Origin of the sequence: Dactylosporangium sp. NPDC000244 (genome assembly GCF_040300725.1) — a bacterium.
Classification (GTDB): domain Bacteria; phylum Actinomycetota; class Actinomycetes; order Mycobacteriales; family Micromonosporaceae; genus Dactylosporangium.
Genome location: NZ_JBEPEH010000007.1, coordinates 173,015 through 288,357, shown reverse-complemented (window position 1 = coordinate 288,357; position 115,343 = coordinate 173,015). Strand labels below are relative to the sequence as shown.

Sequence of the window (115,343 nt, the reverse complement as noted above, 5' to 3'; positions counted from 1 at the left end):
CGGCGATCGACGAGCGGCTCAACGAGCACAAGTTCATCGTCCCGGGCCTGGGCGACGCGGGCGACCGGCAGTTCGGTGGCATGCCGCGCTTCGGCGATTCTTAAAGAATTGCTTAAGAAAGGTCGCCGTAACGAGGGATTACGGCGGCCGAGCCCTTGAACGGGTGAACGGGTCCGGCCTTACGGTTGCCCGCGATGAAATACCGGAAGAAGCTCCTGCTCGCGGCCACGATCCTGCTGGCCCTCGCCGGCTCCGGCGCGATTGCCTCGGCGACGCTGCAAGAGCCGGTGGCGGGGTTGCACGAGGCCGAAGCCCGTCAAGGGCTCCAGGCCCGCACGACGCCCACGGCCGAGAACAAGCAGCGCCGCTGTGTCGTCGACACCAAGCTCGTGCCGAGTTGCGGGCTGCTGTGGGGCGTCGCGCCCGGCGCGTTCACGGACCTCTCGTCCGGCCAGGCCCTGCGCAACTTCGAGAACACGACGGGCCGCCCGGCCGACATTCTGCACTCGTACCACCGCGGCGACGAGGTCTTCCCGACCGCCGACGAGATCGCCGCGGTACAGCAGCCGAGAAAACGCATCCTGTTCGCCAACTGGAAGGTCGCCTGGGACACGACCTGGGCGAACGTGGCCGCCGGCGACGAGGACGCGCGCATCGACAGGGCGGCCGCACGGTTTCGGGCGTTTCCCGGGATCATGTTCCTGGCGCTGCACCACGAGCCCGAGAACGACGTGCGCTCGGGCGGCGGGATGACGGCCGGCGACTATGCCGCGATGTTCCGCCACACCGTGCAGCGGCTGCGCGCCGACGGGGTGCGCAACGTCGTCTTCGTGCTCGTCTACATGGCCTACCAGCCGTGGTGCGAGAAGGACTGGTTCGCCGACCTGTACCCGGGCGACGACGTCGTGGACTGGATCGGCATGGACCCGTACCTGTTCGCCAAGCCCGGCGGCTACGGCTACGGCGACTTCTCGCACCTGGTCAACCACACGTCGAACCCGGCGGTCTGGCCCGGCTTCTACTCCTGGGTGACGAGGACGCACGGCACCAAGCCGCTCATGGTCGCGGAGTGGGGTGTCTACGAGCACACCGCCGACCCGGCCCAGAAGGCCTGGATCTTCTCGACCGTCGCCCAGCAGATCGGGAGGTTCCCGGCAATCCGGGCGCTGGTCTACTTCGACTCGCCGAACGCGCCGAAGGGCGACACGCGCCCGGACTCGTCCCAGCCCGCGCTGAGCGAGTTCCGCAAGCTGGCCGAGTCGCAGGTCTTCTCGGTCACGCTCTAGGCCGAGCGGTCGCTAGAGCCCTAGCGCCTCCGCTGTCTGAGTGCGCAGGGCGACGAGGGATGCGGCGGCCCGCTCCCGTGCCCCGGCGATGTCGCCGCCGGCGACGGGCTCGACGACCTCGAGATAGGCCTTCAGCTTCGGCTCGGTCCCGGACGGCCGGACCACGACCCGGGTGGTTCCGGCCCGCAGGATGAGCACATCGGACTCGGGCAGCCGGTCCTCGATCGAGGTCACCGGCACGTCGAGCAGCTCGACCGGCGGGCGGGAGCGGATGGTGGCCATCATCTCCGTGATCTCGGCGAGGTCCTCGACGCGGACCGAGAGCTGGTCGGTGGCGTGCACCCCGTGGCGCAGCGCCAGCTCGTCCAGCCGGTCGCCGAGCGTGCGCAGCTCCGCCTTGAGCCCGGCGGCGAGCTCGCAGACCAGCAGGGCGGCGGTGATGCCGTCCTTGTCGCGCACCAGCCCGGGGGCGACGCAGTAGCCGAGCGCCTCCTCGTAGCCGTAGACCAGATCGGCTCCGTCGTCGCCGGCCCGCACGATCCACTTGAAGCCGGTCAGCGTCTCGCCGTAGGGCAGCCCCCGGTCCGCGCACATGCGGGACAGCAGGCTGGAGGAGACGATGGTGGTCGCGTAGCGGCCGTGCACCCCGCGGCGCATGAGGTGGTCGGCGAGCAGCACCCCGACCTCGTCGCCGCGCAGCTGCCGCCACACCTCGCCGCTGCGGAAGGCGACCGCGCACCGGTCCGCGTCGGGGTCGTTGGCGATGGCGATGTCGGCGCCCTCCCGTGCGGCGAGCGCCAGCAGCAGGTCGGAGGCGCCGGGCTCCTCCGGGTTGGGGAAGGCCACGGTCGGGAAGTCGGGGTCGGGCTCGGCCTGCTCGGCGACGACGGACGGGGCCGGGTAGCCGGCCGCGGCGAGCGTGGCCTCGAAGACCTCGCGGCCGACGCCGTGCATGGGGGTGTAGGCCACGGCCAGGTCCCGCGGCACCTCCGGGTCGATCACCCCGACCGCGGCGTCGACGTATTCGCGCACGATCTGCTCGCCGAGCACCTCCCCGGGCAGGCCGAGCGGCACGTCGGCCAGCGGACCGACCTCGCGGATCGCGCGTTCGATCCCGGCGTCGGCGGGCGGGACGAGCTGGGCGCCGTCGTGGAGGTACACCTTGTAGCCGTTGTCCTGCGGCGGGTTGTGGCTCGCGGTGACCATCACCCCCGCCGCGGCACCGTGGCGGCGCACGGCGAAGGCGAGCAGCGGGGTCGGCAGGGGCCGGGGCATGAGCAGCGCCCGGCGCCCGGCACCGGTCGCGACCCGGGCGGTCTCCACGGCGAAGGCGTGCGAGCCGTGCCGGGCGTCGTAGCCGATGACCAGCGGCCGGTCGTCGGGCCCGGCGGCCTGGGCGGCGAGCCAGCGCACCAGCCCGGCGGCGGCGCCGCGCACGACCGCGAGGTTCATCCCGTTGGGCCCGGCCCGCAGCGGCCCGCGCAGGCCCGCGGTGCCGAAGCGCAACGGGCCGGCGAACCGGTCCGCCAGCTCGGTCTCGTCGTCGAGCAGGGCCCGCAGCTCGTCCTGGCTCGCCGGATCGGGATCGTCGGCGAGCCAGGCTTCAGCCGCGGAGCGGAGGGATGCGGTCATCTGCCTTTCATAACACGCGTCAGCCGCCGGTCGGCGGTGTCAGCTTGAAGGAGTTGACCATCGCGTCGAAGATCGCCTTGCTCTCGGCGAACCGGGCGTCGGGGACGGTCACGAAGAAGTGGTACGCCTTGCCGTTGGCCACGACGGCGTCCCAGAGGGCGTGGCGCAGGTGGTCACCGGAGCCGCAGGTGTACTCCAGCACCGCCGACGCCTGCCCGTCGAGCTTGGCGTCGGTGAGGTCGACCCGCGCATACGGGCTCTCGCAGCTGCCCGGCGTGGACTTGAGCCGGCTCTCGGCCGACTCCAGGAAGGCCCGCGGGGCGGCCGACGTCTTGTCGATGTTGACCCGGATGCGCCGGTTGGCGTCGGCCGGGTCGGTGATGTCGAAATACGGCGCGGCGGCCGTGCCCAGCTTGGTGACCTTCCAGCCCTTGGGCACGCTGACCGAGATGCCGCCCGGGTGGGTGAACGGCTCCACATCGAACGCCGGCCCGGCCGGGGCGCTGGAGCCGCCCGCGTTGGGCAGCCCGTTCTTGCCGCTGTCGTCGCCGGAGAACAGCCCGGCCGCGGCCCCGATGCCGAGGAAGAGCACGAGCGCCAGCCCGGCCGCGATCCCGGCCTTGGCCAGGGTCGGCAGCGCCTTGACCTTCGCCACCAGGCCGGAGCCGCCGCCGAAGGTCCTGCCGGGGCTGGGCGGGGTGGCCGTGGTCGGGCCCTGGGCCCAGTCGTCCTGGGCGTATTCGGGCGCATACGCGTTGTAGGCGTCGGCCCCGGTGCGCTCCAGCTCGGCGTCGTGCGGGGCCCCGCCCTGGGCGGGCGCGCCGGAGTGCATCCGCCGCATCGCGCCGCTGACCGTCTCGCCGGGGGCCATCATCGCCCGCCCGCCGATCTGGCCGGTCGGCTGCTGCGGGTGGACCATCGTGGGCTGATGGGTCGGGCGGACCACCGCGTAGGGGTCGGTCATGTGTGCCGGCGCGTTGCTGGCCAGCGGGCCGGCGAGCAGGTCGCGCAGCACGGCGCGGGCCGTCTCCACGTTCCAGCGGCGGGCCGGGTCCTTCTCCAGCAGCCCGTAGAGCACCCCGGCCAGCGGCCCGGCGCGCATCGACTGCGCCGGCGGCTCCTCCACGACGGCCCGCATCGTCTCGAACGGGTCGCGCTTGTCGAACGGCGGGCGGCCCTCGACGGCCGTGTACAGCGTCACGCCGAGCGAGAACAGGTCGCTCGGGGGCCCGAACTTGGCCCCGATGGCGCGCTCGGGCGAGATGAAGTGCGGGGAGCCCAGCACCATGCCGGGCGTCGTGAGCTCGCTGTCGGTGGGCATGCGGGCCACGCCGAAGTCGGTGAGCACGCAGCGGCCGTCGCCGCAGATGAGCACGTTGGCCGGCTTCACGTCGCGGTGCAGCACCCCGGCGGCGTGGGCCACCTCGAGCGCGCCGAGCAGCGCGATGCCGATCTTGGCGACCGCCCGGGCCGCGAGCGGGCCGTCCTCGACGATCATCTCGGCGAGGCTGCGCGCCTGGAGCAGCTCCATGACGATCCACGGGCGGCCGGCCTCGGTCACCACGTCGTACACCTGCACGACCGACGGGTGCGACAGCGCGGCGGCGGCGCGGGCCTCACGCAGGGTCCGCTGATACATCGAGTCGCGGTCGCTCGGGGCGAGGCCCGGCGGGAGAATCACCTCCTTGACCGCCACGTCACGGCGCAGCAGCGTGTCGCTCGCGCGCCAGACGGTGCCCATGCCGCCGTGTCCGATGGCGGTGCGCAGGGCGTAGCGCCCGCCGATCACGACTCCGGGCGCGGCGCGCTGCCCCGGAACCGGGGGCGCGGTCGAGCCCGGCTCGCGCGCTTCGCGGGCGGGTCCGTTGGAGGGGGAGTCGGAGCCGTGCGCAGGATCGCGCCCGGCTCCGGCCGAGGCCAGAGCACCGGTGGGTGGCAGGGGCTCGCCATGCCACGTCGGAAGCTGAGTCACAGGCAGTTAACCGTCATGGGGAGGGGGAAGGTTGACTTCTCGCCCCACTATCTTGCTTGCTCTCGCCCGTCGAAGAAAGGTGGGGTCCGCTCCTTCACCGTACCGTGACCCGCGGACAACCGACCGTGCCGATCATGTCGCCCTGCGGACGGTCGCAGGATTGAAAGCGTTCATCCGGGGAACCTGGACAGACGGATGGAGCGTCTACGCAGGAGACGGAAACCATTCGGGAACATCGGCGACTCGGCTTTGCTGGATTCTCGATCTCGCCTGCCGATAGGCGGACGAGGGGTGCGTCGCCGGTCCTGTGGTCCGTGCCACCCTGCGACGTCTTCCGTCACTGTGTGTTGAACCGTGGCGACGCAGGTCGTGGAACCAGTGCGAAAACTTATCGCGACACCGCGTGACCGCGACGGCGGTCGCGCGTTAGAGAGGATGGGGTGACGCCTGCAGTTTCGCGCCTTTAGCTGCGGTTAAGTGACGCTCAGCTATTCCGGCATCACGAGAATGATGTTGCGCTGCGTCACCTTCACCCGGTTAGTCTGTCCATGGCACGCATGGGGCGGGCCGCTCCATTAGACCGAAATAGAGAACTCACCGTGACGAGAGCGCTGACGTTGACCGAAGCCGCCGCTGCGGCGCGCCCGGTCCGCAAGTTGACGTCGTCGAGGGCCGAGCGTCTGTCCGATGGCTGGCCCGAGACCCCACCCGGGGCCGATCCACTGCCCGGACAGCTCGACCGCTGGCTCGCCTCGCGGGGGGCCGAGCTGGTAGCGATCCGGCGTCACATCCACGCGCACCCCGAGCTGTCCGGCCAGGAGTTCGAGACGGCCGCGCTCGTCGCCCGCGAGCTGACCCGGGCCGGCCTGTCGCCCCGCCTGCTGCCCAAGGGCAACGGCGTCATGTGCGACATCGGCCACGGTGACCGCGTCATCGCGCTGCGGGCCGACCTCGACGCGCTGCCGCTGCCGGACACCAAGGACGTGCCCTACCGCTCGACCGTCGACAACGTCTGCCACGCCTGCGGCCACGACGTGCACACGACGATCCTGCTCGGCGTCGGCCTGGCGCTGGCCCAGCTGGCCGAGCGCGGCGAGCTGCCCGGCCGGGTCCGGCTGCTGTTCCAGCCGGCCGAGGAGACCATGCCGTCCGGCGCCCCCGAGGTCATCGCGGCCGGCGCGCTCAAGGACGTCGCGGCCATCTTCGCGCTGCACTGCCAGCCCCACCTGCCCGTCGGCCTGGTCGGCGTGCGCTCCGGCCCGTTCACCGCGGCCGCGGACAAGATCGAGGTCCGGCTGACCGGCCGCGGCGGGCACACCGCCCGCCCGCACCTGACCGCCGACCTGGTGCACGCCCTCGGCCGCATCCTCGTCGACGTGCCGTCGCTGCTGGACCGCAAGCTCGACGCGCGGGCCGGGGTCTCGATGGTGTGGGGCGCGGTGCGGGCCGGCGAGGCCGCCAACGCCATCCCGATCGAGGGCATGGCCCGGGGCACGATCCGCGTGCTCAGCCGCGAGGCCTGGCAGGAAGTGCCGGAGCTGGTCACCAAGCTCGTCCACGACGTCATCGCGCCGACCGGGGCCGACGTCGAGGTGACGTACACCCGCGGCGTCCCGCCCGTGGTCAACGACCGGATCGCCACCGCGATCATCGCGGGCGCGGCCGCCGCGGCGCTCGGGCCGGACCGCGTGGTCGAGGCCGAGATCAGCATGGGCGGCGAGGACTTCGCGTTCTACCTGGAGAACATCCCCGGCTCGATGATCCGGCTCGGCACCGGCATCCCGGGCTCGGAGGCGAAGTTCGACATCCACCAGTCGGCGTTCGACGTCGACGAGCGGGCGATCGGCCACGGCGTGCGGATCATGGTCCACACCGCGCTCGCGGCACTGAGCGCCGGGGCGTTCTAGCAAGGTTTCGGACAGCGAAGGTCGTCCACGTCTGGTACCACACCAGACGTGGTCACCGAGCTGCGCGTGCACGGCGTCACCGGCTCCCCGGCCGAGGACGTGCTGGACCGGCCCCTGCTGCGCCGGGTCGCCGGGGACACCGACGCGGGCTTCTTCCGCCCGCGGGCCGAATACGGCGCCGTCACCGGGCCCGGGGGCGCCACGCTGGAGGCCTACCGCTGGGGCAACCTGACCGCCGGCGCCGCCGCCCGGGCGCTCTGGCTGCTGTTGCTGCCGTTCATGTTCGCCAACGTCGCGCTGTGGCTGCGCCCGGCGACCCGGCCGGGCCCCCGGGCCGCGATCCGGGCCCTGGTGCGCGTCTACGCGCTGTCGATGACCGCCTCCTTCGTGCTGTCGTTCGTCGAGGTCGCCGTCGACCTCGTGGGCTGGCAGTGCGCGAGCCTGCCGCGCTGCCTGCGGGGGCGCGGCTATCTGGCGCTCCTCGCCGACGGGTTCTTCGCCACCCCGAGCCGCCGCCTGGCGCTGGCCGCGCTCGGGCCCGTGCTCGCCATCGCGTTCCTGTGGTTCCTGGGGCGGCGGACGTGGGCGCGGTACGAGGCCTTCCCCGCCCAGACCGAGGGCGACGGCGACGGGCTGGCCCACCCGTGCTTCTGGAACGGCAAGCCGCTCGTCGGCCGGCTCCGGTCCCTGCACATCGCGTTCGCGTTCGCCACGCTGGACGCGATCCTGCTGGGCAACCTCCTGCCGCACGGCTGGCCCGGCCCCGGCCTCGCGCTCGCCGCGCTGACCGGCCTCGTCCTCGTGCTGTGCGTGCTCGCGGTGGCCGTGCGGGCCGTGGTCGACCGCGACAACCCGGCCCCGTGGGCGACGCCGGGCACCCGGCTGCTGAGCCACGCCGCCGTCGCCCTGACCGTGCTCGTGCTCGGCTACGCGCTGCTGCCCCGCGACCCGTGGACGGCCGGCGGCCGGCTGCCGGTGCTCGGGGGCACCATCACCGGGCTGTTCGCGGCGCAGGTCCTGCTCATGCTCGTCCTCGGCGCCGTGGTGCTGGCCAGCCGCCCGCGCGGCACGTTCCTGCAGGGCCTCGCCGGGCCGCTCATCGCCAGCGCCGGGCTCGGCGTCGCGGTCGCGTTCTCGGCCGGCCTGGCCTACCGGGCCGCGGACTTCCTCGACCGCCGCTCCCGCCCGTCGTCGGCCGACTACGCCGCCTGGCAGCCGCTGCAGCCGCCACCCGCCTACGAGTGGGCCGCGGCCGGGTTCGTGCTGCTGCTCGGGCTCACCGTCGTGGTGGCCCTGGCCGGTGGGCTTCCGCTGGTGCGGCGGCTGCGCAGGGACGCCCGGGCGGTCACCGACGCCGACTTCGACGGCGGGCGCGAGCGGGACGCGGACCGGGCCCGGCAGATCGACCGGGCCGTGGCCGACGCGCGCGTGACCGACCACATCGGACGGATGCTCGTGTGGGTGTTCATCCCGGCGGCGACGGCGGCCGTGGCCGCGACGGGCTTCGCGATCGCCGCGCGGCGCCCGATCAGCCTGTTCCCGTCCGGGTCGGCCGGTGCCGAGGTGATCTCCTTCGCGGTCAACCTCGGCACCTACCTCATCGGCCTGTCCGCGCTCGCGCTCGTGCTCATCGGCGTGCTCGCCTACCGCTACCAGCGCTTCCGCCGGATCGTCGGCGTGCTGTGGGACCTGGGCACCTTCTGGCCCCGCGCCGCCCACCCGCTCGCCCCGCCCTGCTACGCCGAGCGGGTGGTGCCGGAGCTGGCCCAGCGGGGCGCCTGGCTCGCCGCCGAGCAGGGCGGCGTGATCCTCTCCGGGCACAGCCAGGGCAGCGTGCTCGCGGCCGCGACGGTGCTGCAGATGCCGCCCGAGGCGCGGGCGCGCACGGCCCTGCTGACCTACGGTTCGCCGTTGCGCCGGCTGTACGCCCGGTTCTTCCCCGCCTACCTCAGCGACGAGGTCCTGGAGCAGGTCGGCGCGGTGCTCGCCCGGCCCGGGGCGCCCGGGCCGGGCGAGCACACCCCCCGTTGGGTCAACCTGTGGCGGGACACCGACCCCATCGGCGGGCCGGTGGAGTCGCCGACGGCGCGCGACGTGCGCCTCGTCGATCCGCCGGGCTTCGCGGTTCCGCCCGGCGACACGGTGTTCCCCAAGGTCGACGGCCATTCCGGCTATCAGCTGCGGCCGGAGTTCGGTGCGGTGGTCAGTGCGCTCGTGGCGGATCTGGCTCCGCGTCGTCCCGCGGTGCCGGCACAACCGGCGGCGCGGGCCGCGGAGCCGGCTCGTCCGCCGCGGGTGCCGGAGCCGGTTTCGCGGCCGCGGGGGCCGGAGCCGGCGGCGCGGGCTGCGGAGCCGGAGCCGGTGAGGTCGGACGCGGAGCCGGCGGCATCGGCGGCGCCGGATGAGGGTGCGGATACATAGGCGCCGCGACGGCCGGCACGGGCACCGGGGCCCGCAGCGCCGGCGGGTGCGTGCGGCGGTAGCGCTTGGTGAGCCAGACGACCAGCCAGATCGGCAGGCCGAGGAAGAGCAGCCAGGGCAGCAGCCACCCGAAGATCGTCAGTGCCACCCGCAGCGACGCCGTGAACGCGTCCCAGCCGTGGCGCAGCCCGACCAGGATGCCGGTGTCCTCTTCGGACACCACGGGCGCCTCCGGGCCCTGCAACACCAGCGTGATGGTCGACAGCGAGGTCAGCCCGGCCAGCTTGCGCTTGCGGGACTGCAGCGACTCGAGGTCGGACTCGCGCCGGGACAGCTCCGACTCCAGGGTCGTGATCTCGCCGATCGTCTGCGCCCTGGCCAGCAGCGCCCGGATGCGCTCGACGCTGGCCTGGGCGGTGGTGATTCGCGACTCCACGTCGACGACCTGGTCGGTCACGTCCTGCGCGGACACCTGCCGGCTCTTCTCGTCCCCGATGCTCTTGAGCTGGTCGAGCGTGGCCTGGAACTTCTCGGCCGGCACCCGCAGGGTGATGGTGGCGGTCGAGCTCTGCCCGTCGATGCGCCGGTTGTCGCCGCCGACGAACCCGCCCGCGCCGGTGGCGAACGCGATCGCCTGCGCGGCGGCGGCGTTGACGTCCTTGACCTCGACCGTCATGGTGCCCGAGTAAATGATCGAGCGGTCGGTGGTGTCGAGGTTGTCCGGGGCCTTCTGCTGGCTCTGGCCTTGGTCCTGGACTTGGTCGGCCTTCCCGCCCGCGCCTGCGGCGCCCTCCTGCTGGGGCGCCGCCGCGGGCCCCGCCGCGTCCTTGTTGCTGCTGGTGGCCGGTGCGTCGCTCGCATCGGAGCCGCACCCGCTCAGGGCGAGGACCAACGCGCCGGCGGCCGCCGCGAGGAACACGGTCGTGCGCCTGACTGACATGACGCCTCCTGGGTAGGGTCCTGTGGGGTTGCGCCGGTCCGACGCGGGGCGGGGCGGGCGCGTTCCACCCGCGCGGGTCACAGTTCTGCCACGAGAGGGTCACCGGATGCGCATCACGAAGTACACGCACGCCTGCCTCCGCCTCGAGCACAGCGGCGGGGTGCTGGTGATCGACCCGGGGGTGTTCAGCGAGGCGGAGGCCCTCGACGGCGCCGACGCGGTGCTCATCACCCACGAGCACATGGACCACGTGGACCTGGACAAGCTGCGCGCCGCCGCGGCCCACCAGCCCGCGCTGACCGTGCACACCCACCCCGACGTCGAGGCGCAGCTGACCGACCTCGACGCCGACGTCTTCGCGGTCAACCCGGGCGACATCTTCGTCGCGGCCGGGATGACCGTGCGCGCGCACGGCGGCCGGCACGCGGTCATCCACCCCGACATCCCGCGGATCGTCAACCTCGGCTTCGCCATCGACGCCCCCGACGGCGCGATCTACCACCCGGGCGACTCGTTCCACGTGCCCGACGAGGAGATCGCGACGCTGTTCGTGCCCGTCTCGGCGCCGTGGCTCAAGCTCGCCGAGGCGATCGACTTCGCCCGGGCGGTCGGGCCGGAGCGCGCCTTCGCCCTGCACGACAGCCTGCTCGTGGACGTCGGCCAGCAGATGGTCACCGGCCACATGACGCGCCTGTCCGGCACCCACTACGAGCACCTGGAACCGGGTACGACCATCTAGCGTTGGTGCCATGCCAGACGCCCTCGCCGCCGTCACGGCCCGGCTCTACTCGGCCCCGCCGGAGGACTTCATCGCGCTGCGCGGCGAGGAGGTCGCCAAGGCCCGCTCCGCCCGCGACACCGCCCTGGCCGCGGCGATCGGCAAGCTGCGCAAGCCCACCGTCGCCGCCTGGCTGGTGAACCGGCTCGCCCACGAGCGCCCCGACCTCGTCGCGGAGCTGCTGGAGCTGGCCGAGGAGCTGCGCGCCGCCCAGCGCGAGCTGCGCGGGGCCGACCTGCGCGAGCTCTCGGTGCGCCGGCGCGGCACGGTCTCGGCCCTGGCCCGCGAGGCGGTCAGGCTGGCCGGCCGCGGCTCGGCCGGGAACCTGCCGGTCGCCGAGGTGGAGGCGACCTTCGCCGCCGCGCTGGCCGACGCCGACGTGGCCGCCGAGGTGCGCGCGGGGCGGCTGACCAAGGCGCTGGAGTACACCGGCTTCGGCGAGACCCCGCGCCCCAACCTGCGGCTCGTGCAGGGCGGCCCCGCTGCCTCGACGGCGACCGCCGCGCCGGTGCGCTCCGTGCCCGACGAGTCTTCGACGGCGACCGTCACGCCGGTGCGCTCGGCGCCCGACGCGAGCGAGCGGGAGCGGCGGGCCGAGGCCCGGCGGCGCGAGGAGGAGCGGCGGCAGGCCGAGGAGGAGCACGCCCGGCTGGTGCGGCAGGCGCGGCGGGAGCTGATGACCGCCCTGCAGCAGGTCGCCGACGCCGAGAACGCGAAGGCCGAGGCCGAACGGGCCGTGGCCGCCGCCGACAAGGCCATCAAGCAGGCCGAGAAGCGGGTCAGGATCGCCCAGGACGCCCTGGCCGACCTCGGCTGAGTCCTTCGTCCGTTCGCGCGCGTGGTTAGTACCCGAACGAGTGCCTTCACCGTGATCCGTGCGGGGAGGCAGAATGACCCGGATGACTCCCGAGCAGGCGGCCGCCGCGGCGAAGCAGGCGGTGCTGGTGCTGGGCGGCGCCTTCAGCGACGATCCCAAGACCATGCGCCGCGCCCGTCAGATCGGCCTGACCGGCTGGGCCTTCTACGTGGCCGGACGCGGCGGCGCCCTGGGCGAGGTGCGCGCCGACACGGTCGCCGCGGCGCTGGGCTTCATCGCGCCCGAGGCGGTGCAGGACGGCTGGGACGCGGCCCGCAAGGTCGCCCCGCCGGAGCAGATCGCCGCCGACAACCTCGACGAGTGCTGCCGCTGGGGCCGCGAGCACCTGGAGAGCTTCTACGCGCTGCCCAAGCTCGTCGAGCTGGCCGAGCGGGTGGTGGTCAGCGCCGAGACCGCGGGCATGCCCCTCTTCGCCGCCTGGCGCGCCATGCCGCTGCCGGACGACTCGCCGGGCGCCCGGGCCGCCGTGCTGGCCCACCTGCTGCGCGAGCACCGCGGGGCGGCCCACCTGCTGGCGATCCGGGCCAGCGGGCTCACCCCGCTGGAGGCGATCATCTCCGGCCCGGACGGCGAGGCCGAGGCGACCGCGTTCGGCTGGCAGCCGCCCTACCCGCCGTTCGAGCCGCTGGTGCGCCGCCGCAGCTGGGCAGAGGCGCTGACCGACCGGATCGCGGGGGAGGCGTTCCGGGCGCTGTCACCGGCCGAGCGCGCCGAACTGGTGAACCTGCTCGACGCGGCCGTGCAGTCGGTCAAGGAAGCCCTCCCGGGCTAAAGGCCTGTTTCAGGTAGCCAGGCCTCCGCGGGGCACGCGCAGCCGAAATCTGGACTCCGCCTCGCTCCTACCCCAGTTGTGAAACAGGCCTTAAGTTGCTCCCATGGACCTGCCGGGGTGGACGATTCGCGGGTGTTCGCTGCGTGACGTGGCCGCGATCCTGGCCGTGACCAGGGCGAGCGACATCGCGTCTCTCGGGGAGCCGGACTGGACCGAGGAGGAGGTCGTCGCGACCCTCACCGCGCCGCACCTGGACCCGGCCGCCGATGCCTGGCTGGCGTTCGGGCCGGACGGGACCGCGCTGGCGTGGGCGTACGTCGACAATCCCGAGCGCGGCCCGCGCGACAACGTGGAGGTCTACGCGGCGCCGCCGGACGGCTGGCCCGCCTTCGGCCCGCTGCTGGACCTGGCCCTGGCCCGGGTGGCCGAGCGCGGCGCCGAGATCGTGCGCGCCGGGGTGGTGCCCAGCGAGACCGCCTACGTCGAGGCGCTCACCGCCCGCGGCTTCGCCTTCCGCAAGCGCCAAGCCCGGATGACCCGCGCGCTGACCGGCGAGGAGCGGCCGCCCGACCCCCGGTTCGGAGTGCGGGTCGTGCGCGACGCGGAGCTGCCCCGCTTCCACGAGGTGCTGCAGACCGCCTTCGCCGACACCCCCGACTTCGTGCCCACCTCCTACGCGGACTGGCGGGCCGCCCTGGCCGCGCTGCCGTCGGTGAGCTGGGACGAGTGGCTCGTGGCCGAGGCCGGCGGCGCGATCGTCGGCGCGCTGCAGTCGGCCGACCAGGGCGTCGAGCGGGGCGAGGGCTGGGTGAAGAACCTGGCCGTGCTGCGCGGGCACCGCGGGACCGGGATCGGCGGCGCGCTCCTGCGGGCGGCCTTCGCGATCTACGCGGCGAAGGGGCGCACGACGGCCGGGCTGGGCGTCGACCTCACCAACCCGACCGGGGCGTATCACCTCTACACGAACGCGGGGATGACCGTGGCCTTCGCCGCCGACATGTACGAGCGGACGCGCTAGGGCATCGCCGTCTTCGTCGGGCGGGCGCGCAGGGCCTCGAGGTAGTCGGCCGGGGCCCCCGCCTTCGCGGCGGCGTTGGCGATCTCGGCGAGATACCACGCGGTGGGCAGCCCGCCCTCGTAGCCGTTGAACACGTAGACCCACGCGGTCTCCTCGCCGTCGAGGGTGGCCACGCGCAGGTGGAGCTTGCGATACGTGCCGGCGAGCGCGCCCTCGACCTCGTCGAGCTGCTTCTCGTCGTTGGGGTGCACGTCGTACAGCGCCACGAAGACCCGGTCGCCCGGCGACTCGACGATCGTGGTGACCGAGCCCTCCCAGCCGAGGACGTCCTCCCCGGCGAAGGTCAGCCGCCAGCCCTCGAGCCAGCCGGTCCCGATCATCGGCGAATACGGACAGTAGGCCCGCATGCGGGCAGGGTCCAGGTTCGAGCCATACGCGGCGTAATGACGCACGGCGATGACGATAAACCCGACCGGGTACGCGAGAGAATACTGCTGAGCGTGTCGGATTCAGATCCACTCGTCGGCGCGCCATGGGCCGAGCGGGTAGCCCGGCGACGCAGCGTTGCCCCCGCGGGGGAGAATGGCATCAGAAGACCCGAGGAGGGGTGGCTGGCGTGGGCCGGATCGTGATCATCGGAGGTGGCCCGGCGGGCTACGAGGCGGCCCTGGTCGCCGCGCAGCTGGACGCCCAGGTGACCGTGATCGAGGCCGAGGGCGCCGGGGGCGCCTGCGTGCTGCACGACTGTGTGCCCAGCAAGACCTTCATCGCCAGCTCATCTGTGGTCACCGCGCACCTGGACACGGAGGCGTTCGGGGTCATCGGCCCCGAGGGGCCCGACGTGCGGGTGGACGGCCCGGCGGTGCACCAGCGGGTGAAGCGGCTCGCCCACGCGCAGTCCGGCGACATCCACGCGAAGCTCCTCAAGGCCGGTGTGGAGTTCGTCACGGGCACTGCGCGCCTCGGAGAGGACACGCTCGGTCACACCCACGCCGTTCGGGTGACGCCGGCCGACGGTGACGCTCCGTATGTGATCGCCGCCTCCACGGTGTTGCTCGCCACCGGCGCCACCCCGCGGGTGCTGGCGTCCGCGGCGCCGGACGGGGAGCGGATCCTCGACTGGCGCCAGGTGTACGACCTGCCCCAGTTGCCCGAGAAGCTCATCGTGGTCGGTTCGGGTGTGACCGGCGCCGAGTTCGCCTCCGCCTACCTGGCCATGGGCGTCGATGTGACGCTCGTCTCCAGCCGCGACCGGGTCATGCCGCACGAGGACCCCGACGCCGCCATGGCGATCGAGCGGGTCTTCCGGACCCGGGGCATGACGATCCTCAACAACTCCCGCGCCTCGGCCGCGCGCCGCACGGCCGGCGGGGTCGAGGTCGAGCTCGCCGACGGGCGGGTCGTCGAGGGCTCCCACGTGCTCATGTGCGTGGGGTCGGTGCCGCAGACGTCCTCGCTGGGCCTCGCGGAATACGGGGTGGAGGTCGCGGCGGGCGGATACGTCACCGTCGACCGGGTCTCGCGCACCAACGTGCCCGGGATCTACGCGGCCGGCGACTGCACCGGGCTGCTGCCCCTCGCGAGTGTCGCCGCCATGCAGGGCCGGATCGCGATGTGGCACGCGCTCGGCGAGGCGGTCGCCCCGCTGAAGCTGCGCACGGTCGCCGCGAACGTGTTCACCGACCCGGAGCTCGCGTCGGTCGGCATCACCCAGTCCGACATCGACAGCGGCCGGGTGCCGGCCCGCGCGGTGATGCTGCCCCTGGCCGGCAACGCCCGGGCCAAGATGGACGGGCTCGACGACGGCTTCGTGAAGATCTTCTGCCGCCCGGCCTCCGGCCTGGTGGTCGGCGGCGTCGTGGTCGCCCCGAAGGCCAGCGAGCTGATCATGCCGATCGCGATGGCGGTGGAGAACCACCTCAGCGTCGACCAGCTGGCCCACACGATCACGATCTACCCGTCGATCTCGGGCTCGATCGCGGAGGCCGCGCGCCAGCTCATGCAGCACGACGAGGACTGAGCCCGGCCGGGGGCGCCGGGGGAGTGACATCTGGCCGGGGTGACCAGCCGCGGACCTGGCAGCGTCGGCGCGCAGCGCCCAGCGGTTCGCCCAGTCTGGCTCGGTGAGGCTTCGCGGAGACCGACCCAGACCAGGCGCTGACGGCAGCGACGGTCCGCACCCCCGCGGACCCGAGTCCTGCGCTAGGGAATTTCCCGGAAGATGCCCCGGGCGTAGTCGGCGACGGCCGCCCGGGTCACCGTGGCCTCGATCGGCAGCGACTCCAGGCAGCGGCGCAGGGCCTCGGTGAGCAGCGGCCGGGGCACCCGCATCGACACCGTCGAGTGCGGCACCCACTCGCCGGGCTCGTAGAGCGGCAGCGAGGCCATGCCCGCCGCGCTGAGCAGGCCGTGGACGCGCGCCTGGTGCGCGACCAGCTCCGGGGTCGGGGCCGGGCCGAGGAAGACCACGCGGCCGACGAAGACGCCGGCGTACTGGGAAGTTGACCCGCAGCGGCTCCGCGACCCGGGTGCCGGCCAGCGCCGCGGCCACCGCCTCCGGGTCGAGCTGCCGGGCCACGGACAGGGTCACGTGCGGGCGGTGCCGGCCGTCGTGCGGGGTCCGCAGCGACTGCACGCCCAGCTCCTCGAGCTGGTCCCAGAGCACCCGGATGCGGCGGGACGCACGCTCGTCCAGGTACATCTCCACCGACGCGACCATCAGCGCGCCCGCTGGCAGCGCGGGCACCAGTACGCGTTGCGCGCGCTCAGCACCGCGGTGCGCACGGGCGAGGCGCACACGAGACACGGCTGGCCGGTGCGGCGGTACACGTACACCTCCCCGCCGTGCCGGTCCACCCGCGGCGCCCGGCCCATCGCCTCCGGCGTGTGGGCGCTGTGGACGGTGTCGATGCGCCCCTCGGCCACGCCCGCGCGCATCAGGGTGCGCAGGTCCGCCCAGATGTCGTTCCACTTGCGGCGGCTGAGCTTCGTGCCCGGCGTGGTCGGCGGCAGCCCGGCCCGGAACAGCGACTCGGTCACGTAGATGAGCCCGGCCCCGGCCACGATCGACTGGTCCATGAGCAGCGCCATGAGCGGCCGCCCGGAGCCGCGGATGGCGTCGTACGCCTTGCCGCCGTCGCTGCCGTCGTCGAGCGGGTCGGGCCCGAGCCGGGCGTGCAGGGCGTCCAGCTGCGCGGGGTCGAGCAGCTCGCAGGCGGCCGGCCCGCGCAGGTCGAGCCAGTGCTCGCCGTTGGCCAGCCGCATCCGGATCTCGCCCACGGGCGCGGGCGGCGGGCCGTCGCCGTCGGTGCACTTGCCGTACAGCCCCAGGTGCACGTGCACCGTCTCGCCGCTCGCGTAGTGGTGGAACAGGTGCTTGCCGTGCGCGGAGGCGTCCTCGAACACGCGGCCGTCGACCCGCGACGCGTCCGCGGCGAAGCGCCCCTGCGGGCTGCCGACGGCGACGGGGCGGCCCGCGAACAGCTTGCGGTGCCGCTCGGCGAGGCGGTGGATGGTGTGACCTTCGGGCACCGGGCATTTATACCCGGACCGTCGCGCGCGTGGCGCGCTATTCTCGGCGGCATGAGTCGCAGCGCACTGTCCACGACGACGCCGGGCCTTCCCCGGCGGCGCTGATCGACGTCAGCAACCTTCCGCTCCGGGGCGCCGCGCTCCGGAGCTTTTTTGTGGCCCGAGGCGGCGCTTCCCGCGTCTCGAGGAGTTCGTCATGCAGGACCACCGCAAGCTCGGCCGCGAGCTCGAGCTGTTCCACTCCGACCCGCTCGTCGGCGCCGGGCTGCCGCTCTGGCTGCCCCGGGGCGCCGCGGCCCGGCGCGCCGTCGAGGACTACCTGATCGACCTGGAGCGGCGGCACGGCTATCGGCACGTGTACTCCCCGCCGCTGGCCAAGGCCGAGATGTACCACCGCTCCGGGCACCTGCCGCACTACGCCGACGACATGTTCCCGCCGATGGAGCTCGATGCCGACAACGCGTTCGTGCTGCGGCCGAGCCTGTGCCCGCACCACGCCGCGGTGTTCGCCGCGCGCGGGCGCTCCTACCGCGAGCTGCCCCTGCGCATCGGCGAGATCGGCGGGCAGTACCGCGCCGAGCGCTCCGGGGTGCTCGGCGGGCTGTCGCGGGTACGCGCGATATCCCTCAACGACGGGCACGTCTTCTGCGCCGAGGACCAGGTCGAGGCCGAGGTGGTCGCGGCGCTGTCGGTGATGCGGGAGGCGCACCGGGCGCTCGGCTTCGCGCCGTCGTCGTGGCGGCTGTCGCTGCGCGGGGACGGGCCGAAGTACGTCGACGACCCTGACCTGTGGCAGCGCGGGACCGCGGTGCTGCGCCGGGCGCTCGCGGCCGCGGGCGTGGACTACGTCGACGGGCCTGGCGAGGCCGCCTTCTACGGGCCGAAGATCGACATCCAGCTGCTCGACCACGCCGGCCGGGAGAGCACCCTCGCCACCGTCCAGGTCGACTACTACATGCCGGCCCGGTTCGACCTGTCCTACGTGGACGCCGGCGGCGCCCGGAAGCGGCCCGTGATGGTGCACCGCAGCGCCGCGGGGAGCATGGAGCGGCTCTTCGCGCACCTGATCGAGGTGCACGACGGCGCGTTCCCGGCGTGGTTCGCGCCGGTGCAGCTGGAGGTGCTGCCCGTCGGGGACGCGGACGTGCGCGGGTTCCTCGGGCGCGCCCGGGCGCTCGGGCTGCGCATCGAGGAGTCGTACTCCGGCAGCCTCTCCGCCCGCATCCGCGACGCCGCCCGCCGCCGGGTGCCGTTCGTGGCGGTCATCGGGGCGAACGAGGCGGCCGCGGGCACCGTCTCGCTGCGCTCGCGGGACGGCTCGGTCGCCGCGCTGCCGGTCGCCGAGGCGCTGGCCCTGCTCGAATCCGCGTGCCGGCCGCCTAAACACGACGAGGCCCTGGAGCCGTCAGTGTCCATGTGAGTGTTCTTCGAGTCGTGGGTGCGGGGCTGGCTGTGCTGGCCCTGGCTGCCTGTTCCGCGCCCGCGGCGTCTTCTGTTCCTTTGAAGAGCCCGTCTCCTGAGGCGAGCCGCGAGCCCGCGCGCGCGGTGGCCCCCGAGATCGGCTATCCGGCGGAGGGGCGAGGCGACTATGAGGTCGCGCCGGCCGGAGGTCCCGTCATCGGTACCGCCGGGCAGCTGCTGACCTACCGCATCGCCGTCGAGCGGGACATCACGGGCATCTCCGCCGCCGGGTTCGCCGAGGCCGTCGAGGCGGTCTTCGCCGACCCGCGCAGCTGGCCCGGCACCGGCAAGTGGCGGCTGCGCCGGGCCGGGGCCGGGGACCGCTTCGACTTCACGATCTACCTCGCGACCCCGGCGACGCGGGACCGGCTCTGCGGCAGCTCCTACGACCGGTACACCTCCTGCCGCAACGGCGACAGCGTGGTCATCAACGTGGCGCGCTGGGTGCGGGGCGTGCCCGATTACGGCTCGGACCTGGTCACCTATCGGCAGTACGTGATCAATCACGAGACCGGGCACCGGCTCTACCACGGCCACGAGCTGTGCCCCGGCCCCGGCCGGCCCGCGCCGGTGATGCAGCAGCAGACGCTGGGGCTGCACGGCTGCGTCGCCAACGCCTGGCCGATCGTCGACGGGCGGGAGTACGGGGGGCGCTCCGGGCAGTACGACGATCCCGCTCCGCGCGACCCGTAAACGTCCGGGGCCGGATCCCTCGTCTACGTCGGTGGAGCCGTGGGGGAGAGGTGCCGTGCAGATCGAGTTCACCGAGTTCGTGCACGGGCGGTCGCAGGGCCTGCTGCGCTTCGCCTACCTGCTCACCGGGGACCGGCACCTCGCCGAGGACCTCGTGCAGGAGGCGCTCGTGCGGGCCCATCGCCGCTGGTCCGGGATCGTGGGGGAGGAGGGGCCCGAGCCCTATGTGCGAAAGACGATGCTGCGGCAGTACCTGTCGTGGCGCCGCCGCCGCTCGTTCGCCGAACGACCCATAGCCGAGCTGCCCGAGCTCGCGACGGCCGATCCGGCGGCCCGGGTCGCCGAGACCGGCGCCATGTGGGTCCTGCTGCGCACGCTGCCCCGGTCGCAGCGCGCCGTCGTGGTCCTGCGCTACTACGAGGACCTTCCGGACGCCGAGATCGCCCGGCTCCTCGGGTGCGCCGAGTCCACCGTACGAGTACACGCGTTCCACGCCCTGAAGAAGCTCCGGGCGGCCCTGGCCAGTGACCGGGAGGCCGCCCCCGCGCCGGGAGGCAGATCATGAACGACGACGAGGTCGAGGCCCGGCTCCGCGACGCCCTGCGCCAGTTCGCGGGCGACGCCCCGCCCGGCGTGTCGATGCTGACCACCGTCACGACCGAGTCCGCCCGCCGCGGCCGCCGCGTCCGCCTGGCCGCCCTCGCCTCGGGCGCCGCGGCCCTGGTCGCGATCGGCGCCGCCGTCCCGTTCGCCCTGCGCGGCGCGCCCCCGGCCCTCGTGGCCGCCCCGTCCTCTCCCGCCTCGCCCGCCCCGTCCTCTCCCGCCTCGCCCGTCCCGTCCTCTCCCGCCCGGTCCGTCCCGGTCCCGTCCGCCACGGCCTGGTTCTCCGCGCGCCCGGCCACGCTCGTGGCCGCCACGGTGCCGCCGTCCCTGGTGTTCCCGGTCTCGCCGCCCACCGGCGGCGGCTACGGCACCCCGATGATCTCGCTGACCGCGGACCGCCTGACGCTGTTCCAGACCCTGCCGACGACCGCCTCGGTGACGGTGACCGTCTACGACTCGCAGCCCCCGGCCCCGACCGCGCGGTCCCGCGCGACCCAGGCCGTGGTCGCCGGGCGGGCGGCCACGGTCTACGAGTGGGCCTGGTCGGACGACGACCAGACGAACCCGGACTCGAGCCCCCGCGTCTCGCTCGTCTGGCAGCCGTCGGCCCGCACCTGGCTGCGCCTCGACGCGGACGCGGGCACGGCGGTGCCGCTGCTGATCGCGTACGCGGAGGCGCTCAAGCCCGGCGGCGTCAAGGCCGAGACGCCGTTCACCTTCACGCTGATGCCGTCCGGCTGGACGGTGGACGACATCAGTCCCGCGGTGGTGACGTTCGCCCCGCCCGGCACCGACCCCACCGCGGGCTTCCTGTTCAAGCTGGTCGTGCAGCTGGACGAGGAGCCGGGCCTGCAGCCGAAGTTCGCGGGCCCGTCGACGGCCGGCGTCCGCGTGGGCGAGCGCCAGGCGTGGCTGACGACGACGCCGGAGGTGCAGTTCCTGCAGGTCCCGGTGGACGGCGGCCGCTCGCTGATACTGCAGGTGAGCCCGGCGGCGGCGCTGCCGCAGGACGTGCTGCTGCGCTTCGCGGCCGGCATCGGCGTGACCCCGTCGGCCCAGGTGAGCCACGGCTGAGCGGCCGGCGCAGGTGATCCGGGGTTGATTTGCGGGGTGGCGGGGTTCGTTCGGCCGCCGAGCGGATACCTCGTCTCCGGCCGGAGGCGCGGGATTTCCGCGCCGGCGATTCGGGTCAGATATCGGATGATTCACCCAGATCGCCCCGTAAAGGTTATACCTGTGCATACCATCAATTTTGTGCTGGTAGTAACGACCGAGGGCTTACCCGGTTACGAGATCACCGCCGTGCTGGGCGAGGTGATCGGCGTTGTCGCTACGTCCCGCAACCCGTTCGCGGCCGGCCTGCGCTCGACGGAGGGCGGGCCGGGCCAGGACATGTCCCAGTTCCTGGTCCAGACGCGGGCGCGGGCCGTGGGCCAGATGGTCCAGGCGGCGGAGAACCGCGGGGCGAACGCGATCGTGGGGATGCGCTTCGACCATCGGGACGTGACGAACACGTGGGTCGAGCTGTGCGCGTACGGCACCGCGGTGGTCGCGGTCCCGATGCACGCCCGGACGGGGGCTCACGCCGCCTGACCTTCACCTCGTTCGCCGTAGGCCGCATCAGGTGTCGGCTGGCTCGTGCTGGCGATCTGCTGTCTCAGCGTGGGCGTGACCGGCATCAACCTCACGATCGTCAACGGGGCGCTCCCGGCGATCAGCAGGGACCTGCACGCCTCGCTCAGCAGCCGCCCGGAAAGACCGCTTCGCCCTCACGCTGGGCGGCGCGCTCCTGGCCACCGGCGCCTTCCTCCTCGTCGCCCTGACCGCGCACACCCACCGCGCCTACCTGCTGGTCGCCTACGCCGTCTTCGGCCTCGGCGCGGGCATGGTCAGCCCGCCGGTCAGCCACACCGCGGTCTCCGGACTGCCGCTCGACCAGGTCGGCGTCGCCGGAGCGCTCGCCGCGAGCGCCCGCCAGTTCGGCAGCGCCATCGGCGTCGCGGTCACCGGCTCGATCGTGGCCGGCTCCAGCGCCGGGTTCGTCCACTCGAGCCACGCCGCCTGGGTCGTCATCGGAGCCTGCGGCGTCGCCGTGCTCGCGCTCGGCCTCATCTCCACCAGCGGCTGGGCGAGGGACGCCGCCGCCCGCAACGGCCGGCGCCTCGCCACCGCACCGCAGGGCGACCCGCTGCCCGGCCGATCCGCGGACCGTATCGAAGCGAGGACCGAGTGACGGACGACCTTCGCGCGCCTCGACGGCCTCGGGCAGCGCCTCGAGCGGGATCGGCGCCCCACGAGACACCGTGATCCGGCGGCCGGCGCACGAACCGACCATCTTGGAGGTCGCGGTGATGGATCCCTTCCACGTCCCGCCTGGCCGGCGACGGATGCGACTGGCGATCCACGGCCACCGCGGGTTCAAGGAGGACCGCTCCACAAGTCCCGCCGCACCCTGCACATCGACGCCGACCTGCTCACCGACAAAGAGCTCATCACGCTGGGACGAACCCTCAAGAACCGCGCCGCTCCTTCGACCGCCCCAGCAGGCGCTCAACGGCCGGCAGCCCAGCCGATCCGCGGACCCCGCCGAAGCGAGAACGCCTCGACGGCCTCGGCCGGGCAGCGCCTCGAGCGGGACCGTAGTGGTGCCGGCGCCGCGGAGCCGAAGGCGCCCCACGAGACACCGCGATCCGGTGCGCCGGCGCACGCACCGCGGACATGGCTAGGGCGGTCCCTCCGGCCGAAGGCCATCCGGACCGCCCTTTTGTCTGGCGGGAGCAACGGTCCGCAGGTGACGCGGACCCGAGCAATGCTCTACGACTTGATCTCCGCGATGACCGCCCCCGCCGACACGACCTCGCCCACCGCCGCCTGCAGGCCGGTCACCACGCCGGCCTTGTGGGCGTTGAGCGGCTGCTCCATCTTCATCGCCTCGAGCACGACGACCAGGTCCCCCTCGGCGACGGTGTCCCCCTCGGCCACCGCGATCTTCACGATCGTGCCCTGCATGGGGCTGGTCAGGGCGTCGCCGCTCGCCGCCGCGCCCGCCTTCTTGCCGGCCGCCCGCTTGCGCGGGGCCGCGGCGGGGGCGGCCGGCGCGCCCGCCCCGAACCCGGCGGGCAGCGTGACCTCGAGCCGCTTGCCGCCGACCTCGACCACCACGGTCGAGCGCTCCGCGACCTCGGCGGCGTCCGTCGCCGGCGCCGCGAAGGGCGGCACGTCGTTCACCCACTCGGTCTCGATCCAGCGCGTGTGCACGCGGAAGGGCTCGTCGGTGAAGGCCGGGTCGCGCAGGACCTTGCGGTGGAAGGTCAGGGCGGTGGCCATGCCCTCGACGACCATCTCGTCGAGGGCGCGGCGGGCGCGCTCGATGGCCTCGGTGCGGGTCTCGCCGATGACGATGACCTTGGCCAGCAGGGAGTCGAAGTTGCCGCCGATGACGCTGCCCGACTCGATGCCGGTGTCGACCCGCACGCCGGGGCCGGTCGGCAGGGTGAGCTGCGTGACGGTGCCGGGGGCGGGCAGGAAGCCGCGGCCGGGGTCCTCGCCGTTGATGCGGAACTCGATCGCGTGGCCGCGCGGGACGGGGTCGGCGTCGAAGCGGAGCTTCTCGCCGTCGGCGACGCGGAACTGCTCGCGGACGAGGTCGATGCCGGTGGTCTCCTCGCTGACCGGGTGCTCGACCTGCAGGCGGGTGTTGACCTCGAGGAAGGAGATGGTGCCGTCGTTGCCGACGAGGTATTCCACCGTCCCGGCCCCGTGATACCCCGCCTCGCGGCAGATGGCCTTCGCCGAGGAGTGGATCTCCGCGCGCTGCTCGTCGGTGAGGAAGGGGGCCGGCGCCTCCTCGACGAGCTTCTGGTGCCGGCGCTGCAGCGAGCAGTCGCGGGTGCCGACCACGATCACGTTGCCGTGCTGGTCGGCGAGGACCTGGGCCTCGACGTGGCGGGGCTGGTCGAGGTAGCGCTCGACGAAGCACTCGCCGCGCCCGAACGCGGCCACCGCCTCGCGCACGGCCGACTCGAACAGCGACGGGATCTCTTCGATCGTGCGGGCGACCTTGAGGCCGCGGCCGCCGCCGCCGAAGGCCGCCTTGATGGCGACCGGGAGGCCGTGCTCCCGCGCGAACGCGATGATCTCGTCGGCGTCGGCGACCGGCTCGGCGGTGCCGGGCACGAGCGGGGCGCCGGCGCGCTGGGCGATGTGCCGGGCGGTGACCTTGTCGCCGAGGTCGCGGATGGACTGCGGGCTCGGGCCGATCCAGGTGAGCCCGGCGTCGAGGACGGCCTGGGCGAAGTCCGCGTTCTCGGACAGGAACCCGTATCCCGGGTGCACTGCGTCCGCCCCCGACCGCGCCGCCAGGTCGACGAGCTTGTCGATGCGCAGATAGGTCTCCGCGGCCGAGTCGCCGCCCAGCGCGTAGGCCTCGTCGGCCAGCCGGGCGTGCAGCGCGTCGCGATCGGAGTCGGCGTAGACCGCGACGCTGCCGAAGCCGGCGTCACGGCAGGCGCGGATGACCCGAACAGCGATTTCGCCCCGATTGGCGATCAGTACCTTGCGCACGCAGGCAGTCTATGCCCAGGGTCCGACACTTTCCGTTGCCAAGAAAGTCACTCCCGACGCTTAGTCAAACTTGGCTATTACGCTTACATCGTGTCCACTACGCGTCTGATGATCCTGGGCCTCGTGTCGTACCTGCAGCCCGTCCACGGCTACGACATCCGCAAGGAGCTGACCAGCTGGAACGTCGAGAGCTGGGCCAACGTCCAGCCGGGCTCGATCTACCACGCCCTGCGCCGGATGACCGAGGAAGGGCTGCTCGAGGAGGTCGCGACCGAGCAGGTGGGCAACCGGCCGGCGCGCACCCTCTACCGGCTGACCGCGGCGGGCACGGCGGAGTACCAGGCGCTGCTGCGGCGGTACTGGTGGGAGTACCAGGAGCCGCACGACCCGTTCCTGGCCGCCTTCGCGTTCCTGCCGCACCTGCCGCGCGCGGAGGCGGCGGGCGCGCTGCGGGCCCGGGCCCGGCTGCTCGAGGACTGGACCAAGACCTATCGCGACAACGTGGACCAGTGGATGGAGCACAAGCCGCCGCACGTCGGCTGGCAGTTCGAGCTGACCCTGGCGCGCTGCGAGGCCGAGGCCCGCTGGTGCCACGACATCGCCGCGCGCATCGAGGCCGGCGAGGGTGCGCACCACAACGAGGAACCCGACGCCAAGGGTGCCGAGGAGTGGCGCCGGGCCATCCGGGCCGAGCACGGCGAGCCCGTCGACGACGAAGACGAGTAGTACGCGACATACTCAAGCTTGACCGAAAAAACTATATCGCGTTACAGTCTCCTCGCGAACACAGAGACAGGGAGACGGACATGATCGAGACGAGGGGCCTGCGCAAGTCGTTCCGCTCCCGCGCCGGTCGCGACAAGAAGGTCGTCGAGGCCGTGCGCGGCGTCGACCTCTCCGTCAGGGGCGGGGAGATCTTCGGCTTTCTGGGACCGAACGGCGCGGGCAAGACCACGACGCTGCGCATGCTCGCCACGCTCATCGCGCCGGACGGGGGCGAGGCCACCATCGCGGGGGCCGACCTGCTCAAGAACCCGGGCGAGGTACGGCGGCGCATCGGGTACGTCGCCCAGGGCGGCAGCACCTGGGACGAGAGCAGCGCGCGCGAGGAGCTCGTGCTGCAGGCCCGCTTCTACGGCATCGGCAAGGCCGAGGCGCAGCGGCGGGTGAGCCGGGCGCTGGACGCGTTCCAGCTGACCGAGTACGCCGATCGGCGCTGCAAGACGTATTCGGGCGGCCAGCGCCGCCGGGTCGACATCGCGCTCGGCATCATCCACGAGCCGAAGATCGTGTTCCTCGACGAGCCGACCACCGGCCTCGACCCGCAGAGCCGCGCCCACATGTGGGACGAGGTGCGCCGCCTGCGCGAGGAGGGCATGACGGTCTTCATCACCACGCACTACCTCGACGAGGCCGACGCCCTGTGCGACCGCATCGCGATCATGGACCACGGCGAGATCGTCGCCGAGGACACCGTCGACGCCCTCAAGCGCGAGGTCGCCGGCGACGTGGTGACCGTCGGCGTCAACGGCGCCACCGAGACCGCGGCCGGCCTGCTCGCCAACCAGGACTACGTGCGCAGCATCGACCACGCGGACGGGCGGCTGCGGCTGTACGTCACCGAGGGCGCCACCGCCATCCCGCACATCCTGCGCCTGCTCGACCACGCCGGCGTGACCCTCGGCGAGATGGAGCTGCACCGCCCGAGCCTCGACGACGTGTTCCTCACCAAGACCGGCCGTTCCCTGAGGGAGAGCTGACCGATGAAGTTCCTCCGCGACACCTGGCTGGTCTTCCAGCGCCAGATGCAGCTCATGCTGCGCAACCCGGTCTGGCTGATCGTGGGCGTCATCCAGCCGCTGTTCTACCTGCTGCTCTTCGCCCCGCTGCTGAAGCCGGCCCTGGGCGTGAGCACCAACGCCGAGGCGTACAAGCTGTTCGTCCCCGGCCTGCTCGTCCTGCTGGCCATGTTCGGCTCCCTGTTCACCGGCTTCGGCCTGATCGCCGAGCTGCGCGCCGGCGTCATCGAGCGCAGCCGGGTCACGCCGGTGAGCCGCTTCGCCCTGCTGATCGGCCGCTCCCTGCGCGACGTGGTGTCCCTGCTGTTCCAGGCCCTGCTGATCGTCGTCATCGCCGTGGCGGTCGGCCTGCGCGTGAACGTCCTGGACGTCGTCGCCGCGTTCGCCCTGATGGCCGTGATCTCGCTGATGCTCTCGGCCTTCTCCTACGCCGTCTCGCTCAAGCTGCGCAGCGAGGACGCCCTGGCCCCGCTGCTGAACACGATCTCCCAGCCCCTGCTGCTGACCGCGGGCATCCTCCTGCCGCTGACGTTCGCCCCGAAGTGGCTGCAGACCGTGGCCGACTGGAACCCGTTCTCGTGGGCGGTGGACGGCGTGCGCGCCCTCTTCGACGGCAACCCGGGCGCCGACTCGGTCTGGCAGGCCGCGGTGGTCGTCGGCGTCCTGACCGTGGCCACGGTGGTGTGGGCGTCGCGGGCGTTCGCCAAGGGCGTTCGCTGACACCGGGTTTTCCCTGCTCGGGTCCGCGTCAGTCACTGACCGTCGCTCCCGCCAGACAAAAGGGCGGTCCCCGGAGGGCCTTCGGCCGGAGGGGACCGCCCTAGCCGGGTCCGCGGTGCCAAGACCGCACCGCGGCGCCGCGTCAATGTGGCTGTACCGGTAACGAGACTCGCCGCCACGGCCACTTCCGCCGCGCCGGACCGCATGACAGCGTTGCACTCGTGCCTCGTCTCGTTCGCGACCGGCTCACCTGGGTCCTGTACGTCCAGCTGGCCCTGTGGGTCTACTTCATGTACGGCTTCGGCCCCGTGGCCCCGATCCTGCGCGACGAGCTGCACATCAGCCGCACCCTGGCCGGCCTGCACGGCACCGCGTTCGCCGTCGGCGGCGTGCTCGGCAGCCTCGTCATGCCCAACCTGACCAGACGCCTGGGCCGGGCGCGGCTCATCTGGATCGGCCTGGCGTGCATCAGCGTCGCGGCGGTGGGGATGTACACCGCCCACCACCTCGCGCTGACCCTGACGTTCGCGACGCTGGCGAGCATCGGCTCGGCCCTGGAGGTCAACGCCATCAACGCCGGCCTGACCGACCACCACGGCACCGCCGCCCCGGCCGCGATCAGCGAGGCGAACGCGGCCGCCGCGGCCCTGGGCCTGGTGGCCCCGCTCGTGGTCGGCGCGACCTTCGCGGCCGGCTGGGGCTGGCGCTCGGGCCTGGTCGTGGTGGTGCTGCCGGTGCTGGCGGTCGCGTGGTACGCGAGATCGAAGGGCGTGCGTCCCCCCGAACCGGCCGGCTTCGGCGCCCCGAGGGCAGCGCACCGCCGCCTGCCGACCGCCTTCTGGCTGGCCCTGACCAGCCTCTTCGCGACCGGCTCGATCGAGATCTGCCTGACCCTGTGGGGCAGCGACGTGCTGCGGGAACACGCCCACGTCTCGGCCGGCGTCGCCACGGCCGCGGTGTCGGCCCTGATCGCCGGCATGGTGCTCGGCCGCCTGGTGGGGGGCCGGCTGCTCCTGCGCTTCCGCCCGTCCCGGATGCTGCTGGCCGCGCTGGCGGTGAGCCTGGCCGGCTTCGCGGTCTTCTGGCTGACCGCGACCCCGTGGCTGGCGATGGCGGGCCTGTGCCTGTGCGGCATCGGGATGGGCCTGCACTACCCCCTGGGCGTCGGCCTGGCGCTCGCCCACTCGGACGGCCAGCCGGACCTGGCGGCGGCGCGAGCGTCGTTCGCGGTGGGCATCTCCTTCGGCCTGGCCCCCTTCGCGCTGGGCGCCCTGGCGGACCAGGTGGGCCCGCACAGGGCGTTCCTGCTGGTGCCGGCCTTCGCGGCGCTCTCCGCCGTCGCGATCCTGCGCCTGGACCGCACGACGCTGCCCCTGACCGCACCCGCTCCGGCCGCCTGATCCCGGCCCCTGATCCCGGCCGCCTGATCATCCCGGCCGCCTGATCCCCGGCTGTCGGAGCGTCAGAGCGTCAGAGCCGGCGCGCGATGGTCAGGCCGTCCGCGATCGGGAGCAGCACCGACTCGACCCGGGCGTCGGCCAGGACGCGCCGGTTGAACTCGACCATGGCCACGGTGCCCGTGTCGGCCGGGTCCGGGTCGATGATGTGGCCGTGGCGCAGGACGTTGTCGACCAGGATCAGGCCGCCCTGGCGCATGCGCGGGACCAGCTGCTCCCAGTAGTCCAGGTAGCCCGTCTTGTCCGCGTCGATGAAGGCGAGGTCCAGGTGAGGGTCCGGCGGCAGGGTGGACAGCATCGCCGACGCGGGCCCGATGCGCAGCTCGATCCGGTCGGTCAGGCCCGCGCGGTCCCAGAAGCGGCGGGCGATCCGCGTGTACTCGTCCGAGACGTCGAAGCAGATCAGGCGGCCGTCCGTCGGCAGTCCACGGGCGATCGCGATCGAGGACAGGCCCGTGAAGGTGCCGATCTCGACCGCGTTGCGGGCGCCCAGGATCCTGGTCAGGAGGGTCATGAAGCCGGCCTGCTCGGGGGCGATCTGCATGCCCTGCTCGGCCGGCAGGACCCGGGCCGTCTCCTCGATCAGGTCGCGGACGATCTCGTCGGGCGTGCTGCCGTTGGCCACGACGTAGTCGTGCAGGGCGCCGGTCAGCGCAAGGGTCTCCTTGGTCATACGCCAATACTCCACAGCGACACCAGCGGGACGTCCAGCCGCGCCAGCAGGAGACGCAGGGTGGGGACCGACAGGCCGACCACGTTCGTGTGGTCGCCCTCGATGCCGGCGACGAACGCCCCGCCCCGGCCGTCGATGGTGAACGCGCCCGCGACCTCCAGCGGCTCGCCCGTGGCCACGTAGGCCGCGATCTCCTCGTCGGACGGCGAGGCGAAGTGCACCGTCGTCGCCACGACCTCCTCGGCCGCCGCGCCCGTGGCCGCGTCCAGCAGGCAGTGCCCGGTGTAGAGCACGCCCGAGCGGCCCCGCATCGCCTGCCAGCGCGCCGTCGCCTCCGCGGCCGTGCCGGGCTTGCCCAGGATCTCGCCGTCGAAGCCGAGCACCGAGTCGCAGCCGAGCACCAGGGCGTCCGCCGGCGCCGACGGCAGCACCGCGCGGGCCTTGAGGCCGGCCAGCGTGCCGGCCAGGGTCGCGGCGTCGCCGGCCTGGACCACGGACTCGTCGACGCCGCTCACGACGACCTGCGCCGCGATGCCGGCCTGGGCGAGCAGCCGCCGCCGCGAGGGACTCGCCGAGGCGAGGATGAAGGTTCTCACGGCGGCAACGTTAGCGAACTACCATCTATGTCCGTGCGGAAGCTGTGGGCGGAGTTCAAGGCCATCGCCGTCGGGGGCTCGGTCCTCGACCTGGCGCTGGGGTTCATCATCGGCACGGCGTTCGCCACGCTCGTCCAGTCGTTCGTGACCAACCTGTTCCTGCAGGCGGTCGCGGCGACGGTCGGGGAGCCGGACTTCAAGGAACTGGCGATCACGATTCACCACACGCCGATTCGGTACGGCACGTTCCTGAACGATCTGCTCCAGTTCATGCTGCTCGCCGTCGGCCTGTTCGTCGTCATCAAGTTCATGACGCTGATCGGCGTCGACCGCGGCCGATCGCTGGAGCTGCGCAACTGCCCCTACTGCCTGGACCGCATCCCGGTGGCCGCGCTGACCTGCCGCTCGTGCGGCCAGCAGCTCGTCACCGACCTGCCCGACCCCCAGGAGGCCGAGCGGCTGCAACTGGAGCGGGAGGCGCGCAAGTGGCCGACGCTGCCGGCGCTGCCGCCGATCACGATCCCGCGACGGCGCCCCAATGGCGGGGCTGACCCGGCCGAGCCGACGCCGCCCACCGCGACCGGGGACGAGCGGCCGCAGCCGGCGCCGGGGCGAGACTGAACAGGGCGCCGACGATCGCGGCCACCTCTTCGGCGGTCGGCGCGCCCTTGACCACCCTGAACAGCGGCTCCTGGCTCACGTAGACCTCCCGGACTTGTTCGCGAAACGTTGCTGTCCTGCGAGCATACGCACCCCTCAGCAGCGCATACTCGAACGGAACGGGAGTCGATGGCGAATTGGGGGGCGCATTGACAAACGTCCTGATTCGCCGAATCTGCACCACTATATCGATCTCTGTCGCTGCCGTGCTGGTCTCGGCGGCGGGTGCGGCGAGCCCGGCGTCGGCCCTGGAGGGCGAGTCGCCCGCCTCGATCTCCGCCTCGCTGCACTACCAGGTGACCTTCGTGGCCCGGGCCTGCGACGGCTACCAGAACGTCATGGGCAACCGGGTGCGCGACGACAACGCCGAGAACGCGGCGCCGGTCGGGCGCGACAGCGCCTACCACGACGGCGACGAGGTCGACCCGCAGGTCGAGGCGGCCGGCTCGACCGGCTGCACGCCGCTGAACGGGTGGCAGTTCTCGCTCGGGGCCGGGCACGGGAAGAAGGGCGCCCTGTCGACCGTCACGACCCCGGCCACCGGCTCGGGGCCGACCGCGGCCGCCGCCCAGCTGCTCGACCGCACCGGGCAGAAGACCGGCCAGACGATCGACGGCGCGGTCACCGTCACGCTCACCGACGAGCAGGCCAAGGCGGCCGCGCGGCACCAGCTCTGGGCGCAGGGCGGCAGCCCGGGCGACCCGCTGCTCGCCGCCGCGCAGGCGGGCTTCGGCTTCGGCTCCTTCCGCTGCGCCATCGACGGGCACACGAACGGCAACGTGCAGTGGGTCGGCTTCCCGTCCGGGGCCCGGCACGTCTTCTGCTTCGCCTACTACGTCAAGGCCGCCCAGCCGACCGCGACCCTCGTCGTGCGGGCCCGCACCACGACCAGCGCCGGCTACCCGCAGCACTTCCGGTTCGACTCCAGCGCCAGCTACAACCCGCAGCGGCGCATCGACATCGATGCCAAGACCGACGCCACCCTGGTGCGCAGCGCCGGCGGCGCGCCGGGCACGGTCGTGGCGCACACCCCGGCCGGCTGGAGCCTCGCCGACCTGAGCTGCACGAAGTCGGGCGCCGGGCGGAGCCTGGCCGCGACCGACGTGCCGACCGCCACGGCCACCGTCACGCTCGCCGCCGGCGAGGTCGTCACGTGCACGTTCACCTTCGCCCCGCCGCCCGTCCAGCCCGGGCTGACGCTGCGGCTGTACTCCGACACGGCCGGCGGCGCCTTCGACCTCGCGGTCGCCGACCCGGCCGGCGGCCCCGCCCGGCACCTGAGCGCCACCGCCACCGGCGACGGCTCCGCGTCGCTCGCTTCCGGGGCGGACCTCGGCACGCTGCTGCCGGGGGCGTATGCGGTCACGCTCACCGCCCCCGCCGGGGACGCCGCCGCGTGGAGCCTCGCCGGCGCCGGCTGCGGCGACCAGGAGCTCAAGCCCGAGGGCTGGACGGTCACCGTGACCCTCGCGACCGCCGCCGCGGCCGACTGCGCGCTGCGGGTCACGCGCAAGGCCGGCTCGATCGAGCTGCGCGCGGTCACGGTCGGGGGCACCGCGGCCGCCGGGTTCGCGGTCACGCCGCGCAAGCAGGGCCTGATCGGCTGGTCCGGGGTGTCGACCACGGCCGCGCTGGGCGAGCCCGCGGTGGCCCAGGGCGACGTGCCCGGGTCGCTGACGTTCGCCGAATACCTGGTCACGCCGATCGCGCCGCTGTCGACCGTGGACGGCAGCTGGCGGCTGAGCTCCTTCGCCTGTGACCCGGGCGAGTCGCCGGATCCCGATGACGGGGCGGCGGGTGTCGTACCGCTGACCGCCTCCGACCCCGCCGCCAAGTGCACGGCCACCTACACGTTCGAGCCCGCCCGGCAGCTGCAGCTCACGGTGCGCTTCGCCGGCAGCGCGGCCGGGCGCGCGGGGGCCGTGGTCGTGGACATCGACTGCGAGGACGGCTCGAGCGGCCGGGCCGTGCTCGGCGGCGACGACAACGGCGAGGCCTCGCTGCCGGCGCCGCTGGGCTTCCTCAGCCCGACGAGGTGCACGGTCCAGCAACCGCAGACCCCGTCGTCGAAGGACGCCAAGGTCTCGGTCACCGCCACGGTCGACCCGAACCCGGGCAACGCCCCGGTGGCGATCCCCGGCACCCTGCAGATCGGGGCCGACAACGCGGCCAACGCCCAGGACGCGCAGGAGACCACGATCGTCGTCACGGTCACCTTCGACACCGACGCGGCCCGCCCGACGCAGCAGAAGGTGCTCGATACCTTCCGGGTCCTGCCGGTCGCCCTCATCGGGGCCGGGCTCGTCGGGCTCGGCCTGCTCATCCTGCTGATCATGGTGCTGCGCTCGCGCACCGACTGACGAGCGATCTTCACCAGAACCGGGGTTTTTCGCGCGTGCTCCGGTTCGGTACTTTGCAAGGTGATGACCTACTCCGGGGCACTGGTCGCCGAGCGCTACCGCTTGATCGAGCCGCTCGGTGCCGGTGGCATGGGTCGCGTCTGGCTCGCCCGCGACGAGATGCTGCGCCGGGACGTGGCCGTCAAGGAGGTCGTCCCGCCGGAGGGGCTGACCCGCGAGGAGCGCGACGAGCTCCAGCTGCGCACCCTGCGCGAGGCGCGCGCGGCGGCCCGGCTCAACGACGCCAACGTGGTGCGGATCTACGACGTCGTGCACACCGAGGAGGCGCCGTGGATCGTCATGGAATACGTCCCGTCGCGCTCGCTGCACCAGGTGATCACCGAGGACGGCCCGCTGCCGCCCGAGCGGGTCGCCGGGATCGGCCTCGCGGTGCTGGGCGCCCTGAAGGCCGCGCACGCCGCCGGGGTGCTGCATCGTGACGTCAAGCCCGGCAACGTGCTGCTGGCCGACACCGGCCGGGTGGTGCTGACCGACTTCGGGCTGGCCGTGTTCGACGGTGGCGACGGGGCCGTGACCCGGCCGGGGCTGATCCTGGGCTCGCCGCAGTACATCTCGCCCGAGCGGGCCCGCGAGGGGACCTCGGGCCCGGAGAGCGACATGTGGTCGCTGGGGGCGACGCTGTACGCCGCCGTCGAGGGACGCTCGCCGTATGCGCGCTCGACGACGTACGCCACCCTGACCGCCCTGGCCACGGAGGAGCCCGACGCGGCCGTGCGGGCCGGCGTGATGAAGCCGGTGCTGACCGCCCTGCTGCGCAAGGACCCGCGGGCCCGGGCCGGCGTGGCCGAGACCGAGCGGCTGCTGCAGCGCGCCGCATCCGGCGAGGGCCGCGCCTGGTGGAGCATGCCCGCGCTGCCCCGTCCGCGCCGGTCGCGCGAGGGGCACTCCGGCTCGCCGTCCGGCGGGACTCCCCGTCCGGCGCCCGTCGCGGCCCCCGCGGCCCGGCCGGTCGTCGCGGTGAGCCGCGAGCCGGGCGTCGCCGCGGACGTCTCGCCCGAGCTGGCCTCGTTCTTCGGTCCCGCCCCGCGGCCGGCCGAGACGGGCGGCAGTGGCATCGGCAGGGACACCGGCAGTGGCAGCGGCACTGGCACTGGCAGCGGCACTGGCACTGGCACGAGCGGCGACAGCTACGGCGACCAGCTGGTGCCGCTGCACTCCGCCGACGACGACCTCGACCGCACGGTGCCCCGCACGTCGCCGTGGCGCTGGGCGGCCGCGGCCGTCGCCGTCGTGGCCCTCGTGATCACCGCGGTGCTGCTGCTGACCGACTCCGGCGACGAGCCGGACGGCACGGCGAACGACCCGCACGGCATCGGCGTCGCGGCCTCCCCGGCGCCGTCGTCGGAGCCGGGGACGCAGTCGGAGCCGGGGACGCAGTCGGCGACGACGGTCGCGACCCGGTCGCCGATCGTGCAGGGCAGCATCGGCGGCGACGCGGTGCGGCTGCCGGACGGCTACGAGTGGATCACCGACCCCGAGTTCGGCTGGCGGGTCGGCCTGCCGGTCGGGTGGATCCGCAAGCCGCACCCGTCGTCGGACTCGATGGTCTACTACGAGTCCAATGTGGTGCCCGGCATGCGGGTCGGCATCGACACCACCTTCACGCCGCCGCGGGGCGACCCGGTCAAGGACTGGGAGCAGCAGGAGGCGGCCCGGGTCGCCGGCAACATGTACCCGAACTATCACCGGCTCAAGATCGTGCCGGTCAAGGACTACATCGGGGACTGTGCCGACTGGCAGTGGACGTACGACAGCCCGCAGGGACACATGCACGTGTCCAACCTGGGCTGCCGCATCCGCCCCGACCTCGGCCAGGCCATCTACTGGGAATGCACGACCGACATGTGGACCCAGCCGGCGGCGCAGAACGTCTACGCCATCATCCGGGCCACGTTCCAGCCCAGCCCCCAGCGCTGACCCGTCCCGCTACAGCGGGATGTTGCCGTGCTTCTTCGGCGGCAGCGTCTCGCGCTTGGTGCGCAGCAGCCGCAGCGCCCGCACGATCTCGACGCGGGTGGTCGAGGGCGCGATGACCCCGTCGACGTAGCCGCGCTCGGCCGCCACGTACGGGTTGGCCAGCGTGTCCTCGTACTCCTGGATCAGCTCGGCCCGCAGCGCGGCCGGGTCCTCGGCGTCGCGCAGGTCCTGGCGGTACAGGATGTTGACCGCGCCCTGGGCGCCCATCACCGCGATCTGCGCCGTCGGCCAGGCGAAGTTGAGGTCGGCGCCGAGGTGCTTGGAGCCCATGACGTCATACGCGCCGCCGTAGGCCTTGCGGGTGATGACCGTGACCTTCGGTACCGTCGCCTCGGCGTAGGCGTAGATCAGCTTCGCGCCGCGGCGGATGATGCCGTCCCACTCCTGGCTGGCGCCGGGCAGGAACCCGGGCACGTCGACGAACGTGAGGATCGGGATGTTGAAGGCGTCGCAGGTGCGCACGAAGCGGGCGGCCTTCTCCGACGCGTCGATGTCGAGGCAGCCGGCGAAGTGCATCGGCTGGTTGGCGACCACGCCGACGGGGTGCCCCTCGACGCGGCCGAAGCCGACCACGATGTTCTGTGCGAACAGGGGCTGGACCTCGAGGAAGTCCTCGACGACCGTTTCCACGACCGTGCGGATGTCGTACGGCTGGTTCGCCGAGTCGGGGATGAGCGTGTCGAGCGCGAGGTCCTCGTCGGTGATCTCGAGCGGCGCCGCGCCGGAGGACGCGCCCAGCACCGGTGCGTCGTCCATGTTGTTCGACGGCAGGTAGGACAGCAGCGCGCGCACGTAGTCGATCGCGTCGTCCTCGTCGGCCGCGAGGTAGTGCGAGTTGCCCGACTTCGTGTTGTGCGTGCGGGCCCCGCCGAGGTCCTCCATGCCGATGTCCTCGCCGGTGACCGTCTTGATCACGTCCGGGCCGGTGATGAACATGTGCGAGGTCTGGTCGACCATGACGGTGAAGTCGGTGACGGCGGGGGAGTACACCGCGCCGCCCGCGCACGGGCCCATGATCAGGGAGATCTGCGGGATGACGCCCGACGCGCGTACGTTGCGGAAGAAGATCTCGCCGTACAGTCCCAGGGAGACCACGCCCTCCTGGATGCGCGCGCCGCCGGAGTCGTTGATGCCCACGACCGGGCAGCCGATCTTCATCGCCAGGTCCATGACCTTGACGATCTTCTCGCCGAAGACCTCGCCGAGGCTGCCGCCGAAGACCGTGAAGTCCTGGGCGAACACGCACACCTGGCGGCCGTCGACCGTGCCGTAGCCGGTGACCACGCCGTCGCCGTAGGGCCGCGTCTCGTCCAGCCCGAAGTTGGTGGACCGGTGCCGGGCCAGCTCGTCGAGCTCGACGAACGAGCCGGGGTCGAGCAGCAGGTCGATGCGTTCCCGGGCGGTCTTCTTGCCGCGGGCGTGCTGCTTCTCCACCGCGCGGGCCGAGCCGGCGTGGACGGCCTCCTCCGTGCGGCGCCGCAGATCCGCGAGTTTGCCCGAGGTCGAGTGGATGTCCGCCTGCTTCGTGGTCACCCTCGGCAGCTTAATGGCGCCGACATAGGGTCGACCTGTGAACATTTCCACCGGCTCCTCCGCCGACTCCTGGTCTGACCTCGGGCGCCCCCCGCTGCGGCCGCTCGCGCTGCGCCGGGCGCTGCTCGTCCCGGGCGGCCTCTGGACCGAGCTGCGGATCGTCGAGGAGACCGGCTCGACCAACGCCGACGCGATCGCGGCGGCCCGCGAGGGCGCCCCGGAGGGCCTGGTGATCGTCGCGGAGCGGCAGGTCGCCGGCCGCGGGCGCCTCGGCCGCCAGTGGGAGTCGCCGGCGCGGGCCGGGCTCGCGCTCAGCGTGCTGCTGCGCCCCGAGGTCGCCCCGGCGCGGCTGGGCTGGCTGCCGCTGCTGGCCGGGGTGGCCCTCGCCGAGGCGGTGCGCCGGGTGTCCCGGGTGGACGCCTACCTCAAGTGGCCGAACGACCTGCTGCTCACCGGGGACCGCAAGACGGCCGGGATCCTCGCCGAGGCGGCCGACGGGGCGGTGGTGCTCGGCATCGGGCTCAACGTCACGCTGCGCGAGGACGAGCTGCCCCGCCCGGACGCGACGTCCCTCGCCCTGGCCGGGGCCGCGAACACGGACCGTGATCCGCTGCTGCGGGCCCTGTTGCGGGCGATCGGGGAGTGGTACGCGCGCTTCACCGAGCACGCCGGGGACCCCGAGGCGTCCGGGCTGCGGGAGGCGTACATCTTCCACTGCGGCACCATCGGCCGCCGCGTGCGCGTGGACCTGCCCGGCGGGACGGCGCTCGAGGGCCTGGCCGCCGGCGTCGACGTCGACGGCCGGTTGCAGGTCACGGACCGGTTCGGCGCCGTGCGGGCGTTGGCGGCCGGCGACGTGGTCCACGCCCGGCTGGATACGTCCGGGTAGTCCATGCCGCCGGGTGGCGTTCAGGGTCTAGCCTCACCTCCGACATTCATGAACGAGGAGGGGTTTCGCGTGGGGTTCCCGGAAAGCGTCCTGACCAAGGACGAGCAGGTGGTGCTGCACCTGCACCCCCACTGGAAGGCGTTGTTCCTGCCGGTGGTCTGGTTTGTGCTGGCCGTGGCGGCAGTCGTCGTCCTGGCGATCTTCACGGGCTGGGGCATGATCCCGATGCTCATCGTCTCCGGCGTGGCCCTCGTGCTGGTCCTGGTGGTCACCGTGTGGCCGTGGATCAAGTGGCGGACCACGCACTACGTCTTCACCAACGAGCGGGTGATCATGCGCAGCGGCGTCTTCTCACGCAGCGGCCGTGACATTCCGATGGGTCGGATCAACGATGTGTCGTTCTCGCACTCGCTGTTCGAGCGGATGCTCGGCTGCGGCACGCTGACCATCGAGTCGGCCGGGGAGCGCGGTCAGGTGCAGCTGACCGACCTGCCGCAGGTGGAGAAGACCCAGAGCATGCTGTACGAGCTGGTCGACTCCGACCGCCAGAAGCACACGTTCGGCGACGACGACCGCGACGCGCTCGTCAAGGAGCTGCGGGACGACGCGACCAGCTGAGTCCCGCCCGGTCCCCGGGTTTGTCTGGTGCCCCCGTCAGCGCTTCGCGGCGGGGGTTTCCAGGTCGTCGGCCGGCTTGCGGGGCGCGGGCGGCGCGGCCGCCGAGTCGGAGAACGCGGCCTCCAGCGCCTCCATCTGCCGCTCGTCCGGGGCGATGGCCGCGGTGTCGGAGAAGGCCACCTCGAGCGCCTCGATCTCGCGCTGCTCGGGGTTGGCGGTGAAGACCCAGGTGCGATAGGCCCAGAAGCGGAACGTCGTCGCCAGCAGGATGCCCGCGGCGTTGGCGATGTTGAACGCCAGCCGGTCGTCGGGGTTGGACTCGTTGAAGTGCAGCCCGTATTTGGCCACCGCCAGGCCCACCTCCTGGATGAGCAGGCCGACGCCGTTGAGGGCGAAGAAGAGCACGTATTCGCGCCGCGCGCTCCCGCTCTCCCGGTCCTTGTAGGTCCACTGGCGGTTGAGCAGGTAGGACACGATGGTCCCGACGACCACCGCGACGATCTTCGCCTTCAGCGGGCCGATGAACAGCAGCGCGTTGACCAGGATGAAGTCGACGGCCGTGTTGACGCAGCCGACCGCGCCGAACTTGAACAGCTCGGTCGCGAGCGCGTGGTAACGCTCGGGCAGGAAGCGGTCGCGGAGACTGCTGGCGAATCGCACCGGCCAACCTTACGGTAAGCGACCAAACCGCGCGCGGCTGCGAGGCCGACTGCGGGACAGGTCACCCGGCCGTCTCACTCTCCGTCACGGCCGGGCTGCCGGGGGTGGCGTCGGTGTGATCGGGGCTCTTGCGGAACACGATCTGGCGGTAGGACCAGAACCGGAACAGGGTCCCCAGGACGAGCCCGACGCCGTTCTTGGCGATGTTGTCCGACAGCTGGCTGGTGAAGCCGAAGAGGTAGTGGCTGACGCCCAGGCAGGACAGCGCGATGACCAGGCCGACGAGGTTGAACAGGAAGTAGAGCGCGTATTCGCGGCGCAGGTCGGTGCGGGCCCGGTCGCGCCAGGTCCAGAACCGGTTGCCGATGAACGCGCACGTGGCCGCGACCGCCATCGAGATCGTGCCGGCGACCAGCGTGTTGAGCGGGCCCCACAGCAGGTTGTAGACGCCGGTGTCGATCAGGAAGGTGATCAGGCCGATCGTGCCGAACTTGCCGACCTCACGCACCAGGCCCTCGAAGCGCGCATAGAGCTTCTGGAACATGGTCGGCTGCGGGGTTGTCGACTGCACGTCGGTCACGCAGGACAGGGTAAGGCACGACACCGTTTGCGCAGTAATGCGCGCTGAACGAAAAGTTCGCGCGAAATTCTGCGAGCGGGCTTGAAAGCCTCCCGTTCTTGTGCAGGTTTTCACAAGGTCTCGCGGTGCCGGGCCAGGGCGGCGGGCCTAGGCTGGGAGAAACCCGCTGGATTTCACGACGCGCTCGCACCATCGCGCGCCGCGCTTCCGCGCATCCATCGGGCGGTTCGAGGTCAATGCCGACCAAGAGGAGTCACCGTATGTCTGCCCCGGTAACAGTGCCCGGCCTGGATCAGGCGCCCACCGCCCACACCCGGCTGCTGGCCTGGGTCCGCGAGGTCGCCGAGCTCACGAGACCCGAACGCGTGGTCTGGTGTGACGGCTCGGAGCCCGAATGGCGCCGGATGACCGATGAACTGGTCGAGAGCGGGGCGCTGGTCCGCCTGGCCGCCCGGCCGAACTCCTTCTGGGCCCGCACCGACCCCTCCGACGTGGCCCGGGTCGAGGAGCGCACCTTCATCTGCTCGGTCGACGAGGCCGACGCCGGGCCGACGAACAACTGGATGGCGCCGCAGGAGATGAAGCGGCGGATGACGGAGCTGTACGACGGGTGCATGCGGGGGCGGACGATGTACGTCATCCCGTTCTGCATGGGCCCGCTCAGCGCCGAGGACCCGATGTTCGGCGTCGAGCTGACCGACTCGCCGTACGTCGTCGCCTCCATGCGGATCATGACCCGGATGGGCGCCACGGTGCTGGAGAAGATGGGCACGGACGCGAACTTCGTGCCGTGCCTGCACTCGGTGGGGGCCCCGCTCGAGGACGGGCAGGCCGACGTGGCCTGGCCCTGCAGTGAGACCAAGTACATCTCCCACTTCCCCGAGACGCGGGAGATCTGGAGCTTCGGCTCCGGCTACGGCGGCAACTCCCTGCTGGGCAAGAAGTGCTACTCGCTGCGCATCGCGAGCGTCATGGGGCGCGACGAGGGCTGGCTCGCCGAGCACATGCTCATCCTCAAGCTCACCAGCCCCGAAGGGGTGGTCAAGTACATCGCCGCGGCGTTCCCGAGCGCGTGCGGCAAGACCAACCTGGCGATGCTGGAGCCCACGATCCCGGGCTGGAAGGTCGAGACGCTCGGCGACGACATCGCCTGGATGCGGTTCGGCGAGGACGGCCGCCTGTACGCGGTCAACCCGGAGTTCGGGCTGTTCGGCGTGGCTCCCGGTACCGACTGGAAGACCAACCCGAACGCCATGCGCACCCTCGCGCGCGGCAACTCGATCTTCACCAACGTGGCGCTCACCGACAACGGCGACATCTGGTGGGAGGGCATGGGCGAGCCGCCCGCGCACCTCACCGACTGGCGCGGCGGCGACTGGACGCCGGACTCGGACGGGCTCAGCTCGCACCCGAACTCCCGCTTCTGCACCCCGATCGCCCAGTGCCCGATCCTGGCGCCCGAGTACGACGACCCCCGTGGCGTGCCGATCGACGCGATCCTGTTCGGCGGCCGGCGCAAGACCACCATCCCGCTCGTCACCGAGGCGCGCGACTGGGTGCACGGCGTCTACCTCGGCGCCACGCTGTCGAGCGAGACCACGGCCGCGGCGGTCGGCCAGGTGGGCGTGGTGCGCCGGGACCCGATGGCGATGCTGCCCTTCATCGGGTACAACGCCGGCGACTACTTCGCCCACTGGATCGAGATGGGCAAGGGCGTAGACGGCGACCCGACCAAGCTGCCCAAGATCTTCTACGTGAACTGGTTCCGCCGCGGTGACGACGGCCGGTTCCTGTGGCCCGGCTTCGGCGAGAACTCGCGGGTGCTCAAGTGGGTCGTCGAGCGCATCGAGGGCACGGCCCAGGCGGTGGAGACCCCGATCGGCGCGGTCCCGGCGCCCGGCGCGCTCGACGTCGCCGGCCTGGACCTGACGGCCGAGGACGTGGCCGCGGCGCTGCACGTCGACGCGGAGGAGTGGCGCGCCGAGCTGCCGCAGATCCAGGCGTGGTTCGAACAGTTCGGCGAGAAGTTGCCAGGAGTTCTCTGGGCCGAGCTCGACGCCCTGAGGGCCCGCCTCGGCACCGCATAACAGCAGGTGAGCGGCCGGTCCGTCGGGTGACCGGCCGCTTGTCACTTTACTGAAACGGTACTGTCCGGTGCCCGCCTGACGGTGTCGCTTCGCCCTCGGGGTCGCTAGTCTTCTCTGCCGTGGGACTGCGTGACGTGGTTTATTCGCTGTACGAGAAGCGTCTCGCCCGGAGGCTGCTCGGCAAGCCGAAGCCGCACCACGTCGGGGTGATCGTCGACGGCAACCGCCGCTGGGCGCGCGAGATGGGATACGTCGACCCCAACGACGGCCACCGGGTCGGCGCCGAGCGGATCAAGGAACTCCTCCGCTGGTGCGACGGCGCGGGGGTCAAGCACGTCACCCTCTGGCTGCTGTCCACCGACAACCTCTCGCGCCCGGCCCAGGAGCTCGACCCGCTGCTGCAGATCATCGAGAACCTGGCCGCCGACCTGGCCGACGAGCGCAACCCCTGGCAGCTGCGCATCGTGGGCGCGCTCGACCTGCTGCCCGGCGCCAGCGCCCAGACCCTCAAGGCGGCCCAGGAGAAGACCGTCGACCGCACCGGCGGGGCCCAGGTCTCCCTGGCCGTCGGCTACGGCGGCCGCCGCGAGATCGCCGACGCCGTGCGGTCGCTGCTGCACGAGCACGCGAAGGCCGGCACCACGATCGAGGAGCTCGCCGAGATCCTCGACGTCGACCACATCTCCGACCACCTCTACACCCGCGGCCTGCCCGACCCTGACCTGGTGATTCGCACGTCGGGGGAGCAGCGGTTGTCGGGCTTCCTGCTGTGGCAGAGCGCGCACTCGGAGTTCTACTTCTGCGACGTGCACTGGCCTAGCTTCCGGCGGACGGACTTTCTGCGGGCGCTGCGGTCTTACGCCAACCGTCAGCGGCGTTACGGGGCCTGAGCTGGGGTTTTTTCGATAAGTCGGGCGCTTCGCGCCGCGACTTATCGGATTTTTCGCCTGTGGGGCGATAAATCCGTTTCTGCAGGATTTCGCGCCGGATTGGCGCTCCTGGGACGCCTGTCTTGGCGCCACCCGGCGGACGGCGGGCGCCCGGACGGCGGGTGGCGGGCGCCGGACAGCGGGTGGCGGGCGCCGGACAGCGGGTGGCGGGGTGTCGTGGTGGTGGACGCTGTGCTTGGGGTGCCGTGCGAAGCGTTGGCCGCTCGCGGCGCGGAAGTCGGCGGCGGGCCCGAGCGCGGACGGGTGAGGACGAGCGCTGAGCGGCGCCAGGGGCGCCCGTGCGTGGCTCGCGAGCCGAGAGGGCGGCCGGGCGCGGTCGGTGCCGGTACGAGGGCGCGAGGCGGCCGCGATCGGTGTGAGCGGTCGCACACAAACGGCCCGGCGCGCGGTGACTTTCCGTCGCGGCCCGTGCACCTGGTGTTTGTCGGGTGTTCGGACCTGATCGGCTGGGAATCGGCTGCGCGATCTAGTGGATTTTGCAACTACCGGATAGCGTCATTGCTGTGGCGGGGGTTTTCCCCGGCATCCGAGGCCCGGACCGAGCGAACGCATGTGAAGCCACGGGGCCAAGCACCCGACCCCGTGCGGGCGTCGGAGGACGCGAGTGCGGGCGGCGAGGTGCCCGTCCCCGGAGATCCCGTGACCGTTCGCCGTAGTCCCTCAGCATCCTCCTCCTCCACCTCCGCGGAGCCGGCGCCAGCCCAGGCGACGCCGCCCGTCAAGGCCGTCCGGCGCACCCGGAAGAAGGCCGAGGAGAACCCGGTCCCCGTTCCCACCCGGCGCACCTTCGTGCTGGACACCTCCGTGCTGCTGTCCGATCCTGGCGCGTTCCTGCGCTTCGGCGAGCACGACGTCGTCCTGCCGCTGGTCGTCATCTCCGAGTTGGAGGGCAAACGGCACCACCCCGAGCTGGGCTACTTCGCGCGGCGCTCGCTGCGCTTTCTGGACGAGCTGCGGGCCAAGCACGGGCGGCTGGACGAGCCGCTGCCGCTGACCGACGCCGGGGGCACCCTGCGGGTCGAGCTCAACCACGCCGACCAGCACGTGCTGCCGGCCGGGTTCCGGGCCGACACCGACGACGCCCGGATTCTCGCCGTGGCGCTCGCGCTGCAGGCCGAGGGCAAGGACGTCCTGCTGGTCACGAAGGACATGCCGCTGCGGGTCAAGGCCGGCTCGGTGGGCCTGGCCGCGGACGAGTACCAGCCGGGACCGGCCGCCGATCACAGCTGGACCGGCATGGTCGAGCTGGGCATCAGCGAGGCCGAGGTCAAGCAGCTGTACGCCGGGGAGGCCGTCGACCTCGACGGCGCCGGAGACCTGCCGGTGCACACCGGGCTCGTGCTTACCTCGCAGAACGGGTCCGCCCTGGGCCGCGTGGGGGCCGACAAGTCGGTGCGGCTGGTGCGGGGTGACCGCGAGGCGTTCGGCGTGCGCGGGCGCTCGGCGGAGCAGCGGGTCGCGCTGGATCTCCTGCTCGACGACTCCATCGGCATCATCTCCCTCGGCGGGCGGGCCGGCACCGGCAAGTCGGCGCTGGCGCTCTGCGCGGGGCTCGATGCGGTCATGGAGCGGCGCAAGCACAAGAAGGTCATCGTGTTCCGGCCGCTGTACGCCGTCGGCGGCCAGGAGCTGGGCTACCTGCCCGGCAGCGAGGCCGAGAAGATGTCGCCCTGGGCGCAGGCCGTCTTCGACACGCTGGGCGCGCTGGTGCACGACAACGTGATGGAGGAGGTCGCGGGGCGGGGCATGCTCGAGGTCCTGCCGCTGACCCACATCCGGGGCCGCAGCCTGCACGACGCGTTCGTGATCGTCGACGAGGCCCAGTCCCTCGAACGAGGGGTTCTGCTCACCGTGCTGTCCCGCATCGGCATGAACTCGCGGGTGGTCCTCACCCACGATGTCGCTCAGCGTGACAACCTCCGAGTCGGCCGGCACGACGGTATCGCCGCGGTGATCGAGGCGCTGAAGGGCCATCCCCTCTTCGCACACGTCACCCTCACCCGTTCGGAGCGTTCTCCGATCGCCGAAGTGGTCACGGATCTGCTGGAGGACCTGCCGTTCGAGCGCTGATCGTCGGCGGCCGCGAGTCGGAGTTGAGAGCAACCGCCCGAATTGCGGCGTGATTAGGATCACAGAAGGTAGCGTTTGGGTTCTCACCCTCGATTGTGCTGGGCGATGGTGGGTTTCGAGCGCGTGACGCCACGCAAGTGGGCATCAGGCGCTCACGGTGCGTAAGGGTCCGGACGGTGGGTAACACCCCGTCCGGACCCGCTCCGCGAGGAGTGGGCGCCGATTCCTGTCCCCGACGAATGGATGACCCTGTGATCCGGCTGTGGCACCGGGTCGGCACCATCCGAGCCGTGTTCGCCCTCGTGATCCTCGCGGGTCTCGTCGGCGGCCTCGTGATTGCCGGCCTGACCCAGCACGACGACGACTCGGCCAACGCCGTCAAGGCTGCCGATACCGCCGCATTCCCCGTCTCCTCGTCCTCCGCCACGCCCTCCGCGTCGCGCTCGCCGAGCAGCGCCGCCGAGGCCGACGCCCTGGCCAAGGCCAAGGCCGCCGCCGAGGAAGCGTCCGCCGAGGCCAAGGCCGCCGACGACGCGGCGCGCAAGAAGGCCGAGGAGGAGGCGAGCCGCAACAAGGCCCGCACCACCACGCCGCCACCGACCAACTCGGCGCCGAAGTACCCGGTGCCGGCCTCCTGCGACGTGTACTCGGGCAACAAGAAGACCGGCTGCGCCGTCCTCATCGGCATGGGCTTCGGGCTCGACCAGATGCCGTGCCTGGAGAAGCTGTGGGACAAGGAGAGCGGCTGGAACGCCAAGGCGGCGAACCCCAGCGGGGCGTACGGCATCCCGCAGGCGCTCCCGGGCAGCAAGATGTCCTCCGCCGGGGCTGACTGGAAGACGAACCCCGAGACGCAGATCCGCTGGGGGCTCGGCTACATCAAGGGCAAGTACCAGACGCCGTGTGGTGCCTGGAACTACTGGAACAGCCACCACTCGTACTGAGGCTTCCGCTCGCCGGCGCCGTCACACCGTTTCGTGTGGCGGCGCTGGCGCGTCTCTGCTACCACTTTGGGCGTGTCGAGCGACATCGAGCGGCAGGCCGACCCGACCCGGTTCGGGACCGAGGCCTTCTACGCCTCCATCGGGCGGGCCTTCGTGGCCATGTGCGCGTTCGTGCCGGTGCTGTTCCTCGTCGAGTTCTTCGACGGGCTGAGCGGGCACCGGCTCGACCAGGAGGGCGGCATCCGCCCGCACCACATCGACGGGCTGGACGGGATCGTCTTCGCGCCGTTCCTGCACGCCAGCTTCGACCACGTGCTGAGCAACAGCATCCCGCTGATCCTGCTGGGCACCTTCGTGCTCGCCGACGGGGGCGCCCGGTTCTGGCTCACGACCGCCTTCATCGCGATCGTCGCCGGGGTCGGGGTCTGGTTCCTCGGGGACGCCAACACGGTCGTGGTCGGGGCCAGCGGCGTCATCTTCGGGTACCTCGGCGTCATCCTCATGCGCGGCGTGGTCGGCCGGCGGCTGTGGTACATCGGCGTCGGCCTGCTCGTCGGGCTCCTCTACGGCTGGCAGCTCTTCGGCGTGCTCCCCGGCGACCCGGACGTGTCGTGGCAGGGCCACCTGTGCGGGTTCCTGGCCGGGCTGGTCGCCGCGATCCTGTTCCGCCGGCGTCGCCCGCGCCCGGTTGAGCACGCCGACCCCCTATCCCTGGGCCCGGAGCTGTCGTAGCGTCCCACTCATGCGGGAAGCCGTAGCGGGCCGATCAGGTCCCGAACCACAAGGCCTGTGTCGCCGTACTGTTGACCTCGCCATCGTTGGTGCGGGACCGGCCGGGTTGTTCGCCGCCTACTACGCGGGATTCCGGGGGCTGTCCACCGCCGTGATCGACGCCCTGCCGGAGCCCGGCGGGCAGGTCACGGCGATGTACCCGGAAAAAATGATCTTCGACGTGGCCGGGTTCCCGGGCATCCGCGGCCGCGACCTCGTGGCGAACCTGGTCGAGCAGGCGGCGCAGTTCAACCCGGAGTACCTCCTGGGGATCCGGGCCGAGAAGCTGTCCTATGAGGACGAGCGCCCGGTGCTCGGGCTGTCCTCGGGGGAGTCGCTGGCCTGCGGGGCAGTGCTGATCACCGGCGGTCTGGGCAGCTTCACCGCGCGCCCGCTCCCGGCGGCCGAGGGCTTCTCCGGCGACGGTCTGCTCTTCTTCGTACCGCACCTGGCCGACCTCGCCGGGCACGACGTCGTGATCGTGGGCGGCGGCGACTCGGCCTTCGACTGGGCGCTCGCCCTGCAGCCGATCGCCCGCTCGGTCACCCTGGTGCACCGGCGCGACAAGTTCCGCGCGCACGCCTCGACCGTCTCCCGGGTGCAGGCGCTCCCCGTTGAGATCGTGACCAACGCCGAGGTGACCCGGCTGCGCGGGGACGCCCGCGTCACCGGGGTCGACGTCACCGTGCGCGGCGGCGGCGAGGCGCGCACGCTGCCGGCCGACACCGTGGTGGCCGCGCTCGGGTTCACCGCCGACCTCGGCCCGCTCGCGGACTGGGGGCTGGAGCTGTCCAAGCGGCACATCTGCGTGGACAGCACGACGGCCACGAACCTGCCGCGGGTGTTCGCGGCCGGGGACATCAGCGAGTACACCGGGAAGGTCCGCCTCATCGCCGTGGGCTTCGGCGAGGCGGCGACCGCGGTGAACAACGCCGCCGTGATCATCGATCCGGCCGCGCACCTGTTCCCCGGCCACTCGTCCGACAACGGCTGATCCGCACCGGCGACCGCACCCACTCCGGCTCCCGCTCGAACGTCCAGCCGGAGACGCCCGGCTTCGCTCGCCCGCGGCGCCCTCGGTGCCGACCGGTATTCCTTGGCACGCCCCTCGCCCGCGCGACCTGCCGCAAACGCCTGACTTTTTTGGCACGCCCTCTCATGCGCTCAAGCCGATGGCGACACGTCGGCTCAACACCGGGCCGTGAGCGGACGCACCGGGACCGTGTGTCGAACCCGCGGCCGTTGCGGCCGTAGCCGAGTGGGGATCTCGACCTGCTCGAGAAGCGGCTGCGGGTCCAGGGCGAGCTCGTCGAGGCCGGGACGGGCGCTCGCGACCACCGCGTCCCCGCCACCACCGCGCACCGCGCCCCCCATCGCGCCTCGCGCCCTGCCCCATCGCGCCTCGCGCCCTGCCCCATCGCGCCCCGCGCCCTGCCCCATCGCGCCCCGCGCCCTGCCACCATCGCGCCCCACAGCCACCGCGACCACGTAGATCTTGGCCGACGCGGGGGAGGAGCCGCTGATGCGCGCGAATACCCCGTCGGGCGAAAAATCCGATATGTCGGCCGATTCGGCCGCGAAGCGGCCGACATATCGCGCAACGCCCACACCGCAACGGCAACTCCTCAACCACCGAAGCGCACCGCCGATGGGACAAGGCGTGGTGGGCGTCCGCTTGCAGGTCCTCGGCGTGGTGCTCCTCGGCCTGCTGGTGTCCGGCGGCGCGGGGCTGCTCATGCACCGCGTCGAGCGCGACGGCGCCGGCCAGGCCCTCGACCGGCGCGCCGCCGCCGCCCAGGACGCGGTGGCCTCGGCGACGCAGCGGTACGTCGACGCCCTCCAGCTCGCCGCGGGCGCCCTCGAGGCGCTGCCCGCGCTGGACGCCGACGCCTTCAGCACCGCGACCGAGCCACTGGGCCGGCTGTGGCTGCCCGGCGCCACGGGCGTCGACTACGTGGTGGCGGTGCCCGACGCCGGGATCGCCGCGGCCCAGACCGCCTGGCGCGACCGCGGGGTGCCCGAGCTGAACCTCGCGCCGGCCCCGGGTACCAGCGTGCACTACTTCGCCGTGCTCGCCCGCCCGCTCGACGTGCGCCGGCCGGGCGGGCCGGGGCCGGGGCGCGACCTGGCCGCGACCCCGCAGGTGGGCGCCGCGGTCGAGCGGGCCGAGAAGTCCGGGCTGCCGGCGGCGTCCGAACCGTACGTCGCGCTGCGGGACGCGTCCAGCTCCGCCGATCCGCAGCCGCAGACCGTCGCGCTCGTGCAGCGGGTGGTCGAGCGGCGCACCGGGGCGCTGCGCGGGTACCTCCAGCTGACCGTCCGCGTCCAGGACTTCTTCGGCGACACCATGCTCCAGCCCGTGCGCGAGCTGCTCGACGTGAGCCTCGCCGCGTACGCCGGGACCGAGCTGCGCACCATCGCCGTCATCCGCCGCTCGTCCGACCGGGTCGCCGACCTGCGCCGCACCGTCGACGTGCAGGTCGCCGACCGGCAGTGGCGGCTGCGGGTGGCCACCGACTCCGGCGCGCTCGTCGGGGCGGGCGGGCACCTGGACGAGGGGATGTTCTTCGGCGGCGCCGCGCTCACGCTCGTCACGGCGCTGCTGGTGTACACCCTCGCCACGTCCCGCCGCCGGGCCGAGGAGCGCGTCGAGGAGGCCACGGCCGAGCTGCGGGCCGCGGGGGCCACGGCCCGGTCGCAGGCGACGCTGCTCAGCGCCGTGATGGACACGATCGCCGACGGCGTGGCGGTGATCGACGGGGAGGGGCGCGCGGCCTGGCTGAACCCGACCGCCCGGGCGATCCTCGGCCCCGAGGCGTCGCAGGCGCCCGCATCGCAGTGGCCGGAACTGCTGGACATGCGCGAGGCCGACGGGGTCACGCGGTACCAGAACCGCTCGCCGGGGCCGGCGGGCACCGAGACGCTCGTCGAGTGCGTGATGGCCGGGCGGCGCATCGAGGTGCGCGTCCGCGCGCTGGTCTACGACGGCGAGGCACCCGGCGCCGTGGCGGTCATGCGCGACATCACCGACCGGCACGCGGCCTCGGAGCAGCTGCGCTCCTCCGAGGAGCTGCTGCAGCTGCTGCTGGACGGGGCCCGGGACTACGCCATCTACATGCTCGACCCCGACGGGCGGATCGTCAGCTGGTCGGTGAACGCCGAGCGCCTCAACGGGTACCGCAGCGACGAAATCATCGGCGAGGACTATGCGCGGCTGTTCACCCCGGAGGACTGCGAGGCCGGGCGGCCCGGGACCGTGCTGCGCCGGGCCCGTGAGACCGGCCGGGCCGAGATGGACGGGCTGCGGGTGCGCAAGGACGGCGGCCGCTTCTGGGTGCACGGGCTCCTGACCGCTGTGCGCGACCCGGACGGCTCGGTGCGCGGGTTCGTCAACGTGAGCCAGGACGTGACCGCCCGCAAGCAGGCCGATCAGGTCATCGAGCGGCTCAACGCGGACCTGGAGCGGCGCGTCGCCGAGCGCACGGCCGACCTGCGCGAGGCCAACGCCGAGCTGGAGTCGTTCTCCTACAGCGTGTCGCACGACCTGCGGGCCCCGCTGCGGGCCGTCGACGGGTTCGCCAAGATGCTCGCGCTGGATCACGGGGAGGCGCTGGACGAGCAGGGGCGACGGTACGTCGGGCGGATCCGGGCCGGCGCGCAGCAGATGGGCGAGCTCATCGACGGGCTGCTGGCCTTCTCCCGGCTGCAGCGGCAGGAGATGGCCAACTCCCGCGTCCGCCTCGCCGACCTCGTCGCCGAGGTGTGGGACGAGCTCGCGGTCGAGCGCGGCGACCGGACCGTCGAGCTCGTCGTCGGCGAGCTGCCGGACGCGCTCGGCGACCCGCGGCTCATCCGGCACGTGGTGGCCAACCTGCTCGGCAATGCGGTGAAGTACACCCGCGACGCCGACCCGGCCCGCGTCGAGGTCGGGCACCGGGTGACGGCCGGGGGTGAGGCCACCCACTTCGTCCGGGACAACGGGGCGGGGTTCGACATGCGGTACGCCGGCAAGCTCTTCAAGGTCTTCCAGCGGCTGCACCGGGCGGAGGAGTACGAGGGCACGGGCATCGGCCTGGCCCTCGCGCACCGCATCGTGCACCGCCACGGCGGCCAGATCTGGGCCGACGCCGCGCCGGGGGAGGGGGCCACGTTCTACTTCACCCTGCCCGCGTACGTCCCGGCCCTGGAGACGGTCTCGTGAACCGGGTGCTGCTGGTCGAGGACAACCCGGACGACCTGGAGCTGGCGCTGCTGGCCCTCGACCGGGGCAGCTTCACCACCGCCGTCGACGTGGCCCGCGACGGCGCCGAGGCGCTGGACTACCTGTTCACCCGGCGGCCCGAGCCGCCCCAGGTGGTGCTGCTGGACATCAAGCTGCCGCTGGTCGACGGCATCGACGTGCTGCGGCAGATCAAGGCCGAACCCCGCACCCGGCACATCCCCGTCGTCATGCTCACCTCGTCGGCCCAGGATCGCGACCTGCGCGCCTGCTACGAGCTGGGCGCGAACAGCTACATCGTCAAACCCGTCGACATGGAGCAGTTCATGGCCGCGATGAACAACATCGGCGCCTACTGGCTGGGCCTCAACCTGACGGACCCGCGGACATGAGAATTCTCCTGCTCGAGGACAACCTCGACGACGCCGAGCTGCTGGTGCTGGAGCTGCGCCGGGCCGGGTTCGAGCCCGCCTGCCGCCGGGTCGACGCCCGCGAGGACTTCCGCGCCGCGCTGCACGACCCCGCCGGGCGGCCCGACATCATCCTCGCCGACTACTCGCTGCCGCAGTTCAACGCGCTCGAGGCGCTGGCGATGCTCGGCTCGGACGGCCTCGACATCCCGGTCATCGTCGTCAGCGGCGCGCTGAGCGAGGAGGCGTGCGTCGACGCATTGCGCCACGGCGCCGTGGACTACCTGCTCAAGGACCGGCTGAGCCGGCTCGGCTCGGCGGTCGAGCACGCCCTGTCGCAGCGGCGCCTGCTCGCCGACCGGCACCGGGCCGAGCGCACGTTCCGGGCGGCGTTCGACCACGCGCCGGTCGGCATGGCCGTCACCGATCTCGCCGGCCGGGTGCTGCAGGTCAACCAGGAGCTCTCCCGGATGACCGGGATCGAGCCGGGCGGGTTCCTGCCGGGCCTGATCTGCGACGACGACCGGCCGCTGGTCGAGGAGCGGCTCAAGCGGCTCGTCGCGGGCGAGGCCGGCAAGGTGACCAAGGAGCTGCGGCTGTGCCGGGCCGACGGGTCGCTGGTGTGGGGGCAGTACTCGGCCTCGCTCATCGGCGGCGACGCGGCCGGCGTGGTGCACCAGATCGCCGACGTCAGCGACCGGCACCGGGCCGAGGAGGCGCTGCAGCGGCAGGCCGAGAAGCTGGCCCGGACCAACAGCGACCTGCAGGAGCTCGACCGGCTCAAGAGCGAGTTCGTGGCGACGGTCTCGCACGAGCTGCGCACGCCCCTGACGTCGATCCGCGGGTACACCGAGATCCTGGCCGACAGCGACGCCACCGCGCTCGGGCCGACCGAGCGGCGGATCGTCGGGATCATCGACCGCAACGGCCGCCGGCTGCTCGACCTGATCGAGGACCTGCTCACGTTCTCCCGCATCGAGTCGGGGACGCTCACCCTCGACCTGGGGCCGGTGCGCCTGCGCGGGCTGGTCGACGCGGCCTGCGAGGCGATCCGACCGGCCGTGGAGACGGCGGGGCTGCGGCTCACCGTGGACGTGGACGAGCACATCCCGCTCGTGCGGGGCGACGGGGAGCAGCTGGAACGGGTCGTACTCAACCTGCTCGACAACGCCGTCAAGTTCTCGGACCCGGCCGGCAGCGTGACGATCACCGGCCGCGAGCGCGACGGCGAGGTCGTGCTCTGGGTGCGCGACACCGGCGGCGGCATCCCCGAGGCCGAGCAGGGGATGATTTTCCAGCGCTTCTTCCGTACCGCGGACGCGCAACGCCGGGCGATCAAGGGCAGCGGGCTCGGGCTGGCCATCTCGAAGGCCATCGTGGAGGCGCACGGCGGGTGGATCGCCCTCGAGTCGACCGAGGGCAGCGGCACGACGGTCGGCTTCGGGCTGCCGCTGCCTACGCTCTGAGGCTGGTGGCCAGCTCCGCCAGCTGGCTCTCCTTGGCCTGGCCCACGATGATCACCGTGCGGTTCTCGGTGCTCTGCACGATCGCGCGCTCACCCGGGCGGCCCTGGGACAGGCGGTGCCACTGGAGGCCGGCGATGCTCGTCTGCCCGTCGTCGTGCGGGTTCTGCCCGACGATGGCCGGGACCAGTACCGATGCCGGATCGGCGCTCTCGACGAGCTGCATGGCGCCGTTGTCCGGCGCGGTGATGCCGATGCGCAGGACGCCGCCGGTGAACGTCGCCGAGGCGATCCGCCACCCGTCGGGCAGCTCCCCGGGCTTGAGCGCCTGGAACTTGCCCGCGCGCTGCACCGAGCCGTAGACCTCGGTCGTGTCGACGGCGGGCGGGGTCTCGTGACCGAGATAGCGGTAGAAGGCCACGATGAGGAACACCGGCACGATCAGGACCAGCATCGACAGCGCCATGTCCCGCGGCCGGCGGGCCTTGGTCGCCCGGGGCTGTTCGGTCGTACTTGCCACGTGACCATCTTGACAGGTCATGCGGACCGGATCGCTGCGAGGATGGTTGGTGGTGAACGTTGTGCTGAACACACACCCACGCAACGACGCGCGAGGAGTGCACGAATGAGTCGTGAGATGGACCGGAACCTGGCCCTTGACCTCGTCCGGGTCACGGAGGCGGCGGCGATGGCCGCGGGCCGCTGGGTCGGGCGGGGCGACAAGAACGGCGGCGACGGCGCGGCCGTCGACGCGATGCGCCTGCTGATCAACTCGCTGCCCATGCGCGGCACGGTGGTGATCGGCGAGGGTGAGAAGGACAACGCGCCGATGCTCTTCAACGGTGAGAGCGTGGGCGACGGCACCGGCCCGGAGGTGGACGTGGCGGTCGACCCGGTCGACGGCACCACGCTCATGAGCAAGGGCATGCCCAACGCCCTCGCCGTGCTCGCGGTGGCCGAGCGGGGCGCCATGTTCGACCCGTCCGCCGTGTTCTACATGGAGAAGCTGGCCGTCGGCCCCGACTGCGCGGACGTCGTGGACATCGAGGCCGGGGTCGAGGAGAACCTGCGCCGGATCGCGCGGGTGAAGCGCTCGAGCGTCTCGGAGCTGACGGTCTGCATCCTGGACCGGCCCCGGCACCAGGAGCTCGTGCAGCAGGTGCGCGCGACCGGCGCCCGCATCCGCTTCATCTCCGACGGCGACATCGCGGGGGCGATCAGCGCGGCCCGCGATGTCAGCGAGACCGACGTGCTCATGGGCATCGGCGGCACGCCGGAGGGGATCGTGGCGGCGGTCGCGCTCAAGTGCATGGGCGGGGCGATCCAGGCGAAGCTCTGGCCGCGCGACGACGCCGAGCGCGAGAAGGCCCTGGCCGCGGGGCACGACCTCTCGCGCGTGCTGCACACCGACGACCTGGTCAGCGGGGACAACATGTTCTTCTGCGCGACCGGGGTGACGAGCGGGGACCTGCTCAAGGGGGTCCGGTACCGCTCCGGCGGCGCTTACACCCAGTCGATCGTGATGCGGTCGCGCTCGGGGACGATCCGGTGGATCGACTCGTTCCACCGGCTGGAGAAGCTGCGGGCCTACTCGCTGGTCGACTTCTCCTAGCCGCTCCTGGCCGTGTGGGGGCGCCTCGTTCGCTGTGTGCTTCGAGGCGCCCCGCGCGAAATGTCGGGCGCTGGCGCGCCGCGACATTTCGGATTTATACCCCGCCGGGCGATAAGTCCGATGTCACGCTCCAGAAGCAGGGCCAGACGGTCGCGGTCGAGGGGTCCTTGCCCTCCGCGGTGTGGGAGCGCGATTCGGGGGTGAGGGCCACACGGTCGCGGTCGAGGGCGAGGAGTCCTTGCCCCTCGACGATGCGGGGGCACGATCTGGGGGAGGGCCCAGGGCGGTCGCGGTCGGGGGTGCTCGCGCTCGGTGGTGTGCGAGCGCGATTCGGGGGCCAGGTGGTCGAGGGTCCTTGGCCTCGGCGGTATGGGAGTGCGATTCGGGGGCCAGGGCCAGACAGTCGCGGTCGGGGGTGAGGTGCCCGCGGCGCCGTGGAAGTCGGTGCCGGAGGTCTGGACTCGAAGGACTGACATCTCAGGCGGGGTGACCATCCGCGGGCCTGGCAGCGACGGCGCGCCAGCGCCGAGCGGTGTCTGGCGGGAGCGACGGTCCGCACCCCCGCGGACCCGAGCCATGCTCAGCGCGCGTCGCGGAGCGTCTCGCGAATCGCGTCGTCCAGCGGCGTCGCGGTCAGGCCGAACTCGCTGGTCACGAGCGAGGAGTCCATGACGAACGGCCGGTCGTGCTGGTACCGCACCTCGATGAACTCCCGCGCGAACCGATCCCAGAGCCCGGCCGCCCGCACGGCCAGGGCCGGGTAGGCGCGCAGCCGCGGCGCCTCGAGGCCGGCCAGCGCAGCGACCCGCGTGAGCAGCTGCCGGGCCGTCATCGCGGGCACCGACGGCGTGTGCCACGGCCGGCCCCACGCGCGCGGGTCGCGGGCCAGGGCGACGAGGGTGCGCGCGGCGTCGCCGGTGTACGTGTACGTGTGCGGCACGTCCAGCGCCCCCGGCAGCCATACGGTCTTGCCCGCGCGCATGGCCGGCAGCGCCATGTCGATGAGGGAGTACCTGGGGCCGATCCAGTCCGAGGAGCGCACCTCGACCGCCCGGACGCCGGACGCCAGGGTGTCCAGCCACATCTTCGCGCGCACCCGGCCCTTGACGGTCTCGGCCGCCAGCGGCATGTCCTCGGTCATCGGGCGGTCCACGTGCCCGTACCCGTACAGCGGCGCCGTGATCGCCAGCACCGCGTCGTTCGCCCGCGCGGCTCGCAGCATGGCGTTGTGCATCGGGGGCCACGCGGTGGGCCACTCGAAGTACTGCGGGTTCGCGCAGTTGTAGACCACGCTCGCCCCCTCCGCATTGCGCAGCAGCGCATCGGCGTCGCCCGCGTCCGCCGCTACGCGCTCGATGCGCGGGTGCTCAGGACCGCCCCCGCCGCGCGTGACGATCCGGACCGCCTCCCCGCCCTCGGCCAGTTCCAGCGCCACCGCGCTGCCGATCGACCCGGACCCGACGACGACGTGCATCTCAGCCTCCTGGTGCTCCGTTATGAGAGCAGTGCTCTCGAAGTGGAGCATAGGACGCCGGGGCTCGTGAAAGCAAGAGCAGTGCTCTCGTTCCGGAGCGTGTGTCAGGATGGGGCCATGAAGGCGAACTCGATCAGGGCCCGCGTCCGCGCCGAGATGACGGACGAGATCAAGGAGATCGCCCGCCGCCACCTGGCCAGCGACGGGGCCAACCTGTCCCTGCGCGCCGTCGCCCGCGACCTCGGCATGGTGAGCTCGGCGATCTACCGCTACTTCCCGAGCCGCGACGACCTGCTGACCGCCCTGATCCTGGACGCCTACAACGCGCTGGGCGGCTGCGCCGAAAGAGCCGTGGCAGCGGTACCGCCCGATGCCTTCGCCGCCCGCTGGCTCGCCCTCGCCACGTCGGTGCGCGACTGGGCGATCGAGCACCCGCACGAGTACGCGCTCATCTACGGCAGCCCGGTGCCCGGCTACCAGGCTCCGGAGGACACCGTGGCCGCGGGCATCCGCGCGGTGACGGTGCTGGGCGGCATTCTCCAGGCCGCGGCGGAGGCCGGCGCCCTGGCCTCGAACGACGACCCGCTCCCGCCCGCGGACTCGGCCGCCGACCTGGAGCGCATCCGGGCCGTGATCGCCCCCGCCGTCGCGCCGGCGACCCTGGCCCGCGCCCTGTCGGCCTGGGTGTCGCTGTTCGGCCAGGTGAGCTTCGAGATCTTCGGCCAGCTGCGCAACACGGTCAACCACCCGGCCGAGTTCTTCGGGCACCAGATGCGCGCGCAGGCCCGCTACATCGGCCTGCCCGGCTGATCCCGGCTCAGGACTCCGACGGGGTCAGGCGCGCCCGCGCGGAGTCGAGCCAGCGCTGGCAGATCGAGGCCAGCTCCTCGCCGCGCTCCCACAGCGCCAGGGACTCCTCGAGCGTCGACCCGCCCGACTCGAGCCGCTCGACGACGGTCGCCAGCTCGGCCCGCGCCTGCTCGTAGGTCAGGGTCGGCCCGTCCGAGCCCGAACCCGGCTCGGCCATCTTCGGCTCACTCACCCGCAGAACCCTACTGGGCCGTCACGCGGAGTGCGACAGAAACAGGACCGAGTCGGCGCGGCGGTAGCCGACGCGCGCGTAGACCCGCTCCTGGGCGTCGCCCGCGGGCGTCAGGAACGCGAGGGTCGCGCCGGCGGCGAACGCGGCGCGCGTCAGGTGCAGGGTGAGGGCGGCGCCGAGGCCGCGGCGCTCGTACGCCGGCCGCACCGCGATCCCCGCCACCTCGCTGATGCCGTCGCGCACGGCCGCGGCGATCCCGCCGCCCGCCGTCTCGCCGGTCGCGAGCTCGCGGGCCAGGAGCTGCAGCTGGCCGGACTCGGCCTTGGCGCGCGTGGCGGCGACGTGGGCCGGGGTCGGGGGCGCTTCGCCGAAGGCCTCGTGCTGGGCGGCCAGCATCGCCTCGACCTCGGCGTCGGTCTTCGGGGTGACGAGCTCGAAGCCGGGCGGCACGGGCTGGTCGGCGGCGCCGTCCGGCCCGCACTCCATGAGCGGCAGGCGGTCGGCCACGGTGAAGCCCGCGGCCAGCAGGGCCGGCTCCACGGCCGGGGCGAGGTTCGGCAGGTACTCGAGCCGGGGCGCCCGCCCGCGGGTCGTGAACGCCGCGATCAGGGCCTCGATGTCGGCCGCGGACGGGTCGGCGCCGGGGTCGGGGACGGCGTAGTTGAGGTACACGTTCGAGTCGTGCCCGGTGATCGTCACCGTGAACGGCCCGGTGCGCACCACCTCGCGCCCGTTCTTGGCGCTGGCCAGCATGTACTCCTGCAGACGACGCGACAAAGCCCAACCCTCCGCAAGAAAGCACCAGAAACGGACCGGAACGACATCATCTCGCATAAATGCCGGACGTCAAGCGTCGGTCACCGTTGCCGACAGCTCGCCCTCGGCCAGCCGGACGCGCAGCCGCTCACCGCCGGTCACCTCGGCAGGGGCGCGGACCACGGCGCCGTCGGCGCGCTGGACGATCGCGTAGCCCCGCTGCAGCGTCGCCGACGGGGACAGGGTCCGCAGCCGGGCGAGGGTGTGCTCGAGCTCGGTGCCGGCCCGGTCGAGGCGGTGCACGAGGTTGCGGCTCGCGCGGGCGCGCAGGGCGCTCACCTCGGCGGCGCGGGTGTCGACCATCGACAGCGGGCGCGCGATCGACGGGCGGGAGCGCAGCGCGTCGAGGCGGTGCTGCTCGCGATCCAGCAGGCCGCGCAGCGCGCGGTCGAGGCGCTGCTTGGCCTGGCCGATGAGGCGCACCTCGTCGCCGAGGTCGGGCACGATGCGCTTGGCCGCGTCGGTCGGCGTGGACGCGCGCAGGTCGGCGACGAAGTCGACCAGCGGCACGTCGGTCTCGTGGCCGATCGCGGAGACGACGGGGGTTCGGCAGGCGAACACCGCGCGGCACAGGGCCTCGTCGGAGAAGGGCAGCAGGTCCTCGATCGAGCCGCCGCCGCGGGCCAGGACGATCACGTCGATCGTCTCGTCGCGGTCGAGCACGGCGAGGGCGTCGATGATCTGGGGCACCGCCGACGGGCCCTGCACGGCGACGTTGATCACCCGGAAGTCCACGGTGGGCCACCGGCGCCGCGCGTTGGTGAGCACGTCGCGCTCGGCGGCGCTGGCCCGCCCGGTGACCAGGCCGATGCGGCGGGGCAGGAACGGCAGCCGCCGCTTGCGCTCGCGGGCGAACAGCCCCTCGGCGGCGAGCAGCTTCTTGAGCTGTTCGAGGCGCGCGAGCAGCTCGCCGACGCCGACCTGGCGGATCTCGTCGGCGCGCAGGCTCAGCGAGCCGCGGGCGGCGTAGAACTCGGGCCGCGCGTGCACGACGATCCGGGCGCCGTCGGTGAGGCCGGGCGCTCCGAGGTCGACGACGTCGCGGTTGGTGGTGACGGTCAGGCTGAGGTCGGCCGACGGGTCGCGCAGCGTGAGGAAGACGGTGTTGGTGCCGGGCCGCCGGGTGACCTGCGCGACCTGGCCGTCGACCCAGATCCAGCCGAGCCGCGCGATCCACTGCCCGATCTTCTGGCTGACGACCCGGACCGGCCAGGGCTTCTCACTGCTCGACGCCTCATCGGTCACCGCCACACCCTATCCGCGCAGGAATGCGAGGACCGCCCGGACGCGGCGGTGGACGTCGTCGTCGGGCGGCAGGTCGAGCTTGGCCAGCAGACCGTTGATGTGCTTGGCGACCGCCGCCTCCGAGACCACGAGCGACCGCGCGATCGCCCCGTTCGAGCGGCCCTCGGCCATGAGCGCCAGCACCTCGCGCTCGCGCGGGGTCAGCCGGGCGAGCGGGTCGCGGCGGCGGCCGAGGAGCTGGGCGACCACCTCCGGGTCGACGACGGTGCTCCCGGCGGCCACGCGGTCGACCGCGTCGGCGAACTCGGCCACGTCGCCGATGCGGTCCTTGAGCAGGTAGCCGACGCCGGCGCGGCGGCCGGACTCGAGCAACTCGGCGGCGTAGGTCTGCTCGATGTACTGGCTCAGCACCAGCACCGGCAGCCCCGGATCCTCGGCGCGCAGCCGGATCGCGGCCTGCAGGCCCTCGTCGCTGAACCCGGGCGGCATCCGCACATCGGTGACCACGAGGTCGGGCCGGTGCTCGCGCACGGCCGCCACCAGCGCGTCCGGGTCCCCGACGGCCGCGACGACCTCGTGGCCGAAGCGGCGCAGCAGACCGGCGATGCCCTCGCGGATGAGCACGCCGTCCTCGGCGATCACGACCCGCACGGCAGCTCCACGTGTACCACCGTAGGCCCTCCCGCCGGACTGGCCAGCGCCACGGTTCCGCCCGCCGCCGCCACCCGGTCCGCGAGCCCGGACAGCCCGGTGCCCCGGGCCGGGTCCGCGCCGCCCCGGCCGTCGTCGCGCACCTGCACGCGCAGCCACTCGCCGCTCACCGAGGCGGCGACGCGGGCCCGGGTGGCCGAGCTGTGCTTGGCCACGTTGGCGAGGGCCTCGACGACGACGAAGTACGCGCAGGCCTCCACCGCCCCCGGCAACCGCTCGGGCAGGGCGACATCGACGTCGACGGGCAGCGGGGCGCGGTCGGCCACCTCGAGCAGGGCCGCGTGCAGTCCCCGGTCGGACAGGATTTTCGGGTGTACTCCCCGAATGAGCTCCCGCAGCTCCGTCAGCGCCTCCTTGGCCAGCTCGTGCGCGCGGGCCACCGGCTGCGCCCCCGGCGTGCCGGGCGCCAGCTCGAGCCGGGCCAGGCCGAGCTGCATGGACAGCGCCAGGAGCCGCTGCTGGGCCCCGTCGTGCAGGTCGCGCTCGATGCGCCGCCGCTCGACCTCGAACGCGTCGACGAGCCGGGCCCGGGAGCGCGCCACCTCGGTGAGCTCGGGGCTGCTCTCCATCCGCGGGCCGAGCACCGCCTGCGTGATCGCGGCGCGGGCGGCGGCCCAGGCGGTCAGCGGGTACAGCAGGACGATCCCCAGCACGACGCCGAAGACGGCCCCGGCGAGCGTGAGCGCGAGCGGGGTGCCGTCGTCGATGTAGAACGGGCCGCCCACGAGCGCGGCCACGACCCACGCCCACAGCGCCACGACCATCCCGTCGAGCCAGCACAGGGCCGTGACCATGAGCATCGTGTACCCGAGCTCGCGCCAGGTGGCCGGCTCCGACAGCCGGGTCGTGAGCCAGCGGCGCAGGCCGGGGCGGTCGGGGCGGCGGTGCGGGTCGGTCAGCCGCACGTCGTCGACGAGGCGCAGGCGGCGGCGCTCGACGCGGGCCACCACGATGCCCGACAGCGCCGCGGCCAGGAAGCCGGCCAGCCCGATCACCACGAGGGTCAGCGCCGCGCCGGCGAGCAGGAGGACGAGCAGCACCGAGCCCGCGGCCGCGCCGAGTGCTCCGCCGCTGGTCAGGTACAGCAGCGAGCGCCACGGCCACCAGGACCGCAGGAACCGCATCGGGGGCAGCCGCAGCGCGTCCATGACCGAACGGGGCCGCATGCTGCCGACCGTACCGGCGCGGCGCCCCGCCCGCGGTAGTGCTGGCATTACGGAACCCGGCTGTGACGCTGGTCATGCCGCGGGGCCGTTCGCCGCCTTCGCCGCGCTCGCGGGCCGTGGGTGGGGAGCGGGTGGCACGTACCATGGCGGGGTGACTGCTTCGAAGCGCGTGCTGCTCGCCAAGCCCCGCGGCTACTGCGCCGGTGTGGACCGCGCGGTCCAGACGGTGGAGGAGGCGCTGAAGCTGTACGGCGCGCCGATCTACGTGCGCAAGGAGATCGTCCACAACAAGCACGTGGTCAGCACGCTGCAGGCCAAGGGCGCGATCTTCGTGGAGGAGAACGAGGAGGTGCCCGAGGGCGCGATCGTGGTCTTCTCCGCCCACGGCGTCGCCCCCGAGGTGCACGAGCAGGCCAAGGCGCGGGCCCTGCGCGCGATCGACGCCACCTGCCCGCTGGTCACGAAGGTCCACCAGGAGGCCCGCCGCTTCGCCGCGGACGACTACGACATCCTGCTCATCGGCCACGAGGGGCACGAGGAGGTCGTGGGCACCACCGGCGAGGCCCCGGCCCACATCCAGCTCGTCGACGGCCCGGAAGGCGCCGACAAGGTGACCGTGCGGGACCCGTCGAAGGTCGTCTGGCTGTCGCAGACCACGCTGTCGGTGGACGAGACCCTGGAGACGGTGTCGCGGCTCAAGAAGCGCCTGCCCCTGCTCATGTCCCCGCCGAGCGACGACATCTGCTACGCCACGTCCAACCGCCAGGACGCCGTGAAGGCGATGGCCCCGAACTGCGACATCGTCCTGGTCGTGGGCTCGCAGAACTCGTCGAACTCGCAGCGCCTGCGCGAGGTCGCGGTGGACGCGGGCGCCAAGGCCGGCTACCTGATCGACTACGCGACGGAGATCCAGGAGTCCTGGCTGACGGACGCGACCACGGTGGGCGTGACCTCGGGCGCGTCGGTCCCCGACGAGCTGGTCATGGACGTGCTGGACTTCCTGGCCAAGCGCGGCTTCGCGGATGTGGCCGAGATCACGACGGCGCAGGAGAAGCTGGTGTTCTCGCTGCCGCAGGAGCTGAAGCGCGACATGAAGGCGCAGGCCGCGGCTCGTGCCGCCGAGGTGGCCAAGACCCTGGGCTGAGCCTCGCGGCGGTTCTTCTGTCACGGTCGGCCGGCGTCGTGCCGGCGCCGCGGTTTCCGCACCGCGGCCGTGCTGCACCGTGGCCGGTTCCCGGACTCCGGGGGCGGCTGGGGATGGGTGACCCCTCGCGGACAGCCGGCCTGGCACCCACCGATGACACGGTCCGCAGCGACCTCATCCGCCGCTGGGCCGCGTCCGGCCGGTCGGCCCTGCGCTGCTCGCGTCCAAGCCGGCAGTTGTTCGGGCATAACCGAAATATCCGATAAGTCGGTGCAGGGAGTGCCCGACTTGTCGGACCGCCTTCGCCGAGCCCGGTGCCGGAGTGGCGGTGTCGTCGGGGCTGGTGGATAGGCCCAGGGTGACCGGCGGCGGGCCTGGCAGCGTCGGCGCGCCAGCGCCCAGCGGTGTCTGGCGGGAGCGACGGTCCGCAGCCCGGCGGACCCGAGTCATGGCCTGAAAAGCCAACGGCTCCGGGCACGCCGCCCGGAGCCGTTCGCGGGGATGGTCAGAAGTCGCCGCCGAAGTCGCCGCCGTCGAAGCCCCCGTCGCCCCAGTCGCCGCCGTCGCCGCCGTCCCAGTCGCCACCGTCGCCGCCGTCGTCCATGGCCTGGTCGAAGCCCTGGTCGAACCCGGCGTCCTGGCCCTGGTCGAAGCCGGCGTTGTACGCGGCGTCGTAGCCGTGGTCGCCCCAGGAGTTGTCGAAGAGGGCGTCGAAGACGAGCACCGAGCCGATGCCCCAGGCGCCGGCCACGAGGGCCGTCTTCCACCAGGGCTCGGAGTACCACCCGGCGGGCACGCCGCGGCCGGCCACGGCGCCGCCGGGGTAGTAGTACGGGGTGCCGTTGCCGGGCTGGGGGCTCGCGCGGTACGAGTGGCCCTGGACCGCGACCTCGCGCTCCTTGGTGATCTGGCCGGCCCGGGCACCCGCCAGCGCGGGCACGTCGGGCCCGGGGTCGAGGCCCATCGCGGTGCGGGCCGCGCGGATGTACATCAGGCCTTCCAACGACGTCTCGCGCGCCAGGTCGTACTGCTTGAGGCTCGTCGCGCGCTCGAGCTGCCCGCCGGCCGCGTTGTACCGTTCGCTCGCGTCGACCAGCGCCTGTTTGACGGCCGGCTCGTCGCCGGAGAGGTTCATGAGCTGGCCGCCGAGCCGCTCGTACCAGCGCAGCGCATCCTCCCGCGCATCGGCCAGCTGCTGCGCTTCACGCTTCCTGCGACCGAAGCCGAACACCGTCACCACTCCAACCAGGACGAGTAACCCATGCCCTCGACGGTACCGGTTTCTGTCATACCCCTACGGCATGCTGAATACCGTGGATCTCGCACTCCTGATCATCGGTCTCCTGCTCGGTGCCGCGCTCGGCTGGTATGTGGCCCGATCCCGCTCGGCCGTCGACCTCGCCAAGCTCGAGGCGACGCTGCAGGCCACGCGGGAAGGCGAGGCGCGCCTGGAGGCCTCGCTGCGCTCGCTGACCCTGGAGGCGCGCGGGCAGACGCAGGACGCCGTGGCCGACGCGGTCACGCCGCTGAGCGAGGCCCTGCTGCGCTACGAGCGCCGGGTCGCCGAGCTCGAGCGGGACCGGGTGGGGGCCTACGAGTCGCTCCGCGAGCAGGTGCGGGCCATGCACGAGGTCTCGGGCGAGCTGCGCACCGAGACGCGGCGCCTGGTCTCGGCCCTGCGCGCGCCCACGGTCCGCGGCCGCTGGGGCGAGCAGCAGCTGCGGCGCATCGTGGAGGCCGCGGGCATGCTCGAGCACTGCGACTTCGACGAGCAGGTGAGCGCCACGACCGAGGACGGCGTCGTGCGCCCCGACCTCGTCGTGCGCCTGCACGGCGGCCGCCAGGTGGTGGTCGACGCGAAGGCGCCGCTGGAGGCCTACCTCGCCGCGCTCGAGTCCCCCGACGAGCAGACCCGTGCCGCCCGGCTCACCCAGCACGCCAAGCACGTGCGCGCCCACGTCGAGGCGCTGTCGGCCAAGCGGTACTGGTCCGCCTTCGAGCCCGCCCCCGAGTTCGTCGTCCTCTTCGTGCCCGCCGACACGTTCCTGGACGCGGCCCTGCAGCACGACCCCGGCCTCCTCGACCACGCCTTCGCCCGCAACGTGATCCTCGCCACCCCGGCGACGCTGGTCGCGCTGCTGCGCACCATCGCCTACGCGTGGCGCCAGGACTCCCTCACGACCAACGCGCTCGCCGTGCACCAGACGGGCCGCGAGCTGTACGCGCGCCTGAGCACCATGGGCGACCACCTGGCGAAGGTCGGCACGTCGCTGTCGACGGCGGTGACGTCCTACAACCGTGCCGTCGGCTCGCTGGAGGCCCGCGTCCTGGTGAGCGCGCGCCGGCTCGCCGAGCTCGGCGTGAGCGGCGACGCCCTGCCCACCCCGTCCCAGGTCGAGGCCACGCCGCGCCAGTTGCAGGCCCCGGAGCTGGTCGAGGACGAGTACGAGGCGCTCCTGGCCGCCCTGCGCGAGGACCCACCGGCGAAGTAGCGGCCGGGCTGCCCGGGGGTCGCCCGCCGCGGCGGGTGTCTGCTGGTCATGGCTCGGGTCCGCGGGGGTGCGGACCGTCGCTCCCGCCAGACACCGCTAGGCGCTGGCGCGCCGACGCTGCCAGCCCCGCCGCCGGTCACCCTGGGCCTATCCACCAGCCCCAACGACACCGCCACTCCGGCACCGGCTATCAGCCCGACGCGGCCAACACTCCGCCACCGGCTCTCGGCGCTGAGCGCTGCCAGGCCCGCCGCTCGTCGCTTTCGGCCATCGGCCGGCCTTAACGACACCCGCCACTCCGGCACCGGCTTTCAGCCCAACGCGAGCAGCATTCCGGCACCGGCTCTCGGCGCTGAGCGCTGCCAGGCCCGCCGCTCGTCGCTTTCGGCCATCGGCCGGCCTTGACAACACCCGCCACTCCGGCACCGGCTTTCAGCCCAACGCGAGCAGCACTCCGGCACCGGCTTGACGATCCGATAAGTCGGGCACTCCGTGCCACGACTTATCGGATATTTCGGTTATGCCCGAATGCCGCGCGGACCGTCGCCGGGATTTTGGCACCCGTGCAGCAGCTCAACGACCACCACTCGGACCGCGGTCCGGCATTGCGTTCGGCCAACCTCTTCGCGCTACGGCCGACACGACGGTTTGGCGACCGGCGGGCAGTCGCGATCGCCGTCCGGGACGACGGTTTTGGCGACTGGCGGGCAGTCGCGATCGCCGACCAGTTCGAAGGGCGACGGGCTGCGACGCCACAGGCAACTCGGCTGAAGCGCCCCGCGGCCGCCGCGACCGACGACCACTTCGCAGCCGACGCGCGACGGACCTGACGCCGCAGCCGATGCGACCGAAACGCGCCTTCGCGACCGACGCGGCCGAAGCAAGACGAACGAGGCACGCTGGCGGACCGGAGCGCGACGGGCAGCCGGCTTCGCTTCCCGCCGCGACTCCAGTGCGACGGGCGGCCGACTTCGCATCCCCGCGCGACTCGTGCGCGACGGGCCTGAGGGTGCACTGGACTGGAGCGCGATGGGCGGCCCACTCCGCATCCCGGCGCGGCCTGAGCGCGGCGGCGGGGCTCAGCGGGCGGTGGCGATGACGCTCACCGGGGGATCGCCGTGGCGGTACAGGGTGTCGACCACCACGCGCAGTCCCGGGTTCGCCTGGACGCGGTCGTAGCTTCGATCCTTGATGCGGTCGCGGTCGAAGTCGATGCGGGTTGGGCTGGCCGGCTCGTAGCGTACCCAGGTTTCCTCGCCGATCATCGGGCCGGCGGTGCCGCGCAGCTTGACCTTGATGGAGGCCTCGAACGAAGGGGTGTCATCGGGGTACACGCGCACGCGCACGGTGTATCGAGTCGACCGGGTCCCGCCGTGGCTATCGACGTTCTGCGAGCCGAAATCGACGTGCACGATCTCGCCGCGAGCGGTGATCGCATTGGCGCCGGGTTTCCGGCCGAGTCCGAACATGGCGCGACCCTAGGTGCCCGCAAGCACCGACTCGATCATGTCTGCGACAGAGGCGAGTAGGGCCTCCGACACCAGGTACCGCATTGCCCGGCTTTGGTCGGAATTCTCACCCGGCCCGGAGTGGCGCCGGTCTGATCCAGCACTCCGAGGCGCGTCGATCCAGGCTGTCCGCGGTCCGCGGGTCCGTCGAACCTCGGGACGCCGTCGAAGGCCCGCCTGCTATTCGGGCATAACCGAAATATCCGATAAGTCGTGGCACGGAGTGCCCGACTTATCGGATCGTCAAGCCGGTGCCGGAGTGCTGCTCGCGTCGGCGCCGAGAGCCGGTGCGGAGTGGCGGTGTCGTTGGGGCTGATAGATGCGCCCAGGTTGACCAGCGGCGGGCCTGGCAGCGTTCAGCGCCGAAAGTCGGTGGCGGAGTGCTGGTCGTTTGGGCTGATCGCCGGTGCGGAAGTGGCGGTGTCGTTGGGGCTGGTGGATGGGCCCAGGGTGACCGGCGGCGGGCCTGGCAGCGTCGGCGCGTCAGCGCCGAGCGGTGTCTGGCGGGAGCGACGGTCCGCACCCCCGCGGACCCGAGCCATGACCAGCAGACGACCCGTCAGTAGCGGCGACTGCCCTGCGCCCCCCGCAGCGCCCGCTCGGCCAGGGTCAGGTCCGAAGCCGCCGCGCGGGCGAAGGGGCTCGACGCGCCCAGGAGCTCGGCGTAGACGGCCTGGGCCGCGCGGTACTCCGTGATGGCCTCGTCCAGCCGGCCCAGGTCGTGCAGCACGCTCGCCAGCCGGTGCCGGGAGACGGCGGTGTCCAGGTGTACGGGGCCGAGCAGGCGCAGCCGGCTGCCGAGCACCGCTCGGTGCTCCGACTCCGCGTCGGCCAGGCGGCCCGCGTGGTGCAGGGCCGAGGCCAGGAGGCTGCGGCTCATGAGGGTGTCGCGGTGCTCCGGGCCGAGCAGGCGGGCCCGGGCGCGCATCACGGTGCCGTGCTCGTCGATGGCGCGGTCGAGCTCGCCCATGTCCTGGTAGACCTTGGCGAGGTTGCTGCGGCTGATCAGCGTCTCCTGGTGGTTGGCGCCCAGGACGCGGGTGCGCGAGTCCAGGACCCGCTGGTGCTCGCCCTCGGCGCGGGTCAGGTCGCCGAGCTGGTGGTAGATGGTGGCCAGGTGGCTGCGGCTGGTCAGGGTGTCCGGGTGGTCCTCGCCCAGGATGCGCACGCGGGCGGTCAGGGCCTCGTCGCACTCGACCAGGGCCTCGGCCAGGCGGTCGAGGTCGCGCAGGACCGTCGCGTGCTGGTCGCGGGCGGTCAGCGTGTCGGGGTGGTCCCAGCCCAGGGCGTGGGCGCGGGCGTCGACGATCTCGCGGTAGGCCTCCTCGGCCTCCTGCAGCTGGCCTCGCCAGTGCAGGTCGGTCGCGCGCTGCCAGGTCGCGGAGTCGTCGTAGACGCGCGGAGCCGGGGCGGGGGCCGGGGACGGGCGGCGGCGGGGCTCGGGGGCCGGCCAGTCGGCCGGGTCGGGCTCGTCGTCGTGGTGCCCGGCGGCCTGGGAGCCGTAGACGGTCGAGGACGTCATGTGCGGGTAGACGTCGTCGTCATCGTCCATGCGCTGGGGCTGCTGGTGGGGGATGGGCGGCGGCGGCGGGGGCGCTGGCCGGGTCGGGAACCGTGCGGGCTCGAACGGTTCGGGCTGGTCGTAGGCCGGCTCGTAGTCGTCGAGGATCTCCGACGGCACGTCGATCGGGGACTCGCGCTCGCGCCGGCGCAGCTCGCGGCGCAGCGAGACGATCGCGTCGGATATGGCGTCGGAGTGGTCGCCGATACGCCAGGCCACGGCCGAGACCGGGCGGTCCAGCGCGGTGCTCAGCTGGCGGACCGAGCCGAGGATCGAGTCGTCCGGCGAGGCGTTGATGATGACCAGCGCGGCCTGGAACGAGGCGGTCGGGCCGACCAGCAGGGCCTGGAGGGTCGCCTGCATGCGCGAGATCGAGAAGCCGGTGCCGGCCCGGATGTCGACGATGATGTGGGCCTCGGACATGGCGATCGGGCCCAGGCCGTAGCCGAAGATGGGCTGCAGCTTCTGGCCCTCGCGCCCGGCGGCCTCGTAGAGCGCGGCGTTGGCGCCCTCGTGGTAGGCGATGGCCTGCGGGGCGTGCCCGCGGATGAGCTGGACGAAGCGGTCGTACGCCCCCTCGGCGTCACCGTCCTGCTGTGCCCGGCCCGCGGAGGCCAGCCGCTCCTCGCGGTCGGTGGAGCGGATGTTGATCGTCCCGCCGGACAGGCCCGCGAGCCCCACCAGGACCCCGGCGCCGACCAGGACGGCGGCCCCAGCGGTGCTGCGGAACTGCACCGTCGTCAGCACACCCAGGCCGACCAGCGCCAGCCCGACGAACACGACGAGAAATCGGGTCTGGCCACTCCAGCGTCCGCCAGTCATCGGTCCTCTTCATCCGCGCGGTATCAGAGTCGTGGTCATGCCCTGAAGCAACCGAGATGACCCTCCATAGATCCATAGCGTGACGAGAATCTTCCCATGAACCGATGTATCCACGGTAGATCGAGGGCGTGAACCCCGCCATTCATGCGACCGGGCGGAGATCGCTGTCAAGTACCCGACAGATCTAGAGCAAGGAGTCGCGCCACTGGGCGTGCAGGTCGGCGTAGTGGCCGCCGCCGCCGACCAGGGTCGCGGGCGGGCCGTCCTCGACGATCCGGCCGCCCGACATGACCAGCACGCGGTCGGCGATCTCCACTGTGGACAGGCGGTGCGCGATCACCAGCGCGGTGCGCGAGGCCAGGATCGTGCGCAGCGCCTGCTGGACGAGCCGCTCGCTCGGGATGTCCAGCGAGGACGTCGCCTCGTCGAGAATCAGCACCGCGGGGTCGGCCAAGAAGGCACGCGCGAACGCCACGAGTTGGCGTTGTCCGGCCGAAAGGCGTCCCCCGCGCTTGCGAACGTCGGTGTCGTAGCCCTGCGGCAGCCCCTGGATGAAGGCGTCCGCGCCGATCGCCGCGGCCGCCGCCTCCACCTCGGCCCGCGTCGCGCCCGGGCGGCCGAAGGCGATGTTGTCGGCGACGGTGCCGGAGAACAGGTAGTTCTCCTGGGTCACCATCACGATGGCCCGGCGCAGGTCGTCCTCGGCGAGCGAGCGCAGGTCGACGCCGTCGAGCGCCACCGTGCCGGCGGTCGGGTCGTAGAACCGGGCGACGAGCTTGGCCAGCGTGGACTTCCCGGCTCCGGTCGCGCCGACCAGCGCGATCGTCTGTCCGGCCGGGACGAACAGGTCCAGCGGCGGCAGCACCGGGCGCCCGGCGTCGTAGGCGAACTCGACCGCGTCGAAGGCGAGCTCGCCCCGCGCCGCGGTGAGCCGGACCGGCGAGCGCGGCTCGGCGACCGCCGGGGGCTCGTCCAGGACCGCCGCCAGCTTCTCCAGGGCGGCCGTCGCGGACTGCAGGGTGTTGTAGAACTGCGACAGCTCCTGCATCGGCTCGTAGAACCGCCGCAGGTACAGCAGGAACGCGGCCAGCACCCCGACCTCGGTGTGCCCGTGCAGCACCCGCCAGCCGCCGTAGGTGAGCACCACGGCGATCGAGACGTTGCCGATCATCTTGATCGAGGGGGAGTACGTCGCGACGAGCCGTTGCGCGTGCAGGCTCGCCCGCCGGTAGTCGTCGTTGACCGCGGCGAAGATCTCGTCGTTGCGCCGCTCGCGCCGGAACGCCTGCACCGCCCGGATGCCGCCCAGCGACTCGACGAAGTGGATGATGACCAGCGCGATCGTCTCGCGGGTCCGCCGGTAGGCCCGCGCGCTGGCCCGCTGGAACCAGCGCGAGAGCCACAGCAGGAACGGGAACGACGCGAGCGTGACCAGCGCCAGCGGCAGGTCCAGCCACAGCAGGATGCCGGCCACCGAGAGCACCGACAGCGCGGCGAGCACCAGGTCGTCCAGGGCCCCGTCGGTGAGCTCGGAGATGTTGTCGACGTCGCTGGTGAGCCGCGCGATGACCCGGCCCGAGGTGAACCGCTCGTGGAAGCCGATCGACAGCCGCTGCAGGTGGTTGTAGACGCGGGTGCGCAGGTCGAGCAGCACCGCGTTGCCGACCCGGCCGGACATCGCCAGGAACGCGCGCCGGGTGCCGAACTCGGCCGCGGTGGCCACCCCGAACAGCACGGTGACGAGCACGAGCGTCGGCGGGTGCCCGATGCCCCGGTCGATGCCGAGCTTCACCAGCAGGGGGCCGGCCATCCCGGCCAGGTTCTGGGTCAGCAGCAGCGCGACGAGCATGCCGATGGCGGCCCGGTGCGGGCGCAGCAGGGAGCCGAGCAGCCGCCGGCTGGCCACGCGCTCGGTCGGGTCGGGCTCCTCCGTCGCGGTACCCCGCCACCGCTGGACGTCAAGCGCCACGCAGCACCTCGCGATAGCCGGGGCAGGTGGCCAGCAGGTGCGAGTGGGTGCCGATCGCGGCCAGGCGGCCGTCCTGCAGGAACGCGACGCGGTCGGCGAGGGCGATCGTCGAGGGCCGGTGTACCACCAGCAGCGCCGTCGTCCCCGCGAGCACCGTCGCCAGCGCCGACTCGACGAGCGCCTCCGTGTGCACGTCCAGCGCCGACAGCGGGTCGTCGAGCACGAGCACCCGCGGCCGCCCGACGACCGCGCGGGCCAGGGCCAGGCGCTGGCGCTGGCCGCCCGAGAGCGAGAGCCCCTGCTCGCCGATGCGCGTGTCGAGGCCCCAGGGGAGGTCGTACGCGAACCCGGCCTGCGCGATCTCGAGCGCCTCGGCGATCTCGGCGTCGGTCGCGTCCGTCCGCCCGAGCGTCAGGTTCTCCCGCACGCTCATCGAGAACAGCGTCGGGTCCTCGAACGCGGTGCCCACGATCCGCCGCAGCGAGTCGAGCCGCAGGTCGCGCACGTCGTGCCCGTCGATGGTGATCGCCCCGGCGTCGACGTCGTAGAGCCGGGGCACCAGCGAGACCAGCGTGGTCTTGCCGCTGGCGGTGAGCCCGACGATCGCGACCGTCTCGCCCGGCTCGACCTCCAGGTCGATGCCGCGCAGCACCGGCCGGCCCGGCTCGTAGCCGAACGCCACGCCGGCGAAGCGCACCCGGCCCTCCACTGTGGACGGGCTGACGGCGCCCGGGCGGTCCACGATGGACGGCGGGGTGTCGAGCACCTCGTAGATGCGCACGGACGCGCTCATCGCCTCCTGCGCGTTGGCGATGATCCAGCCGAGGATGTCGATCGGCCAGACCAGCATCACCTGCAGCGCCACGAACGCGACCAGCGTGCCGACGGTGAGCTGGCCCCTGGAGACCTGCACGGCGCCCGCGACCAGCACGACCGCGAGCGTCACGTTGGGCACCAGGTCGAACTGCGAGAGCGTGCGGGCCACCATGCGGCTCTTGCCCACGCCGAGGTCGTGCACGTGCCGGGCGCCGCCGGTGAAGTGCTCGCTCATGTGGTCGCGCCGGCCGAACGCGCGGATCACCCGGATGCCCTGGGCCGACTCCTCGACCCGCGTGGTGAGGTCGCCGATGGCGTCCTGCAGCTCGCGGGAGGCGGCGAAGTACCGCCCGGTGAACCGCCGCACGATCAGGAACAGCGGGATCGCGCTGAGCGCCACGAACACGCCCAGCGGCCAGTACAGGTGGATCAGCAGGCCCGACACGGCCAGGTAGGTGGCCAGGTTGAGCACGAAGAAGAAGAGCCCGAAGGACAGGAAGCGCCGGATCGAGGACAGGTCCGACGTGGCGCGCGAGAGCAGCTGCCCGGACTGCCATTGATCGTGGAACTCGATCGGGAGGCGTTGCAGGTGGGCGTACAGGTCCTCGCGCAGCCGCGCCTCCATGCCCACCGAGGAGGCCGACTGGGCCCAGCGCCGCACGAAGCTCAGCACGCTCTCGCACACCCCGAGCGCGATCGCGAGCCCGCCCAGCAGGAACAGCCCGCGCTCGTCGCCGTGGCGCACCGGGCCGTCGACGACGCGCTGGATGAGCAGGGGGATCGCGAGGCTGGCGGCGGTGGACAGCACCGCGGCGGCCATCGACCACGCGGTGAGCCGGTAGTACGGCCGCAGGTACACCCGCATCCGCCACAGCGCGTGAGCCTTACTCGACCGCCGCGCCTGCGGGGGCGCGGCGGTCGTTGACATGCCTCTAAGCTACGGCGCCATCACATCGGCGCCAACCGATATTCAGATGGCTTCATGATCCAGCAGCCAGCGCTTGACCGGCAGCCCCCAGCGGAACCCGCCGAGCGTCCCGTCCAGGCGCAGCACCCGGTGGCAGGGCACGAACAGGGCCGCGGCGTTGGTCGCGCAGGCCATCGCGGCCGCGCGCACCGCGGCCGGGCGTCCGGCCCGCTCGGCGAACTCGGTGTAGGTCACCGGCGCGCCCGCGGGCACCTGCCGCAGCACGTCCCACGCGTGCGCGATGAACGCACCGCCACGCTGGCGCACCGCGACGCCGTCGATCGCGGTCAGGTCACCGTCCACATAGGATTTCAGAGCCTTCAGCGGTACCCCCGGATCGGCGCGCCGCTCGACCGTGCCCGAGAGCTTCGCCAGCGCCATGAGCCCGGGCACGTCGGTGGTCCAGCCGCTGGCCAGCACCGTCTCGTCCGCGTCGGTGAGCATCGTGAACTCCCCGGCCGGGGTGTCGGTCGTCGTCCAAAAAACGTTCACAGCATCCTCCAGAGTCGAATGGCGGCGTAGGACCGCCAGGGCCGCCAGCGCTCGGCGTGGGCGGCGAGGGCCTTCGGGGTGTCCGGGAGCCCGGTGGCCCGCGCCCCCCGCAGCACCCCGAGATCGGTCGGCAGGAAGGCGTCGGGGTCGCCGAGGGCGCGCATCGCCGTGTACTGCGCGGTCCAGTCCCCGATGCCGGGCAGCGCCTTGAGCCGCTCGACGGTCTCCTCGCGGTCGCCGCCGCCGTCGAGGTCGAGCGCGCCCTCGGCGACCGCGGCCGCGAGCCCGCGCAGGGTGCGCCGGCGCGCCTCGGGCATCGCGAACGCCTCGTCCGGCAGCGCCAGCAGCTCCGGCGCGGTCGGGAACAGCCCGGCGTCGGCGGCGATGAGCTTGCGCAGCACCGTGCGCGCGGCGGCGACCGAGATCTGCTGGCCGACCACGGCCCGCACGGCGATCTCGAAGCCGTCGGTGGCGCGCGGCACCCGCACGCCCTCCTCCTTGAGCACCATCGGCGCCAGGGCCGGGTCGGCGCCGAGCACGGCGTCGACGGCGGCCGGGTCGGCGTCGAGGTCGAACAGCCGCCGGCAGCGCGCCACCGCCGGGGCGAGGTCGCGCAGGTCGGTCAGGCGCAGCGTGGCGGCGACGTGGCCCTCCCGCGGGGTCAGCGTCGCCCGGCCGGGGCCGTGGGGCAGGCGCAGGTTGCGGTGGTAGCCCTCCTCGTCCAGCCCGTCGATCCCGGCTACCGCCCGGTCGCCGAGGAACGTCAGCAGCGCCTCGGCGTGCAGGGGAGCGCGATACGGCAGCCGTACCGTCACCACACCCTCGTCCACCTCCGGCTGCGTGCGCCGCTCGCGCATCTGCGACGGGGTGCGGCCGTAGATCTCGCGGATCGTGTCGTTGAACTGCCGCACGCTGCCGAACCCGGCCGCGAACGCGATGTCGGCCAGCCCGAGCCCGGTCGTCTCGATGAGCACCCGCGCCGTCTGCGCGCGCTGGGCCCGGGCCAGCGCCAGCGGCCCGGCCCCCACCTCGGCGGTGAGCATGCGGTGCAGGTGGCGCTCGGTGTACCCGAGCCGGCCCGCGAGCCCGGGCACCCCGTCGCGGTCGACCACCCCGTCGGCGATGAGCCGCATCGCGCGCCCGACCACGTCGCCGCGCACGTCCCAGTCGGGCGAGCCCGGCGCCGCGTCGGGCCGGCAGCGCAGGCACGCGCGGAAGCCCTCGCGCTGCGCGGCCGCCGCCGTCGGCAGGAACCGCACGTTCTCCCGCTTCGGCGTGATGGCCGGGCAGGACGGGCGGCAATAGATCTTGGTCGACTTGACCGCGGTGACGAACACGCCGTCGAAGCGCGAGTCACGGCTGGTGGCCGCCTTGCGGCAGGTTTCGAAGTCGAGTTCCACGACTCCATCCTGCCCCGCGCACGACCCGGCGACTGGCGGGATTCGGACGTCCATGTGGGCGGTCGCCGGCCCTAGTCTGGTGCGCATGACTGACCACGAGGCCACCGAGGGACTTGAGGCCGCCGACCCCGAGCCGCGGATCGTCCAGGTCCACGGCGAGCACGGCGAGACCATTTACGCACTGGACCAGGACGGCGACAACGTGGCCGACGCGGCCGCGTACGACGACGACAACGACGGCGTGATCGACCGGATCGCGATCGACACCGACGGCGACGGCACGCTCGAGACCGAGCTGCGCGACCTCGACGGCGACGGGCGCATCGACGCGGTCTTCGTGGACACCGACGGCGACGGCCACAAGGACGTCGCGATCCTCGACTCCGACGGCGACGGAGAGTTCGACCGCGTGATCGTCGACTCCGACGGCGACGGGCGCATCGACACCGACATCCGCGACACCAACCACGACGGCCGGGCCGACTACATCGCCCGCGACGAGGACGGCGACGGCCGCCGCGACTACACCATCACCGACAGTGACCACGACGGCCGCTTCGACACCGTGCACTACGACGACCCGAAGAACGACCCGCTGGCCCAGGCATAAGCGAACCGGCCGCCGCCCCTCTCGTCACGGGCGGCGGCCGTTCGTAGGCTGGCGATCATGTCGGAGGACACGGAGCTGCTGGACCCGGCCGAGCAGAGTGTGTACCGGCTGCTGGTGCGCCTGGCGGTCGCCGGCGCCGACGACCTCGCCGACCGCGCGGACATCCCGGCCGCCGAGGTCGCCCGGCTGCTGGAGTCGCTGCGGGCCAAGGGCCTCGCGCGCGGCGGCCCGATCTTCGAGCCGCTGCCGCCCGACGTCGCGCTCGGCGACGCACTCCTGCGCCGGCAACGCTCGCTGGAGTCCGCGCGGCGGGTGGTGGCGGGGCTCACGGAGGAGTACCGCGAGACCTCCCGGCGACGCATCGCCGACCATCTCGTCGAGATCGTGGTGGGCGCCGCGGCCCTGCGCGAGCGGTTGCGGGACATGCAGGACTCGGCGCAGGAGGAGATCCTGTGGTTCTGCCGCGTCAACCCCATCGCGATGGCCGGCCCCGACAACACCGAGGAGCCCTCGGCGCTGGCGAGGGGGGTCCGGTACCGCGCGATCTACGAACGCGCCCTCATCGAGATGCCCGGCGAGCTCGACGGCATCGCCGCGTCGGTGCGCCGGGGCGAGCGCGCACGGGTGGTCGACGCCCTCCCGGTCCGCTTAGCGATCGCCGACCGCACCATGGCGCTCTGCCCCCTGGTCCCGGACCGCGACCTCGGCCTGGTCGAGCCGACGGCGGCCCTGATCCGGCGGGGCGAGCTGCTGGACGCGTTCGTGGCCCTCTTCGAGGCGACCTGGGAGCGGGCCACCCCGCTGCTGGACGGCGCCGCGGACGCGGGTCCGGCCGGGGCGGACCGGCTGCTGCTGTCGCTGTTCGTGGCCGGCTTCCCGGACAAGTCGATCGCCTCGCAGCTGGGCGTGAGCAAGCGCACCGTGCAGCGGCGGCTGGAGCGGCTGATGGCGACGGCCGCGGTGGACACGCGGGCGGGCCTGGCCTATGAGGCGGGCCGCCGCGGCTGGCTCGCCTGACCTCGCGTCGCACTGCCCTCCTACGGCAGTTTGTACCCGCGCGCGAGTGTCGTGCTTCTCTTTCGCGGCTGACGACGGCGGTGCGCGGTGTCGTGCTTCTTTCTCGCGGCTGACGGCGGTCGTGCTTCTCGCTCGCGTCTGGCGGCGGCGGTTTGTGCCCGCGTGGTGTCGTTGCTCGTGTCCCCGGTCGGGGCTTGGGCGTCGGGGCGCTGTCCCATGGATGGCGCGGCCTATGGCTTCGGCGGCCGTGGATGTGAGGGCGGGCCTGGCCTGTGAGGCGGCGCGGCGAGCCTGGATAGCGTGACGTCTGTCCGCTTGACGCCACGGATGTCCACATCGCGCCATGTCTGCATTACGGCACAGGCCGGACATGTCGCGAGAATGCCTCGGGATTCAGACTTCTCGGTCGGGTGGCCCGGACGATCCCCCCTCAACTGTCCGGTCACCCATGCCCGGGCCGCGTGTCGTCGTTCAGCCCTCCACCTCAGCGACGCCGCGCGGCCCACCCAGTTCCTCGGCCTGCCGCGCACGCCCCCGGGATCGACCGCCACGCATCCAACCGCCGCGCCGTGCCGCGTCCCGCGCGCAGCCGCGCCGCGCCTGCCGCGCCGCGCCTGCCGCGCCCGCCGCGCCGTGCCCGCGTGTCGTGCCCATGCGCCGCGTCCGTGTCCGTGTCCGCGCTGCATGCTCGTCGCGTTGTGCGTTTGTGCACGGTGCGCCCGCGTCCGCGCGTTGGTGCATTGCGCGGTTGTGCGGGAAGGATTGTGCGTTCGTGCGGTCGCGGTGTGGCGATGCGTTGGGTGCGGCGTGTCAGTTGGCGTTTGCGGCCCGCTGAGACAGCCACCGGGCGCCGAAGTCGACCAGTTCGCGCTGTCGCATCAGGCGGGCCGTTCCGGCGCCCACGGGGCCGATGCGCTCGGCTCCGGTGATTTCGGCGAAGTCCTTGGCCAGGGGCTCGAAGAGCGAGGTGTCGTCGTCGAGCTCGCGGTAGGTGACCCATCGGCGGGCTCCGTCCACCACGACGGGGGAGCCTTGGCGGTGGTAGGACTTCGGGGCGTCCGCGCGGTACTCGGCCAGATGCAGCGAGGTGTTGTTGTCGTGTCCGACGCCCAGCAGGAGGACCCAGGCGTCGGCCTCGTACAGCTTGGCCAGCGGTGAGGACTCGCCCAGGCCGTCGTCCAGGTCGTGGCCGGCGGTCAGGTGCTCCGCCAGGGGGCCGAGGGCGGCGAAGGAGACCGTCGGGTGGGCGCTGCGCCGCACGCCGGGGAAGGTGCGGAAGCACTCGACGATCGCGCCCATGTAGCCCGTGGGCGTGGTGCGCGGGTCGTATGCCGGGGTCTCGGCGCGGATGATCTCCCACCAGGGCTCGGGGACCGGGGGGTTGGCCCAGTCGGCGGGCTCGGTCAGGTGGCGTGAGTGGGTCGGCATGACGAGGGTGCCGTCCGGGCCCAGGGCTTGCAGCAGCGCGAGTACCACGGCGTGGGCACCACCGGCCACCCAGCCCAGCCTCGACAGGGAGGAGTGGGTGATCACGGTCGCGCCCGGGGACAGGCCGAGGGCGCGCAGCTGGGCGGCGATGGTGCTGATCGTGCCGGGGTCGGTTGCGCGGGCGACGGCATCGGCTTCCATGGGTTCATCATCGCCGCCGGCCGGCGAGGGTGGCGGATGGCTGTCGGTCCTCCGGGCGGCCGAGGGGCGCGCGCCGTCGGGCCGGGTGGCCGAGGTGGCGCCGTCGTGCCGAACAACCAAAGAACACCGTCGGGCTGGGCGGCTGAGGTGGCGCCGTCGTGCCGAACAACCAAAAAGCACCGTCGGGCTGGGCGGCTGAGGTGGCGCCGTCGTGCCGAACAACCAAAAAGCACCGTCGGGCTGGGTGGCCGAGGTGGCGCCGTCGTGCCGAACAACCAAAAAGCGCCATCGGGCTGGGTGGCCGAGGTGGCGCCGTCGGGCCGCCACGGGACGGGGTGGCAGGTCCTGGCCGGGGACGCCCTGTGCCGCGCGATGCCCGCGTGGCCGGGTGCGCAGGCGGCTTCCCAGCCGATTCGGCGGGGCTCGTATCGGTGTTCCAGAATGTTGGGCATGGTGCGGTGGACGCTGTCCGGGTTCGGGGATGAGATCGATGCGGATCCGGCGGTACAGCTGCCGGTGCTTCTGGCTCTTGGGGCCCGGCACATCGAGGTCCGCAGCGCGTGGGGCGTCAACGTGGCCGAGCTGGGCGACGAGGACGTGGTGCGGCTGGCCGACGTGCTCGCGCGGCACGGGGTCGGGGTCTCGGCCGTCGCGTCGCCGATCGGCAAGTGCGGCGTCTTCGACGATCCGGCTGTCGAGCAGGCGCGGCTGGAGCGGGTGGTGTGGGTCGCTCGGCGGCTTTCCGCGCGGTACGTCCGGCTGTTCTCCTTCTACCGGCCCGACGGCGTCGCGGCGGAGGAGGTGCGCGACACGGTGCTGCGGCGGATGCGCGGGTTCGCCGACGTGGCCGAGCGGGAGTCGGTCGTGCTCGTGCACGAGAACGAGAAGGCGATCTACGGTGACACGCCCGGCCGCGTGCTGGACCTCATCGAGTCCGTGGGGTCGCCGGCGCTGCGGGTGGCGTGGGACAACGCGAACTTCGTGCAGGTGGGCGTGCGGCCCTTCAGCGAGGGTTATGCGATGCTGCGGCCTTTCATCGAGTACCTCCAGGTGAAGGACGCCCGCGCCGCCGACGGCATCGAGGTGCCGGCCGGGGCCGGGGACGGGCAGCTGGCCGAGACGCTGACCGCGCTGCGGGACGACGGCTTCGCGGGGTTCGCCTCGCTCGAGCCGCACCTGTCCGACCCGGCCTTCCCGGACGTGTTGTCGGGGCCGCGGCGGTTCGGGGAGGCGGCCCGGGCGTTTCGCGGGCTGACCGATGCGCTGGGGATCGAACTGGGCTGAGGGCGGGTTGCGTAAGCTGACATGTCGTGGCACTCAGCATCGGCATCGTCGGCCTGCCCAACGTGGGCAAGAGCACCCTGTTCAACGCCCTGACCAAGGGTGACGCGCTCGCGGCGAACTATCCGTTCGCGACCATCGAGCCCAACGTCGGCGTGGTCGGGCTGCCCGACACGCGGCTCGGGCGGCTGGCGGAGCTGTACGACTCGCAGAAGGTCATTCCGGCGCCGGTGTCGTTCGTCGACATCGCCGGGCTGGTGCGCGGGGCCTCGAAGGGGCAGGGGCGCGGCAACGCCTTCCTGGCCAACATCCGCGACGCGTCGGCGATCTGCCAGGTGGTGCGGGCGTTCTCGGACCCGAACGTGGTGCACGTCGACGGCAAGGTCTCGCCGCGCGACGACATCGAGACGATCAACACCGAGCTGATCCTCGCCGACCTGCAGACGATCGAGAAGGCGCTGCCGCGGCTCGAGAAGGAGGCGAAGGTCCGCAAGGAGCGCTCCGGCGTCGCCGCGGCCGCGAAGGCCGCCTCGGAGCTGCTCAACGAGGGCAACACGCTCTACTCGGCCGGTTTCGACGTCTCCGAGCTCGGTGAGCTGCACCTGCTGACCGCCAAGCCGTTCCTGTACGTCTTCAACGTCGACGAGGCCGGCCTCTCCGACGAGGCCTTCCTCGGCGAGCTGCGGGCCCTGGTCGCCCCGGCCGAGGCGATCTTCCTCGACGCCAAGATCGAGTCGGAGCTCACCGACCTCGACGAGGAGGAGGCCCTGGAGCTGCTGGCCTCGATCGGGCAGCCGGAGCCGGGCCTGCACCAGCTGATCCGGGTGGGGTTCCGGACTCTCGGGCTGCAGACGTACCTCACCGCCGGGCCCAAGGAGGCCCGCGCCTGGACGGTTCCGATCGGGGCCACGGCTCCGGAGGCGGCCGGCGTCATCCACTCGGACTTCCAGCGCGGCTTCATCAAGGCCGAGGTGGTGTCGTTCGAGGATCTGATGGCGGCGGGCGCGATGAACGCGGCCAAGGCCGCGGGCAAAGTGCGCATCGAGGGCAAGGACTACGTGATGCAGGACGGCGACGTGGTCGAGTTCCGGTTCAACGTCTAGGAGCACACGTGACGTACGTCGTCGACTTCGAGAGCGTCTCCACCGTCGGGCTGGAGTCCTCGCCCGTGGCCGAGGCCCTGGCCGGCCTGCGCGCCAACGAGGCCCGCTACTTCAAGAACAAGTACGACCACGTCTTCACGGTCGAGTCGGCGTCGCAGGCCGCGGATGCGGTGGCCTACGTGCACCGCATCCTGCTTGAGGAGCGGGACATCACCATCGCCTCCGAGCCGCTGGAGGCGACGTCCTTCGAGGTCGAGGGCATCCGCTGGACCTACGTGTTCTACCGGTCGGGCCTGGCCGTCAACGTGCTCTACACGATCGAGGCCGGCGAGAAGCGAGCAGTGGGCTTCAAGCTCTCCGACGGGATGGACGTCCCGGCCGAGCTGGCGGAGCGCTTCAAGTTCGCTCGCCAGCGGTCCAAGCTGGCCGGCACCATTCGCGGGTCGTTCTTCGTCATCAAGGGCGAGTACTGACGCTGGTTGGTGGGCGGCGCGCACCGCGCGTCGCCCTGCTCGCTCGGCGGATGGCGTCATGAAGCGACGAGGCCGAAGCTGATCAAGTCGCAGTTCTGCGCGGGGCCATCTGACATCTGCATCACCGCGGGGGTGGCGACCCTTGTCTTTGCCCTTGAACCGTGCATATACGAAAAGTCGGATATGTCGCGGCGCGCCAGCGCCCCGACATATCCGCCGGGCGGGAAGCGTGGGCCTGGTGCGGTCTTGCCACTACGGGCGCCGGGATTCCTGGCGGGAGCTACGGTCTGCCGCTGACGCGGCCCGAGCCATGGATTTATGCCGCTCCGGCGATGATGTTCTTGTACAGATCCTCGATGCGCGCGGCGAGCGTGACCTCGCCCGGGGACAGGTCCGACTCGTCGCTGCCGGGCACCCGTAAGCGGATCTGCGTGCGTCCGTCCAGGCGGCGGACGTCCGGGCGGACGCCGACCGCGTCGGCGACCACTTTCATTCGCTCGGTGAGTGCCGCATGCTGGGAATCGTCGAGATGCAACGTCCGGCGGATCTCGCCGCCGTCGTGAGTCCAGCCTTGTAGTAAGGCCAGCGCATCGCTGAGATAGTCACGGTGATCATCGCTCCACCGGGCCCGCATGTCGACCTACCCTCCCTCGGCATCGTTGCCGGCTTGTGGCCGATTCGAAGCCTGCCCGTCATCAACGGTGTCTGCAAGTCTGACTAGCAACCGGTGGATCTGTCCACGGCCACTTTTCCCTCGTCTGGTGAACAACAGGGCATAGCCCGCCACCGGAACTTCATATGGATCTGGCACCCTGGTTGCCCGTGCAGACCGAACGGTTGATGCCACGGATCATCGTCGGCGCGGCGATCATCGCGAATGGGCGGGTTTTGGCGTGCGAGCGCGCCCAGCCGCCCGAAATGGCCGGAAAGTGGGAGTTCCCCGGGGGCAAGGTCGATCCGGGGGAGACCGAGGTGCAGGCGCTGGTCCGCGAGTGCCAGGAGGAGCTCGGCGTCGACGTCGCCGTGGGGGAGCGCGTCGGGGACGACATCGCGATGCTGAACGGGACCGCGATTCTGCGGGTGTACGTCGCGACGCTCCTCGACGGCGCCCAGCCGCTCCCGCTCGAGCACAGTGACCTGCGCTGGCTGGGTGCCGGAGAGCTGGACAGCGTGCCGTGGCTGCCCGCCGACGCGCCGATCGTGCACGCGCTGGAGCCCCTGCTGCCCTCGTAGGCGGCGTTGTTACCTTCGAGCGCGTGGATGTCACCTACGCCGAGGTCGGCGCGACGCGCGAGGGGCCGCTGCCGGCCGGCTATCTGCACGTGACCCGGCGGGCTCGCCTCACGGCGGGGTTTGCCGAGGCGGCCGACGCGCTCGCGCACTGGCGGCCGCAGCGCGGGGCGGGCCTGCGGGTGCGCACCGACGCGGAGCGGGCCGGGCTCGGGGTCGAGTTCGCCTCCGGCATCGGGGCGGGGCCGCTGCGGCTGTGGGTGCCCTGCAAGATCGTGTGGATCGAGGACCGGCCCGGGCGCTTCGGGTTCGGGTTCGGGACGCTCCCGGGGCACGTGGCGACCGGCGAGGAGGCGTTCCTGCTCTCCACCGACGCCGAAGGCGCCGTGTGGTTCGAGGTCCGGGCGTTCAGCCGCCCGGCGAAGTGGTGGACGAAGCTCGGCGCGCCCGTGGCCCGGCTGATGCAGGCCCGGGTCACGGACGGGTACGTCGCCGCGATGCGGGGCCTCTGACCGTCGGCCGGGGCCCCGCATCGCGAGCCGTCACTCAGTGCGGGTGGTTGTACCGCAGCTTCTCCGGCGGCAGCGGGAACTCCTGGTCGTCGCCGAACGGGGAGGCCGCGGCCGCGCGGTCGAGGTAGAGCTCGGCCACGGGGAGCTTGCCGTCGGCGCCCACGGAGGGGTCCTGCGGCACGGGGCCCTGCTGGTTCCAGTGCGAGCCCGTGTCCGCCGCCGCGCCCGTCGGGCTCGACGCGTGGGCCAGCGCCGGCTCGTCCAGCTGGTCACGGCGGAAGATCTTGCGCCCAAGCCAGGTCACCGGGTCGTACCTCCGATCGACAACGCGTTCCTTCATGGGAATGATCGCATTATCAGTGATCTTGATGTGCTCCGGGCAGACTTCGGTGCAGCACTTGGTGATGTTGCAGTAGCCGAGGCCCTGCTCCGCCTGGGCCATCTCCTTGCGGTCACCGCGCGCGTCGAGCGGGTGCATGTCCAGCTCCGCGGCCCGGATGAAGAAGCGGGGGCCGGCGAAGGCCCGCTTGTTCTCCTCGTGGTCGCGGATCACGTGACACACGTTCTGGCACATGTAGCACTCGATGCACTTGCGGAACTCCTGCGAGCGCTCGACATCGATCTGCTGCATGCGGTACTCGCCCGGCTCGACGCCCTTCGGCGGCGCGAAGGCGGGCATCTCGCGGGCCTTCTGGTAGTTGAAGTTGACGTTCGTGACCAGGTCGCGGATCACCGGGAAGGTGCGCAGCGGGGTGACGGTCACGGTCTCGTCGTCGCCGAACGTCGACATCCGGGTCATGCAGCCCAGGCGCGGCTTGCCGTTGATCTCCATCGAGCAGGAGCCGCACTTGCCGGCCTTGCAGTTCCAGCGCACCGCGAGGTCGGGCGTCTGGGTCGCCTGGAGGCGGTGGATGACGTCGAGCACGACCTCGCCCTCGTTGACCTCCACCTGGAAGTCCTCGAGCTGGCCGCCCGTGTCGTCGCCGCGCCAGACGCGGAAGTGGCGATTGGTACCCATCACAGCTCCTCGTCGGTCATGTACTTGGCCAGCTCACTGCGCTCGAACAGGTCCTGCAGCTCCGGACGCATCACCGGCAGCGGCTTGTGCTCGAGCCGGACGTCCTCCCCGTCGAGGGAGCAGACCAGGTTGACCTTGCGCCAGGTCGGGTCCATCTTCGGGTGGTCCTCGCGGGTGTGCCCGCCACGGGACTCGGTGCGCTCGAGCGCCGCCTTCGCCGTGCACTCGGAGACGACGAGCATGTTGCGCAGGTCGAGGGCCAGGTGCCAGCCCGGGTTGTAGCGCCGGCCGCCGGTCGCGCCGACCTTCCTCACCCGCTCCTTGAGCTCGGCCAGGCGCACCAGCGAGTCGCGCAGCTCGCCGTCGCGGCGGATGATGCCGACCAGCGTGCCCATGATGTCCTGCAGCTCCTGGTGCAGCGTGTACGGGTTCTCGCCGCCCTCACCGCGCTGCAGCGGGGCCAGCGCCGTCTCCACGGCCGCCTCGACCGCCGCCGGGGTCGGCTTGCGCCGGCCGGTCTCGGTCGCGTACGCCGCCGCGTGCTCGCCCGCCCGCTTGCCGAACACCAGCAGGTCGGACAGCGAGTTGCCGCCGAGCCGGTTGGAGCCGTGCATGCCGCCGGAGACCTCGCCCGCCGCGAACAGGCCGGGCACCGCCGCGGCCGCCGTGTCGGCGTCGACCTCGACCCCGCCCATCACGTAGTGGCAGGTCGGGCCGACCTCCATGGGCTTCTTGGTGATGTCGACGTCGGCCAGCTCCTTGAACTGGTGGTGCATCGAGGGCAGCCGCTTGATGATCTGCTCGGCGGGCAGGCGGCTGGCGATGTCCAGCAGCACGCCGCCGGCCTGGGTGCCGCGGCCGGCCTTGACCTCGCTGTTGATCGCGCGGGCGACCTCGTCGCGGGGGAGCAGCTCGGGCGGGCGGCGGTTGTTGTCCGGGTCGGAGTACCAGCGGTCGGCCTCATCCTCGGTCTCCGCGTACTGCTTGCGGAAGACGTCGGGGACGTAGTCGAACATGAACCGCTTGCCGTCGGTGTTGCGCAGCACGCCGCCGTCACCGCGGACCGACTCGGTGACCAGGATGCCCTTCACCGAGGGCGGCCACACCATGCCGGTCGGGTGGAACTGCAGGAACTCCATGTTGATCAGCGTCGCGCCGCTGCGCAGGGCGAGGGCGTGGCCGTCACCCGTGTACTCCCACGAGTTCGACGTGACCTTGTAGGACTTGCCCACGCCGCCCGTCGCCAGCACGATCGCCGAGGTCTCGAACAGCACGAAGTCGCCGGACTCGCGGTAGTAGCCGAACGCGCCCGCCACCGCGCCGTTCTCGATGAACAGCTCCGTGATCGTGCACTCCTGGAAGACCCGGATGCGCGCCTCGTAGTCGCCGTGCGCCGCGTAGTCCTCCTGCTGCAGCGAGACGATCTTCTGCTGCAGCGTGCGGATCAGCTCCAGGCCGGTGCGGTCACCGACGTGGGCCAGCCGCGGATACTCGTGTCCGCCGAAGTTGCGCTGGCTGATCTTTCCGTCTTTCGTACGGTCGAACAGCGCGCCGTAGGTCTCGAGCTCCCAGATCCGGTCCGGAGCCTCCTTGGCGTGCAGCTCCGCCATGCGGAAGTTGTTCAGGAACTTGCCGCCGCGCATGGTGTCGCGGAAGTGCACCTGCCAGTTGTCGTTCGCATTGACGTTGCCCATGGCCGCGGCGGCGCCGCCCTCGGCCATGACCGTGTGCGCCTTGCCGAACAGCGACTTCGAGATGATGGCGGTCTTCTTGCCCGCGAGCCGGGCCTCGATGGCGGCCCGCAGCCCGGCGCCGCCCGCACCGATCACCACGACGTCGTAGGTGTGTCGCTCGATGTTCGTCATCGGGGGGTCCTAATTCCAGATTCGAAGGTCGGTGATCCAGTCCGCGGACACGGCCATGATGTACGCGTCCGTGAGGATGACCGTGAACAGCGACGTCATCGCGAACGTGCCGTGCCGCGTGTTGAGCTTGGAGATCAGCGTCCAGAGGCGGTAGCGCACCGGGTGCTTCGAGAAGTGCTTGAGCCGTCCGCCCATCACGTGCCGGCAGGCGTGGCAGCTGGCCGTGTAGCCGGCCAGCGCGAGCACGTTGACCACGATGATGAGCGAGCCGAGCCCGATGCCGAAGCCGCCGTCGGAGCCCTTGAACGCGTGGAAGGCGTCCCAGATGTTGATCAGCAGGATCAGCGACGCCACGTAGAAGAAGTAGCGGTGCGAGTTCATGAAGACCAGCGGGAAGCGGGTCTCGCCGCTGTACTTCTTGTGCGGCTCCTGCACGGCGCACGCCTGCGGCGACATCCAGAGCGACCGGTACCCGCTCTTGCGGTAGTAGTAGCACGTCACCCGGAAGCCGGCGACGAACGGGAACGCGGCCAGGCCCAGCGGGAGCCAGCGCGGGAACGCGCCGAACGGGGTGCCGAAGTGGCTCGACCCTTCGACGCAGGAGTCGCTCAGGCACGGGGAGTACAGCGGGGTCAGGTATCCGTGCTCCGGGACGAAGTACCACTTCGCCATGAAAATCCGGATCGTCGAATAGACGATGAAGAACAGCAGAATCGCCGCGATGGACAGCGGGTAAGTCCGCCACCCGTCCGTCCGCAATGTCTTGGCGCCGATCGCTGCGCGGGGCCCCGCGCCCGAAACTGACCGAGGCCGTGTAGGCGTGGTCGTCATGGTGAGTACTCCCTGGACGGGCTGGTGAAGAGTTCTCTGATGTACCGATCTATGGTCGGTGCACACGTTACGCCCGATCCCGCAGCGACGTGCGTTGGGAGTCTTGCGTGTGCCGACGCGATACCGAAAGACCTTCGCCGAAAGCCCGATGCCCGTTGTGGAGAACTTCACTCCTGGCGCGGTGACCACGCCATTCGCATGATCAAAACTTTGGTTAGGTTTACCTAACTTTGCGCATTGTCCGCTACTTGGCGTCCCGGAGTTAGGACGCCGTGTGGTTGGCGCTTTGCCTTTCCGGCGGTCGACTTGTTGGCGCTTTGGCTCGGGTGCCGTTGCCGCGTTCATCGCCCGGCCCGTTCGACGGGCCGGGTTTTTGCGTCGCGAAGAATCCTCAGCCCGATGCGCCGCCGGTGTAATTCCACGACGCCAGCCGCAGCGCCGGCGCCACGAATCCCGCTTCCGCCCACGGCCCGGGCATCTCCACCGCGTGCGAGCCGATCCCGAGCACGGCTCCGGGGCCGAGCGCTTGCGCATAGGACTGGGTGAAGCGGAAGTTCCGGACCGGCGTGGTGATCCGGCCGTCCTCGATGAGCCAGACCCCGTTGCGGGTGAGCCCGGTGACGACGAGCGTGCGCGGGTCGAGCACCCGGGTGTAGTGGTTGTCCGTCACGAGCAGCCCGCGCTCGACCCCCGCGACGAGCGCCGCGACCGTCGAGTCCGTCGCCGGCCCGTCGACCTCCTGCGGCCCCGGCCCCTCCGTGGGCAGCAGGCGCAGGCTCGACGGGATCGCCCCGAAGCTGGCCCCGCCCGGGATTGCGTGCCCGGTCGACTCCGCCCCGCCCCCGGCCCGCGCCGCCGTCCGGCGATCGTGCACCACCGCGCTCGACACGCCCCGGTCCACGAGCACCACCCGCCGCCGCGGAGTGCCCTCGGCGTCGAACGGGATCGCGGTCGCGTCCGGCTGCGACGCGTCCTCGACCAGCGTCACCGAGGGGTCGAACTGCGCCTCGCCGACCTGCAGGAACGACTGGCGGTCGAGCACCATCTTGGCGTTGAAGCCGTACATCGCGAGCATCTGCAGCACGTCGGAGACCGCGGCCGCCTCGAGCACCACCTCGTACCGCCCTGGCGGCAGCTCCACCGGGTCGACGCCGGCCCGGGCCTTCGCGGCCGCCCGCGCCCCGAGCACCGCGCCGTCGATGTCGCCCAGGCGCACCGCCGCGAGCCGCGCCAGCCCGTCCGAGCTCGAGGTCCGCGCGATGCCGTCCATCGCCGCGCTCGTCCGCGCCGCGGCCAGGTGCTGCCCGGCCGAGTTCGCGTAGACGACCCTGGCCGCGGACGTCCGGCAGTACCCGGCGGTGTCGAGCCCCTCGGCCTGCGCCACGAAGGCTCGCACCCGGGCGGCCCGATCGTCCGGCGACGCCCCCGCGGTCGCGTCGTCCACGTTGCCCGCGAACGCGAGCGGCGCCGGCGGCGCGAGCCCGGGCCACGTCGGATCGGCGGGCGCGAGCCGCATCGAGGCGACCGTGCGCCGCACGAGATCGTCGAGCCCGTCGAGCACCGTCGTCGAGGTGCTGGCCGTGCGGCCGTCCGCGTGCAGGCGCAGCCGCACCCCGGTGATCTCGTCGGCCACGTTCTGATGAATGTACGACCCGGCGAACCGCGTCAGCGCCAGCTCCTGCCGCTCGACGGTCACCTCGGCCTCGATGCCGGCGCCGACCAGCTCCAGCACCCGCTGGGCCAGGTCGGTCTCCGTCGCCGTCACGCTCATCCCCGCACCCCCACGCACGTGTCCAGATCCGTCCCGTTCCCGCTCACCGGCGGGCTCTTCTCTTCCTCGCACCACGGCCACCCGGCTTGCTGCCTTGGGGCGTCATCCGCGGACTCCCACTCGGACGTTCTGGAAGCGGGCCGCGGCGGCCGGGTGGCCGGTGTGGCCGATCTGGCCCGGCTGGCCCTTGCCGCAGTTCGGGGTGCCCCAGGAGACGATCTCCGAGCTCAGCATGTCCATCGAGCCCCAGAATCGGGGGCCGATGCCCGTGTAGGTCGGGTTGCGCAGCATCCGGCCGCGGCGGCCGTTCTTGATCTCCCAGCCGATCTCGCACCCGAACTGGAAGTTGAGGCGCTTGTCGTCGATCGACCAGGAGCGGTTCATGTCCATGAGCACGCCGTCCTCGGTCGCGGCGATCATCTCGTCCAGCGTGTGCGGGCCCGGGAGCAGGCCGACGTTGGTCATCCGGACCATCGGCAGGCGGGCCCAGCCGTCGGCGCGCACGCTGCCCGCGTAGTCCAGCCCCGCCACCGCGGCCGAGTCGCGACCGGCGAGCGTGCCGACCCAGATGCCGTCACGGACCGCGTACCGCTGCTGAGCCGGGGTCCCTTCGTCGTCGTAGCCGAACGACCCCAGCGCACCCGGGATCGTCGGGTCGATGGTGATGTTCATGAGTTCGGAGCCGTACCGAAGCTGATTGATCTTGGCCAGCTCCAGCCACGACGTGCCCGCGAACGCCGCCTCCCACCCGAGGATCCGGTCGAGCTCGATGGCGTGCCCGACGGATTCGTGGATCTGCAGCGCCATCTGCTCGCTGCCGAGGATGAGCGTCGTCTCACCCGCCGGGCACTGCGGCGCCGTCAGCAGCGCCCGCGCCTCCTCGGCGATGCGGGCCGCGTGCGCCGTGAGGTCCAGCTCGTCGACGATCTCCCAGCCGCGCGTGCCGTATTGCCCGCGGTAGGAGGGATACGAGCGCCGCTGGGTCTCGCCGTCACCGATGACCGTGGCCGAGATGCCCGCCCCGGACTCGCGGATGTGCTGGTCGATGCGGTGCCCCTGCGAGGAGACGAACCACTTGCGCGTGTCCCAGATCTGGTACAGCCCCTCGGCGATGTCCGCGCCGGCCTTGTGCGACTCCGCGGTCGCGGCCGTGAGCAGATCGCCCTTGACCGACAGCGCGACCCCGAGCGGGTCCACCTCGCACGCACTGGCCCAGGAGTCCACGCGCGCCTCGACCCCGACGAGGTCGACCGCCGGCCCCGGCACCGTGGCCGAGGCCCGCGCGATCGCCGTCGCCCGCTCGCCCGCGTGCTTGGCGGCCGCGGAGCCCAAGTCCGGCACCGCGAAAAAGCCCCAGCTCGAACCCACCAGTGCCCGAACACCGACGCCCGCGTCCTCGTCCTGGCTCAACTCCTCGATCTCGCCGTTGCGGGCGGTCATCGACTCGGAGCGGCGGTGCATCACGCGGGCATCGGCATACCGGGCGCCGGCTGCGAGAGCCGCCTCCACCGCCGCGGTCGCCACGTCGAAGTGGGTCATGGTTGGACCCTACCGAGGGGGTATGACACTTTGGGCGGACACGACCCTACGTCGATGTCTTGGCTACCCGATCAACTCGTTGATCTGCCGCGCCAGCGCGAGGTCCTTCTCGGTCACCCCGCCGGCCGAGTGCGTGGAGAGCCGGAAGGTGAGCGTCCGCCAGCGAATGTCGATGTCGGGGTGATGATCGGCCGCCTCGGCCACGTGCGCGACCTCGGCGACCAGCCGGATACCGTCGAGGAACGAGGAGGCGGTCACCGAGCGCTCGATGCCTTCCGCGTCGCCGGACCAGCCCGCGAGCTCACCGAGCGCGGCGGAGACGTCGTCATTGCCGAGTACGTCAGCCATGCCCCGAACCTACTCCCGCGGCCGGCGACTGCGGAGGACGATCGCCGGAGCATGAGCTTCCTGGCGGGTGAGGCGCCGGAGGGTCACGGGCGGCGTCTGCGGCTGCGGATGATGCTCTGGAGTACGGCGATGAAGACCATGACGACGACGGCGGCGCTGATGGCGGCGATGACGGCTGCTGTCCGGCCGTCACCTTCGCTGCTTGCCGCTGGTGGGGATGGGGAGGCGCTGATCGGGGCGGGGGACAGGTCGGCGGTGAGGGCTTTGACGAGGTCGATGACGCCGTAGCCGTACACGGGATCCTTGCCCGGCTCGCCCTTGTCCTGTGCCGTCTCGGTCAGGCGCCGAACCACGTCGGGGCCTTTGAGCTGCGGATACTTCGCGCGGATCAAAGCCACAGCCCCGACGACGAGGGCGTTGGCATCGCTTGTACCGGTGGCCGTGCGCGTTTTGCCGAAGGCGTCGACCGCGGTGATGTCGACGCCAGGGGCGACCAGGGTGAGCTCGGGTCCTGCGACGGAGATCGCCGCGCGGTCGCCATTTCGGTCCACGGCGCCGACCGCGACAACACCCGGGACGTAGGCGGGAAACTCGACGCTCCCGGCCTTGGGTTTATTGCCCGCGGCGGCGACCACGACGACGTCGGCGGTGAGGGCCTTGGTGATCGCGGTGCGTACGACCTTGGTGTCACTGGTGGCGATTGAGAGGCAGATGACCTTGGCGCCCTTGCTCACGGCGTAGTCGATGGCGGCGGCGACATCGCGTGGGTCGCCGCCGTAGTCGATGTTGCGTGACAATTGGATCGGCAAGATTGTGGCTTTGGGGGCGATGCCAAGCACGCCGGTGCCAGTGCCGCGGCCCCGTCCGGCGATGAGAGCTGCCATGGCTGTGCCGTGGCCCACCGGGTCATGGGTCCCGTCGCCCGTGTTGCCGCCGAAGTCCTTGCCGGGCACCACTGCTCCGGAGAGGTCCGGCACGCTTGCCTCGACGCCGGAGTCGGCGACGGCTACGAGGACGCCGTCGCCCCGGCTGAGTTGTTGCGCCTCGGAGATGTGCATGAAGCCCAGGTGCCACTGCTGGTCGCGGACGTTGTCAGCCAACGCCGGAGTAGGAAACACCACGGCGGCCAGCACCGCCGTGACCAGCGGTAGCGGCAGTCGTCGCGAAATCAACGGTCGATGCCGATCACACCGGGCGGCACGTCGCCTGTGGGTCTGGCCGGTGGCGCCTCGAGCACGGGAGCCACGCCCTCCTCCACCTGCCACACCTCGTCCTCCGGGTGCTGTCGTCCGGTCCGGCGCTGGGCGTACGCCTCGTAACTGCGGTCCCGCCAGCCGCCACCCGGCAGGCGCTCGCCGCTCTCAGCGCCCGGCTCGGCCGCAGGCAGATGGCGAGTGTCGCGCAGGGGAGACCGCGCAGACCGGCCGATGGCGCCCGACCGGCCAAACGATCCAGGGCCGCCGATGACGCCGTGTTCGCCAAGCGGACCCTGGGGCGGACGACCGGCGGATGGTTGGGCCGGTGGCCGCCCAATGAGGCCGTTCGTGGGCATCAACCGACCTGGAAGCGGGCTGGTCATTGGCGGCAGCGGTAGCGGCGTGCGCGGTGCGGGTGCTGGCGATACGGCTGGTGCGGTCGGCGGGGGTGGCATCAGCACCGGCGGAAGCGCCGGTGCCGGGCTTGCGGTCAGGAACGGCCCCAGGTCGACGGTCACCGGCGGGGTTGCTGGTCCCGGGCTGGCATTGATCAGTTCCAGATTGGGCTGGGGTGGATCGAACACGGGAGGTGGCAGGCTTCGGCTGGTCCCGTTCGATCTGCTACCGCCGCGCGGTTTGGATGGCGTAGGCGGTGCCGGCATCTCGTCCAGACGATTCATCTTTGGCATGACGACCGGCTGGGCGGTGGCAGCGGCCACCTTCGCATCGGTGTCATCCATGATGGCGCGCGCCTGCTTGTCGAGTTCCTCGCGATGCAGGCGTAGCACTGCATCCGTTGCGAAATCGGGCATGTCAATGCCTGGTGCCCAGCTGTCGGGCAGAGTACCGATCATCGGGCCGGCCGGCGTCTTGGCGAGGTACGCCCGCCAGGCAGCCCTCGGATCGTCGTAGGCGTCGTGCAGCGGCTTGATCCGCTCTTGCGCCGTGATCAACGCGCCGGTCACCTTGCTGAACGTCGCCTTGGCCTGACCAGCCGCCTCCTGCGCACCGGTCATGGAAACGATGGTCTGGTCGATCTGGTCGAGAAATGCGCGAGCTGCGGGGCTGCCCTCCGGGTGCCACGCGTCGGCGAGTTCTTGGCGCAGCCGTTCCAGGTTGCCGATCTGGGCGCCGAGCATCGAGTGCTTCGCCGCCCAGCCGCGCATGGCCTCGGCGTGCTCGGCGGCGCTTTCATGCGCCACCATCGCCCAGAGTTCGCGCACGGTGTAGTGCTGGTAGACGCTCATGCGCCACCGTCGTGCACGTCGCGCCGCTCCTCGACCAGGTCATCACGGTTCAAGATCTGCTTGGCCCGGTACGCGGCCTGCTCGGACGCGGTCAGCTCCATCGCCGCGCCGCCCTCGACAGCGCCCAAGAAGCCGGCAGAGTCGACGTCGGCATCGAGGTAGGTCGTGACGATTTCCTTCGCCGTCCTGGCCATGGCGCCCGTGTTGTGGGACAGCGTCGACAAGAACGAGACGGCCTCGCTCATCACCAGCCAGTACTGCACGGCCGCGTCCTGGACGGCTGGGCTGGCGCTGCGGATGCCGAAGGCGCCGTAGGACTGCAGTTGGTACGTCACGAAGTCCGTCGTCGGGGCGATGTCCTTGTCCACGTACGACTGGAGGCTCGCGCCGAACGCGCGTACGCCCTCCGGGTCGATCTTGATTTGCTTGTCCGCCACGGTGTTCCTCCCCGTCCCGTGTATCGACGTGCTTAAGGTAGCGGGAGCGGTGCTGGAGTAGAAAGGACGATATGTCGATCCGTGCGGTAACCCGGGAACTGCTCGTGCGCTGTGTCGACACCTGGGCGCCCGGGAATCTGCATGCGCCTCATGGTGCGGCGTTTCTCTACGCGTCCGCGCGGGGGATCGATCATGACGCGGCCGAGGCGGCGTTGCGCGCGTTCGGGGAGTTTGGGGATCGGCTTCGCGGGCGGCTTACGCTGCTGTTCGTCGCGCCTGGAACCGAGGCGTTGGCGGGGCGGTTGGCGGCTGTGCAGCGTGAAATCGGTACACCTGCGGAAATGGCGGTTCACGTTGTGCCCGGCGGCAATGTGGGCGCCGTTCTCAAGGCGGCCGGAGCCGCGAGTGGGCCACTGCTGGCAATGGTCGACGACAGCATTGCGAAAAGCTTCAAAGCGGCCGTCGTACTCCTCACAGCCCCCGCCGGTACCTGGGCGAAACAACGCGCGGAACTGCACGCGGCGGGGCTGGGGCTCACCGCGGGTGTCGAGTTGGTCGATGGCGAGAGCGAAATGCTCGTCGGCTTCGGCACGCGCTCGGACAAGAGCCTGGAGTCGTTCAAGAGCGAGCTGTGGGCGCTGGACGAGTACGCCGGCGTGCGCTATCGCGACCCGCGTGACCCCGAGGGGCACCTGATGGACATCTCGCTGGAGCCGAACCCGGGCGCACTGCGGCGCGAGCTCCTGGCGCGGCTCGGTGACGGCGGGCTCACGGTCACCGAGCTCAAGCGGTTCGCGCTCACGGACACGGTGTACCGCGCCGCCGACGCCCAGAAGCTCATTATCGCGCTGCTGCACTCCGGCGCCGTGCGGCGCTCACCCGAGGGCGGGCGCCTCGGCGGCGACGTGGTGATCAGCCTGGCGCCCGCCGCGAACGGCTGATTACCAACTGGCGACCAGCCCGCCGTCGATCAGCCCGGTGCCTGCAGCGAACGGCGGATGAAGTCGAGCTCGATGCGCAGCAGCTTCTCGGCCAGCCCGCCCGCGGCCATGTGCGTGGCGCCGGTCAGCGGGATCATCGAGTGCGGCCGGCCCGCGGCGAGCAGGGCGGCCGAGAGGCGCAGCGTGTGCGCGGCGACCACGTTGTCGTCGACCAGGCCGTGCACGAGCAGCATCGGCCGCGCGTCCTCGGGGCGCACCGGCGGCTCGGCGGCGAGTTCGACCAGCGAGTTGTGCGCGTACACGTCGGGGGCGTCGGCGGGCAGCCCGAGGTATCGCTCCGTGTAGGCGGTGTCGTAGAGCGCCCAGTCCGTGACGGGGGCGCCGACGACCGCGCAGTGGTACACGTCCGGCCGCCGCAGCACCCCCAGCGCCGACAGCCAGCCGCCGAACGACCAGCCGCGGATCGCGACCCGCCCGAGGTCAAGGTCGGGGTGCTTGCCGGCGAGCGCTTCGAGCGCGTCGACCTGGTCGGCGAGGATCACGTCGGAGAAGCGGCGGTGGATGGCCTTGTCGAAGCTGGGCGCGACGCCGGGCGTGCCACGGTTGTCGATGGACACGACGGCGAAGCCCTGGTCGGCCCACCACTGCTTCTCCACCCAGCGGGCCCGCGCGGCGACGACCTCCTGATGGCCCGGGCCGCCGTAGATCGCCACCAGCACCGGGAGCCGTCGCCCGGCCACGTGGCTGCGGGGATAGACCACGCCCGCCGGGACGCGCCGGTCGGTCACCCGCTCAAGAGCGGGTCGCGGCGCGAAGGGTGGTTGCGCCGCGTGGGACGCGATCGCGCCGACCTGCTCGCCGTTGTGGATGATGCGGTACTCCCACCCCGCCCGCTCCAGCGTCTGCGACCCGATCACGATGGTCCGCCCGGCCGCCTGGGCCACGTGCCAGCCCGGCTCCGTGGTCAGGCGCGTCGCGCGCGGGCTGGACTGGGTCACCGGGATGTGGAAGACGTGCTGCTCGCTCGGCTCCCCGTCGCTGGCCTCCACGATCAGGTCGCCTTCGAGGTTTCCGGCCACGCGGCGGACGTACAGATTGGGCGGTGTGATCAGGCTCCCGTCCGCGAACAGGCAGCGCGCGTCGTATCCGTCGTGGGCGAGCTCGCCGCCGACCAGCACCCGGCCGTCCGAGAGGTGTGCGGGCGTGCCCGGCACCGGCTCCACCCAGCGCGGATCGGCGAGCTCGGCATGGACCTGCGTCTCGCCGGTGCGCGGGTCGACGGCGATCACGAGGCCGTGCTGCTGCAGCCGGCGCAGCACCGCGAGCAGCGGTCCGCCCTGCTCCGACCAGGTGGCGGCGACGAGATAGGGATAGGTCTCGCGGTCCCAGTGCACGTCGACCCAGCCGCCGTCGAGATCGAGCACGTGCAGGGTGACCTTGGCGTTGCTCGCGCCCGCGTGCGGATAGGCGATCGTGGTGGGTGGCTGCTCCGGCAGCGACGGGTCGTGCAGGTGCCACCGCGGGACCCGCGACTCGTCGACGCGCGCGGTGAGGATGCTGTGGCCGTCGGGCGACCACCAGTACCCCCGGAAGCGGTGAAATTCCTCGGCTCCGATGAACTCGGCGAGTCCCCAGGTCACGCCCTCCTCGCCGGCCAGGACCGAGTCCGTGCCGTCGGCGTCGATCACCCGCAGGGCGCCGCCGGTGACGTAGGCGATCCGGCGTCCGGTCGGGTCGAGCCGCGGGTCGACGACCGGCCCGGCGGTGTCGAGCTCGGTCACGTCGCCGGTGAGCAGGTCGGCGCGGAACAGCCGGCCGCCGAGCGGGAAGACGGCCAGCACTCCGGCTCCGTCCAGCGCGAACGAGCCGATGCCGCCCGCGGACAGCCGTAGCCGCTCGCGCAGCGCCCGCTCGGCCGGCGGCAGGTCGGGCTGGTCGCGTAACAGCGCCGCCGGGTCGGCCAGGCACCGCTCGCTGCGCGTGGCGACGTCGAAGACCCAGAGCGCGTCGGTGGGGTCCTCGGGGCCCGACGAGCGCAGGAAGATCACGCGAGCCCCGTCCGGGCTCACCGTGACGGCGCGGGGTGCCCCGTAGGAGAAACGTCGGGTTCGTGCGGCCAACTCCGGATAGTCCACCCCGGAATGTTGACTCGTGGCCGCCGGATTGTCATGTGATTGGCCCGGAACCGGGCATCGGCGTCACTCTTGGTGAGCGGATGCTCACACGGGCCGTGGCCGCTGGGGAAAGTGTCGGTGGCAGGCCGTACAGTTGCCCCCGTGAGTGCTCGGAGCATCCTGTTCGTCCATGCACACCCCGACGACGAGTCGATGGGGACCGGCGCGACCATGGCCCGCTACGCGGCCGACGGCGCCCACGTCACCCTCGTCACCTGCACGCTCGGTGAGGAAGGCGAGATCCACGTGCCCGCGCTGGCCGGGATCGCCGCCGCCGAGGGCGACCAGCTCGGTGGCTATCGCATCGCCGAGCTGGACACCGCCTGTCGCCACCTGGGCGTGGCCGACCACCGCTTTCTCGGCGGGGCCGGGCGCTACCGCGACTCCGGGATGATGGACACCCCGGCCAACAAGCACCCGCGCGCCTTCTGGGGCGCGGACCTCGACGTGGCCGCGGGTGAGCTGCTCGAGGTGATTCGCGAGACCCGCCCGCAGGTTGCGGTTACCTACGACCCCAACGGGTTCTACGGCCACCCGGACCACATCCAGGCCCACCGGGTGCTGACCAGGGCCGTGGAGCTGGCCGAGGCGGAGGGAATCGGACCCGCCAAGGTGTACTGGACGGCAGTCCCCCGCTCCGTGCTGCAAGCGGGCATGGAGCAGTTCCGCGACTCGTCCGACAACCCGTTCGCCGAGATCGAGCATCCGGAGGACCTGCCCTTCGGCACCGCGGACTCGGACATCGCGGCGCGGGTGGACGCCCATGAGTTCGCGGAGGAGAAGACGGCCGCGCTCAAGGCGCACGCCACCCAGATCCCGCCGACGTCGTGGCTGTTCTCGATCGCGGGAAACTTTGGCGCCGAGTTCATGGGCGTGGAGTATTACCAGCTGGCGCGGGGTAGCAAGGGGCCCGGCGTCGGGCCGCACGGGTGGGAGGAAGACCTATTCGCCGGGCTCGAGGTGGATGTGCCGGCGCCTCGGGTCTCGGTGCTGGAGCCGCCCGCCTCGTCGGCCGCCGTACTGGGGACCTCGGCACTGGGGTCGTCCGGACTGGAGCCTGGAGCATCGTGACGACCAAGCGCAAGGGACCGCCTCGGCCGGGGCCTTCGGCTTCGGGGCCTGCTCTCGTTCGCGAATCCACGGCTAAGCCCACTGAGGTTCCCGGGGCCTCGTCCGGGCCCGGATCCGCTGGTGCGCCCGGGGGCTCGTCCGGGTCGGCTGCCGCTTCCGGGTCCGCTGGTGCGCCTGGGGCTTCGTCCGGGTCCGGGTCTGCTGGTGCGCCTGGGGCCCCGTCCGTCTCCGGAGCCGCGGCTGGGTCGGAGTCGGCGTCTGGGCCCGCGGCCGTGCCTGGATTCGCGCCGGTTGAGCCGTCCTCTGCGGATTCCGCTCCCGATGCCGGCTTTGCGGTGCCGTCCGACGTCATGTGGCCGGTCGCCGCGGAGCCTTCGCGGTCGTGGCTCAACCCGTCGCCGGAAACCCGGAAATCCTTCGACATCGCCATCACGATCGCGGGGCTGATCGTGGCCACGCTGCTCGGGGCGGCCCTGGCGATCATCGAGGCGCTCTACTCGCCGCTGCGCATCGGCGGGTGGCGCGTGCCCGTCTCGCTGCTCATGGCGCTGGTGACCAATCCTCTGCTGGGCTGGTTCGCCTACACCACGACCCGGCGACGGATGGCGGCGCTGCTACCGGCGGCCGCCTGGTGCGTGGTGTGGATCCTGGCGGCGGGCCGCACCTCAGAAGGCGACATGATCATCACCGAGGACAACTGGGTGGGGCTGCTGACGCTGTTCGCGGGTCCGCTGGCGTTCGCGATCGGCATCTACGTCTCGACCATGCGCCCGCGGCCGCGCGTGACTCCGCCGGACACGACTCCGCCCTCGCCGGCGGGCACCTGAGCGGTCGGCCGTTCTCTTCGACCGCCCGCGGCCCGGCCTGCTTGACGCTCGCCGGCTTCGTCCGCTTCGACGGCGCTCGCCGGCAGCGCTGACGCGTTGCGGCCGCGTTGACGTTGGGTGCGTTCGTCGGCTTTGTTGACGTTCGCGGTGTTGGCTGGTTGCGTTGATGCGTTGCGGCCGCGTTGACGTTCGGGGCGCTCGTCGGCTTTGTTGACGTTTGTCGGCTTCGGCGTCCGCGTTGGGGCCGGTGTTTGGCCACTGATGTTGGGGCCGGTGTCTGGCCACTGATTCGGCGTTCGGTCCGGCGCGGCGGGCCCTCGGCCGGCCGGGCCGCGCCGTCGCCGCAGTCGTGGGCTTCGCGTTGGCCGTGGCCGTGGCCGTTGCTCCGTGGCCGTAGCCGTTGCTCCGTGATTGCGACCGCCGCCGTGGTCTTCGCGGTCGCCTCGTCCATCGCTGGGGCTGGAGCCGTGGCCCGTGGCGAGCATGGCGGGGGAGGCGTGGGCCGTGGGTCTGGACCGGCGAGGTCCGCGAAGGGCGTGTTTGGATTTCGGGTGACGGGGGAGCGTCGCGTTGTGCGGCATCGGAAACGCGGCGCGGCGGTGATTCCGCGGGTCGGTTTGTAGTGCGGAAATGCCCGGCCGAATGGGGGCTCACCGGTGGCTCGAAAAGCGGCTCCCGGGAGAGGTTCAGCGAACTCTGAGGCGGCGGGTCTTGCGCGCACGCAGTGTAGACGGGTAAACACGTTCCCGCGCCGGGATCGCGTGGGTTCGGCGTATCGGGGAACTGAAGTGACGGAGGCTGGCTATGAAGGAGCGGTGGTTGCCCGTCGGGCTCGTCGCGGGGGGTCTCTTCGTGGTCAATCTCGTCGCGCGGCTCGTGGTTCGGATCGCGGCCGGGGACGATGACGCCAAGCAGATCACCATCGGGCTTTGGGCGCTGTTCGCGGTCGGTGCGGTGATGATTCCCGTCGCGTTCTGGTACGGCCGCCGGGTGCCCATGATTCGCGTCGTCGGCGAGCTCGGGCTGGCCGTTGTGGTCGCGTGCCTGCTGGCCGTGCTCATCGGGCCGTTCGTGTCCGGGGTGGGGCCGTTCAGCAACGGCGTCGGGCTCGTGTTCCGCCAGTTCTTCTACTTCGTCGGCCTGTCCGCGATCGGTGCGGTGATCGGGCTGCTGGTGCTCATGACGACCGGGCTGGACTACAGGTCGCAGTCCTGGAAGCGGTACATCGAGCAGACCGGTACCAAGCCCCGCAAGGCCGTTCGCCGCTAGTCCCGCCTCGGTCGGCTCGGCCGGTGGCTGTGCGGCGTTCGAACGTGCAGTCGGCGCCCGGCTGGTGAGCGAACGCGCAATGGTGCGACGTTGGGTTGCGCAAACGCGCGGCCGACCTGGGGCCGGTGCGCGAATGTGCAGTCGGCGCCCGGGTAGTGAGCGAACGCGCAGTTGGCGCGAAGGTGTTGCGCGAACGCGCGGTCGGTCTGGAGCCGATGAGCGAACGTGCAGCCCGGCGTGAGGTGACTGTGCGATGCGGGATCAGTCGGTGAGCAGGCGGCGCGATGAGTAGATGTGGTGCACGGTGAAGCCCAGACGGGAGTACAGCGCCACGGCCGCCGTGTTGCGCTGCTCCACCTGCAGGTAGGCGTCGCGGGCGCCCAGGGTCACGGCCCACTCGGCCAGGGCCGCGATCAGGCGCTGGGCCAGGCCGCGGCGGCGCATGCGTTCGTCGACGCCGATCAGGGACAGGCCGAGCCAGCGTGACTCGTCGTCGGCCACGCAGCCGCGGGCGGTGGCCAGGAGGGTGCCCTGCTCGTCGTACCACTGCGCAAATCGCACGTTCGGCACCGCCGTGAGCACGTGCCGGGCCGAGTCGGGCAAAGGGCCCTTGCGGCCGGCGACCGCGGACAGCCACTCCGCCGACGGTTCGGTGGCGAGCTCGATTCGTCCGCCCGGCGACCCGGCGGTCTCGGGTTCGTCCTCGGCGAAGCTCGGGCCGTCGGACGCGGCGGATGGGGTCGTGGCTGAGGGTGAAATGGCGGGGGATGTGCCGTCCTGGTCGGTGAACGAGGCCGGTTGCCCAGGCTGCGCGGCGGCGGACGGTGAGGTGGTGGGGGAGGCGTCGTCCGCTTGCCTCGGCGGCGCGGCGGCGGAAGGTGGGGTGCCCGGCGGCGCCGCGGCAGGTGAGGTGGTGGGGGAAGTGTCGGCCGCGTGTCCCGAGAGGGCCGTGAGCAGAGTCGGCAGGGAGACCGTCATCACCTGGGTCGTCGGCATCGCGGTCCAGCCGCGGCGCTCCAGCTCGTCGTCCAGGCGCTGGAAGAGCGGGACCGGGATCGAGAGGGCGGGGATGAGGGAGCGCTGGCGGTACCATTGCTGGACGAAATCGATCGCGTCCGGCGTCGGCAGGTCGGGGGAGCCGATCGCGAGGGCGGAGTTGGCGCGCTGGGTCCAGCCGTCGGTGGCGCGCAGGAGCCAGTCGCCCAGGGTGGCCTGTTCGCGGGCCGGCCAGCCCCGCGCCGCGGCGGCTTCCAGCGACTCGGTCGGCGTGAAACGGCGGCGCGGCGGGACCGGCTTGGCCCGTGCGATCTCATGCAATGGAACGCGTACCGCTCCGGTGCGGGCACGGACTGTGAGATGCGTCTCGGTCGCTTCGAGCAGCTGGCCCAGAATGTCCGAAAACACGGGTCGTGCGTCGCGCATCCCGACGATTCGGCGCACGACGACGCGCTGTCCCACATGTTGTGGCCCGAGCACGATCGACCTCCCGTGAACCTGGATACTAGGCTCGTACCGCCGCGGTAGGGATGCGGCGGGGCTTGCCAGCCCCAGGTTGGCAGCCTCAGGTGCGAAAGAGGGCGACCCGTGACATACATCATCGCCGAACCTTGCGTGGACCTGCTCGACAAGGCCTGCATCGAGGAGTGCCCTGTCGACTGCATCTACGAGGGCAACCGCATGCTCTACATCCACCCGGATGAGTGCGTGGACTGTGGCGCCTGCGAGCCGGTGTGCCCGGTCGAGGCGATCTTCTACGAGGACGACGTCCCGGAGAAGTGGAAGGACTTCGTCGGCGCCAACTACTCGTTCTTCGACGAGCTGGGCTCGCCCGGCGGCGCGTCGAAGGTCGGCAAGGTCGAGAAGGACGCGGCGTTCGTCGCCTCCCTCCCGCCGCAGGAGCGCGAACACTGACCGGCACAGCCTTCGGGGCCCGGCGCGCGCTTGCGGCCGGGCTGCCCGACTTTCCGTGGGATCGCCTCGAGCCGGCCAAGGCCACCGCGTCCCGCCACCCCGACGGCCTCGTGGACCTCTCGATCGGCACGCCGGTCGACCCGGTGCCCGAGCTGATCCGGGCGGCGCTGGCCGAGGCTTCGAACGCTCCGGGGTACCCGCTCACCGCCGGCACCCCGCGCCTGCGCGAGGCGATCCGGGAGTGGGTGACGCGATGGTGCGGCACCGGCTCGGGCGAGTTCGGCGTGCTGCCCACGATCGGCTCCAAGGAGCTCGTGGGCTGGCTGCCGACGCTGCTCGGGTTCGGCCCCGGCGACACCGTGGTCATTCCGCAGGTGTGCTACCCGACGTACGAGGTGGGCGTTCTGCTCGCCGGCGCCCGCGTGGTCCGCGCCGACTCGCTGACCGCGCTCGGGCCGGAGCGCGTGAGCATGGTGTGGGTGAACTCGCCGTCCAACCCGACCGGCAAGGTGCTGCCCGAGGCGCACCTGCGCAAGGTCGTCGCGTGGGCGCGCGAGCGCGGGGCGATCGTGGTGAGCGACGAGTGCTACCTGCCGCTGCCGTGGGAGTCGGAGCCGGTGTCGATCCTGTCGGTCTGCGACGGGAACTTCGACGGGGTGCTGGCCGTGCACTCGCTCTCGAAGCGCTCGAACCTGGCCGGATACCGCGCCGGGTTCGTGGCCGGTGACGCCGCCCTCGTCGACGAGGTGCTGGCCGCGCGCAAGCACGCCGGCATGATCGTGCCCGCCCCGGTGCAGGCCGCCATGATCGCGGCGCTCGGCGATGAGGTGCACGTGGAGGAGCAGCGCGCGCGGTACCGTCGCCGCCGTTCGATCCTCCGCGAGGCCTTCGAGCGCGCGGGGTTCACGGTCGAGGATTCGCAGGCCGGACTGTACCTCTGGCTGACCCGCGGCGAGGACTCCTGGGCGACCGTGGATTGGCTGGCCGAGCGCGGGATCCTGGCGGCGCCGGGCGCGTTCTACGGTCCGGCGGGCGAGCGGCACGTTCGGGTCGCGTTCACGGCCACGGACGAGCGCGTGGCCGCGGCCGCGTCGCGACTCTGACCGGCACCGTTGCGCACCGTCGCACGACTCCGTGCGCTTTGGCCTGCCGTTTGCGACAAAAGCGACTTAAGTGGCGACGGGGTATAAATCCGATATGTCGTGGCGCGCCAGCGCCCGACATATCGGGCTCGCCAGCGGAGGTTTCGGCGTTCGATTGGGACCCGCGTATCTCGGCGGCGCCGGGCGGCGGGTAGGAACCTGCGCACCGAGGCGGCTCGACGGCCCTGGTGCGGTCCGTTGAGAGACATGCGCGCCACCCAGGGCGGGCGTTAGCGATCGGCCGGGATCCGCTCACCGGGTGAGCAGCCGCCGGGCAGGCCCCGAAGTCGAGGCCCGCCCGGACCAGCGCTCAGTTCGCGTGCAGTGCGGCGTTCAGCTCGATGCCGCGCCCCTGGCGCTCGCGGACCTCCAGGCGGCCGCTCACCGAGTTGCGGATGAACAGCAGGTTCGGCAGGCCCGAAAGCTCACGCGCCTTCACCACGCGGCCGTCCGGCCGGGTCAGCTTCGAACCCGCCGTGATGTAGCAGCCCGCCTCGACCACGCAGTCGTCGCCGAGGGAGATGCCGATGCCCGCGTTCGCGCCGAGCAGGCAGCGCTCGCCGAGGGAGATGATCTCCTTGCCGCCGCCGGAGAGGGTGCCCATGATCGAGGCGCCGCCGCCCACGTCGGTGCCGTCGCCGACCACGACGCCGGCCGAGATGCGGCCCTCGACCATGGAGTTGCCGAGCGTGCCGGCGTTGAAGTTCACGAAGCCCTCGTGCATGACGGTCGTACCGGGGGCGAGGTGCGCGCCCAGGCGCACGCGGTCGGCGTCCGCGATGCGCACGCCCGACGGGGTCACGTAGTCGACCATGCGCGGGAACTTGTCGACGCTGAAGACGTTGAGGCGGCGGCCCGCGCGGCGCTCCAGCGCGCGCAGCTCGTCCACCTGCTCGGGCAGGCACGGGCCGGCCGAGGTCCAGGCCACGTTGGCGAGCAGGCCGAACTGGCCGTCGAGGTTCGCCTGGTGCGGGCGGACGATGCGGTGCGAGAGCAGGTGCAGGCGCAGGTACACGTCGGCCGTGCTCGTCGGCGCGTCGCCGAGCGACTGGATCTCCACGCGCACGATCTCGGACCGCAGGCCGAGGGGGCCTTCCGTCTCCACGAACGAGCCGAACTCGGGGCCGGTCGCGGCCACCGAGGCGGCGACCGCGGCGGCCGCGCTGCCGGGGTCCGCGACGGAGGCGGCGGTCGCGGCTATGGCCGTGGCGGGATCGAGCCCGGTGGTGCTCGGAAACGCCCCGAGGCCCAGGTTGCCGGCCGGGAACCAGGCGTCCAGCACCTGTCCCGAGGACGTCACAGTGGCCAGGCCCAGGCCCCACGCGGGGGAGTCGATGTACGCGGTCGTCACGGGACCGAACGCTACCGCACGCGCCGGATCGCCCGCCCGTCTAAGGTCGAGTCATGCTCACCCGTGACGTGCTTGCCGATCCCGTGGCTCTGACCAGAGCGCTCGTCGACATCGAGTCGGTCTCCGGCAACGAGGCCGAGATCGCCGACCGCGTGGAGGAGGCGCTGAGCGGCACCGCGCTCAAGGTCGAGCGCTTCGGGCACACGATCGTGGCGCGGACCGAGCTGAACCGGGACCAGCGGGTCGTGCTCGCCGGGCACCTCGACACGGTGCCGCTGCACGACAACTTCCCGTCGCGCATCGAGGGCAACCTCATGTGGGGCTGCGGTACGTCCGACATGAAGTCCGGCACCGCGATCGCCCTGCACCTCGCGGTCACCGAGGCCGAGCCGCGCCACGACGTGACCTACGTGTTCTACGAGTGCGAGGAGGTCGACTCGGCGCGCAACGGGCTGAAGATCCTCGCCGACCGCCGCCCCGACCTGCTCGCCGACGCCTCCTTCGCGGTGCTCCTCGAGCCGACCCACGGGCTGATCGAGGGCGGCTGCCAGGGGACGCAGCGCGTGATGGTGCGCACGAGCGGCAAGCGCGCGCACTCGGCCCGGTCCTGGCTCGGAGAGAACGCCATCCACAAGGCGGCCCCGATTTTGGAGCGTCTGCAGCGGTACCGCGACCGCAAGGTCACCATCGACGGCTGTGAGTTCCATGAGGGCCTGAACGCGGTGCGCATCTCCGGCGGCGTGGCCGGCAACGTCATCCCCGACGAGTGCGTGGTGGAGGTCAACTTCCGCTTCGCGCCCGACCGCGACGAGGCGGCCGCCGAGGCGCACGTGCGCGAGGTGTTCGACGGCTTCGACCTCGAGTTCGTGGACTCGGCCCCGGGCGCGCTGCCCGGCCTCGACGCGCCCGCGGCGCAGGAGCTGCTCGGCGCGATCGGCCGCCCGCCGCGGGCCAAGCTCGGCTGGACCGACGTGGCCCGCTTCGCGGTGCTGGGCATCCCCGGCCTGAACTTCGGCCCCGGCGACCCGAACCTGGCGCACAAGCAGGACGAGCACGTCGAGATCGACAAGATCGCCGAGGGCGCCGAGGTCATGCGCCGCTGGCTGCGAGGCTGAGGCGGCCGCAGGTGGCTACGGGGCTGAGGCCGGCGGCTCCTCGGCCATCGGCTCGAGCGTGCGCAGCATGCGGCGCACCGCGAGCACCTCGCGAATCCGTCGGTTCATCTGCCGCTTCTGGCGGTCAGCCTCGACTCGTGTCATGCCGGTCACACCCCCACGCCTGCCACCGGTATATCGGGTAGGACGCGACGGTAGGAGGAAACGTTGCTCTCTGCACCCGTTTTCCTACCGAGAATGTCCGATCATCGCGGCGCGGGTGGCCCTGTGACGAAGGTCCTACCGTCCGGATAGGGCCACGCGTTGGCGACACAGCCCTCGAGCCCGAACGACTGGCGGGCCATGACCGGGGCGGGGGCGCCCGGGCGCGGGCAGATCGCGTGCCCGTTGCCCAGGAAGTGCCCGACCTCGTGGTTGACGACCATGTGGCGGTACTCCGCGACGCTCGGGTACCACGCGACCCCCAGCAGCCACCGCTTCAGGTTGATGATCACGTCGCGGCCGCCGCGGCAGGAGACCTCGCCCCGGGTTCGCACGCCGCGCCGCGCGCACATGGAGTCGGTGGTCGACGGCGTCGCCAGGTGCACGGTGAGCTCGGAGGCGCTGCCCGCCGCGACGCGCTGGAACGAGAACTTCCCGCCCGCGATCCAGCTGCGCGCGTCGCCGAGCGTGTGCTGCACCGCCGCCGCGAACTCCTCGGGATCGACCCCGGAGCCCTGCTCGGTCGCGACCACGTAGTGCACCAGGTGCCCGGCGCCGCCGACGCGCTCGCCGCCGGAGCCTGCGAAGTCGAACTTCCCGCTGCCCTGCCCCGGCACCGCGGGCGGGGCGGAGATCGACGGCGACGCCGAGACCGACCGGGACGCTGGGACCGACGGGGGCGCCGAGAACGACGGGCTCGAAGACGAGGCAGGCGACGGGGAGGGGGCCACGAACGCGCCGGAAGGTGACGAAGGGCGCAGCGAGTACCAGATGAGCAGCGACCCGGCCAGAAGGCTGCAGACGGCCGTGAACACCGCCCAGCCCCGTCTCCCCATGGCCGTATTGGACCATGCGAGGACGTACGGTGACAGGCATGAGCGAGCCCAAGCGCAGCCGGCCGCGGGAGCGGCATCGCGGCATGGTGACCCTGCGACGCGACGCGATCCCGTTGAGCACCGCCGACCAGCGACTGCTGGACTCCCACCTGCGTCACGAGTGGAAGACCAAGGACGCCTGGCGGGCGCTGCGCATCCTCAGCGAGTTCGTCGAGGGCTTCGACACCCTGGCCGACCTGCCGCCCGCGGTGAGCGTGTTCGGCTCGGCCCGCAGCAAGCCCGACAGCCCCGAGTGGCGCATGGGCGAGGAGCTCGGCGGGGCCCTCGCGCGCGCCGGCTACGCGGTGATCACCGGCGGCGGCCCCGGCGTCATGGAGGCCGCGAACAAGGGCGTCGCCGAGGCCGGCGGGCTGTCCATCGGCCTGGGCATCGAGCTGCCGTTCGAGCAGGGCCTCAACGACTGGGTCGACGTCGGCATCGACTTCCGGTACTTCTTCGCCCGCAAGACGATGTTCGTGAAGTACGCCCAGGCGTTCGTCGTGCTGCCGGGCGGCTTCGGCACGCTGGACGAGCTCTTCGAGGCCGTGACCCTGGTCCAGACGCGCAAGGTCACGCGCTTCCCGGTGGTGCTCATGGGCACCGCCTACTGGCAGGGCCTCCTCGACTGGATCCGCGGCACGATGCTCCCGGACGGCAAGATCGGCCCCGAGGACCTCCAGCTGCTGTACCTCACCGACGATGTGGACGCCGCGGTGCAGCACATCCGCGAGGCGGCCGAGCAGCTGGAAGAGGACAAGCTGGGCGGCGGTAGCTGATGGCGCGCATCGGCGTGTTCTGCGCCTCGTCCCAGCGGCTCGAGCAGCGCTGGCTCGACCTCGCCCACGACCTCGGCGTCGAGATCGGCCGCCGCGGCCACGAGCTCGTCTCCGGCGGCGGCTGCGTCGGCATGATGGGCGCGGTCGCGGGCGGGGCGCGCGCGGGCGGGGCGCGGACGTACGGCGTGATCCCTCAGACGCTCGTCGACCTGGAGGTGGCCGACACCAAGTCGGACGAGCTGGTGGTCACCGACGGCATGGCCTCCCGCAAGACGCTGCTCATCGAGCGGTCCGACGCCTTCATCACGCTGCCCGGCGGCCTGGGCACGCTGGACGAGCTCTTCGAGGTCTGGACCACCGCGACGCTGGACCTGCACCGCAAGCCGATCCTGCTGCTGGACCACGACGGCTTCTACGGCGGCCTGATGGACTGGCTGCGCACCCTCGCCGCCCAGGAGTTCGTGCGCTCCACGGCCCTGGCGATGATCCTCACCGCCGGCGACGTGCACACCTCGATGGACCTGATCGAGGCGTCTCTGCTGGGCACGTCCCGGGAGTGACACCGGCCGTGGTTCCATTGGTCGCGTGACCGCGACCGCTTCCCCCGCGGGCCGGAGCCGTGCCTACAAGCTCGTGCGCCGGCCCGCGGTCAGGCCCGTCCCGGTCTTCTCGGACCCGTGGCAGCGGCTCGTCGTGGAGCACACGCGCGGGCCGCTGCTCGTCATCGGCGGGCCCGGCAGCGGCAAGACCACCGCTCTCGTCGAGGCCGTCGCCCAGCGGGTCGCCGACGGCGCGGACCCCGAGCAGATCCTCGTGCTCACGTTCGGCCGGCGCGGGGCGGTGCGGCTGCGCGACCGGATCGAGGCGCGGCTCGGCCGCTCCAGCGGGCTGCGCACGACGGCCGAGCCGATGGTCCGGACGTTTCACGGGTTCGCCTTCGGCCTCCTGCGCCGCGCCGCCGTCGACCGCGGCGAGGCCTCCCCGCGGCTGCTGACCGGCCCCGAGCAGGACCTGGTGATCCGGGAGCTGCTCGCCGAGTCGGGGGCGCCGTGGCCGGAGGCGCTGCGCGGCGCGCTCAACACCCGCGCGTTCGCCACCGAGCTGCGCGACCTGCTGCTGCGCGCCGTCGAGCGGGGCGTGACCCCGGACGGGCTGGCGGAGCTGGCCCGCATCCACCGCCGCGCGGACTGGAGCGCCGCGGCCGCGTTCTTCCGCGAATACCTGCAGGTGCTCGCGCTGCGCGACGCGACCGGCCGGGGATCGGTCGCCTACGACTACGCCGAGCTGGTGCGGGCCGCGGCCGGGCTGCTGGCCGACGACGGGCACCTGCTGGACCAGGAGCGCCGGCGGCTGCGGTACGTCTACGTCGACGAGCTCCCCGACACCGACCCCGCCCAGGTCGAGCTGCTGGAGCTGGTCGCGGGGGACGGCCGGCACCTCGTGGCCTTCGCCGATCCCGACTCCTCGACGTTCGCCTTCCGCGGCGCCGACCCGGGGATCGTGCCCGACTTCGAGCTGCACTTCCCCGGTGCGGTCCAGGTGACGCTGCCCCATTCGCGGCGGCTCGGGGCCGGGCTGCTCGCCCCGATCGGGCGGGTCGCGGCCCGGCTGCGCGGCCCTTCGCGGCACCGGCGGATGCTCCCGCAGCGGCCCGGCGGCACCGTGGAGACGCGCACGTTCGCGTCCGAGACGTCCGAGGCCGCGTTCATCGCGCACCGGCTGCGGGAGGCGCACCTGCTGCGCGACGTGCCCTGGTCGCGGATGGCGGTCGTGGTCCGCTCCACCGCGCGGCAGCTCGCCCCGCTGCAGCGCGCCCTGCACACCGCCGGGGTGCCGACGACGACCGAGTCCGAGGACCTGCCGCTGCACCTGCAGCCCGCGATCGCCCCGCTGCTGCTGCTCCTGCGGTGCGCGCTGGACGACGCCCGGCTCGACGAGGACGCCGCCGTCGCGCTGCTGCACTCGCCGCTGGGCGGGGCCGATCCGCTGGCCGAGCGGCGGCTGCGGCAGGGGCTGCGCGCGCTCGCGCTGGCCGCGGGGGACCGGCGCCCGTCGGGCCTGCTGCTGCTCGCGGCGCTGCGCGACCCGGCCGAGCTGGCGATGGTCGAGCGGCGCTGGGCCGGCCCCGCGCGCACCGTGGCCGGGCTGCTGCAGCAGGCCCGCGACGCCGCGGCCCGCCCGGGCGCGACGGCCGAGGAGGTGCTGTGGGCGGTGTGGCAGGCCAGCGGGCTCGCCGAGCGCTGGTCGGCGCTGAGCGCCCGCGGCGGGCACCGGGGCGCGGCCGCCGACCGGGACCTCGACGCGGTCGTGACGCTCTTCGACGCCGCCGCGCGCTTCACGGACCGGCTGCCGGGGGCCGGTACCGATGTCTTCCTGGACCATGTCGAGGGCCAGGACCTGCCGGCCGACAACCTCGCCCCGATGGCCGACCGCGGCGACGCGGTGCGCATCCTGACCGCGCACGCCGCCAAGGGCCTGGAGTGGGACGTCGTCGTGGTCGCCGGGGTGCAGGAGGGCGTCTGGCCCGACCTGCGGCTGCGCGGCAGCGTGCTGGGCTCGGAGCTGCTGGTCGAGGTGCTGGCCGGGCGGAGCATGGAGACCATTGGGCGGCTCTCGGCGCTGCTGGACGAGGAGCGGCGGCTGTTCTACGTCGCCGTGTCGCGGGCCCGGGAGCGGGTGCTCGTCACCGCGGTCGCGTCCGGCGACGGCGAGGAGCAGCCGAGCCGGTTCCTGATCGAGCTGTCCGTCGACGAGGAGCAGCCCGCGTTCGAGGCGCCCCGCGCGCTCACGCTGCCGACGCTGGTCGCCGAGCTGCGGGTGGCGCTGGTCGACCCCGACGCGCCCGAGCCGCGGCGGGCGAGCGCGGCGGCACTGCTCGCGCGCCTCGCGCGGCAGGAGGTACCGGGGGCGGATCCCGGCAGCTGGTGGGGCCTGCCGGTGCTGTCGGACGAGCGGCCGCTGGTCGACCCGGGCGAGCCGGTGCAGGTGACCCCGTCGACCGTGGAGAGCGTCGAGCGGTGCAGCCTGCGCTGGCTGCTCGAACGCCACGGCGGGGCGCTGACCCCGTCGCCGGAGCAGTCCATCGGCAACCTCGTGCACGCCGCGGCGATGCTGGCCGCCGATGCCACCGCGGATCGGGCGCAGCTGGTGGCGTACGTCGCCGACCGCTTCGACGCGATCGAGCTCTCGGCCCGATGGCTCGCGGGGCGGGAGCGGGACCGCGCCGAGACCATGCTCGACAAGCTCATCGGCTGGCTGGCCGGCAACCCGCGCCGGCTCGTCGCGATCGAGCAGGACTTCCTGGTCGAGCTGGCCGATCCCGAGGCGCCGGTGGAGATCAAGGGGCGGGTCGACCGGCTGGAGCTCGACGAGCAGGGGCGGCTCGTGGTCGTCGACCTCAAGACCGGCAAGTCGATCCCGGCCAACGCCAACCTCGCCGAGCACCCGCAGCTGGCCGCGTACCAGGCGGCGATCGAGCTCGGCGCGTTCGAGGAGTCCACAGTGGCCGGCGGGGCGTCGCTGGTGCAGCTGGGCGGGGAGACGAACGCCGCGCGCGAGCAGGTGCAGCCGCCGCTGGGCGAGGCCGACGACCCGAACTGGGCCCAGGCCCTCGTGCAGCGCACGGCCAAGACGATGGCCGCCTCGACCTTCAGCGCCGTGGTGAACAACAAGTGCCGCGTGTGCCCGGTCAAGACCTCGTGCCCCGTCTCGGGCAAGGGCCGCCAGGTCACATGACGCCGCTGGAGTTGGCAAGGCTCTTGAAGCTGCCGGCGCCGACGCCGCAGCAGGCCGGCGTCATCGCGGCGCCGGTCGGACCGCTGCTCGTGGTGGCCGGCGCCGGGTCGGGCAAGACCGAGACGATGGCGGCCCGGGTCGTCTGGCTCGTCGCCAACGGCCACGCCCGCCCGGAGCAGATCCTCGGCCTCACCTTCACCCGCAAGGCGGCCGGCGAGCTGTCGCACCGCATCCGCCAGCGCCTCGGGCAGCTGGTGCGCCGGCTCGGCCGCGACGACCTGATCGCGGGCGAGCCGACCGTGGCCACCTACCACTCGTACGCGGCCCGGGTCGTGCGCGAGCACGGCGTGCGCGCCGGGTTCGAGCCGTCGACCCGGCTGCTGACCGAGGCCGCGTGCTGGCAGCTCGCCGACGCGGTGGTGCGCGCCTACGACGGGGACATGACCGCCGTCTCGGCCGCCCCGTCGACCGTGGTCGACGCGGTGCTGCACCTCGCCGGCGACCTGGCCGAGCACCTGTGCGAGCCCGCCGACGTGGCCGCGTGGACGGGCCGGTTCTTCGCCGAGATGAGCTCGAAGAGCGGCAAGATGGCCAAGCCGGTGCGCGATGTGCTCTCCCGGCAGCAGGCGCGCCTGCAGCTGTTGCCGTTGATCAGGCAGTACGGCGAGAAGAAGGCCCTGCTGGAGGCGATGGACTTCGGCGACCAGCTCTCGCGCGCGGCCACGGTCGCGACCGCGCACCCCGAGGTGGGCCAGGTCGAGCGGGACCGCTTCCGGATCGTGCTGCTCGACGAGTACCAGGACACCTCGCACGCCCAGGTCGTGCTCCTGCGCGCGCTCTTCGGCGACGGCCACCCCGTCACCGCGGTCGGCGACCCCTGCCAGTCGATCTACGGCTGGCGCGGCGCCTCGGCCGGCACGCTGGACCGTTTCCCGGCCGAGTTCGTCCGGCCCGACGGGAAGCCGGCGCCGCTACGGCAACTGACCACCAGCTGGCGCAACCGGCCCGAGATCCTCGACGTGGCCAACACGCTGTCGGCGCCGCTGCGGGCGTACGGCGCCCAGGTCGCCGAGCTCGCCCCGGCCGACGTGCTCGCCGAGCCCGCCTCGACCGCGACCGTGCACTGCGCCCTGCTCGACACGTACACCGAGGAGGCGGCCTGGCTCGCCGACCGGGTGCTCGCCTCGTGGCGGCTGGCGGCGAAGGTCGAGCCGGACACGTTCCCCTACGACATCCCGGTCGAGGACCGCCCGTCGACCGCGGTGCTCGTGCGGACCCGGGCCCAGATCCCGGCGCTGGAGAACGCGCTGCGCTCGCGGGGCCTGCCGGTCGAGGTCGTCGGGCTCGGCGGGCTGCTGGACACGCCCGAGGTACGCGACGTCGTGAGCATCATGCGGGTGCTCGCCGACCCCGCCGAGGGCGCGGCCCTCCTGCGCATCCTGACCGGCCCGCGCTGGCGGATCGGCCCGCGGGACCTGGTCGCCCTCTACCGCCGCGCCCGGGCGCTCGCCGCCGCCCGCCGCCACGGGGACAGCGCCGCCGAACCGGAGCTTGCGGACCGGCTGGACGAGGCAGTACTGGTGGAAGCGCTCGACGACCTGGGCGAGCCCGAGCTCTACTCCGAGGAGGGCCACCGCCGCTTCGTCCGGCTCGGCGGCGAGCTGCGCGCCCTGCGCCGCCGGCTCGACCAGCCGCTGCCCGATCTCGTCGCCGACCTCGAGCGCGTCACCGGCCTCGACGTCGAGGTCGCCGCCCGGCCCGGCGACGCCGGCCTGGCCCGCGGCCACCTCGACGCGTTCGCGAACATCGCCGCGCGCTTCGCGTCCGAGTCGGAGGGGGCCACGCTGAGCGCGTTCCTGGCGTTCCTGGCCGCGGCCGAGAACGAGGAGCGCGGCCTGGCCCCGGGCGAGGTCGAGGTCGTCGCCGGGGCCGTGCAGATCCTCACCGCGCACGCGGCCAAGGGCCTGGAGTGGGACGTCGTGGCCGTCGCCGGGCTGTGCACGGACGTCTTCCCCGGGCCGAGCAACGCGGGTGACCACTGGCTGCGCGGCCTCGGCGTGCTGCCCTTCCCGCTGCGCGGCGACCACGCCGGGCTGCCCGCGCTCGAGCTGTCCGAGGCCGACGACATCAAGGGCGTGGTCCGGGCGCTGGAGCAGTTCACGCGGGACTGGCGCGATCACGACATCCGCGAGGAGCGGCGGCTGGCGTACGTCGCCGTCACCCGCCCGCGCCGGTTGCTGCTGGCCAGCGGGTACTGGTGGGGCGAGGGCATCAAGCGGCCCCGCGGCGCCTCGGTGTTCCTGGACGAGATCCGCGAGCGCTGCCTGGCCGGGGCAGGTGTCGTCGACGCCTGGGCGCCCAGGCCGGAGGCCGACGCGCAGAACCCGACCGCCGCCGACGTGCCCAGCGCGAGCTGGCCCGCCGACCCGCTCGGCCACCGCCGCCCGCTGCTGGAGGCGGCCGCGGCGCTCGTGCACGCCGCCGACCCGGCCGCGGCGCCGGCGGTGCACGACCCGCTGGTGGCGCGCTGGGCGAGCGAGGCCGAGCTGCTGCTGGCCGAGCGCGCCCGGCTCGCGCCCCGGGCCGGCGGCCTCGTCGAGGTCTCGCTGCCCGGGCACCTCTCGGTGTCGCAGCTGGTCTCCCTGCGCCGCGACCCGCAGCGCCTGGCCCGCTCGCTGCGCCGCCCGCTGCCCGCCCGCCCCGACCCCTACGCGCGCCGGGGCACCGCCTTCCACCACTGGCTCGAGCAGCGCTTCCGGGCCGAGCGCCTGCTCGACCTCGACGAGTTGCCGGGCGCGGCCGACGAGGACGCCGCGCCCGACTCCGCCCTGGCCGACCTCCAGGCCCGGTTCCTGGCCAGCGAGTGGGCCGACCTGGTGCCGCTGGACGTCGAGGTGCCGTTCGCGTCGGTGCTCGCCGGCGTGGTGGTGCGCGGGCGGATGGATGCCGTGTACCGGTACGCGGACGGCCGCTTCGACGTCGTGGACTGGAAGACCGGCGGGCGACCGGGCGGGGCCGAAGCGACCGCCGCGGCGGTGCAGCTCGCCGCCTACCGCCTCGCGTGGGCCGAGCTGCGGGGCGTGCCGCTGGAGCGGGTCGGGGCCGCCTTCTTCTACGTGCGCAGCGGCGAGACCGTCCGGCCCGCCGACCTGCTCGACGAGGCCGGGCTGCTCGAACTGATCACCTCGCTGCCGGCCGTGTAAGTCACGACCGTGTCTCAATGAATTGGCAAGGTTCTGACACGCGGCTGTCGGTGGAACCGGCTCCTCCTCGAAGCTGTCCAAGAGGGCATGCGAGGGGGAGTGCGCACCATGCAGGCACCGCACGTTCGCGAAGTCGCCCTGGTGGTAGGCGTGGCCACCGCCGGGGTGCTCACCGCTGCGCTCGTCGTGATCGGTCCGGTCGCGGCGGCCGACTCGCACCGATATCCGCAGGTCACCCAGCTGCACCCGCCGCCCCAGCCGCAACCGTGACCCGAAACCTCCAGCAAATCCCCAGCTGAGCGGGGTGGGGGGCTGCTGGTCGTCCTCGCATGCGGCTGCGACACTGGATCTGCCATGACCGAGCAGAGTTCGCCGTGGGCGACGCCGGACACACAGACCGTGATCGAGCCGGTCGCGGTGCCCGCGTCGCCATCAGCCGCACCCGCCGAGCCGCTGCGCCGGCGCGAGCAGCGGGACGCGGCGGGCTATGCGTCCGGGCGCGTCGGGCGGTCGGGAACGCCGCCGCCGGTGCCGCCGCCGGACGTGCTGGAACACGGCCGCGGCGGCGACGACGATCCGGTCAAGCGCAACCAGAAGATCATGAAGTGGCTCGGCGGCGGCGCCATCCTGGTCGTCGCGATCGGGCTCGTCGTGATCCTCGTGTCGGTGCTGACCAACAACGCCACCACGCCGGGCGGGCTGTTCAACAAGCAGGCCGAGGCGCCCAGCGACACCCGCCCCGAGCTGGCGCGGCGCTGCCCGCCGCCGAGCATCCCGCCGGACAACCCGCACCCGGGCGGCGAGGAGGTCCCGCCGGGGCCGCGGACGACCGACGGGGAGTCCGGGATCAGCTACAAGCAGTTCGGCGATCCCTGGCGCCCGCTCGCCGAGAACTGGCGCGACCAGGGCGAACTCAAGATCACGTACCGCATCGGCCAGGACTTCATCACCGAGCCCAACTACGACGGGGTCGGCTCCGACTACCACGCCACGATCCTGTCGGGCCACGTGCCGGCCGCGGTCAACGACGGCATGGTGCTCGACCTGCACTGCGTCGGCGACCAGATCGCCGCGGACGTGCGGGTCAGCTTCTACCCCAAGGGCAACCAGCTCGAGCAGCTCGAGGCCAAGGACCTGACGCTGGGCGGCCGCCCGGCCCGGCTGCTCAAGTTCCGGCTCCACTTCAACACGCCGGGGCTGCGGGCCAAGAGCGAACTCGTCTCCATCGCCCTCGTCGACCTGGGCAAGCCCGAGGCGGCGATCCTGTACGTGTCCATCCCCGACACGCACCGTCAGTTCGACTCCGTCGCCGACGAGGCCCCGGCGAGCATCCGCCCCGTCTGAGCGGCGCGAGTGGCGTCACTTGCGTCGATCCGGCACGCTGTCCGGCATGAAGCAGCGCCTGGCCGCGGTGGCCGTGGGCTTAGGTCTGGGACTCGTTGCGGCCGTGGTGCCCGGCGGCGCCGCCCGGGCCGATGTCATTCGTGACGACGAGTGGCACCTGCGGTACCTCGGCGTCGCCGAGGCCAACCGGCACTCCCGGGGCGAGGGCGTGACGATCGCGGTGATCGACCGCGGCGTCGACCGCGCCCACGCCGACCTCGCCGGGGCCGTGCTCGACCCCGTCGCCGTCAGCACCCCGGCCGGCGCCGGCGCGGATGCCACGCCGAGGCCGTCGGGCCCGCCGGTCGCCGAGGGCACCGGCTACGACCCGGACGGGCGCGGCACCGCGCTCGCCGGGATCATCGCCGGGCAGGGCCACGGCGCCGACCACGCCGACGGGGTCATCGGGGTCGCGCCGGGCGCCAAGATCCAGCCGATCGTGCTCGACACGCCCCCGACCAGGGAGCCGTCCGCCGACGAGCTCGCGGCCGGCATCGAGGCGGCGATCGCCCACCGCACCGCGGTCATCGTGATCGGCTACTCGGTGGCCGGCAGCGAGCGGCTGCTGCAGGCGGTCCGCGACGCCCAGGCGGCCGACGCGATCGTGGTGGCGGCCGACGGCGACCAGCCCGGCCGCGCCTTCGACCCCTACCCGGCCGCCTACGACGGCGTGCTCGCCGCGGTGCCGCTCGGCCGCACCGGCGAGGTGCTGGTGAGCTCGACCAGCGGCCGCCGGCTGGGCCTGGGCGTCCCCGGGGCGCAGATCATGACCACGAACACCGGCAACCGCTACCGCATCGACGACGGCAGCGCCTCGCCCGGCATCCTCGCCGGCGCGGTCGCCCTGGTGCGCTCGGCCTACCCGGGCGTCAAGGCGCCCGAGATCGTGCGCCGGCTCAGGCTGACCGCGGCCGACGCGGGCGTGGCCGGACCCGACGCCGACTACGGCCTCGGCCGCCTCGACCTGGTGCAGGCGCTCACGCGGCGGCTGCCGAGCCCCTCACCATCACCCTCGGCGGGCGGGTCGCGGCCCGGCGTGTCCCCGGCCGCCACGCCGGTCGCGGCGCCCTCGTCGCCGCGGTCGCGGGGGCCGTACGGCTGGCTGCTGGGCCTGCCGCTGCTCGCCGTGATCGCCGGGGTGGGCGTCTACGCCGGGCTCGCGGAACGCCGGATCAGGATTTCGGCGCGAAACGAAGTAGATTCGGTGGGTGTCCAGTCGTAGCCCCGCTGTGCGGATCCCGGCTTCCAAGTACCCCGTCGAGCGCTTCACCCTGCCCAACGGCCTGCGGGTGGTGCTGACCCCAGATCGCGCCGCGCCGGTCGTCGGCGTGGCCGTGGTCTACGACGTCGGCATCAGATCCGAGCCGCAGGGGCGCACGGGCTTCGCCCACCTGTTCGAACACCTGATGTTCCAGGGCTCGGAGAACCTCGAGAAGCTCGCCCACTTCCGCCACGTGCAGGGCTCGGGCGGCACCTTCAACGGCTCGACGCACTTCGACTACACCGACTACTTCGAGACGCTGCCCTCCAACGCGCTGGAGCGGGCCCTGTTCCTCGAGGCCGACCGGATGCGTGCGCCCCGGCTGACCGAGGAGAACCTCCGCAACCAGATCGACGTGGTCAAGGAGGAGATCCGGGTCAACGTGCTCAACCGGCCCTACGGCGGCTTCCCCTGGCTGCGGCTGCCCCCGGTCATGTTCGACACGTTCGCCAACGCGCACGACGGCTACGGCTCCTTCGAGGACCTCGAGTCGGCGACCGTGGCCGACGCGGCCGACTTCTTCGACCGGTACTACGCCTGCGGCAACGCGGTGCTCGCGGTCTCCGGCGACTTCGACGTGGCCACCGCGACCGAGCTGGTCGAGCGGCACTTCGGCGACGTCCCGGCCCGGCCCGCGCCGGCGCGCCCGGACTTCACCGAGCCCGACCTCACCGCGGAGCGCCGCTCCTCCTACGAGGACCGGCTGGCCCCGCTGCCCGCGATCGCGGCCGCCTGGCGGGTGCCCGACCCGGTCAGCGACCTGCAGGGCTACCTGCCCTACGTGGTGCTCGCCGAGGTCCTCACCGACGGCGAC

At 72.5% G+C, this 115,343-nt stretch carries 100 protein-coding genes and 1 pseudogene (2 of these 101 running past the window's edge); 59 read left to right on the top strand and 42 right to left on the bottom strand.

Going from position 1 to position 115,343, the window contains the following annotated elements; genetic code table 11:
• Both upp and ABT369_RS12415 read left to right on the top strand, forming a co-directional pair.
• Nucleotides 1-104 carry the end of a uracil phosphoribosyltransferase gene (gene upp, locus ABT369_RS12420; protein ID WP_350611824.1) on the top strand. Its footprint begins 538 nt before the window's first position, so 104 of the gene's 642 nt are visible here — the last part of the coding sequence; its start codon lies beyond the left edge, outside the window; its stop codon occupies nt 102-104.
• Nucleotides 105-194: 90 nt separating this feature from the next.
• Nucleotides 195-1,286, top strand: coding sequence for a glycoside hydrolase family 26 protein (locus ABT369_RS12415; RefSeq protein WP_350611823.1), 1,092 nt, complete (start codon nt 195-197; stop codon nt 1,284-1,286).
• Nucleotides 1,287-1,298: 12 nt separating this feature from the next.
• Here ABT369_RS12415 and ABT369_RS12410 read toward each other — a convergent pair whose 3' ends face one another.
• Nucleotides 1,299-2,918: a phospho-sugar mutase gene (locus ABT369_RS12410; protein WP_350611822.1), complete on the bottom strand. Its 1,620-nt coding sequence runs from the start codon at nt 2,916-2,918 to the stop codon at nt 1,299-1,301.
• 19 nt (nt 2,919-2,937) lie between these two features.
• Nucleotides 2,938-4,890: a serine/threonine-protein kinase gene (locus ABT369_RS12405; RefSeq protein ID WP_350611821.1), complete on the bottom strand. Its 1,953-nt coding sequence runs from the start codon at nt 4,888-4,890 to the stop codon at nt 2,938-2,940.
• Nucleotides 4,891-5,438: 548 nt separating this feature from the next.
• Here ABT369_RS12405 and ABT369_RS12400 point away from each other — a divergent pair.
• The gene (locus ABT369_RS12400) at nt 5,439-6,797 is read left to right on the top strand and encodes an amidohydrolase (RefSeq protein ID WP_502891734.1); all 1,359 of its coding nucleotides are present in this window, start codon (nt 5,439-5,441) and stop codon (nt 6,795-6,797) included.
• Nucleotides 6,798-9,000: 2,203 nt separating this feature from the next.
• On the opposite strand, the gene ABT369_RS12395 is transcribed toward ABT369_RS12400, so the two are convergent.
• Nucleotides 9,001-10,158: a DUF4349 domain-containing protein gene (locus ABT369_RS12395; RefSeq protein ID WP_350611820.1), complete on the bottom strand. Its 1,158-nt coding sequence runs from the start codon at nt 10,156-10,158 to the stop codon at nt 9,001-9,003.
• A gap of 106 nt (nt 10,159-10,264) precedes the next feature.
• Between ABT369_RS12395 and ABT369_RS12390 the strand changes: the two genes are divergently transcribed.
• The 4 genes from ABT369_RS12390 (at nt 10,265) to ABT369_RS12375 (ending at nt 13,603) form a co-directional block, all read left to right on the top strand.
• Nucleotides 10,265-10,897 carry an MBL fold metallo-hydrolase gene (locus ABT369_RS12390; protein WP_350611819.1) on the top strand — a complete coding sequence of 211 codons (633 nt, stop codon included), beginning with the start codon at nt 10,265-10,267 and terminating at the stop codon, nt 10,895-10,897.
• Nucleotides 10,898-10,907: 10 nt separating this feature from the next.
• Complete coding sequence (locus ABT369_RS12385) at nt 10,908-11,753, top strand: hypothetical protein (RefSeq protein WP_350611818.1); 846 nt, start codon at nt 10,908-10,910, stop codon at nt 11,751-11,753.
• A gap of 82 nt (nt 11,754-11,835) precedes the next feature.
• The gene (locus ABT369_RS12380) at nt 11,836-12,585 is read left to right on the top strand and encodes an SCO6745 family protein (RefSeq protein WP_350611817.1); all 750 of its coding nucleotides are present in this window, start codon (nt 11,836-11,838) and stop codon (nt 12,583-12,585) included.
• A gap of 103 nt (nt 12,586-12,688) precedes the next feature.
• A complete protein-coding gene (locus ABT369_RS12375) occupies nt 12,689-13,603 on the top strand; it encodes a GNAT family N-acetyltransferase (protein WP_350611816.1) in 915 nt (304 codons plus the stop codon).
• Here ABT369_RS12375 and ABT369_RS12370 read toward each other — a convergent pair.
• Nucleotides 13,600-14,055, bottom strand: a complete 456-nt coding sequence (locus tag ABT369_RS12370) for a gamma-glutamylcyclotransferase family protein (protein ID WP_344616602.1) — start codon at nt 14,053-14,055, stop codon at nt 13,600-13,602. The two genes, ABT369_RS12375 and ABT369_RS12370, sit on opposite strands and share 4 nt — an antisense overlap.
• Nucleotides 14,056-14,210: 155 nt before the next feature.
• Between ABT369_RS12370 and ABT369_RS12365 the strand changes: the two genes are divergently transcribed.
• Nucleotides 14,211-15,623: an NAD(P)H-quinone dehydrogenase gene (locus ABT369_RS12365; protein WP_350611815.1), complete on the top strand. Its 1,413-nt coding sequence runs from the start codon at nt 14,211-14,213 to the stop codon at nt 15,621-15,623.
• 182 nt (nt 15,624-15,805) lie between these two features.
• Here the strand turns inward: ABT369_RS12365 and ABT369_RS12360 are convergent, their stop codons facing one another.
• Together ABT369_RS12360 and ABT369_RS12355 are read right to left on the bottom strand one after the other, a co-directional pair.
• Nucleotides 15,806-16,072 carry a 2'-5' RNA ligase family protein gene (locus ABT369_RS12360; RefSeq protein ID WP_350611814.1) on the bottom strand — a complete coding sequence of 89 codons (267 nt, stop codon included), beginning with the start codon at nt 16,070-16,072 and terminating at the stop codon, nt 15,806-15,808.
• Between the two features lie 249 nt (nt 16,073-16,321).
• Entirely contained in the window at nt 16,322-17,134 is an 813-nt protein-coding gene (locus ABT369_RS12355) for an Fpg/Nei family DNA glycosylase (RefSeq protein ID WP_350611813.1), read from the bottom strand.
• 190 nt (nt 17,135-17,324) lie between these two features.
• Between ABT369_RS12355 and thrS the strand changes: the two are divergent.
• From thrS to ABT369_RS12325, 6 genes and pseudogenes are all read left to right on the top strand, one after another.
• Nucleotides 17,325-18,554, top strand: a pseudogene (gene thrS / locus ABT369_RS12350) (threonine--tRNA ligase); the annotation flags it as partial.
• Between the two features lie 80 nt (nt 18,555-18,634).
• Nucleotides 18,635-19,288: a DUF3152 domain-containing protein gene (locus tag ABT369_RS12345; protein ID WP_350611812.1), complete on the top strand. Its 654-nt coding sequence runs from the start codon at nt 18,635-18,637 to the stop codon at nt 19,286-19,288.
• 55 nt (nt 19,289-19,343) lie between these two features.
• A complete protein-coding gene (locus ABT369_RS12340) occupies nt 19,344-19,853 on the top strand; it encodes a SigE family RNA polymerase sigma factor (protein ID WP_350611811.1) in 510 nt (169 codons plus the stop codon).
• On the top strand, nt 19,850-20,965 hold the full coding sequence (locus ABT369_RS12335) for a hypothetical protein (protein ID WP_350611810.1): 1,116 nt from the start codon (nt 19,850-19,852) through the stop codon (nt 20,963-20,965). The genes ABT369_RS12340 and ABT369_RS12335 overlap by 4 nt, the downstream gene beginning before the upstream one ends.
• 180 nt (nt 20,966-21,145) lie before the next feature.
• Nucleotides 21,146-21,484 (top strand): YbjQ family protein, encoded by a 339-nt coding sequence (locus ABT369_RS12330; protein ID WP_350611809.1) that lies wholly within the window; start codon nt 21,146-21,148, stop codon nt 21,482-21,484.
• Between the two features lie 292 nt (nt 21,485-21,776).
• Nucleotides 21,777-22,124 carry a hypothetical protein gene (locus ABT369_RS12325; protein WP_350611808.1) on the top strand — a complete coding sequence of 116 codons (348 nt, stop codon included), beginning with the start codon at nt 21,777-21,779 and terminating at the stop codon, nt 22,122-22,124.
• 581 nt (nt 22,125-22,705) lie between these two features.
• Here ABT369_RS12325 and ABT369_RS12320 read toward each other — a convergent pair.
• Nucleotides 22,706-24,454, bottom strand: coding sequence for an acetyl/propionyl/methylcrotonyl-CoA carboxylase subunit alpha (locus tag ABT369_RS12320; RefSeq protein ID WP_350611807.1), 1,749 nt, complete (start codon nt 24,452-24,454; stop codon nt 22,706-22,708).
• Nucleotides 24,455-24,544: 90 nt separating this feature from the next.
• Here ABT369_RS12320 and ABT369_RS12315 point away from each other — a divergent pair, with 90 nt between their 5' ends.
• From ABT369_RS12315 to ABT369_RS12300, 4 genes are all read left to right on the top strand, one after another.
• On the top strand, nt 24,545-25,180 hold the full coding sequence (locus ABT369_RS12315; protein WP_350611806.1) for a PadR family transcriptional regulator: 636 nt from the start codon (nt 24,545-24,547) through the stop codon (nt 25,178-25,180).
• An 80-nt stretch (nt 25,181-25,260) separates the two neighbouring features.
• Nucleotides 25,261-26,214 carry an ATP-binding cassette domain-containing protein gene (locus ABT369_RS12310; RefSeq protein ID WP_350611805.1) on the top strand — a complete coding sequence of 318 codons (954 nt, stop codon included), beginning with the start codon at nt 25,261-25,263 and terminating at the stop codon, nt 26,212-26,214.
• A gap of 3 nt (nt 26,215-26,217) precedes the next feature.
• Nucleotides 26,218-26,973, top strand: coding sequence for an ABC transporter permease (locus tag ABT369_RS12305; protein ID WP_350611804.1), 756 nt, complete (start codon nt 26,218-26,220; stop codon nt 26,971-26,973).
• Nucleotides 26,974-27,194: 221 nt separating this feature from the next.
• Nucleotides 27,195-28,373: an MFS transporter gene (locus ABT369_RS12300; protein WP_350611803.1), complete on the top strand. Its 1,179-nt coding sequence runs from the start codon at nt 27,195-27,197 to the stop codon at nt 28,371-28,373.
• Nucleotides 28,374-28,443: 70 nt separating this feature from the next.
• Here the strand turns inward: ABT369_RS12300 and ABT369_RS12295 are convergent, their stop codons facing one another.
• Together ABT369_RS12295 and ABT369_RS12290 are read right to left on the bottom strand one after the other, a co-directional pair.
• A complete protein-coding gene (locus ABT369_RS12295; protein WP_350611802.1) occupies nt 28,444-29,103 on the bottom strand; it encodes an O-methyltransferase in 660 nt (219 codons plus the stop codon).
• Nucleotides 29,100-29,699 carry a Maf family protein gene (locus tag ABT369_RS12290; protein ID WP_350611801.1) on the bottom strand — a complete coding sequence of 200 codons (600 nt, stop codon included), beginning with the start codon at nt 29,697-29,699 and terminating at the stop codon, nt 29,100-29,102. Before ABT369_RS12290 ends, ABT369_RS12295 begins: the two co-directional genes overlap by 4 nt.
• Nucleotides 29,700-29,732: 33 nt before the next feature.
• On the opposite strand from ABT369_RS12290, the gene mscL reads away from it, so the two are divergent.
• Nucleotides 29,733-30,320: a large conductance mechanosensitive channel protein MscL gene (gene mscL, locus ABT369_RS12285; RefSeq protein WP_350611800.1), complete on the top strand. Its 588-nt coding sequence runs from the start codon at nt 29,733-29,735 to the stop codon at nt 30,318-30,320.
• Here mscL and ABT369_RS12280 read toward each other — a convergent pair.
• Nucleotides 30,214-30,540 carry an acyl-CoA carboxylase subunit epsilon gene (locus ABT369_RS12280; protein WP_350611873.1) on the bottom strand — a complete coding sequence of 109 codons (327 nt, stop codon included), beginning with the start codon at nt 30,538-30,540 and terminating at the stop codon, nt 30,214-30,216. The two genes, mscL and ABT369_RS12280, sit on opposite strands and share 107 nt — an antisense overlap.
• Before the next feature lie 25 nt (nt 30,541-30,565).
• Here ABT369_RS12280 and ABT369_RS12275 point away from each other — a divergent pair, with 25 nt between their 5' ends.
• Nucleotides 30,566-32,719, top strand: a complete 2,154-nt coding sequence (locus ABT369_RS12275; protein WP_350611799.1) for a prealbumin-like fold domain-containing protein — start codon at nt 30,566-30,568, stop codon at nt 32,717-32,719.
• Nucleotides 32,720-32,782: 63 nt separating this feature from the next.
• On the top strand, nt 32,783-34,696 hold the full coding sequence (locus ABT369_RS12270) for a serine/threonine-protein kinase (RefSeq protein WP_350611798.1): 1,914 nt from the start codon (nt 32,783-32,785) through the stop codon (nt 34,694-34,696).
• 9 nt (nt 34,697-34,705) lie between these two features.
• On the opposite strand, the gene ABT369_RS12265 is transcribed toward ABT369_RS12270, so the two are convergent.
• Nucleotides 34,706-36,334, bottom strand: coding sequence for an acyl-CoA carboxylase subunit beta (locus ABT369_RS12265; RefSeq protein ID WP_502891733.1), 1,629 nt, complete (start codon nt 36,332-36,334; stop codon nt 34,706-34,708).
• Between ABT369_RS12265 and ABT369_RS12260 the strand changes: the two genes are divergently transcribed.
• Complete coding sequence (locus ABT369_RS12260; protein ID WP_350611872.1) at nt 36,333-37,178, top strand: biotin--[acetyl-CoA-carboxylase] ligase; 846 nt, start codon at nt 36,333-36,335, stop codon at nt 37,176-37,178. The genes ABT369_RS12265 and ABT369_RS12260 overlap by 2 nt on opposite strands.
• A gap of 69 nt (nt 37,179-37,247) precedes the next feature.
• Nucleotides 37,248-37,796 (top strand): PH domain-containing protein, encoded by a 549-nt coding sequence (locus ABT369_RS12255; RefSeq protein WP_350611796.1) that lies wholly within the window; start codon nt 37,248-37,250, stop codon nt 37,794-37,796.
• 36 nt (nt 37,797-37,832) lie between these two features.
• Here the strand turns inward: ABT369_RS12255 and ABT369_RS12250 are convergent, their stop codons facing one another.
• Both ABT369_RS12250 and ABT369_RS12245 read right to left on the bottom strand, forming a co-directional pair.
• Nucleotides 37,833-38,456 carry a GtrA family protein gene (locus tag ABT369_RS12250; RefSeq protein ID WP_350611795.1) on the bottom strand — a complete coding sequence of 208 codons (624 nt, stop codon included), beginning with the start codon at nt 38,454-38,456 and terminating at the stop codon, nt 37,833-37,835.
• 61 nt (nt 38,457-38,517) lie between these two features.
• Nucleotides 38,518-39,036 carry a GtrA family protein gene (locus ABT369_RS12245; protein WP_350611794.1) on the bottom strand — a complete coding sequence of 173 codons (519 nt, stop codon included), beginning with the start codon at nt 39,034-39,036 and terminating at the stop codon, nt 38,518-38,520.
• A 260-nt stretch (nt 39,037-39,296) separates the two neighbouring features.
• Here ABT369_RS12245 and ABT369_RS12240 point away from each other — a divergent pair, with 260 nt between their 5' ends.
• The 9 genes from ABT369_RS12240 to ABT369_RS12200 all read left to right on the top strand — a co-directional run bounded on the left by ABT369_RS12240 (nt 39,297) and on the right by ABT369_RS12200 (nt 51,953).
• Nucleotides 39,297-41,123, top strand: coding sequence for a phosphoenolpyruvate carboxykinase (GTP) (locus ABT369_RS12240; protein WP_350611793.1), 1,827 nt, complete (start codon nt 39,297-39,299; stop codon nt 41,121-41,123).
• 119 nt (nt 41,124-41,242) lie between these two features.
• Nucleotides 41,243-42,013 carry an isoprenyl transferase gene (locus ABT369_RS12235; RefSeq protein WP_350611792.1) on the top strand — a complete coding sequence of 257 codons (771 nt, stop codon included), beginning with the start codon at nt 41,243-41,245 and terminating at the stop codon, nt 42,011-42,013.
• Between the two features lie 699 nt (nt 42,014-42,712).
• Nucleotides 42,713-44,143 carry an RNA 5'-3' helicase PhoH2 gene (gene phoH2 / locus ABT369_RS12230; protein ID WP_350611791.1) on the top strand — a complete coding sequence of 477 codons (1,431 nt, stop codon included), beginning with the start codon at nt 42,713-42,715 and terminating at the stop codon, nt 44,141-44,143.
• A 239-nt stretch (nt 44,144-44,382) separates the two neighbouring features.
• Nucleotides 44,383-45,087, top strand: coding sequence for an aggregation-promoting factor C-terminal-like domain-containing protein (locus ABT369_RS12225; protein WP_350611790.1), 705 nt, complete (start codon nt 44,383-44,385; stop codon nt 45,085-45,087).
• Nucleotides 45,088-45,159: 72 nt separating this feature from the next.
• On the top strand, nt 45,160-45,819 hold the full coding sequence (locus ABT369_RS12220) for a rhomboid family intramembrane serine protease (RefSeq protein WP_350611789.1): 660 nt from the start codon (nt 45,160-45,162) through the stop codon (nt 45,817-45,819).
• A 10-nt stretch (nt 45,820-45,829) separates the two neighbouring features.
• Complete coding sequence (locus tag ABT369_RS12215; protein ID WP_350611788.1) at nt 45,830-46,852, top strand: NAD(P)/FAD-dependent oxidoreductase; 1,023 nt, start codon at nt 45,830-45,832, stop codon at nt 46,850-46,852.
• Nucleotides 46,853-47,521: 669 nt separating this feature from the next.
• Nucleotides 47,522-50,059, top strand: a complete 2,538-nt coding sequence (locus tag ABT369_RS12210; protein ID WP_350611787.1) for a PAS domain S-box protein — start codon at nt 47,522-47,524, stop codon at nt 50,057-50,059.
• Nucleotides 50,056-50,469, top strand: coding sequence for a response regulator (locus tag ABT369_RS12205; protein ID WP_350611786.1), 414 nt, complete (start codon nt 50,056-50,058; stop codon nt 50,467-50,469). The genes ABT369_RS12210 and ABT369_RS12205 overlap by 4 nt, the downstream gene beginning before the upstream one ends.
• On the top strand, nt 50,466-51,953 hold the full coding sequence (locus tag ABT369_RS12200) for a sensor histidine kinase (RefSeq protein ID WP_350611785.1): 1,488 nt from the start codon (nt 50,466-50,468) through the stop codon (nt 51,951-51,953). Before ABT369_RS12205 ends, ABT369_RS12200 begins: the two co-directional genes overlap by 4 nt.
• Here ABT369_RS12200 and ABT369_RS12195 read toward each other — a convergent pair.
• Nucleotides 51,943-52,470, bottom strand: a complete 528-nt coding sequence (locus ABT369_RS12195) for a DUF4245 domain-containing protein (RefSeq protein WP_350611784.1) — start codon at nt 52,468-52,470, stop codon at nt 51,943-51,945. The two genes, ABT369_RS12200 and ABT369_RS12195, sit on opposite strands and share 11 nt — an antisense overlap.
• 105 nt (nt 52,471-52,575) lie before the next feature.
• On the opposite strand from ABT369_RS12195, the gene glpX reads away from it, so the two are divergent.
• On the top strand, nt 52,576-53,562 hold the full coding sequence (gene glpX / locus ABT369_RS12190; protein WP_350611783.1) for a class II fructose-bisphosphatase: 987 nt from the start codon (nt 52,576-52,578) through the stop codon (nt 53,560-53,562).
• A gap of 580 nt (nt 53,563-54,142) precedes the next feature.
• Here the strand turns inward: glpX and ABT369_RS12185 are convergent.
• Nucleotides 54,143-55,036 (bottom strand): NAD-dependent epimerase/dehydratase family protein, encoded by an 894-nt coding sequence (locus ABT369_RS12185; protein WP_350611782.1) that lies wholly within the window; start codon nt 55,034-55,036, stop codon nt 54,143-54,145.
• Nucleotides 55,037-55,153: 117 nt separating this feature from the next.
• Here ABT369_RS12185 and ABT369_RS12180 point away from each other — a divergent pair, with 117 nt between their 5' ends.
• Complete coding sequence (locus tag ABT369_RS12180; protein ID WP_350611781.1) at nt 55,154-55,846, top strand: TetR/AcrR family transcriptional regulator; 693 nt, start codon at nt 55,154-55,156, stop codon at nt 55,844-55,846.
• Between the two features lie 7 nt (nt 55,847-55,853).
• Here ABT369_RS12180 and ABT369_RS12175 read toward each other — a convergent pair whose 3' ends face one another.
• From ABT369_RS12175 to ABT369_RS12155, 5 genes are all read right to left on the bottom strand, one after another.
• Nucleotides 55,854-56,063, bottom strand: coding sequence for an exodeoxyribonuclease VII small subunit (locus tag ABT369_RS12175; RefSeq protein WP_350611871.1), 210 nt, complete (start codon nt 56,061-56,063; stop codon nt 55,854-55,856).
• Nucleotides 56,064-56,099: 36 nt separating this feature from the next.
• Nucleotides 56,100-56,855 (bottom strand): GNAT family N-acetyltransferase, encoded by a 756-nt coding sequence (locus ABT369_RS12170; RefSeq protein WP_350611780.1) that lies wholly within the window; start codon nt 56,853-56,855, stop codon nt 56,100-56,102.
• Between the two features lie 69 nt (nt 56,856-56,924).
• A complete protein-coding gene (xseA, locus tag ABT369_RS12165; RefSeq protein ID WP_350611779.1) occupies nt 56,925-58,139 on the bottom strand; it encodes an exodeoxyribonuclease VII large subunit in 1,215 nt (404 codons plus the stop codon).
• Nucleotides 58,140-58,148: 9 nt separating this feature from the next.
• Complete coding sequence (locus ABT369_RS12160) at nt 58,149-58,790, bottom strand: response regulator (RefSeq protein WP_350611778.1); 642 nt, start codon at nt 58,788-58,790, stop codon at nt 58,149-58,151.
• Nucleotides 58,778-60,016, bottom strand: coding sequence for a sensor histidine kinase (locus ABT369_RS12155; RefSeq protein WP_350611777.1), 1,239 nt, complete (start codon nt 60,014-60,016; stop codon nt 58,778-58,780). Before ABT369_RS12155 ends, ABT369_RS12160 begins: the two co-directional genes overlap by 13 nt.
• Here ABT369_RS12155 and ABT369_RS12150 point away from each other — a divergent pair.
• Nucleotides 60,015-61,160 carry a 4-hydroxy-3-methylbut-2-enyl diphosphate reductase gene (locus ABT369_RS12150; protein ID WP_502891732.1) on the top strand — a complete coding sequence of 382 codons (1,146 nt, stop codon included), beginning with the start codon at nt 60,015-60,017 and terminating at the stop codon, nt 61,158-61,160. The genes ABT369_RS12155 and ABT369_RS12150 overlap by 2 nt on opposite strands.
• A 505-nt stretch (nt 61,161-61,665) precedes the next feature.
• Here ABT369_RS12150 and ABT369_RS12145 read toward each other — a convergent pair.
• Entirely contained in the window at nt 61,666-62,397 is a 732-nt protein-coding gene (locus ABT369_RS12145; protein ID WP_350611775.1) for a hypothetical protein, read from the bottom strand.
• A gap of 64 nt (nt 62,398-62,461) precedes the next feature.
• On the opposite strand from ABT369_RS12145, the gene ABT369_RS12140 reads away from it, so the two are divergent.
• Together ABT369_RS12140 and ABT369_RS12135 are read left to right on the top strand one after the other, a co-directional pair.
• Complete coding sequence (locus ABT369_RS12140) at nt 62,462-63,652, top strand: DNA recombination protein RmuC (protein WP_350611774.1); 1,191 nt, start codon at nt 62,462-62,464, stop codon at nt 63,650-63,652.
• Nucleotides 63,653-64,215: 563 nt separating this feature from the next.
• A complete protein-coding gene (locus ABT369_RS12135; RefSeq protein WP_350611773.1) occupies nt 64,216-64,482 on the top strand; it encodes a hypothetical protein in 267 nt (88 codons plus the stop codon).
• Nucleotides 64,483-64,731: 249 nt separating this feature from the next.
• On the opposite strand, the gene ABT369_RS12130 is transcribed toward ABT369_RS12135, so the two are convergent.
• From ABT369_RS12130 to ABT369_RS12105, 6 genes are all read right to left on the bottom strand, one after another.
• Nucleotides 64,732-65,121, bottom strand: a complete 390-nt coding sequence (locus ABT369_RS12130) for a hypothetical protein (RefSeq protein WP_350611772.1) — start codon at nt 65,119-65,121, stop codon at nt 64,732-64,734.
• 598 nt (nt 65,122-65,719) lie between these two features.
• Entirely contained in the window at nt 65,720-67,543 is a 1,824-nt protein-coding gene (locus ABT369_RS12125) for a tetratricopeptide repeat protein (RefSeq protein WP_350611771.1), read from the bottom strand.
• A gap of 184 nt (nt 67,544-67,727) precedes the next feature.
• Nucleotides 67,728-69,512 (bottom strand): ABC transporter ATP-binding protein, encoded by a 1,785-nt coding sequence (locus tag ABT369_RS12120; RefSeq protein ID WP_502891731.1) that lies wholly within the window; start codon nt 69,510-69,512, stop codon nt 67,728-67,730.
• Nucleotides 69,502-71,256, bottom strand: coding sequence for an ABC transporter ATP-binding protein (locus tag ABT369_RS12115; protein ID WP_350611770.1), 1,755 nt, complete (start codon nt 71,254-71,256; stop codon nt 69,502-69,504). The genes ABT369_RS12120 and ABT369_RS12115 overlap by 11 nt, the downstream gene beginning before the upstream one ends.
• A gap of 42 nt (nt 71,257-71,298) precedes the next feature.
• Complete coding sequence (locus ABT369_RS12110) at nt 71,299-71,739, bottom strand: methylated-DNA--[protein]-cysteine S-methyltransferase (protein WP_350611870.1); 441 nt, start codon at nt 71,737-71,739, stop codon at nt 71,299-71,301.
• 44 nt (nt 71,740-71,783) lie between these two features.
• Nucleotides 71,784-73,187 (bottom strand): AlkA N-terminal domain-containing protein, encoded by a 1,404-nt coding sequence (locus ABT369_RS12105; RefSeq protein WP_350611769.1) that lies wholly within the window; start codon nt 73,185-73,187, stop codon nt 71,784-71,786.
• Between the two features lie 85 nt (nt 73,188-73,272).
• On the opposite strand from ABT369_RS12105, the gene ABT369_RS12100 reads away from it, so the two are divergent.
• Together ABT369_RS12100 and ABT369_RS12095 are read left to right on the top strand one after the other, a co-directional pair.
• Nucleotides 73,273-73,797 carry a hypothetical protein gene (locus ABT369_RS12100; RefSeq protein ID WP_350611768.1) on the top strand — a complete coding sequence of 175 codons (525 nt, stop codon included), beginning with the start codon at nt 73,273-73,275 and terminating at the stop codon, nt 73,795-73,797.
• Between the two features lie 57 nt (nt 73,798-73,854).
• Entirely contained in the window at nt 73,855-74,814 is a 960-nt protein-coding gene (locus ABT369_RS12095; protein ID WP_350611767.1) for a helix-turn-helix domain-containing protein, read from the top strand.
• A gap of 810 nt (nt 74,815-75,624) precedes the next feature.
• Here the strand turns inward: ABT369_RS12095 and ABT369_RS12090 are convergent.
• The gene (locus ABT369_RS12090) at nt 75,625-76,443 is read right to left on the bottom strand and encodes an AAC(3) family N-acetyltransferase (protein ID WP_350611766.1); all 819 of its coding nucleotides are present in this window, start codon (nt 76,441-76,443) and stop codon (nt 75,625-75,627) included.
• A gap of 450 nt (nt 76,444-76,893) precedes the next feature.
• Between ABT369_RS12090 and ABT369_RS12085 the strand changes: the two genes are divergently transcribed.
• Genes ABT369_RS12085 through ABT369_RS12075 form a run of 3 tightly spaced genes read left to right on the top strand, consistent with a single transcriptional unit; the run spans nt 76,894 to nt 79,300 of the window.
• Nucleotides 76,894-77,727 (top strand): sugar phosphate isomerase/epimerase family protein, encoded by an 834-nt coding sequence (locus tag ABT369_RS12085; RefSeq protein WP_350611765.1) that lies wholly within the window; start codon nt 76,894-76,896, stop codon nt 77,725-77,727.
• Nucleotides 77,728-77,753: 26 nt separating this feature from the next.
• Nucleotides 77,754-78,827, top strand: a complete 1,074-nt coding sequence (ychF, locus tag ABT369_RS12080) for a redox-regulated ATPase YchF (RefSeq protein WP_350611764.1) — start codon at nt 77,754-77,756, stop codon at nt 78,825-78,827.
• Between the two features lie 8 nt (nt 78,828-78,835).
• On the top strand, nt 78,836-79,300 hold the full coding sequence (locus ABT369_RS12075; RefSeq protein ID WP_350611763.1) for a DUF8821 family protein: 465 nt from the start codon (nt 78,836-78,838) through the stop codon (nt 79,298-79,300).
• Between the two features lie 316 nt (nt 79,301-79,616).
• On the opposite strand, the gene ABT369_RS12070 is transcribed toward ABT369_RS12075, so the two are convergent.
• On the bottom strand, nt 79,617-79,934 hold the full coding sequence (locus tag ABT369_RS12070; RefSeq protein ID WP_350611762.1) for a pterin dehydratase: 318 nt from the start codon (nt 79,932-79,934) through the stop codon (nt 79,617-79,619).
• A 164-nt stretch (nt 79,935-80,098) separates the two neighbouring features.
• Here ABT369_RS12070 and ABT369_RS12065 point away from each other — a divergent pair, with 164 nt between their 5' ends.
• Both ABT369_RS12065 and ABT369_RS12060 read left to right on the top strand, forming a co-directional pair.
• On the top strand, nt 80,099-80,533 hold the full coding sequence (locus tag ABT369_RS12065; RefSeq protein ID WP_350611761.1) for a (deoxy)nucleoside triphosphate pyrophosphohydrolase: 435 nt from the start codon (nt 80,099-80,101) through the stop codon (nt 80,531-80,533).
• A gap of 23 nt (nt 80,534-80,556) precedes the next feature.
• Nucleotides 80,557-81,042: a DUF1990 domain-containing protein gene (locus ABT369_RS12060; protein ID WP_350611760.1), complete on the top strand. Its 486-nt coding sequence runs from the start codon at nt 80,557-80,559 to the stop codon at nt 81,040-81,042.
• A 34-nt stretch (nt 81,043-81,076) separates the two neighbouring features.
• Here the strand turns inward: ABT369_RS12060 and ABT369_RS12055 are convergent, their stop codons facing one another.
• The 9 genes from ABT369_RS12055 to ABT369_RS12015 all read right to left on the bottom strand — a co-directional run bounded on the left by ABT369_RS12055 (nt 81,077) and on the right by ABT369_RS12015 (nt 91,294).
• Nucleotides 81,077-82,060 (bottom strand): succinate dehydrogenase/fumarate reductase iron-sulfur subunit, encoded by a 984-nt coding sequence (locus tag ABT369_RS12055; RefSeq protein ID WP_350611759.1) that lies wholly within the window; start codon nt 82,058-82,060, stop codon nt 81,077-81,079.
• A complete protein-coding gene (locus tag ABT369_RS12050; protein WP_350611758.1) occupies nt 82,060-83,925 on the bottom strand; it encodes a fumarate reductase/succinate dehydrogenase flavoprotein subunit in 1,866 nt (621 codons plus the stop codon). The genes ABT369_RS12055 and ABT369_RS12050 overlap by 1 nt, the downstream gene beginning before the upstream one ends.
• A gap of 9 nt (nt 83,926-83,934) precedes the next feature.
• The gene (sdhC, locus tag ABT369_RS12045) at nt 83,935-84,756 is read right to left on the bottom strand and encodes a succinate dehydrogenase subunit SdhC (protein WP_350611757.1); all 822 of its coding nucleotides are present in this window, start codon (nt 84,754-84,756) and stop codon (nt 83,935-83,937) included.
• A 391-nt stretch (nt 84,757-85,147) separates the two neighbouring features.
• Nucleotides 85,148-86,527: a TldD/PmbA family protein gene (locus ABT369_RS12040; protein ID WP_350611756.1), complete on the bottom strand. Its 1,380-nt coding sequence runs from the start codon at nt 86,525-86,527 to the stop codon at nt 85,148-85,150.
• Between the two features lie 102 nt (nt 86,528-86,629).
• Nucleotides 86,630-88,066 carry a TldD/PmbA family protein gene (locus ABT369_RS12035; protein ID WP_350611755.1) on the bottom strand — a complete coding sequence of 479 codons (1,437 nt, stop codon included), beginning with the start codon at nt 88,064-88,066 and terminating at the stop codon, nt 86,630-86,632.
• A gap of 63 nt (nt 88,067-88,129) precedes the next feature.
• Nucleotides 88,130-88,414: a 4a-hydroxytetrahydrobiopterin dehydratase gene (locus ABT369_RS12030; protein WP_350611754.1), complete on the bottom strand. Its 285-nt coding sequence runs from the start codon at nt 88,412-88,414 to the stop codon at nt 88,130-88,132.
• Nucleotides 88,415-88,497: 83 nt separating this feature from the next.
• A complete protein-coding gene (locus ABT369_RS12025) occupies nt 88,498-89,547 on the bottom strand; it encodes a S8 family serine peptidase (RefSeq protein WP_350611753.1) in 1,050 nt (349 codons plus the stop codon).
• 35 nt (nt 89,548-89,582) lie between these two features.
• Complete coding sequence (locus ABT369_RS12020) at nt 89,583-90,857, bottom strand: hypothetical protein (RefSeq protein ID WP_350611752.1); 1,275 nt, start codon at nt 90,855-90,857, stop codon at nt 89,583-89,585.
• Nucleotides 90,854-91,294 carry a hypothetical protein gene (locus ABT369_RS12015; protein ID WP_350611751.1) on the bottom strand — a complete coding sequence of 147 codons (441 nt, stop codon included), beginning with the start codon at nt 91,292-91,294 and terminating at the stop codon, nt 90,854-90,856. The genes ABT369_RS12020 and ABT369_RS12015 overlap by 4 nt, the downstream gene beginning before the upstream one ends.
• A gap of 71 nt (nt 91,295-91,365) precedes the next feature.
• On the opposite strand from ABT369_RS12015, the gene ABT369_RS12010 reads away from it, so the two are divergent.
• On the top strand, nt 91,366-92,235 hold the full coding sequence (locus ABT369_RS12010) for a hypothetical protein (protein ID WP_350611750.1): 870 nt from the start codon (nt 91,366-91,368) through the stop codon (nt 92,233-92,235).
• A 29-nt stretch (nt 92,236-92,264) separates the two neighbouring features.
• On the opposite strand, the gene ABT369_RS12005 is transcribed toward ABT369_RS12010, so the two are convergent.
• Nucleotides 92,265-94,370, bottom strand: coding sequence for a S9 family peptidase (locus ABT369_RS12005; protein ID WP_350611749.1), 2,106 nt, complete (start codon nt 94,368-94,370; stop codon nt 92,265-92,267).
• 192 nt (nt 94,371-94,562) lie between these two features.
• Between ABT369_RS12005 and mshB the strand changes: the two genes are divergently transcribed.
• The 3 genes from mshB (at nt 94,563) to ABT369_RS11990 (ending at nt 97,576) form a co-directional block, all read left to right on the top strand.
• The gene (gene mshB, locus ABT369_RS12000; protein WP_502891736.1) at nt 94,563-95,480 is read left to right on the top strand and encodes an N-acetyl-1-D-myo-inositol-2-amino-2-deoxy-alpha-D-glucopyranoside deacetylase; all 918 of its coding nucleotides are present in this window, start codon (nt 94,563-94,565) and stop codon (nt 95,478-95,480) included.
• A gap of 335 nt (nt 95,481-95,815) precedes the next feature.
• Nucleotides 95,816-96,307: a hypothetical protein gene (locus tag ABT369_RS11995; protein WP_350611747.1), complete on the top strand. Its 492-nt coding sequence runs from the start codon at nt 95,816-95,818 to the stop codon at nt 96,305-96,307.
• 804 nt (nt 96,308-97,111) lie between these two features.
• On the top strand, nt 97,112-97,576 hold the full coding sequence (locus ABT369_RS11990) for a hypothetical protein (RefSeq protein ID WP_350611746.1): 465 nt from the start codon (nt 97,112-97,114) through the stop codon (nt 97,574-97,576).
• 261 nt (nt 97,577-97,837) lie between these two features.
• On the opposite strand, the gene ABT369_RS11985 is transcribed toward ABT369_RS11990, so the two are convergent.
• Nucleotides 97,838-98,893, bottom strand: a complete 1,056-nt coding sequence (locus tag ABT369_RS11985) for a GNAT family N-acetyltransferase (protein WP_350611745.1) — start codon at nt 98,891-98,893, stop codon at nt 97,838-97,840.
• A gap of 267 nt (nt 98,894-99,160) precedes the next feature.
• Between ABT369_RS11985 and fdxA the strand changes: the two genes are divergently transcribed.
• Nucleotides 99,161-99,487 carry a ferredoxin gene (gene fdxA / locus ABT369_RS11980; protein ID WP_350611744.1) on the top strand — a complete coding sequence of 109 codons (327 nt, stop codon included), beginning with the start codon at nt 99,161-99,163 and terminating at the stop codon, nt 99,485-99,487.
• Nucleotides 99,484-100,590, top strand: a complete 1,107-nt coding sequence (dapC, locus tag ABT369_RS11975) for a succinyldiaminopimelate transaminase (protein WP_350611869.1) — start codon at nt 99,484-99,486, stop codon at nt 100,588-100,590. The genes fdxA and dapC overlap by 4 nt, the downstream gene beginning before the upstream one ends.
• A gap of 349 nt (nt 100,591-100,939) precedes the next feature.
• Here the strand turns inward: dapC and dapD are convergent, their stop codons facing one another.
• Nucleotides 100,940-101,980: a 2,3,4,5-tetrahydropyridine-2,6-dicarboxylate N-succinyltransferase gene (gene dapD, locus ABT369_RS11970; protein WP_350611743.1), complete on the bottom strand. Its 1,041-nt coding sequence runs from the start codon at nt 101,978-101,980 to the stop codon at nt 100,940-100,942.
• 53 nt (nt 101,981-102,033) lie between these two features.
• Here dapD and dapE point away from each other — a divergent pair, with 53 nt between their 5' ends.
• Nucleotides 102,034-103,095, top strand: coding sequence for a succinyl-diaminopimelate desuccinylase (dapE, locus tag ABT369_RS11965; protein WP_350611742.1), 1,062 nt, complete (start codon nt 102,034-102,036; stop codon nt 103,093-103,095).
• Nucleotides 103,096-103,340: 245 nt separating this feature from the next.
• Here the strand turns inward: dapE and ABT369_RS11960 are convergent, their stop codons facing one another.
• The gene (locus tag ABT369_RS11960; protein ID WP_350611741.1) at nt 103,341-104,132 is read right to left on the bottom strand and encodes a DUF3152 domain-containing protein; all 792 of its coding nucleotides are present in this window, start codon (nt 104,130-104,132) and stop codon (nt 103,341-103,343) included.
• A gap of 38 nt (nt 104,133-104,170) precedes the next feature.
• Between ABT369_RS11960 and ABT369_RS11955 the strand changes: the two genes are divergently transcribed.
• From ABT369_RS11955 to ABT369_RS11920, 8 genes are all read left to right on the top strand, one after another.
• The gene (locus tag ABT369_RS11955) at nt 104,171-104,947 is read left to right on the top strand and encodes an LOG family protein (protein WP_350611740.1); all 777 of its coding nucleotides are present in this window, start codon (nt 104,171-104,173) and stop codon (nt 104,945-104,947) included.
• The gene (locus tag ABT369_RS11950) at nt 104,947-105,507 is read left to right on the top strand and encodes an LOG family protein (protein WP_350611739.1); all 561 of its coding nucleotides are present in this window, start codon (nt 104,947-104,949) and stop codon (nt 105,505-105,507) included. The genes ABT369_RS11955 and ABT369_RS11950 overlap by 1 nt, the downstream gene beginning before the upstream one ends.
• 73 nt (nt 105,508-105,580) lie before the next feature.
• Entirely contained in the window at nt 105,581-108,682 is a 3,102-nt protein-coding gene (locus ABT369_RS11945) for an ATP-dependent helicase (RefSeq protein WP_350611868.1), read from the top strand.
• Complete coding sequence (locus ABT369_RS11940; protein WP_502891730.1) at nt 108,619-111,885, top strand: ATP-dependent helicase; 3,267 nt, start codon at nt 108,619-108,621, stop codon at nt 111,883-111,885. Before ABT369_RS11945 ends, ABT369_RS11940 begins: the two co-directional genes overlap by 64 nt.
• A 108-nt stretch (nt 111,886-111,993) precedes the next feature.
• A complete protein-coding gene (locus ABT369_RS11935; protein WP_350611738.1) occupies nt 111,994-112,155 on the top strand; it encodes a hypothetical protein in 162 nt (53 codons plus the stop codon).
• Between the two features lie 84 nt (nt 112,156-112,239).
• Nucleotides 112,240-113,229, top strand: a complete 990-nt coding sequence (locus ABT369_RS11930) for a hypothetical protein (protein ID WP_350611737.1) — start codon at nt 112,240-112,242, stop codon at nt 113,227-113,229.
• 46 nt (nt 113,230-113,275) lie between these two features.
• Nucleotides 113,276-114,490 carry a S8 family serine peptidase gene (locus ABT369_RS11925; RefSeq protein ID WP_350611736.1) on the top strand — a complete coding sequence of 405 codons (1,215 nt, stop codon included), beginning with the start codon at nt 113,276-113,278 and terminating at the stop codon, nt 114,488-114,490.
• A protein-coding gene (locus ABT369_RS11920) for a M16 family metallopeptidase (RefSeq protein ID WP_350611735.1) crosses the window boundary here: on the top strand, nt 114,477-115,343 show its 5' portion. 450 nt of this gene lie beyond the right edge of the window; only the first 867 of its 1,317 coding nucleotides appear in the window; the start codon lies at nt 114,477-114,479; its stop codon lies beyond the right edge, outside the window. The genes ABT369_RS11925 and ABT369_RS11920 overlap by 14 nt, the downstream gene beginning before the upstream one ends.

Coding starts and splice junctions, on each gene's coding strand:
- ABT369_RS12100 (WP_350611768.1), top strand. CDS start 73,273: ATGACTGACCACGAGGCCACCGAGGGACTTGAGGCCGCCGACCCCGAG.
- ABT369_RS12265 (WP_502891733.1), bottom strand. CDS start 36,334: ATGTTCACAGGTCGACCCTATGTCGGCGCCATTAAGCTGCCGAGGGTG.
- ABT369_RS12085 (WP_350611765.1), top strand. CDS start 76,894: ATGGTGCGGTGGACGCTGTCCGGGTTCGGGGATGAGATCGATGCGGAT.
- sdhC (WP_350611757.1), bottom strand. CDS start 84,756: ATGACGACCACGCCTACACGGCCTCGGTCAGTTTCGGGCGCGGGGCCC.
- ABT369_RS12140 (WP_350611774.1), top strand. CDS start 62,462: ATGCTGAATACCGTGGATCTCGCACTCCTGATCATCGGTCTCCTGCTC.
- ABT369_RS12185 (WP_350611782.1), bottom strand. CDS start 55,036: ATGCACGTCGTCGTCGGGTCCGGGTCGATCGGCAGCGCGGTGGCGCTG.
- ABT369_RS12110 (WP_350611870.1), bottom strand. CDS start 71,739: ATGCTCACCGACGCGGACGAGACGGTGCTGGCCAGCGGCTGGACCACC.
- ABT369_RS12310 (WP_350611805.1), top strand. CDS start 25,261: ATGATCGAGACGAGGGGCCTGCGCAAGTCGTTCCGCTCCCGCGCCGGT.
- glpX (WP_350611783.1), top strand. CDS start 52,576: ATGAGTCGTGAGATGGACCGGAACCTGGCCCTTGACCTCGTCCGGGTC.
- ABT369_RS12115 (WP_350611770.1), bottom strand. CDS start 71,256: ATGTCAACGACCGCCGCGCCCCCGCAGGCGCGGCGGTCGAGTAAGGCT.
- ABT369_RS12155 (WP_350611777.1), bottom strand. CDS start 60,016: ATGCGGCCCCGTTCGGTCATGGACGCGCTGCGGCTGCCCCCGATGCGG.
- ABT369_RS12150 (WP_502891732.1), top strand. CDS start 60,015: ATGCTGCCGACCGTACCGGCGCGGCGCCCCGCCCGCGGTAGTGCTGGC.
- ABT369_RS12095 (WP_350611767.1), top strand. CDS start 73,855: ATGTCGGAGGACACGGAGCTGCTGGACCCGGCCGAGCAGAGTGTGTAC.
- ABT369_RS12395 (WP_350611820.1), bottom strand. CDS start 10,158: ATGTCAGTCAGGCGCACGACCGTGTTCCTCGCGGCGGCCGCCGGCGCG.
- ABT369_RS12050 (WP_350611758.1), bottom strand. CDS start 83,925: ATGACGAACATCGAGCGACACACCTACGACGTCGTGGTGATCGGTGCG.
- ABT369_RS11930 (WP_350611737.1), top strand. CDS start 112,240: ATGACCGAGCAGAGTTCGCCGTGGGCGACGCCGGACACACAGACCGTG.
- ABT369_RS12400 (WP_502891734.1), top strand. CDS start 5,439: ATGGCACGCATGGGGCGGGCCGCTCCATTAGACCGAAATAGAGAACTC.
- ABT369_RS12175 (WP_350611871.1), bottom strand. CDS start 56,063: ATGGCCGAGCCGGGTTCGGGCTCGGACGGGCCGACCCTGACCTACGAG.
- ABT369_RS12125 (WP_350611771.1), bottom strand. CDS start 67,543: ATGACTGGCGGACGCTGGAGTGGCCAGACCCGATTTCTCGTCGTGTTC.
- ABT369_RS12200 (WP_350611785.1), top strand. CDS start 50,466: ATGAGAATTCTCCTGCTCGAGGACAACCTCGACGACGCCGAGCTGCTG.
- ABT369_RS12215 (WP_350611788.1), top strand. CDS start 45,830: ATGCGGGAAGCCGTAGCGGGCCGATCAGGTCCCGAACCACAAGGCCTG.
- ABT369_RS12305 (WP_350611804.1), top strand. CDS start 26,218: ATGAAGTTCCTCCGCGACACCTGGCTGGTCTTCCAGCGCCAGATGCAG.
- ABT369_RS12010 (WP_350611750.1), top strand. CDS start 91,366: ATGTCGATCCGTGCGGTAACCCGGGAACTGCTCGTGCGCTGTGTCGAC.
- ABT369_RS12380 (WP_350611817.1), top strand. CDS start 11,836: ATGACTCCCGAGCAGGCGGCCGCCGCGGCGAAGCAGGCGGTGCTGGTG.
- ABT369_RS12180 (WP_350611781.1), top strand. CDS start 55,154: ATGAAGGCGAACTCGATCAGGGCCCGCGTCCGCGCCGAGATGACGGAC.
- ABT369_RS11990 (WP_350611746.1), top strand. CDS start 97,112: ATGAAGGAGCGGTGGTTGCCCGTCGGGCTCGTCGCGGGGGGTCTCTTC.
- ABT369_RS12270 (WP_350611798.1), top strand. CDS start 32,783: ATGACCTACTCCGGGGCACTGGTCGCCGAGCGCTACCGCTTGATCGAG.
- ABT369_RS12375 (WP_350611816.1), top strand. CDS start 12,689: ATGGACCTGCCGGGGTGGACGATTCGCGGGTGTTCGCTGCGTGACGTG.
- ABT369_RS12030 (WP_350611754.1), bottom strand. CDS start 88,414: ATGGCTGACGTACTCGGCAATGACGACGTCTCCGCCGCGCTCGGTGAG.
- ABT369_RS12035 (WP_350611755.1), bottom strand. CDS start 88,066: ATGACCCACTTCGACGTGGCGACCGCGGCGGTGGAGGCGGCTCTCGCA.
- mshB (WP_502891736.1), top strand. CDS start 94,563: ATGGGGACCGGCGCGACCATGGCCCGCTACGCGGCCGACGGCGCCCAC.
- dapE (WP_350611742.1), top strand. CDS start 102,034: ATGCTCACCCGTGACGTGCTTGCCGATCCCGTGGCTCTGACCAGAGCG.
- ABT369_RS11955 (WP_350611740.1), top strand. CDS start 104,171: ATGAGCGAGCCCAAGCGCAGCCGGCCGCGGGAGCGGCATCGCGGCATG.
- ABT369_RS11925 (WP_350611736.1), top strand. CDS start 113,276: ATGAAGCAGCGCCTGGCCGCGGTGGCCGTGGGCTTAGGTCTGGGACTC.
- ABT369_RS11950 (WP_350611739.1), top strand. CDS start 104,947: ATGGCGCGCATCGGCGTGTTCTGCGCCTCGTCCCAGCGGCTCGAGCAG.
- ABT369_RS12130 (WP_350611772.1), bottom strand. CDS start 65,121: ATGTTCGGACTCGGCCGGAAACCCGGCGCCAATGCGATCACCGCTCGC.
- ABT369_RS12415 (WP_350611823.1), top strand. CDS start 195: ATGAAATACCGGAAGAAGCTCCTGCTCGCGGCCACGATCCTGCTGGCC.
- ABT369_RS12325 (WP_350611808.1), top strand. CDS start 21,777: ATGGTCAGCCCGCCGGTCAGCCACACCGCGGTCTCCGGACTGCCGCTC.
- ABT369_RS12295 (WP_350611802.1), bottom strand. CDS start 29,103: ATGACCAAGGAGACCCTTGCGCTGACCGGCGCCCTGCACGACTACGTC.
- ABT369_RS12410 (WP_350611822.1), bottom strand. CDS start 2,918: ATGACCGCATCCCTCCGCTCCGCGGCTGAAGCCTGGCTCGCCGACGAT.
- ABT369_RS12065 (WP_350611761.1), top strand. CDS start 80,099: ATGGATCTGGCACCCTGGTTGCCCGTGCAGACCGAACGGTTGATGCCA.
- ABT369_RS12390 (WP_350611819.1), top strand. CDS start 10,265: ATGCGCATCACGAAGTACACGCACGCCTGCCTCCGCCTCGAGCACAGC.
- ABT369_RS11960 (WP_350611741.1), bottom strand. CDS start 104,132: ATGGGGAGACGGGGCTGGGCGGTGTTCACGGCCGTCTGCAGCCTTCTG.
- ABT369_RS12335 (WP_350611810.1), top strand. CDS start 19,850: ATGAACGACGACGAGGTCGAGGCCCGGCTCCGCGACGCCCTGCGCCAG.
- ABT369_RS12070 (WP_350611762.1), bottom strand. CDS start 79,934: ATGCGGGCCCGGTGGAGCGATGATCACCGTGACTATCTCAGCGATGCG.
- ABT369_RS12020 (WP_350611752.1), bottom strand. CDS start 90,857: ATGAGCGTCTACCAGCACTACACCGTGCGCGAACTCTGGGCGATGGTG.
- ABT369_RS12040 (WP_350611756.1), bottom strand. CDS start 86,527: ATGAGCGTGACGGCGACGGAGACCGACCTGGCCCAGCGGGTGCTGGAG.
- ABT369_RS12225 (WP_350611790.1), top strand. CDS start 44,383: ATGGATGACCCTGTGATCCGGCTGTGGCACCGGGTCGGCACCATCCGA.
- ABT369_RS12055 (WP_350611759.1), bottom strand. CDS start 82,060: ATGGGTACCAATCGCCACTTCCGCGTCTGGCGCGGCGACGACACGGGC.
- ABT369_RS11935 (WP_350611738.1), top strand. CDS start 111,994: ATGCAGGCACCGCACGTTCGCGAAGTCGCCCTGGTGGTAGGCGTGGCC.
- ABT369_RS12090 (WP_350611766.1), bottom strand. CDS start 76,443: ATGGAAGCCGATGCCGTCGCCCGCGCAACCGACCCCGGCACGATCAGC.
- ABT369_RS12385 (WP_350611818.1), top strand. CDS start 10,908: ATGCCAGACGCCCTCGCCGCCGTCACGGCCCGGCTCTACTCGGCCCCG.
- ABT369_RS12240 (WP_350611793.1), top strand. CDS start 39,297: ATGTCTGCCCCGGTAACAGTGCCCGGCCTGGATCAGGCGCCCACCGCC.